This window comes from Legionella sp. PC1000 (assembly GCF_014109805.1).
GTDB lineage: Bacteria > Pseudomonadota > Gammaproteobacteria > Legionellales > Legionellaceae > Legionella > Legionella resiliens.
Map to the genome: position 1 here is coordinate 2,932,883 of NZ_CP059400.1, position 115,343 is coordinate 3,048,225.

The window sequence follows — 115,343 nt, forward strand, 5'->3', positions numbered from 1 at the left end:
ATAAAAAGCTAAGACCCAGTGCCGTTAGGGCACCAACAAAAACAGCAGTCCAGGAGATCCGTTTATTTGGATGTATATGGCAGTGTTCGTGATTCGGTGTATTTTTATTTACCATTCGAGCCTCCTTATCTCATGACGAACATTGCGACGTCAGGGAAGTTTATTTTTAAGATATACTGTCAATTTATATTGGATTTTATACCAATAACTTCTTAATAGTCCGAAGAAAAACTCAACCTACGTTCTACTGCTTTTCCGTATCCAGAAATCGCGAATTGGCCTAGAGTTCTGGATCCTGCGGGCAAGGCCGCAGGACGTAGGAAAAGGTAATTTGTCCTTATGGAGAAATTACTTACACATAGGTAATAAATTGTTTTTATTAAAAAATTAACCTATATATTTTTACTTTTCAAGAGCATACAACGGCATACCATACGTTGTATATAGTATGTCGAATTCTTAACCTTATTTAGGATTCAGCTATTTGCTCTACATTTCGAACAATATTTTTTGTGATGGTACTCAAAGGCAAATCATTATCATCTTTACCAAAAGGCTCTTCTAACTCTTCGGATAACATTTCCAAACCTAACAAAATATATACGATCATAACCATCATTGGAATAATCAAAAATCCGAAGGTATCTACCCAACCAAAGGGGAACATGATGGCATAAAAAAGCAATGCTTGCTTCACAAAAAAAGCAAACGAAGGCGGCATATGGGTATTTGCAATACGCTCACAACCTCCAGTCAAGTCAATCAAATTGGCTAAATGTATGTCCAACGCCAGATATTGCTCCAATTGCAATTTATTTTCTTGGCGCAATTGATTCAGAATACGATACATTTTTTTGGTTACCAAAAGTACCGGATTTTTTCCGTCGAACTCATGAATACATAAGGATAGCAACTCCGTTTGGATCGCTTTATTTTCATTACGTAAATGGGATTTGATAATAACCGGTAATTTTTTCAACGCTTCATAAAAATCAGGATATTCATGCAAACCAATAAAAGCTTCGAATTTTAAACCTAAGTTTCTACAGTTATTGACAATTGAACCCCATAAAATTCGTCCTTCCCACCAACGCGAGTAGCTTGTGTTTACCCTGAAACTAATAATTATGGTGAGGATAAAGCTAAAAATCAGATGGAATTGACCTAAATTATAGCGTGCTACATTTTCAAAAAAATAAAGGATTATTTCAGCATACACGACAATAACGATTGTTATTGGTAATAATTTCCTAAATACGTTTTCTTTATAAAACAAGAAAAGATGATGCACCCAGGTTAAAAGATTATGTGATCTCATCAATGCTTACCCTACATAAAAAGATACAGTGTAGCTTGAGAGCTATCGTGAAGCAAAAACTCTTTTTCCGTTCGTGACATAAGTCGATGAACCGTTTAAAATGCACACTCAACTCAAATAAGAAGTTAAAAATGAACTAACTTCCTAATTTTTCTCAGTTCTAATTTTGAGTTTAAAGGCAAGATTTCCTGGATACCGCGTATAAAACTCAGTAAGTAGGAATAACAAAATTACTTCGCTTTGGGATAAAAGTTTTCTAGATTGCCCCCTTCATTGAGGCCGGTTAAGATAGAAAGAAGTAAACTCTAAAGGAATAGATCGATGAGTGATTTTTTTCAAACACCTCCCCGCTTGGGCAATCAATATGATGAAGATCGCGTTTTACAGACTTATCTGGAATGGAAGCTCCCTTCTTCCATGCTGACGCAAATTCAACCGGAATTGCATCGTCTTGGTCAACGAGTCATTGAAGATATCTATCAATTAGGACAAGAAGCTGAAGCATTTCCCCCAAGGCATGTACCTTATGATCCCTGGGGAAAACGCATTGATCATATTGAAGTATCCCAAGCATGGAAGGAGCTTGACAAAATCTCAGCAGAGGAAAAATTAATTGCCATAGGTTATGAACGGCAACATGGTGCATTATCACGCATACATCAATTTGCCAAATTGTATTTGTTTCATCCTTCATCAGCAATCTATACGTGTCCTCTAGCAATGACCGATGGAGCTGCGCGTGCCTTAGAGCTTTATGCAGATGAATCCTTAAAAAAACATGCCTTCCCTCATCTAACCTCTTCTGATCCGGCCTGTTTCTGGACTTCAGGACAATGGATGACTGAACGTACAGGAGGCTCTGATGTCAGCGGTACTTCAACCATCGCCAGACCCGATGGTTCCCATTTTCGTCTCAGCGGGGTTAAATGGTTTACTTCTGCTACAACCTCCCAAATTGCCATGACTCTTGCCCGTATTGAAGGTGCTCCCGAAGGCAGTAAAGGACTTAGTTTGTTTTATCTGGAACTCCGGGATGACAAGGGAAAACTCAATGGCATTCGCATCAATCGCCTAAAAGATAAATTAGGTACTCGCGCCTTACCTACAGCAGAATTAACATTGGAGAATGCTTCTGCCCTCTTAGTTGGAAATGCTGGTGATGGAGTTAAAAAAATTTCCTCTCTATTTAATATTACACGCATATATAATGCGTGTTGTGCCGTTGGTTACATGCGTCGTGCTCTTGCGCTTGCTCGTGATTATGCAACAAAGCGTGTTGCTTTTGGCCACACTTTGTCAAAGCACGTGCTCCATCTGGAAACATTAGCAAGGATGCAATTAGAATTTACCGCAGCATTCCATCTGGTTTTTCATGCCATTGAACTCTTGGGAAAGGAGGAGTTAGGTGAAGCAACCGAAATTGAACGGGCTCTACTGAGGCTTTTGACTCCTCTGATAAAGCTTTATACGGCAAAACAGGCAATTGCCTTAGTGAGCGAAGCCTTAGAAGCTTTTGGCGGAGCTGGCTATATTGAAGATACAGGGCTTCCAGAATTATTAAGAAACGCTCAAGTTTTATCCATATGGGAAGGAACAACCAATGTTCTCAGCCTCGATGTATTACGCGCTATGCACAAAGAGAATGCGGCAGTTTTTTTTCTTGAAGACATCAAAAAACGATTGAGCCATATTAACAGCAAAGAGCTCATTCAATCTCAAGTAAAAACTCAGCACACCCTTCAAAAACTGCAAAATTATATTCAGTCTATGCCGCAGATGAGTGACGAAGAGCAACAAGCGGGAGCACGACAGCTTGCTTTTGCATTAGCACAAACCTATGCAGCAAGTTTATTGTTAGAGCATGCCCAATGGTCTTCGCACCACAATAAGGACACGCTGCCGACACTTGCTGCGATTCGGTGGTGTGAAAAAAATCCACCTGAATTGCTTGATTTCTCGGAGAGTCATAGAAAAGGATCTCAATTATTGGCTATGGATTATAATGACTTCCACTAAGTGATTGTCCCCGGCAGAAGCAAATTGACTGAACTATGGAGCTATACTATTAGATAATCCAGCCAGGGAGTTATAAAACATGAATGTTTCACCTTTGCGCTTTTTATCTTCTTTCTTTTTATTTGTGTTATTCCCGCTGTCTTTAATCGCCGCAACCAACAGTTCAATCAGTCTGGTTGGGGATCAAGGTTATGATCTCGTATCTTATCAACAAAAAAGCGGACCCGTACGAGGAAGTGGAAACCATGTCGTATTTCATCATGGTGTGGCCTACATTTTTGCAAGCAAAGAAAATAAAAAAACCTTTGCAGCAAATCCTGAAAAATATCTGCCTGCCTATGGAGGTTATTGTGCTTATGGCGTAGCAGCCGGCCATAAAGTAATCAGTGATCCTCTTGCATGGAAATTAGTGAATGGGAAACTTTATCTTAATTTAAATAAAGAAATCCAAAATATTTGGGCAAAAGATAGTGCAGGAAATATCAAAAAAGCGGATGAGCAATGGTTAAAAATAAAAGATAAGGATCCTTCAATTTAAAGCTGAAATTTTTTAGGGGGATCTCCAATCTCCATTTTCACAAAAAATTTTTTCCTTCTTCCTATCCATCACGTAAACATATCCCTACGTACCGCGCTTTATGCGCGGTATCCAGAAATCTTATCTTTGAAACAGAACCCAGAAGTACACCAAAACTTCCTTCTGGATACCGCGCATAAAGCGCGGTACGTAGAAGTTTTATAAAATTTATTATGTAACAACTAAACTACTTTTTAAGTTTTTGAAAACCGCGAACATGAACTGAGAGTAGCCTATAAATTCTTTCACCTACGTACCCCGCATAAAGCGCGGTACGTAGGTGGAGCATTTTGTGAGATTCTGTTAGGCATGAAGAGTGTAAGTAAGGACTTATAATTTCTTTTTACTCAACCGAAATGATATTATCGAAAAGAGTCCAAAACTCGATAACAAGGAAGAAAATGAAATTATTTTATGTCTATATTATGGCAAGCAAGCGTAATGGTACTCTTTATATCGGTTCAACCTTTAACCTGATTAAACGAGTCTGGGAGCACAAAAATAAAGTGATACCAGGATTTACAGCGAATTATAATGTTAATATTTTGGTCTATTATGAAACTCATGAAACCTATATAGAAGCTGCTCGTCGGGAGAAGCGTTTCAAAAATTGGTCCAGACAATGGAATTGAATTTAATTGAAGATTTAAATCCAGAGTGGCGTGATCTTTATCATGAAATCTGTGGTTAACCTTTCCCTACGTACCGGTACACATTCCCCTGCGTACCGCTTACACATTCCCCTACGTACCGCGCTTTATGCGCGGTATCCAGTAGTTCTATCTTTTGAACCGAACTCAGAGGTACCAAAATTTTCTTTCTGGATACCGCGCATAAAGCGCGGTACGTAGGAGGATGGCGCGTGGGGTATGTATGGGGATGGCGTATGGGGTGCGTAGGATAAAAAAATATTGCATTAAACTCTAAAGCTCTTTATTGTTAAAAACTTACCAATAACTAATGAAAATTAAGGGAATTTATGAAAAGAATAGGATTCTTATTCGGCTTCTTGTTTTTCTTAAATGATGGGTTTGCCAAAACTCCGATTGTGGCGCCTCAACCAACCTCATGCATCACAGGCGGTTTCAGCGCAACAGGGACAAGTAGCTGGAAAACAATTTCCTTAAAACTAACCAACAATTGCAATCAAACAGTAGATTTTCAAAATTCTACAATAACATTTTCCAATCTCAGTAATCTGAACACATCGTTTTGGGGAAATTTCTCACCATTATCTTATCCGGTTAATAATTTGCAAATTACATCACAACCCCAAAGTGGCGGCACGTACTTATCCTCGCTCTCGTTACAATTTCCTACATATCCGGGTGCCAACAGCAAATTGCCTAAAGGAAGCTCTTTTACCATTATTTACGGGGCACCCACTGCAGATTACGTAGCTAATAGTGTCCTTGTTTATTTAAATTCTTCAGTATCTACAGGCGATATCACTTTAATTAACGCTACAGCAAAGCCTGCCAACGTATCGCAAAACCATGCTTTAGTGAATTTAACTGTAAATGGACAGACTGTGAGCAGCGTACAAGTTCCCTGGTCTGGACAACAACTTATCTCTGGCCTGGCTGCAGGAACTTATACCGTTTCACCAACTCATGTTGCGAGCAGCAACGGCATCATCTATCAAGGGGTAGCAAATCCTGCAAGCCTAACCGTGTCCGCAGGTACCACTGTTTCCTCTACCATTACCTATACCGCAAGCCAAACAACTGGGAACATCAACATCTCCTTAACCGCATTACCCGCACAATTATCTGGTTATACCGGCATTCCTACGGTAACCCTAACCCGTATGGATAATCAGAGTGCAACCAATGCGCAAGTTCATTGGAACACAATTAATGTAATCAGCCAGTTAGCCAATGGAGTCAACTATTCTTTTTCTACTCCGGCAATAACGTATAATGGATATAATTGCACCCCAATGTTTAATCCTACATCGGCTACCGCTGCAATTTCTGCCCCAACAGTGCAACTGACGTATAATTGCGTTCAAGTCGCCCAGGACAGTATCCCTGTTACGGTCACGGGAGCCCCCTCTTCTCTCTCCTCTATTAATGTAATTTTTACGCCCACTAATGGTTCGCCTGTAGCGGCACCAATTTCTTTAAGCAATGGAGCAGGAACAGGTAATGTCAGCTTAACTGATGGAGCAATCTATACAGTAAGTGCAACCGCAGTGAATGGTTATGCAGTCAGTTATTCCCCCCAACCATTAACCGCTTCTTCTTCTGCTACCGAAACCATTACCTATACCCAAAATACAAGCACTGGAGGCAGAATTATAGGCTACCTGCCCGGCTGGCAAACACCTCCACCTGCTACTGCTTTGGCGAATGCAGGTTATACCCATATCCTTGTTGCTTTTGGCGTATTCAGTACGACAACTCCTGGACAAATTACATCCGCCTTCGATACGGTATCTGCAAGTTACATTCAATCACTGCATAACGCGGGCATTAAGGTATTGCTTTCTTTAGGCGGTGCGTTAACCAGTATTCCCAATACCACAGTCAATTTCCATCAGGTAGTATCTGCTGCCCCTTCCCCTTCGGCATTCGAGCAAACTTTTATTGGTTCATTGGAAAACCTTATAACCCAATATGATTTTGATGGTTTTGATTTTGATATTGAAAGCGGGTTGAATACAGGGGGAACATTTACCAATCCTACTGGTGATATTGCTGTTTTAGCCAATATTATCAATACAATGCATACCAATCATCCGAACTTGCTGCTTACTTTGACACCGCAAACTGCAAACATTGCCGCCACGTCAGGGTTTGATGCAACCTGGGGAAATTATGCCTCTTTAGTGATGCAAACCCACCAATCTTTGGCATGGGTTGGCATTCAAATGTATAACGCAGGGTGTACTTTTGGCATCGACTTAATTTGTTATGATCCAAACAATACAAGCAGCCCTAATGCTTCTGTAGCCATGGCCACTGATTTATTAGAAAATTGGCCTGCAGTCACCAGTTCAGGACAACAAACAGGGTTCCAACCTTACATCAGTTATCTTAATCCTTCCCAAGTGGTTCTTGGTTATCCTGCACCCAATGCCTCTGGACAAAGCGATGGTTCACCTGCAGCAGTGATTAGCACAATCAAACGCGCCATCCAGTGTTTACGCACCGGGATTGCCAGTCCATCAAGTTGTGGGACTTATATTCCACCGCGAACTTATCCAGGATTTGGAGGAGTGTTTGATTGGGAAGTAATTCATGACCAAAACAACAATTATCATTTTGCAACCAGTTTGGTACATTGCGTCATAAACAATAATTGTAACTAATTATAGGCTTTTGCAGCATAGCGAGACCTGGGTTTAAAAAGTTTTATGCATATTTACAAATCCCCGGTTCCGCTATGCTGCACCCAAGCTAAATATTTTAGATGAAAAGAGTATATTAAATGCTTTTTGAAATCAGCGGTTATTTTCTTCTTTCCTTGATAAACCTTATTTTTTTCCAATACAGAGTTATTTTTGTAAAAAAATTAATTTATTAATCAAATCTTAAGCATTGATAAATCAGATTTTTTTTCCCACACAGAGTTTTTTTTGTACAAAAATTAATTTGTTAATCAAATCTTAAGCATTCGTGTTATATACTTAAAACATGCATAAAAGAGAAGCATGTTCAAATGAAAAATGAATTGATATAAATAAATATTATTCAAATTTCAAACAACATGCATTAAATTTGTTATACTTAATTAAAAGTAATGAATCATTTTTTTAGAGGAGATACATTATGAGTGGTCATAAAGGTGAAGAAAGTACGTGGGCTAAGATTAAAAGAAAAGGCGGCGAATTTATAGACGATATTGGAGAAACAGTTCAGAAAAAAGTAGATAAAGCTATTGAAAAACCAGAAATTTGTACCGCTGTAGATGAGTTGATTACTCGAATTGGGCAACTGGAAAAGGATGTACGTTACAAAAAGAGTCCAGATGAAAATGTGCAAAAATCTCTTGCAGAAGCAATTAAACTAAGAGATAAACTTGTAGAGGCTAGAGATACATTTAATACAAATACACAAAAATTTTATAATGTTATGAGTGGTGCTGACGTAATAGATCAGCGTAAATTAAATAGAGAAGTTTATGCTTTTGCAAAAGCAAGTGTTGATGCGATTCATGAACATCAAGTCAAAATAATGGCAGCTCCTGGTGTATGGAATAAAATCGCAGCATGGGTAAATAATGTACTTGAACAATATACGGATATCAAGAAGCGCTTTGATGTAGAAGGCAGTGGCCTTGCGAAAAGCTCTATGTTCAAAGAAAAGTTTGATAAGGTAAAACAAGAAGGTCATCATATGGTGGATGAACTAGAGAATGATAATCCACTCAACCCAAAGAAAATATAATAATGAGAGCAAATGTAGGTTGGGCTAAGGCTCAACCTTGCTTGTTTTTTTGGGTTAGTGCTTTATCTTTTTTTGTACATCTCCAAACAACCAATCGGCGCTTACCTCAGGCTTCATTCGTGATTTTTTTATGAAAATCACCAATAGTCATGTGATTTCTCAATTCCAGGATTAACAAAATGGGATCTCAAATGCAAAAAATTTCATGGAAAAGATCTTTTTTTAATCAAGCCTTAAGCTTAATTGTTTTAAAATATATGCATAATAAAAATTGTGGCCAGGTATCAATATGTGTATTTTTAAGCCCCTATGATTTATAATTATATATAGTGCGAACTTTTAAGCACTTAGAGGAGAAGTTATGTCCAAACATTTAAATAAGACAACAGCAGAAAAACCCCAAAAAAAGGTAGGAAAATCAGAGCCCTATGAGGGTAGCGAGCTTCAAAAAAGAGTCCATGGGGCTATTCAAAAAGGAGAAAAAAGGAAGGAAGAGCAAGCAAAGAAAGAAGAAATTGAAAGACAGAAAGAAGAAGCCTTAAGTGACCTTTTGGGAAAGCATGGTGTTTGGAAACAATTAAAAGCCGCTCAGATAAAAGTACAAGCTGAGAAAAACGAAAAAATTAGTGGTCAATTGGAGGAGGCAAAACATCATATACACAGGAACACACCCCCTTCAGTAAAAGCTGTTTTTGAACTTATTGAAGCACTTAATAGTTTTGAAGGAGAAATAGGCTTAGGAACTGATAAAGCAAGATTGCTCGCAGCAGCCCAGCTAGGTGAACAGTTAGCAGCGCTTGCTCAAGCAACTAATGGTAATCCTGAAAAGAAAAGATATCAACAAATACTAGGGCAGTTTGAAGAGGCATGCTCAGAAATAATGAAAGTGAATTATAAAAGGTTGGCTGCAGAACCCACTTTATGGAACTATATTAAAGACAAGTTTAATAGTGCAATGAAATGGATTCACCTAGCACCCCGAGGATTAGTTCTTGACACAACTCTTGACTCATCTGCCCTTATAAAAGATGAAAAGGTACAAGCTAAGTTTAAGGAAATTCTAAATACAAATGTGAAGATAGAGCATGAGCCAGATGTAGATACCCCACTCAGAGGACCTACTAAATAGGTTGCTTCGTTAGAACAAAAAGCCCATATTATATTCGTTAATATGGGCTTTTTGCTTTTTGAGGAATATTTTTTGCTTAACACGTAGCAATGCTATCCATCTTAAAAGGGTATTTTCTTTTTATTTTTTGAAAAGATTCGTAATTTGTTAATCTCTTTGATTAATAAAGAAATAAACCGCTCCGGGTATGATTATTCCTCGAGATTCGATTTAGACTGCTTCATATTTCCTTTAAGTATCTTTTATATAACTTTTGGATTGTCCTTGCAATCACTTTTAATTTTGTTGGGTCAAATGGATGTATAATTTTTTTGCCTACGTACCGCGCATAAGGCGCGGTACGTAGAAAAATTTTAAATGAAAAACTGACGATACCTCAGGTAAAAATGACCCAACCTACAGCTTATTGTTGGATTAGTGTTTTGTCTTTTCTTGAGCAGCTCCAAATAACCAATCGGTGCTTACTTCAAGTTCATCAGCAATTTTTTGCATGGTAGTTCCATCTAAAGCAACACCGTGCAATAACGCTTCGATTTTAAATTTAGGCAATTCGAACATCCTAGAACACGCTTGAACGCGTTCTTTCATTAAGGCAGGAACCCCAAGTTCATCAAGCTCATAGTTCAAACGTTCAGTTAGTTTTTTATTTGACATGGTAATCTCCTTCTTTGCTTTTTATCAGTGTAAAACAAGCAAGCTTAAGGATTGATTAACAAAAAGAGTTTTTAAATAAAATTATGGGTACGAAAAAAGGCAGAACAGCCGCATTCTAAAATTTGAAAATCCATCTGTGGATTAAAGTGAAAATTATATTCACTAATGTTATGATTTGCGCATTTAACTTAACTATGGATGGAAATTATGCCAAGCTGTAAAGAAATGTTATTAAACATTTTAAATAATACTCAAGCGCAACTTAAAGATTCACTCTCACCATTTCAAACCGAGTGTCTTGATATGTTTCAAATAAAGATTAAAGCCATTCCTGTCGATGAAAGAACCGAAATGGATTCAAAAATCGGGATCATTCTCCTGGATCACTGTTTCTGTGATTTGGATAACCTTTTTGGAAGCGAAGATAGGATTATTAGTCTTATCAATAAAAGAAACCTTAACGATAATGATTTTTTTAAACAAGTGAATCAAATTTTTGATGATGAAATTAAAGCATTAAATCAATATGCATTAGAAAGCTTTTATGCCCAAACCTTTAAGCCCGTAAAAAACATTTTGATTGATATGAAAAACGAATTAACACGTTTAAAAACCTCCTTGGATCAACAATTAAGCGATACCCAAAGTTCTCCTGAATATCAAACAAGATACGGTCTAAATTGATAAGAAACCCGGGTTCCGCTTCGCTTCACCCAGGCTACAGTAGTTCATTAACATGCATTACCCTGTAGCCTGGTAAAGGCGTAACCCGGGAAACTCAAGAAGAAACCAGTTCGTTGACTATTCAAAAAGCAAAGCCATAAAAATATGGTTTTCATATACCCCATCGATCCGCACCGCATTTTTATGTATCCCTTCTTTTACAAATCCATATTTTTCATACAGTGCAATTGCCGCCTTATTATGTTCGCGCACGGTAAGTTCTATGCGTGTTAACCCTTTTAACTGGGCCATCTGCAGTGCCCTGCTTAATAATGCCTCACCTATGCCCTGCCCTCTATAGGGAGCAATGACGCCAATTCCCAAAGACCCAACATGAGCAAATACAGGCCGGTCAAGCGGACTGATATCACACCACCCCACTAATTGATCCTGATGCATTGCTACAACTTGAGGCCAATTATTTTTAATATGATCTAAAACAAAATCTTTAGTTAATTGGATGGGCGGTCCTTCTAAAAAAGCTAAAAATTTACGCTCACGGGCTACACTATCAACCGCGGACCAAAATGCTTCGATATGTTTTTCTTGAATAGGGACAATAGAAAATTGCATAAGATTCTACTTAATTCTGGATCAAAAGGTTAGTAGAAAGAAGTTTTGTCTGGGAGTCAATAGCGATTATTCGCTTAATGGTAATATCACTTAAAAATTTGCAAGTACCAACCTGACACCTTGGCTGCAAGCAGCTGTCTCTTCATCATATCTCTGCTACGCCCTGCGGCTTGTCCGCAGGGTCCAGTATCTTAGCTAGATCTTCTGGATCCCGCGGAGAAGCCCTGAACGATCGTCAGTTTTTTAAATTTATCATGTACCACTTAAGTTTCTCTACGTACCGCTTAAATTTCTCTACGTACTGCTTTCCTACGTACCGCGCTTTATGCCTGAGAGACGTCGGAATAGACTGGGCTGATTTTTCAGGGATGTGTAGAAGATTCAGCTGCAGGCAGGCTCTATGTGGGCACGAAAAAATCTTGTTTGCAAACAGACAGGTTACATTGCTCACCGAGATCCGTGCCCAAAATTAAAATAAGGGGAAAATACAAAAAACATGCTATAGTGCAAATTTATCAACAAAACTTAAACAATATGGAAGAAATTACAATCTATCACCATCCTCGATGCTCCAAATCAAGAAAAACTTTGGAGCTTCTTCAGAATAAAGGGGTAAAGCCGGTTATTGTTGAATACCTTAAAACCCCGCTTAATCTAGAACAATTGAAAAACTTAAAGGCTCACTTTGCACTTAAAGATTTTGTACGAACCGATGAGCCTGTTTTTAAAGAACTGGGATTGTCCCTGGATAATGAAAATCAAGTGTTACAGGCGATGCTCAAAGAACCCATATTAATGCAACGCCCAATAGTTACTTATAAAGACAAAGCCATTATTGGGCGTCCGCCTGAGAATGTTTTGAAATTATTTGAATAATTGCTTATTGGTAGCTTGGGTTAAGAACTGAATCCTCTTCTCATCGCTTAAAAAATCAGCCCAATACTATTTCGATGTCCCGTCCCAGTTCTTGTTTACGGAGTTGGCCGCGGGATCCAGAGATCTGCGCTAAACACTGGACCCCGCGGACAAGCCGCGGGGCGTAGGTAGAGATGTGATTAAGAGGCAGGGTGGAGGAAAGCGGATCCCGGTTACAGGTATTTATTAGGATTTTAATTGATTCGGACAACCGGCTTGATGAAATGATACGAGCGCATCATAGATACCCTGGTAATCTGCAAATGCATTTCTATTTGCTTTAATATCATCAAAAACCAGGTCTGTTCTACCACACGTTCCGGCATCTGTGATATTTAAATGATCACCACTCGCTTTTTTATAGGCTATAAACGTTTCACCGCAATGCAAATGAGGTCTTTTTGACGCATTATTGCCTAAAAACTCCTGATTACCGCAATAAGTTTTCTTAAAGTTAGGTTTAAGATGAGCCATGCCGGCAAATGCATTTGCGGAAATTGAAATAATAAAACATGCTGCTGTAATTGAGAATTTATTCATCATAGAGTTCCAAAAAAATTGTTAAGAGATAAATTTAACACATCTCAGTACAGTAACCAAGATTCAATTTATGAAAGTAAGTATCTGTTTCTTGAGCACATCTCTGCCTATGCCCGCGAATAACTCGTTGTCTCTTGATCATACCTCCGCCTTCGTCCCGCGAATAAACTGTTGTTTCTTGATCATACCTCCGCCTTCGTCCCGCGAATAAACAGTTTGTTTCTTGATCATATCTCCGGCCTTCGTCCCGCGAATAAACTGTTGTTTCTTGATCATATCTCCGCCTACGCCCCGCGAATAAACCGTTGTGTCTTGATCATATCTCCGCCTACGCCCCACGGCTTGCCCGCGGGGGTCCAGTGTTTTAGCGCAGATCTGCTTCCGGATCCCGTGGATAAACGGTGGGATGAGATATCGAATTAGAGCAATGAGCTCTATTTTTGCATCACATAACTTCCAGGTGCAGAAGGTAATGAGGAATCAAGATGCGGTAACGAAACACGTCTTTGCGAACTGTTGTCGACTAACCATTCATGCCAAGCAAACCACCAGGATCCATCTCTTTTTTTTGCTTTGTCCACCCATTTCTTAGGCCCTATATAAGACATGTTTTTTTTGTTTTCAAGAATAGAATAATAGCGCCCAGGATGATTAGGTTCACTGACAATACCAGCGTTGTGACCACCACTTGCCAACACAAAGGTAATATCGGTATGCATCATAAGATGGATTTTATATACAGACTCCCAGGGAGCGATATGGTCATGTTCAGTACTCACTGCAAAAATGGGTACATGAACATTCTTGGGCGCCACTATTTCATCCTCAACGCGAAAATGTCCCTCTGCAAAATCATTTTGCAGAAAGAGTTTCTCAAGATATTCTGTATGCATCTTATAAGGCATCCGCGTAGCATCAGCGTTCCAGGCAAGCAGGTCAATCATGCCGCGTTTTTTACCCGTCATGTAGTCGTCAATCATTTTTGACCAAATCAAATCGTAAGTACGCAACATCTGAAAAGATCCCGCCATATGCTTGGGATCAAGGTACCCTTTTTCCCACATCATGTTTTTAAGAAATGCGATTTCGCTTTCAGTGATGAACAGCATGAGCTCGCCTGCCTGTGTAAAATCCCCTTGTGCTGCCAGGAGCGAAAGGCTTTTAAGACGACTGTCTTTATCCCTTGCCATTGCAGCCGCTGTAATCATTGCCAGAGTCCCGCCAAGACAATATCCCACCAAATGAATTTTTGTCTTGGGTAAAATAGTACTTACCGCATCGATTGCTGCCATTGCGCCTTGGCGATAATAATCATCCATCCCTAAATCACGGTCTTTTTCATCCGGATTGCGCCATGAGACCATAAAGACCGTATGTCCTTGTCCAACAAGCCATTTAACCAAAGAATTTCCAGGGGATAAATCCAGAATATAATATTTCATGATCCATGCAGGTAAGATGAGTATTGGTTCTTTGTAAACAGTTTCAGTTTTTGGTTCATATTGAATTAATTCAATCAAATGATTTGTAAAAACTACCTTTCCAGGAGTAATCGCAACATTCTTGCCTGGTTTGAACTTTCCCGCACCAGGAGGAGGCAAACCAGCCAATCTTCTTAGCGTATGTTCCACGGCAATTTCTGTACCTTGAATCAGATTTACGCCACCACAACGCATCGTTTCATAAAAAAGATCGGGATTAGTCATTACGAAATTGGAAGGCGATAAAGCATCAAGTAATTGACGAATACAAAAAGAAACCGTACGTTCTGAGCGCTTGGAAAGTCCAGGAACTTTTCGTGTTGCATTACAAAACCACTCTTCAATCTGGAGAAAAACTTCAGCATACAAACGCCATGGCATCAATTGCCAATTCTCCTTATGAAAGCGCACATCTTTTCCTTGAGCTGGTTGTTTGTCACACAACAGATGCGCTAAAAATTCATCGGTATGCAGGAGAGGATAAAAAGCCAATGCCAATAAGTGTCCCGGCGATTGCGCTAATTGCAAAAGCCAGGCACAATGAGCAGTTCCAATTACAGCAGGACTCATGCCCATTGTAATCTTACCTAGATTTGCCTGATACAATTTATTTATAAAATAAAAAAAATCATCCAATTTATTTTTATAGAGTGAATATTGGGAATTATTAATCTCAGATGGAGGAGCAGATTGATTCTTCAAGCCTAAGTGAGTTAGGGCATTCTTTTCTTCAGTTCCTTTCATGTCAAATTCCTTTTGATTCCATCCAATAATGCTTCATGCTGCGATTTAAGTAAATACTGATGTAAATTATAGTATTATTTTCAATAGTGTGCGGGCATTACAATACAGATAAAGAAAATAAAATTATCTTGAGTTGGGCTAATATTTGAGTATGCTTAAAGAAGATATAACACGAATCGAGAGAAAAATGAAAAACCTACTGGCTATTTTATTGTGTGCCATATGTACTTCACTATTTGCAGATAATTTAGGCCAAAATACCTATGAAATAACATGTCAAAATTGTCATGCACCTCAATTTGCAAGCGGGATGAAAGCGCCCGCTGCTTTTGATAAAAAAGCATGGGCTACCCGTTTTAAGAACGCTGAACTGGAAGCCAAAAAAAATCCTGCAGAATATAAAACCGCAATGGATTATTTATTATCCAGCATGAAAAGTGGAAAAGGTCTAATGCCTCATGGTGGTTTGTGTAAGGAAGCGGATGTACCGAAGAAAAATTGTTCTGATGCAGCGTTCATTCAGGCCATAGACTATATGTCACAAAATTAGGTTTACCCGGTTGATCTTGGCCTCGCAGCGAAACGATTCGATTGAAAATCTCCTAGAGGCCTCATTTCGCTATAAATTTTAACTGAAATTTAATTCTTGGCGTGCTCAAGGTTGTCACGATACAAACCAATCAATTCCTCATGGGAAGATACCTTCTACAGTTCTATAAGAACTATTCATATTAGGGATTCGTCTCTACTAGCAATTTTTTTGCAGTTAATAAATCTAGATATGCTTTTTTCTTATCGGATGGATTACGTAAAAGATAAGCGGGATGATAGCTTACAATGAAGGGGATATTATTATAGTGATGCAATGTATTACGCAATTCTTTCAAAGGAAGTGGTTTATTAAGTAAAAATTGCCCTGCAAAACGTCCCAAAGCCAAAATCAAATGAGGTTGAATCAATTCAATTTGACGGGCTAAATAAGAACTGCATTGAGTTATTTCATCCAACTGAGGATCCCGGTTATTTGGCGGCCTGCATTTTAACACATTGGCAATGTAAACTTCTTCTTCAACGATTCCAATGCTTTGCAACATGTGATTGAGTAAACTTCCTGCTTTTCCTACAAAGGGAAGACCCTGTTTATCCTCATAAAACCCTGGAGCTTCACCAATAATCATCAGCTTTGCTTTTGCACTGCCGCGGAAAAAAACAGTTTGCGTGCGGGTTTTATGTAAAGAACAGCGAGTACACGCAGCTACTTCTTTTGCTAATGCAGATAAATCCTGCTCACATGAAGAATGAGGCTGGCGTAACTCCCAGAGATCGATTCCCATAGCCTGTAGATAATAACGACTTAAAGCATCTGACATAGAAAGCTCATTTCAAATATAAATTGCTAGAGAAAAATTGAAGGGTTATTTTCGTTTTTAATTTTTGATAAATCAATGCTGCTTTTATGAAAAATAATTTAGCCTGGGCTCAGCGCAGCGAATCCGAGGAACTCCCTAAGTTTTTTTACCCTACGTACTGCGCTTTATGCGCGGTACGTAGAGGAATTAGAGCAATATGAATAGTTACCTCTCCAAAAATTTAGAGGCCTCTTCAAGCATCACTTGGCGTACTCTTTCAAATTGGGCCTCATTCCAGATATTTTCAACACGTAAAGTTCCGTTATCGAGGCATTTCTCATAAGCGGCTAATCCAATCAATATATGGGAAAATTTAACCCTCCTAAATTTGCTTAATGCTGCAAGTAAAGTCAATCGTTCAATTTCAGACCCTGAAATATCATCACCAAACTCACCCTCGACTCCATTAAACTGCAGAGTAAACCATTCTTCTAATGATTGCCCGCACATAATAAAGCTGTGAGATATTTGTGATCCCCCCAGCACTCGGGTCTCCAGATACTGCTGAATATCAACACAAATAGTATTTTTCTTTATGTATTGTAATGCTTCATCAAATAATAAGGTTAATTTAAATGTCTCAACCTGTACCACAGCACGTAATTCAATAAGAGACTTAAGCAGATGCTGATTTTTCAGTTGTCTTTCTTTAGAACGCTTACCCAAAGACGCATCCATATTGTTCTTTGCCTTTTCTATTTGATGGTCGAGTTTATTAATTATCCTTTGTAAGCGGGTCGCATTGCTATCTTGAGTTAAAATTTGCGCACGCAACCAATCGTTCAGTTCTGAAGACAAAGATTGTGCTTGCTTGCTTAAAAATGCTTTTATTAATGCAGCATTAAAATCATGCTGAGTTAATTGATCATATAATTCAGCTGCTTTTATATAAAGATTTGCATGTTCTTCCTCCAAATGTTCCTCCAAAATTTTGCGCTGTAAATCATCAATTTTGGCAACATTGCTTATTTCAATCATCCCTCCTCCAGGCAAAAGATAAAATCCATGATGTTGCGCAAAACGAATTCGTCCCTGTGGATCCACATGGATTCTATCTACTGCTTCATTTTCAAGCTTTCCACCCATTTGAATTTGAATGGGGTATAACTGAGCAGCAGGAGGACAATCAATATTAAGCTCATCCAAGTTAAAAAGATGTGATTTATTGGTTTTCTTTAAATGAGTTTTTTGTGCAGTACGAAATTTTTCCCAAATTTCTGGCGTATACTCACGAATTGGATGTTTCAATCTCATTTGACCTGGAGTTTTACCAAACTCAAACCAAGAACTTAATTGCTTATCCATTTCCATGTCATAGAAATCGAATAAAATATCAAAATACTGCTGATGCTCCATACGGTGTAACACATCAGCGTAATTAATAAATGTCGCTGCATAAGCTAAGACTTTATAATGAGTCTTTGCTTGAGTCTGATCAGTGACTTGGCCAGAAAGTTTCTTGATTTCTGCGATCTTATCCTGCACCATGGTGCGTCGACCATGCGTATTCGCTTCTTTATATTGGATTAACATTGGGCCGATATCTGAAAATAACTGCACGATGGTTCTCCTATTAAATTAAAGTATTTTAAAACTCTAAATGTACTTTGAACTAATTCAATACCCTAATTTATTCAAGTTTTTATGTCATTATAGTTAATGATTTTGAATTATTTTGTTAATATATCCTTCTGTTGTCATTTAGGATGAAAAATAATTCATGGCATTAGCAAAAAATCCAAATCCTTATTCAGCGGACACAGCGTTTCAAGATGGCAGATTACGTCAAGCTCAATTCAAGATGCTTGCCATGCTTGAAGTAGTGGATGCTATCTGTCTTAAACATGGTTTGGACTATTGGCTTGATGCGGGGACTCTTTTAGGGGCTGTACGGCATCAAGGGTTTATCCCTTGGGATGACGATGTGGATATTGCCATGCCACGGGCTAGCTACGAACACTTTTTACGTGTAGCACCTACAGAAATCCCTAACTGGATGTGGTTGCAAACGGTTCATAGCGATCCAGGCTATTTTAATATGGCTACCCCTTTAAAAATCAGAGATCGCTCCAGCCGTTTTATTGAAAAACACGAAAAAGGTAATGAACCTTACATTCAAGGTATTTTTATTGACGTTTTTGTCTATGACACCATGCCTCTAGATCCCAAACAACGTAAGCGATATAAATTCTATGCTAAAAAGCTCTCACGTTTATTAAGTACTAAATACAGTAAAGTAAAAATAGGACACTATCCTGCCTTTTATAAGGCTATAGCCTCTTTTTTTCCCAAGTCTCTGCTTGAGTTGTGCTTGCAAAAAATTATTCATCAGGCAAACACCAGTAAAAGCCCTTATATAGGACGAGGTTATAATTGCGTAGGAAGAAATTTAATCAAAAAGGACGAAATATATCCTTTGCAACGAGTTGCGTTTGAGACTAAAGAATTTAATATTCCGCAAAATGCAGAAATATTTCTTATTCAGCAATATGGAGATTATTTGCAGCTGCCTCCTGAAGAGCAAAGAGTAATGCGGCATTGCAAAGAACTTATCCCTCATCTGGAAGAAATTATCTAACCCCCTTTTCCTTACTGGCTTACCCCTTTTTTGCCTGCTTGCCGTGCTTTATGCACGGCATCCAGTCGCTCTGCATGAGGCAAAAAGCTGGATTCCGCGCATAAAGCGCGGAACGTAGGGATTTTGTTTTATGCGATAAGATGCGGTTGCCTTGTCCATATCTTTTTTGCCTACTTGCCGAGCTTTATGCGCGGCATCCAGTCGCTCTGCATGAGGCAAAAAGCTGGATTCCGCGCATAAAGCGCGGAACGTAGGGATTTTGTTTTATGCGATAAGATGCGTTTGCCTTGTCCATATCTTTTTTGCCTACTTGCCGAGCTTTATGCACGGCATCCAGTCCCTCTGCATGAGACAAAAAGCTGGATTCCGCGCATAAAGCGCGGAACGTAGGGATTTTGTTTTATGCGATAAGACGGGTTTGCCTAGATATTGACAGATAATCACGCAATCGGTTATTATTATACCCAATATCAAACAAGCACATCATTTAAAGAGGCTTAAACACATCATGGACATTCTCTCTTAAGTACGCCCTAAGCACAGGGCAATGACGGTAGCAGTCACACTCAAACTGCCTATTTGCACTACTTAAGTGAGTTACATGATGCATAAGCCAATTCAATTGAAACATCTTTGTCTTTCTTTCCCCCATAAAACATGTTTTGTGGACTTTAGCGGCCAAATTGTCTATGGCAGTCGTATTGCGATTATTGGGCGTAACGGCTCTGGAAAATCCACCCTGCTTAAATTACTTGCAGGAATACTTGAGCCAACTGATGGTGACATCTGTTTTCCAAAAGAATTAAACATAGGTTATGTGCCGCAAATTATTGAAGAATTTGATTCATTAAGTGGAGGGCAACGTTTTCATAAATTATTAACTCAAGCGCTAGTATCGGATCCTGATCTTTTGATGCTTGATGAACCCAGTAATCACCTGGATCGTAACAATCGCCGCTCTTTGATGAGGATGCTTTCTGATTATAGGAATACTTTGATTATGGTGACGCATGATATTGAATTATTGCAATCCACTGTAGATACGATTTGGCATATCGATCATGCTGAAGTACGTGTCTTTACAGGATGTTATGCGGATTATTTACGAGAAATCAATATTCAACGTAGTACGATTGAAGGTGAAATTGCAGATCTGAGACGTCAGAAAAAACAGATCCACGCAGATATGATGAGAGAACAAGCACGGGCTAAGAGCAGTAGAAATCAAGGTGAAAAACACATCCTCCAGAGGAAGTGGCCTACCATCGTTTCGCAGAGCAAAGCAAGAAATGCCCAAGAGACTTCAGGTCGTAAAAAAAGTGCAATCAATCAAAAAAAACAGGAATTAACTGAGCGCTTATCTACGCTTTACTTACCTGAAGTCATTCATCCTAAATTTGCTGTGCACGGGGTAGAAACCAATCAGACTTTAGTGACAGTCAGTGAGGGTACTGTCGGTTATGAGAACAATAATCCTGTTCTACGGGAATTGAGCTTCTCAATAAAAGCACGCGACCGGATTGCGATTCACGGGAAAAATGGCTCCGGTAAATCTACCTTGCTCAAAGCCATTTTGAGCAATGAATCGGTAATAAAAAAAGGAATCTGGGCTGTTCCTCACTCTCATGAGATTGGTTACCTTGATCAGCACTACAACAATCTGCCATTAACAAAGACGGTATGGGAAGCCATAAGTTGTTTAACGGATAAATCCTATACCGAAATCAGGAGCTTCTTAAATGATTTTTTATTTCGAAAAAATGAAGAAATAAATGCGTTGGTATCAACCCTATCCGGTGGAGAAAAAGCCAGACTTTCCTTGGCACAAATCGCAGCAATTACCCCCAAACTACTTATTTTGGATGAAGTGACAAATAACCTGGACAGAGAAACCCGGGCTCATGTAATCCAGGTACTCAAAGTTTATCCAGGCGCACTGATGGTGATTTCTCATGATTCTCATTTTTTGAGTGCTATTGAAGTTACCGACGGATATGAAATAAAGGATGGATTATTACGATCCATATAGGCCTGTTTCCTGCGCTTCGGTACTCAAAAATCAGGTCATTTTGACTCAAGTTAGCGAAATGTAAACAGGCCCTTCTAACAAAAACCGAGTAAAAAGTATGAATAAAAAAAATAGTTCACTAAGCAAATTCTTCCTCAGTCTGATAAAGCCTTATAAAGGGTATGTTATTGGATTATTACTTACTGCTGCATATTGGGGAATTAATAATTCACTTTCTCCTTATATGTTAAAGCTTATTATTGATAAGGTTGCTGCATATTCAGGCGATAAAGCAGCTGTATTTAATGCGATAAAACCCAATGTCATCGTGTACATTACGCTTTGGGTTTTGATTGCCATGGATATGCGTCTTTCAGATTGGTTCCGACTAAAGTTATTCCCCTACATCCGTTATGATTTAGTGAATCACATGTTTGCCTACTTGAATCAGCATTCACATCGCTTTTTCCAAAATAACTTTGCAGGAAGTTTATCAAATAAAATTTCTGATATGACTGCAGGCACTATAGCGATATTCACAACGATCGATGATGCAGCAGCTCAAATTGTTGGCCTTATCATTGCAATTATCAGTATGTTGCTTGTGCATCCTGTATTTGCCTTAATTTTACTTATTTGGGCGATTGTATTTTTGGGAATTGCAATGGTTTATTTCAAGCCGGTTCAGGAACTGTCTAATATGTTCGCTACCAGTAAAACAACATTGGTCGGGAAAATTGTTGATAGCATAAGCAATATTACGAACTTGCGTTTGTTTTCCAGAGCAAGCTTTGAAAACAAATTAATCCAAAATACAGCTCAAGATACCACAGATAAAGATCAGACCATGCAATGGACTATTTTGAAAATGCGTACTTTTTGGGATGTAAGTATTATTGCGCTGATTGCTGCCAATTTATATGTGTTAGTCGTTATGTACAGTAAAAATCAAGTATCAATCGGCGATTTTAGTTTCATTATCTCACTATCGATCAGCATTTTTTATAATTTATGGTATCTGGCAAGTCAATTTGTCCTTTTTGCAGAAGAATTAGGTAAATGCAAACAAGCCCTGACTCTGATTTCAGAGACACATGAGATTGCTGATAAACCCAATGCACAACCGCTAATCGTCACTCAAGGTCATATTGAATTTAAGAATGTAAGTTTTCATTATGATGAAGGAGCGCATCTTTTTAAAAATAAATCTGTAGTAATAAAGCCTGGGCAAAAAATCGGTCTTGTCGGTTTATCGGGCTCTGGAAAAAGCACTTTTGTTAATCTGATTCTCCGTTTGTTTGACGTAGAATCGGGACAAATTTTGATTGATGGAAAAAATATTTGCGATGTGACCCAAGACTCATTGCGCGAAAACATTGCTATGATTCCTCAGGATGTGACTTTATTCCATCGTACTTTAATGGAGAACATTCGTTATGGCCGCATTGATGCAACGGATGCAGAAATCATTTCAGCGTCAAAAAAAGCACACTGCCATGAATTCATTTCCCGGCTTCCTGAAAAATATAATGCCTTGGTAGGTGAACGAGGAATTAAGTTGTCGGGAGGACAACGACAAAGAATCGCTATTGCCAGAGCAATGTTAAAAAATGCACCCATTCTCATTCTGGATGAAGCGACTTCTGCCTTGGATTCACTAACTGAAAAATTGATTCAGGATGGTCTGGCTGTGTTAATGCAAAATAGAACGACTATTGTTATTGCGCATCGACTCTCGACTTTATCCGAAATGGATCGCATCTTGGTTTTTGAAAAAGGGCGTATTATTGAAGACGGTTCGCATGAAGAACTTATTAAAATATCGAGTCATTACAGTCGTATGTGGCAGATGCAAGCCGGGGGATTTTTACCTGATAAGATGTAGCAACGTGCATCCTTTCAAAATTGTAGCCTGGGTGAAGGCGTAAGCCGTAACCCGAGAAATAATCGGTGAAAAAAATCCCGGGGCCGCTACGCTGCACCCAAGCTACAATGCTAACGCTTTTTAAATTGAAGCTTCTTCAGTGACTGTTCTTTTATTTTGTGCATGCTGAATGATCATTTCAGAAAGTGCTTCTGGTGTGACATCCTTTTTAGCATCAATGGCACGTTCGCTCCATTTAGGAATTCGCACTGCCTTAAAAAAATTATCTTCAGCTTGTTCAAAACGTTTATCAAAATTGACCGTATGAATTTTGCTAAATCCAGTGATGTTTCCCTCATCATCTGCATCCAATTCCACAATGGCTTTTTGAATTGCAGTTTTAGCATCTGATTTTGTACCCTTGATTTTTTCCTCCAAAGTCTTTTTAGCATCTTCTATCGTTTCAGAAAAAAAGACCTCATGACCTAATGAATAACCACAAACGTGTTCGAATGCTACTGTGTGGAAAGGAGAAACTACATAAGAAGCTAAATCCGTAAAACCATCACCTATCTTGGTATATGCTGGACTAACGATTGCGTATATCTTTTTCATTTTATTCCCTAAAATTTAAAATATATAAAAAGTCCGTTCACGAATAGGAACTGACCCAATCTCCGTGTAAATGCGTTTAAATAGTATCACATTTGTCTTATTTGTATATGTCTGAAATAACTTGGATATAAATCCTGTTTACACCCAAAACTGCTAGCCGTTGATACAACTCATTCCAAGTAAGTGATGCCAATTCCACTTTAAAATAATAGCGAAGAGCTCCAGCTAAAATATACTATAGTGTTTGGGGCCGCCCAAATAATGCAGGAAAAACTTTTGCGGAAAACCATTGAGAAATCAAAATTGCTGCAGCGACTAAAAGCAAAGGAAGCACCTATTCCTTGTATCAAATTAGCGAATGTAAAAACCGTCAAATTATCAGCAATGGAAATAAAAATGTTCCCTTATGCCAATACTAAAACTCCTCCACTAACTGCAATTCCCGGGTTCAATTTATCAAGAAAATAACCGCCGGAATTTGCATGCAGGCATAGCCTAAAATAAACGCACTGGTTGCTAGAGAAGCACCATAATCACTGGTATGCAGTGTATTTTTTATTGGGTCAGAGAATACTGCTGCAGCAGTGTTCAAGCAAAAAGAATAAACAGAACATAATGTTGCAATCAACCAAACAATAGTTCCGTATATTTTTTGCATACATTATCTTTTTTATTCTGCCTGGATGTCTTTTTTTATGAAGTAGATGTTAAAAAAGTATAGCAAAAATTCGGCATGTATTTTCTGATGCAAAACACCTCTGAAAAATGAACATTGAGAGTAATTTTCACCCACTAATCTATACTCAAAATACCCAGTTAAAAATTTTTAACTTTTTGCAAGACGCACTACTGGGCTGACAAAAGGAGTTTTTTATGAAAGTCAATTATTTGGTTACTTCCCTCATTTTAATACCGCTATATAGTTTCAGTCAGACTCAGGATGATGTTACTACATTAGCCATTTCACAAAATCCGGAGAATAAAAATAGCCATGTCATTACATACTCTAACGAAACAGAAAATTTAAAACAAAATATGTCATTTATCCGCAGCATTGATTACCCTACTCAAATCATTCGTATGGAGAAGAATATAGAAAGTCAGCAGTTTTCCTGTGATGAGGTGAATGATCAAATTGATAAAATCTTAGTGCAACACATAGTAAATGAGAAATTCATTTATGCAATTTATATTAGTTGTTATTATAATCCAGAAACCAAATTGGCAACCCAATTCATTATCAACAGTTATTTTGACCCTGTAAGTGATGAAGCAATTACGTACTTAGAATCCTATCTCAATGAATACAATGGTACCGATCTGTTAGGAACACAATACAAAATTGAATCTGCAAAAGGTCTCGTCATTTCCTTAGAGATTGCTGCAGGAATGAAGAAAAAACCCAATAGACCTCCTTTTACAGAATATAGAAAAGACCATAGCAGTTTCTATTTCAAAAGCAATTACGAAATGAAAAATAAGTTATTTAGCGATATTTATCAAAATTTCTTTACTCCTGATCCAGATAAAATACTCCCTTTCCTGGATAAATGGATTTCTTCACATGCAAGCTCTATTTATAAAGCCGTCTTAAGAGATTCAAATTACGTTGAACTACAGCCTGAAAAAATTTTCCTCATGGATAATGAGGAAATATTTGTATCGAACTTGAAACAATACTTTTCACACTTCTGTGAGTCCTATGAAAATCATCGATGCTTGAATCGGGCAGGAAAAATTGGCAATAAGGAAAACTATTCAGAGGTCGCTTCGTAAACATGTAGTCTGCCCTGGTTGCTTGCAACTGAATCTTCTACGCATCACTGAAAAACCAGTCCAGGCTCTATTCCGAAGTCCCGCGGCTTGTCCCTGAGAGATGGTCACAAAAAGTGACCATCTCTCAGGCATAAAGCGCGGTACGTAGAGAAACTTAAGTGGTACATGATAAATTTAAAAAACTGACGATCGTTCAGGGCTTGTCCGCGGGATCCAGGATATCTACACTAAAACCTGGACCCCGCTGACAAGCCGTGGAGCGTAAGCAGAGATTGATCAAGAGACAACTGCGAACAGCCAGGCTACATAGTTATATACTTTTTAACCTAATTCAGGTTCAAATGCAGATACCTTTCTGGGCTTTAATTTAACGTGTTCCTCGGCAATGGCTTTATCATTCACGATCTTAGTCACACATGCATCAGACCAAACATTTAAAGCCGTTTCCAGCATATCGATTAAACCATAAAAGGGTAAAATAACACCCATAAGCACAATAGGGACATTCATACTGGATAACAAACTAATGCTCAGAAAAAAACATCCCATAGGGACGCCAGCATTTCCAATAGCAGCTACTGTGGAAACGAATATCCATAAAACCATCGTACCATATGAAATTGGCATACCGTGATTCTGCATTAAATAAATCACCGTAGCAAAAATAAAGGCTGCACACCCATTCATATTAATACTGGTGCATAAAGGTAAAACAAAACGACTTACCGATGGTTTTACCTGCAAATTCTTTTCTATAGTATTCATTGTGACAGGTAATGTCCCTACTGAGGACTTAGAGAAAAAAGCGACTGATAATGCAGGAAGCATGGATCGCATTGCTGCAAAAGGCTGAATCTTATTCTTTTTTAACCATAAAGGTAAGACCACAAAACCTTGAACTAAATTAGCTAAAACAACAATCAGTAAATATTCGCCTATCCCTTTAATATCCATGCCTGAGCGTAACTGAACAACTGTTGATGTAATAAATCCAAATAATCCCAATGGAATAACTGTGATAATCCAACGCGTCATGACTAAAAACATACCATGTGCACCACGGAAAAAACGCGTAATGGTTTCACGGGACTCTTCATCAGGAATTTGTCGTACGGCAATACCGATAATAATACTTAAGAACAATACCCCCATAACTTGTTGTTCAAGAAAGGGAGATAATAAATTGGTAGGTATAATATTCGCCAAGTAACCTAAATAACCTAAACTGCTTGCTGAGTTGACTGCTTGTGCATCCAGATCAACCTGAACCGAACTGGGTTGGATTAAAATATAAAGCAGGCAACTAATCACTGCTGCCACGATGGTAGTAGAAAAAGTATACTTAATTGTTCGCTGCCAAATTTTTTTCATGAACCCATCATCAGTCTTGTAATGAGCCAGGGTAACAATTATCGATAAAGAAATAATAGGTAAACTAATGCACTTGAAAAGCTTAATAAACAAATCAGAAATCAATAAACCTGTCTCTTTCAAAACAACAATGTTTGACATCCCGCTGGCAATACCCAAACCGATCATTAAAGCGTAAATCAAAGGAGTACTGAAAATGAATTTTTTTTGTTGATGTGCTGCACACATGTTCGTGATCCTTAAAAAAGAAAGAAGTTAAAAAGTAAGAAAATTAAATTAGCAGCAACAACAAGAAACAAGCTTAAAGTGGGCGAGGGTTGAACGATGTGGTGTCGGATTCGAATGAGTTAACATAATAGCCTTACATTTTTTCTGATTAAAATATGTACAGAGAGAAATATTCTAACACATTCAATATGTTCGTCAAGAGATTTTAAACAGTAAGCGATTAGTCGACTAATTCGATACAATTGATTTGCTGTTTTAAACGAATGATCCGGCGATAAGCATCTTCTATGCGCTGCTGTTCTATTTTTTGCTCGAAAATCAAACGTTCGATGGCCTCAATCAATTCTGGTGCCGTAATTTTTGCCAGTTGATTCGCAAAAATCAGCATATCTGCTCCGGCATTGATGGTCAGACATAAAGCATCCTCAAGAGAGTAATGATCTGTAATTGCCTGCATTTGTAAATCATCTGCAATAATTACTCCATCATAGCCTATAGTCTCACGCAACACGCCTGTTAAAATTTCGTGAGATAAAGTTGCTGGTAGCCCCTGCTTATCCAATTGTTTATTCACCACATGTGCTGTCATAATCATAATGGGTTTATAAATATCGCGCACTAATTGGTAATATGGGATCAACTCTTCTTTCTGGAACGTTCTGGTAACATCGACAAATCCTTTATGAGTATCACCAACCGCACTACCATGGCCTGGGAAATGTTTGTAGCAACATGCAATACCATGATGATAAAAGACATCAACAAATTTTTTGGCTAAATGAATTACATCATTATGATTCGCTGAAAAACTACGCTGTAAACCTCCAATAATTCCTTGCTCGTTTTGTAAATGCAAATCAACAACTGGAGCGAAATTAAGATTAAAACCCAATGACTTCAATGTAAATGCCATTTGAGTTAACTCAGCCTGCAACGCTTCGGGCGATAATTGTGCCATATCATGTGCACTCATAGTCGGCATACAGCCTTCAACCCGAGACAATCGATCTATGGATCCTCCTTCATAATCTATGGCAATTAATAAAGGCGAACCATTATTTTTGTAATTTATTTCTGCAGAATAATGATTGAGTTGATGCGTTAATCGTTTGATTTGCGTCTGGTTTTTTAAATTTTTACCATATATGCCCGAAGAAGCATCTTGATCAAATAACAAAACGCCACCTAACCCGTCTGTGGAAAGCCACTCAGCTACTGGACTTTTGTCATGAAGGTCATAGCCCTCAAAGCCCATAAACAACATTTGACCAATTTTATTTCTAAGGGTAATCATGGGTTGCTCCGTCAACAAAACAAGGAAAAATCTTCCCTAAATAGTAGTTGATGTTGTAACGAGAATCATACACAAAGATAAAAATTAATGCCATTATATCTTTTTTGGAGGTATTGCTGGAATATCATTAAAATCACAACTGCAATTACCTGACGCCTTAGGTGGAAGAGGAACGAGTGAGAAATCACTCGCAAAACAAACAGTCACGTTCCAAGCTGAATCACCAGGATTTATTGTATTAGGTAAAGACCAATAATTTTTAGCAATATAACTTTTCCCTTCGTCACTTTGCCAAAAAATTGGGGAAAACTGGGCTCGATACATTAATTTCTGGCCAGGTTCGCAAGAGAAAGTCTGACGTGTCCAGGATTTTTTAGCAGGCACAGTAACTGTTGTTAACACCTTGGCAGTTAGAGCATCCATTACCTTTACAGATACATCATACTCAGTCCAACAATTATCTTTAACTAAAGTGTAATAACAGGTAATAGCAGCCCAAAGAGAATTTGATAAAATCAGGCTGAGAATGAAAATAAAAGTTCTTGCTAACATGATTCAATCCTTTTATTAATAGAGCGTAACACAGACATTATAAAAATGTATCTGAACAGTCTTTAGAGTCTATTATTCATAGTATATACAATATCAATCATAAGTTATAAATTTAAGCCCAGAGGTTGATTTTATTATCCGACCTGTATAAGCTTGCCCAAAATGGAGAGATGGCCGAGCGGTCGAAGGCGCACGCCTGGAAAGTGTGTATACGGCAACGTATCGAGGGTTCGAATCCCTCTCTCTCCGCCAAGTTTGATAAATGGCAGTTAAATCATGACTGAAGGTAATAAATCAGGCTCCCATGTGAATGTTTACTCGAACGGTTGGATTTGAGCACATACGGCTAAGCACCTGCCGTTTTTTATGTTTTATATTCCCATAGGTGCTTTTGCAATGATGGAACTGAAAATCCTTATTTGTGGGCATGCAAAAGATTATGAACAATTCATTTAGGGATATGGCATATGAAATTAATTATAATAGGAATTTTATTATCATTTAATGCAATCGCTGGTGATTATTTCCCTAAACTGACATCACAAGATCAGCCATGGTCTGTTACTGCAAGCGCTGGTGCAGGTAATTATCAGATAACCCCCAGAGACAAAAGTGTTCCAATAGGACGATTAGCACTAGCCAATGAAATGATGCTTGCAGGAAATATCGCCTTGGGCTTGGAATTAGGACTGCAAACGGGTACTCACATAAAACTGAATATACCCCGGGAAACTCTTGAGGCGCTTAAAAAATGGATTCCCATGCAAACTACCCTTGCTCCTACCTTGGATTTATTGATAACCAGCAAAAGCGATCCTCTGGGCAGTAGTTCCTTTTTTGCCCAATTAAAAGGTGGGCTTGCCTACAGGCATTGGCGGGATAACCGTGTTCCTTTGAACGATATTTCTCAATTAGCAGGTGAAGTACAGGCAGGATTTGGTTATCCAATCACCGCATTAGCCAATCTTAGCCTACTATATCAAGGAATATTCAGCGGCAATGGACCAAATCTGCATTTGGATACCTATTCTAAAAGAGAGCAATTATCTAGCATCCCTACATTACATGCCGTACTCTTGGGATTGTCGGTTAACTTATAATTTATCGCTGCTAATAAATAAATTGTCATAATTTCGGCAAAAAATTTCTTGAGAAAATCGAATTACTCTATCGCTTCATTCAAGGTAGATTAGGCTATAATGTAATCAAAATGGATCTACTTCTCTATTGAGTTGCATGGAGTATTATCATGAAAGAACAACATTATGCCTATAAAATCACTCATAGCACATCAGGCTTGAATTGCCCTCATTCCGCATTGGAAAAAGATAGAATGGTGGATTTATTAAAAGAAATAGACAGCCAGCATCATGAAGGAATATTTTGGATATTTAAACAATTTGGCGATCAACCTCAAGAACCGCTGGGGATTATCGACTGTTCAAAAAAACGAATTTACTTTCATTATTCCGGCGAAGTTGAAGACTTAAAGAATGCTATAGCCAATCTAAGCCATTAACCTGCCTCTCGAAATGAGCCATATAACACTTTTAAATCAAAATGGTTATTATTGGTTTATTTTGCAATCATTTAGCACATAAAAGCTCTGGACAAATGGTTTTTTTTTAGTCACCATTTCATCAATTTTTATTTCCAAACAAAGAGAATATTTATGTCTTTAAAAACGAAAATAATGAGTATAACTTCCATCGTTTTTGCCCTGTTACCCTGTGCTTATGCAGCCGCACCAGCAAAGCACATTGATAGTGATACTGCCATGCAAAGTACTGTTTTATTCTATATAAACGAATACAGGCAGAAACATGGCTTATCCAAGCTTACAATGGATAAGCATATGGTAATTCAAGCCAGGCAACATTCTCAGGACATGGCCAATCATCGCATGCCTTTTGGTCATCAAGACTTTGGAAAGCGTATTGCTAAACTGCGCTCACAAATTAAAAATACTGGAGGTGCGGCCGAGAACGTTGCATACAATTACAAAACAGCTCAAATTGTAGTCAGTCAATGGGTTAAAAGTCCGGGACATAGAAGAAACATTGTAGGAAATTATAATCTGACAGGGATAGGTATTGCTCGCGATAAACAAGGTAAGCTCTATTATACCCAAATTTTCCTGCAAACTAGCAAGAGTCCCCGAAGTTATACTGTGAGAAGACCTTACATCGGTGTTCCCTTCTTCGGTATTAAAAGACATGGTTAAAAAATATAATTAAAGATCAGAAGCTTGTGAACAAAGCGACTCATAACTGTGTATTATATATTTTAGGTGAACATTATCGAATGAATAGATAATTAACGTCCCTTCTTGCTGCAAGCCTGATGGATCGACAGTTTTTTGATAAGAAACCTACACTAATTTTTTTGCCTACGCACTGCACTTAAATTTCTTCGCCTACATACCGCGCTTAAATTTCTTCGCCTACATACCGCGCTTTATGCGCGGTATCCAGGGGATCTTGCTTTAGAAATGCTCCGCGGCATCTTGAAATGTCGTTCTGGATACCGCACATAAAGCGCGGTACGTAGAGAAGTTTAAATGAACAGGTGAAGATATACCTCAGGTTGGATAAATTCCTATAGATGTGTATTGAAATTTTAATTGGTCTGTTGGTAGTTGTTCTGACAAAATCGGCTCTGGTATTTTTTGTACCTCACCCATCCGATTTAGAATTTTGATATCCCCTTCTGCAGAGACTTTTGTAACATAATCCAGAATCAATGTTTCCACACAATCCGCTAGTTCTGACTCCTGTCCTCGTATCCCTTCTGGTTTATTAATATCAACCCGAAGATATTCCAGCATATTAAAAAGGCTGTGGCCTATTGCTTTAGCTGTCTCTGAAGATAAAGGTGCTTCGCGCTCCACTTGAAACTTAATCCCATTAACTATTGCATCAATGGTTGCGAAGGTATGCTCATCCAATCGCACTATAGCCTTATTTAGGCTTTCCCAATTTTTTAAAAAATCCTCTGATAGCTTAATAATGAGTTTCTCGCGGCTGTCGCTCTTCTCAGTTAATTTCTTATCAGGTAAAGATTCTTTCTCGCTTGCCGCCTGCGTTGTATGTAACCCGGCTTTGAACATTTTTTGAGTGGAGCAAGCCAGCAGTTCCGATGCTGATTTGTTTAAAGCTAAATCCTTATTGAGATATTTGATGTCGATAAATTGTGAAATAAAATTTATCAATGCCCTAAACAACTCATTCTCTTGATGAAATTTATTTGCTTTATTCTGAAAATCATCTACCGTAGCATCTATTTTTTTCTCATCATCGCATTTCAATAAATTGGTAGTCGCCTCGATTATTTCTTTTAAATCCTTATAATCCCTTCCATTATTATAAAGATCGAGTATTCGTTCTCTTACAGCAATCGCACGGTCTCTAAGAGATGGGTCTTTTATTTTATAAATTTCCTGGTTAAGCGCACATAGCTCATCCCCAACGGATTCATGCGTTTTTATTAATAACTTTGCGAGCGCAGGATTATATTCAACAATATTAAAAGAGATGCCATGCTCTGCAAATTGTTTTTCGTAAAACTTAATGGTACTGACAAAATAAGCTGCCGCAATTGTTTCAGGGTTTTTAAAAGCACCACAACCAGGTAATACAAAAAGAACATGAACAGGTTGTTTTGATTTTTCTGCATTTTCCTTGGCAATTTTGATTGCTTGTTCGCACTGATTAGAGACCCCATGATGAATCATGTACCCCAACGTACCTTCTCTAGTTGGATTTGCCAAGATACTGTTAGAAGTACATCGAGTATCAAGTGGCGATGTTTCTATAATGCGTAAATCAGGCGCTGCGTAGCTTGTGACTCCTATAGGGTTAGGAGAAGAGGTTTGCGCCTGAACAATAACCTCGCTAATTGATGCCAACTTGCTCGTGTCCTGAAATAGGCGAGTAGAAAAAGAAACATCATCAACAGGTACTTGATACGCATTATCCTGCATATCAAAATAAATAGGCAGACCATTAGGACCGGGAAATGAATTAAAAAGATCATTAAAAAATTCGGGCGATTCGAGGTACGCTTCGTTTTGAACGAGCTTGCTCATGATGGTCAAAACCATTTTAAGATAACGTTTTTGATAATCAAGAACATTTATCGTGGGCCTGTCATCCTGAAAACTGCAAAACCCATTCTCTTGATTAAGCTTGTGCACATCATCAAAATGAAGGGCTAATTTGAGCGCTTGATCGGTAAAACGGCTAAATAATTCCTCCAAAGAACCCTGAGAGTATTTCGCAGCACCATCACGGTGGGAGTTGGCTGCATCATTGACAATCACATAATAACCCCCATCTGACTTAGATCGTACTTGCTGAATGACATCGCCTTGTATCACAACATCGTCTTTATTCTGTTGGTTAGCCGGGGCTATAATTGTTTTTTGTTTGGACGTTGCATGCTGTTCCAAATTGTGAAGAAACCCTTTGAGCACCTCATCCTTATCCAATTGTTGGATTAATGTGCCTATTTTCTCTTTCAACTCGCTACTTTTCAAAAATTCAGGCTGGATCTCAAGAAGATTAATTAAAAAAAGAATTTGCGTGTACCAATACTGCTTTCGGGCTTTAATCTGCGCGGGTGTATAGCTCATATGAGTCATTAAAGCCGTAAATGCGTTCATACGATCGCGCTGAGCCTCTTGCATTTCTGCATAGCTGCTCGTTTGTCCCTGATTCACTGATTTTAATGTGTAATACCCAGCTTTTACCAAACCACTCAAATAATCAAACATCACTTTCCTATTTCTTAAAACTTTTTGCATTATTATGATCCATAGACCTTAAGAATACATTATGGGAAAATCGCAAAAAATGCATTCATTTACTCAAGATAGAGTAATCTCCAGAGTTTGTTTTCCTCCAACCTTTTAAAATTCTATTAATTCAATGGCCTGGATATTCTTTTTTCAACTTTAACGAAATCTTTGCAAAAAACCACGGAAATTATGTGGCATAAACCCCAAGACTGGCCTATCATAGAATCATAGACAGTACACATTGTTCAGCCAACATCACTACTGTAGGAGCCAGATTGAGAGTGCCGTGAGCAAGCTTAGCATGACTAAGAAGCCTAAAACACTCCGGAGGAGTCCACTTTGGTAAAAAGGACTGTACTCAATCTTACTGTCTATCCGGATTCCCTAAAAGAGCGTATTAAAATAATACGCTCTTTTTTATTTACTTCTTTATCATTAAGAAAGTAATGATGCTCATACATAGCCTGAATGCCTCCTCAAGAGTTATATAAACATTCCTTACTTATCCGGCTGTTTTTTTTATATATAACCACTATAATCAAATGGTTAAATCCAAGTTAGTATTATAATTAAATATATGCTTACAAAACGGACATTCAATCAAATGGATATTTTATTAATTTTCCTTGTCCTGTTCTTTTTTAGCTTATCTTTGGGGCTAATCGCGTTCTATGATTATTTATCAAGGAGTGAATCATGAGCATGTATTTAATCTGTGGAATAATTGCTTTCGGCTTATTAATTTTTTTGTTAGTTGTATTATTCAAACCTGAATTGTTCTAAGCAGTGGATTTTAATTTAAATATGGGAATGGACCCCTATGACAAAACCTGGTTTCCTACAAATTGCGTTTTATCTATTCTTTTTATTGCTCCTTGTCAAACCGTTGGGTTGGTACATGGCACGAGTATATCAAGACCGCCCCTGCTTTTTAAACACTTTATTAAAACCTTTTGAGCATCTAATCTATAGGCTTTGCGGTATTCGTACTCAAGAGGAAATGGGATGGAAAACCTATTTATCGAGCATGCTCTTCATTAATTTAGCAGGGTTATTGGTCGTTTACCTCGTGCAACGCATCCAATTCTATCTGCCACTAAATCCCCAACAATTTGTATCTCCTTCTCCTGAACTTGCATTTAATACCGCTGCAAGCTTTGCCACCAATACCAATTGGCAAGCTTATAGCGGCGAAGCAACAATGAGTTATTTCACACAAATGTTTGCCCTGACAGTACAAAACTTTATTTCAGCAGCGACGGGTATGTCTTTATTAATTGCAATCATACGAGGCCTCGTAAAACATGAAAGTAACAGTCTGGGGAATTTCTGGGTCGATACGGTTCGCGGTATACTCTATATTCTATTGCCTATGTCATTGATTTTTGCACTCATTTTGTGCTCCCAAGGCGTCATTCAGAATTTTAAGCCCTATCAAAAAATTAATTTGACTCACCCATTTACCTACCAAAAACCTGTTACCGATGGAACAGGTCAAACGGTATTCGATAACCAAGGCAATTCTAATACAACTTCGACAAGCGTATCAGAACAAATTATCCCTATGGGGCCTGCAGCATCACAAGTTGCCATTAAACAACTAGGGACTAATGGGGGTGGTTTTTTTAATGTCAATTCTGCCCATCCATTTGAAAATCCTACGCCACTCACCAATTTTCTGGAAATGGTAGCGATCTTACTCATTCCGGCAGCTTTTTGTTTTACGTTTGGCACCATGGCTCGTGATAAAAGACAAGGATGGGCACTATTAATCGCCATGTCCATTCTGTTTGTTCCATGTTTACTACTTAACACACTAGTCGAACAAAGAGGAAATCCTGCATTTCAACAAATGGGGATTGATACTACAGCTCGATCTGAATTTTATCCTGCAGGAAATATGGAAGGCAAAGAGACTCGTTTTGGCGTTATTAATTCCGCAATTTGGGCAACAGCTACAACCGCGTCCTCTAATGGTTCAGTCAACTCCATGCTTGATTCATTTACTCCTTTTGGTGGTTTAGTGCCTTTATGGATGATGCATTTAAATGAAGTGAGTTTTGGTGGCGTTGGTTCCGGATTATACGGCATGTTGATGTTCGTGATTCTTACTGTATTTGTTGCAGGACTTATGGTCGGCAGAACCCCTGAATATCTGGGTAAAAAAATCGAGCCTTATGAAATGAAAATGGCATCCATTTCTGTTTTAATTATGCCCTTAATTGTACTCATCACTACTGCCTATGCTTCAGTAACAGATATGGGCAGAAGCTCCATAGCCAATCCCGGAGCACATGGCTTTACAGAAATTCTCTATGCGTTTACTTCCATGGGGAATAATAATGGCAGTGCTTTTGCCGGTTTAAATGCCAATACCCCCTTTTATAATATCGCTGGGGGCATGCTGATTTTAATTAGCCGATATTGGCTCGCTATTCCTGCCCTGGCAATTGCTGGCTCACTCGTTAAGAAAAAAAGGATTCCCAACAGTTTAGGTACATTAGCAACTCATACACCTCTTTTTATTACTTTATTAGTCTGTATTGTCATCGTTCTTGGCGCTTTATCCTTTTTACCTGCTCTTGCTCTTGGTCCTATTGTGGAGCATTTGATGCTTTGGGGGAAGTATGGATACTAAATCACGCTCTATTTGGGATTTTAGTATTATTAAAAGTGCATTACTCGATGCATTCTTCAAATTGACACCTCATGTACAAATAAAAAACCCCGTGATGTTTACCGTATATCTAAGCTCAATTATCACGACAATTCTCTTTATAAAAGCACTTTTAGGGGATGGTGAAGCGCCACCATTTTTTATTCTTGCTATTAGTTTGTGGCTTTGGTTTACACTCTTATTTGCCAATTTTGCGGAAGCTATGGCGGAAGGGCGCGGCAAAGCCCAGGCTCAAGAGTTACGTCGGGCACGCCAGGAAATTCAGGCTAAAAAATTAGCAAAAGCATCTAAAGGTGCAAAATTCACTATTATTCCCTCAGTGCAATTACGGGCCGGGGATCTGGTATTAGTTGAAGCCGGTGATTTCATTCCCAGTGATGGTGAAGTTATTGAAGGGATTGCTTCGGTGAATGAAAGTGCTATAACCGGGGAAAGCGCGCCAGTAATTCGTGAAAGTGGTGGAGACCGTAGCGCAGTAACCGGAGGCACGCAAGTGATTTCTGATTGGCTTATCATTCGTATCACCTCCGATCCAGGTGAAACATTTCTGGATCGTATGATTGCCTTAGTTGAAGGGGCTAAACGACAAAAAACACCCAACGAACTTGCATTAACCATTTTACTTGCTGCGTTAACCATCGTGTTTTTAGTGGTTTGCAGTACTTTACTTCCTTTTTCTATGTACAGTGTATCCGTATCTAAAACAGGTTCGGTCATTTCAATCACTGTGCTGGTGGCCCTTTTTGTTTGTTTGGCTCCAACAACTATTGCTGGATTGCTCTCTGCAATTGGTATTTCTGGCATGGACCGAATGATTCAAGCAAATGTCATTGCTTTATCTGGACGTGCGATTGAAGCTGCAGGTGATATCGACATTTTATTGCTTGATAAAACAGGAACAATTACTTTAGGCAACCGACAAGCAACGGAATTTATTCCCGCAGAAGGCGTCGATATTACAGATTTAGCCGACGCGGCTCAATTAGCTTCCCTAGCTGATGAAACACCAGAAGGCCGAAGTATTGTTATCCTTGCTAAAAGAAAATATAAATTACGTGGCAGAGCTCTAGCTCAATTGAAAGCAACATTTATTCCTTTTACCGCCCAAACACGTATGAGCGGTGCTAATCTCGGTACTCGACAAATCCGTAAAGGCTCAGATCAAGCGATCGAAGAATACATCAATCAATTAGGGGGCAACATTCCTGAAAATGTAAAAACCAATGTTGAGATTATTTCACGTCAAGGAGGAACAGCCCTGGTAGTTGCTGAAGGACCAAAAGTATTGGGCATCATTCGACTTAAAGACATCATTAAAGGGGGGATTCGTGAACGTTTTGCACAGTTACGACAAATGGGCATTAAAACCATCATGGTAACTGGCGATAATCCCCTGACTGCTGCTTCTATCGCCGGTGAAGCAGGAGTGGATGATTTTCTAGCCAATGCAAAACCCGAAGATAAACTTAATTTAATTCGCAATCTGCAAGCTCAAGGCCATTTAGTAGCGATGACGGGTGACGGAACCAACGATGCACCTGCGCTCGCTCAAGCGGATGTCGCTGTTGCAATGAATTCAGGCACACAAGCAGCAAAAGAAGCCGGTAATTTGGTAGATCTGGATTCAAATCCAACTAAATTGATTGAAGTCGTGGAAATAGGTAAGCAGTTACTTATGACACGTGGAGCCCTGACGACTTTTAGTCTTGCCAATGATATAGCCAAATATTTTGCCATTTTACCCGCAGCATTTGGAACTACTTATCCCGTACTGAATATACTCAATATCATGCACCTTTCAACACCACAAACTGCGGTGCTTTCCACAGTCATTTTTAATGCGATCATTATAGTTCTTCTCATTCCTTTAGCGTTACACGGAGTTAAATATCGACGCCTTCCTGCAGCACAACTTCTGCGAAATAACGTGATGATCTATGGGTTAGGTGGTTTAGTCGTACCTTTTATTGGCATCAAAATGATTGATATGCTTTTAACTACATTGGGTTTAACAGGATAAATAAATGGTTATAGAAGCTCTGAAACAAATAAAAACTGCTTTAATGTTTCTACTCATTTTTTCCCTGCTAACGGGTTTAATCTATCCTGCTGTTGTCACTGCGTTAGCCCAATTATTTTTCCCTTATCAAGCAAATGGCAGTTTGGTGCTACGTGATGGAAAACCTATTGGTTCCGCATTAATTGGACAATATTTTGACACACCTAACTACTTCTGGGGAAGACCTTCTGCCACCACTCCATACCCTTATAACCCCGCCAATTCTTCAGGATCAAATATGGGGCCTTCTAATCCAGAATTTTTGGCAATTGTAAAAAAACGCGTTAATCGCTTGCATCAAGTCAATTTGGAAAATCCTAATCAAAAAAACAAGCAATTAATTCCAGTTGATTTAGTTACTGCCTCTGCAAGTGGATTGGATCCTGAGATAAGTCCACTGGCAGCTTATTATCAGATACCGCGTATCGCCAAAGCGCGGAATATCCCGGAACAAGAAATTCAAGAATTAGTGAGCAAGCTAATAAAAAAACGTACCTTACACCTTTTGGGGGAACCGCGAATTAATGTATTGGAACTTAACTTGGCTCTGGATCACCTAAGGACTCCTCAATGACTGACAAACGTCCCGATCCTAATGCATTATTACAACAGGTAATCGAAGAAGAGCAACAAAAACAGCGCGGCAAACTCAAAATTTACCTCGGGGCGGCCCCAGGGGTAGGAAAAACTTATTCCATGCTTCATGAAGCAATGGGAGAGCAGGCCAAAGGACTGGATATAGTAGTAGGGATTGTTGAGTCTCATGGGCGCGCCGAAATCGAAGAAATTCTTAAAAATTTCGTGGTTTTACCTAAAATAACGATTGATTATCATGGCAAAAAACTCAAAGAATTTGATCTTGATTCTTCCTTAAAAAGAAATCCGGGGTTAATTCTCATCGATGAAATGGCGCATACCAATGTGAGTGGCGTACGGCATAAAAAACGCTGGCAAGATATTAAAGAACTACTCGATCGCGGAATTGATGTATATACGACACTCAATGTTCAACATATAGAAAGCCTCAATGACGATGTCTCACAAATCATTCATGCTCCTGTTCAGGAAACGGTTCCCGATTTCATGATAGAGAGGGCTAATACCATCGAATTAGTGGACTTAGCTCCAGAAGACTTGTTAAAGCGCCTTGCTGAGGGCAAAGTCTATGTTCCCCAACAAGCGCGGCTTGCTGCTGAGTTTTATTTTCGCAAAGGCAATTTAATGGCCTTACGCGAACTGGCGTTACGGACTCTGGCAAAGCAGGTAAATACACAAGTGCTTTTATACAGACAAGGCCAAGGTATTAGACATATCTGGCCCATAATGGAAAAAATACTGGTTTGCGTTGGTCCAGGTCCTGAATCACATAAATTGATTCGAGCAGCCAAAAGAATGGCTACCAGTTTGCAAGTGGATTGGATTGCTGTATATGTGGATTCTACGCGAACCCATTTATCCACAACCCAACGCAATCAAGCCATTAAAAATTTATTTTTTGCAGAACAATTGGGGGCTGAAACTCATATTTTGATGGGTTATGACCTTGTTAAAGAGATTATCAATTTTTCCCGTGAACAAAATGTTACCCTCATTATGATCTGTAAACGAATTCGTCATCGCTGGAGAAATTTTTTATTTCGTAGTCTGGCAGATGAGGTTTTACGCTATAGTGGTGAAATTGATGTTTATACCATGACCGAAGTAACAAAGAGATCTAGAAAAAAATCTCTTGCAAAACCAATGACTCCCTGGCTTTATTATTTTTTATCAACCAGTATTGTAGCAATCACAACGCTTATTAATTATTTAATTTATCCGTTAGTAAATGAAAGTAGTTTAATCCTGGTTTATTTAATAGGGATAATTTCTACTGCCACCTTAGGACGAGCAGGTCCTGCCATTTCGGGAATTATTCTGAGCATTTTGGCGTATGATTATTTATTTATCCCCCCCTACTACAGTTTTCTCATGGAAACATCAGATTATTTCTTCACATTAGTTTTAATGTTCATTTTAGCACTCGTTATTTGCCAATTAACCTTAGTGACTCGCCGCCAGTCAGAGATTGCGCGTCTTGCAGAATATCAAACATCAGCTTTGTATACATTAAGTCGACGATTATCCAGAACACGTGGAATAGTCAGATTATTGCGGGCAGGGATCAATTTTATTTCAGAAATTTTTCATTGCGAAATTATCGCCTTATTACCAAAAAACGGACGTCTTGTTGTTCGCGCGCGAGCTAAATCACATGAGCAATTGGATGAAAAGGAATACAGTATCGCTCAATGGGTATTTGAATTAGGACAAAAAGCAGGATTGGGAACTGACACGCTCTCGTTTTCTAATGCGCTGTTTATTCCATTACTGGGCGCGCGCGGAACCGTGGGTGTTTTAAGAGTACATTCCTCTAAAAATAATGATTTCACAGCTCCTGAAAAAATACAGTTGTTGGAATCGTGTGCCAATCAAATTGCATTGGCTTTAGAGGTAGATAGCCTGCAGGAAGAATCTAATAAGTTAAATCATTCTCATTCATAAACAGGGTAACATCACAACTTTTCACACGGTGTACTGCGCTTTAATCCCCCTGAGGAGCATCATAAAATTTTCCCACACTTCTGCTTACAATGTACGCGGGAAAACAAATAAAAAATGAAAAAACCTGAATTCAGATATTCCTCAGCGAGTAGTTGGGTCAAAATGACCTGAGGTATTGTCACTTTTTTATAAGAGCCTCCAATAATTTTTTCGCCTACGTACCGCGCATAAAGCGGTACGTAGAGAAATTTTAAATAAAAAACTGACGATCCGCAGGTCAAAATGACCAAACCTACTCGTTACTTGCTATGGATACAGCGGATAAAGTACGCTACTTAGGGATTATTATTTACAGTACGTAGGAAGGTTTATTCGGATATGTTGGCGAAAAAAATTTTTGGGATAGTTCCGGGGATTTCTTCGTCGCACTCAGCTTCAATATCTTTGATCATCTTATTTAAAATCATTCTTAGTCTGGAAAATCAATCTAAATTACAATAGGATAATGAATATTTAGGTGAAAAGGATTTACCATGATGATTGCAACGTTACTGGCACCAGACAATGAAACCCGAGTAGCCATTACTCCTAACTCAGCAAAGCACTTTATAAAATCAGGGTTTGAAGTCGCCATCGAAAAAAATGCAGGCCTTGCTGCCGGTTTCAAAGATCAAAATTACGAAGAAGTCGGTGCCTCTATTCAGGATAAAAAAAGTATCCTCGGAAAAGCGAATCTTCTTTTTTGTATTGATGAGCCTGATCCCAAAACTCTGGAAGGCCTGTCCCAGGGTGCCTTGGTCATAGGCCATATAGATAATGATCCAGAAAGTAAACTCATCACCTGGTGCAAAGAAAAACAAATTACACTGCTCTCAATGAACCTTATACCCCGCATCAGCCGTGCTCAAAGCATGGATAGCCTATCCTCACAAGCAAACTTGGCAGGGTATAGAGCTGTTCTAGAAGCATGTTCTCAATTCCATCGCGCCATTCCGATGATGATGACAGCAGCAGGAATGATTCAGCCAGCTAAGGTGCTTGTTCTGGGTGCAGGAGTCGCGGGTTTGCAGGCCATAGCAACAGCCAAACGTTTAGGGGCTGTAGTTTACGCGTTTGACGTACGGCGGGCAGCGAAAGAACAAGTTGAAAGTTTAGGCGCAGAATTTATTGAAGTGAGTCAGGATCAAGACAGTGAAACTAAAGGTGGCTACGCTTCGGAAATGAGTGAAGAATATAAAAAACTTCAAGCAGAACTTATTGATCAATACGCTAAATTAGCAGACATTGTCATTTCCACAGCCTTAATTCCAGGGAGAAAAGCACCTGTTTTAGTGTATAAAAAAACTGTAGACCAAATGAAGCCTGGATCAGTTGTCGTTGATCTTGCAACTTCCCGAGGGGGGAACTGCGAAGTCAGCATTCTTAATAAAACCATAAAACATGGAGAAGTGACTGTCATCGGTTTAAGTAATATGGCGGGACTAGTTCCGGCTACTGCAAGTGAACTGTATGCCAATAATTTAGTGCATCTTATTAATTTGCTCGCACCCCAACCTCCAGAAATCACATTAAACCCCAGTGATGAAATCATTCAGCAAGCAGTGCTTTGTCATCAAAATCAATATCTACCATTTCAGGCAATAAAGGAGACACAAAGTGCATGAGATTAACACTCTAGGTAATCCCTACATTACCATACTCACTATTTTCGTTTTGGCCTGCTTTGTAGGATATTATGTCGTATGGAAGGTCACTCCAGCTTTGCATACTCCATTAATGTCAGTCACCAACGCAATATCCAGTATTATTGTTTTAGGGGCACTCATTGCTGCAGGAAGCCAGTTAACAGGAAAAATCACCTGGATCGGCGGTTTAGCAATATTTATTACGTCGATTAATATTTTTGGTGGATTTGTTGTAACTCAACGCATGTTGCGTATGTATAAAAAATAGTTACAAAAATTAAGGATAATTTCTTATGACAGCCCTAGTTCCTTTATTTTATTTATTATCTGCTGTGTGTTTTATATTGGCACTCAAAGGTTTAGCCAGCCCTGCATCTGCAAGGAGAGGAAATCTTTTGGGTATTGCCGGTATGATTCTTGCCGTAGGCTCAACCTTGATGATGCCAACAACATATCATCAACCTTTACTCATCAGCTTAATGATTGCAGGAGGGATAATTGGGACTTATATTGCATTCAAAATTAATATGACTGCTATTCCACAACTCGTCGCAGCATTCCACTCATTAGTGGGGATGGCGGCAGTCTTAGTTGCTTTCTGTGCTTTCTTGGCCCCCGCTTCGTTTCATATTGGTGTCCCAGGGGCAATTGCTAAAGCAAGCCTTATCGAAATGAGTCTCGGTTTAATTATAGGTGCCATCACTTTTTCTGGCTCAGTCATTGCCTTTCTCAAATTGCAAGGAATTATGTCGGGTAAACCGATTAAGCTTATAGGTCATAACCTAATTAATCTGATTACTGCGCTAGCCATACTCGCTGTATTGGCCTTGTTTTTTATTAACCAAACACTGACACTTTTTAGTGTCATGGCTGGCTTATCTTTTTTAATTGGCATATTGCTCATTATCCCTATTGGCGGTGCGGACATGCCAGTGGTTATCTCAATGCTTAACTCCTACTCAGGGTGGGCAGCAGCAGGTATTGGATTCACACTCAGCAACCATTTACTTGTTATTACCGGAGCTTTAGTAGGCGCTAGCGGAGCCATTCTTAGTTACATCATGTGTGTGGGGATGAATCGTTCCATTTTTAATGTAATTTTTGGGGGCATTCAGTCATCAGCAGCTAATTTACACGCTAATACAGCGGATGAATCACGGGCAGTACGACAAGGTAATGGTGAGGATGCAGCATTCCTCTTAAATAATGCTAAAGATGTAATCATTGTTCCTGGATATGGTATGGCGGTAGCGCATGCACAACATGCAGTCAAAGAATTAGTTGATGCCTTAGAACATCGCAACATCAAAGTTCGCTTTGCAATTCATCCTGTTGCCGGTCGGATGCCTGGCCATATGAATGTGTTGCTTGCAGAAGCTAATATTCCCTATGATAGAGTTTTTGAACAAAGTGAAATTAACCGTGATTTTACAAGCTGCGATGTGGCTTATGTAATTGGGGCAAACGATATAACCAATCCTGCAGCAAAAACCGATCCTGGCTCACCAATTTATGGTATGCCCGTTTTGGAAGTAGAAAAAGCAAAAAATGTATTGTTTGTTAAACGAAGCATGGCACCTGGCTATGCAGGTGTAGAAAACGATCTGTTTTACCATGACAATACTTACATGCTGTTTGGTGATGCAAAAGTAATGACTGAATCCATTGCCAAGGCTTTGGAAGCATTATAAATCCGGATAAACAGCACAAAAAACCTGGGTTTTTCCCCGGGTTTTTCTATATCCCACTTAGGTTACAGCACTACCATTCAAGGCATGAATATTAATTTGCCATACGTACAAAATAAATGTATCTTAGTTCAGTTATTATCATTATGGAGTTATTTAATGTTACGAAAATTCGGACTTTGCTTGTTGTATTTTGCCGCATCTTTAAGTACAAACGCATATTCTATGGAAAGTCATTTGCTCCAACGAGGGGTTACGATTGAATATGAATTACCTAGTAATGATCCTCAAATATTTCTTAATTATCTGTTTTGGCCTGTAGAAGCAAACTGTAAAATTGCTTCAGAAGATGAAGGGGATGAGTTTTTGGTTGTAGCATTAGCTAAAAAAGGAAAAGTTAATGATATCGGTTTGTCTACGGGAGAATCGATACGAATCACCGTCCATCCAGGTGAGAATTTAAAGATTAATGCAGATTCGGGCGCAAAAGTTGAAATCACTAACTTAGGGCCGCATACAGTAAAAGCTATGTGCACTGCTGCTTAATATACACAGAAATTCATTTATAAAGAACACTCTAATTATATCCTGGGCTCAACAGAGTCACCGTTCAGAGGGTATGTTTGAACCTAGAACTCAGGTTGAACGAAAAATACGATGAGAAAGCGCAGCATATCTAAGCATTGATCAGCGTATTTTTTCGTTCAAGATGAGCCATAGCTTTTCGGACATCGGATCTTGAAGCGAAACGTCCTAGTGTTCCCGCGTCGCATGGAATTGAATTTTGGGATAACGTTCTTCAGCCATTGTTAAATTAACACGAGTTGGAGCAAGATACATTAAAGCATCGCTCCCATCCAGTGCCAGATAATCATGCGCTTTTGTTCTAAATTCACTCATTGCTTTATCATCGTCAGAATAAACCCAACGAGCACATGCTATATTCACTGTTTCATAAATACAATCTACCTTATATTCATGTTTCAAACGGTGAGCGACCACATCAAACTGCAGTACTCCAACTGCTCCCAAGATTAATTGATTGCTATTTAATGGTCTAAATACCTGGGTTGCGCCTTCTTCAGATAATTCAATTAAACCCTTTAATAAGGCTTTACTCTTTAACGGATCCTTTAAACGCACCAACCGAAACAGCTCAGGAGCAAAATTGGGAATTCCGGTAAATTTTAATTGCTCACCTTGAGTAAAGGTATCGCCAATGCGAATTGTTCCATGATTATGTAAACCAATAATATCGCCAGGCAAAGCAACTTCTGTATGGGAGCGATCACCAGCCATAAAGGTTAAGGCATTAGAAATTTGTACTTCTTTACCAATACGTAAGTGATTGATTTTCATTCCTTTTCTGTATGCTCCAGAACAAATACGTAAAAAAGCAATTCTGTCCCTATGTTTCGGATCCATATTAGCCTGGATTTTGAATACAAATCCGCTAAAAGTATCTTCATTAGGTACTACAGACCGCTCTTGGGTTGCACGAGGTTGTGGACCTGGAGCATAACGAACGTAATCATCCAGTAACTCTTTGATCCCAAAATTATTAATTGCAGATCCAAAATAAACTGGGGTCATTTTACCCGCTAAATAGTCCTCCAAATTGAATTCATGGGAAGCGCCTTTGACGAGCTCGATTTCTTCACGTAATTCCTGAGCACCATCGCCCAATATTTCATCCAATTGGGGGTTATCTAATCCTTTAATTTGCATCGCATCTTGCTTTTGCGCATTTTTTCCGGGTTGATATAAATAAACGATATCTTCATAGCGATGGTATATGCCTTTAAAACGTTTTCCCATGCCTACAGGCCAAGTAATTGGCGCACATTGAATACCTAAAACTGATTCAACCTCATCCAGTAAATCAATAGGATCGCGACCTTCACGATCCAGTTTATTAATAAAAGTCATAATTGGCGTATCACGCAAACGACATACTTCCATTAATTTAACCGTTCGCTCCTCGACCCCTTTGGCTACGTCAATTACCATCAACGCTGAATCTACTGCAGTCAACGTACGGTAAGTATCTTCTGAAAAGTCCTCATGCCCTGGAGTATCCAGCAAATTCATGACATGCTGATTATGTACAAACTGCATAACAGAAGTAGTAATAGAAATACCACGCTCTTTTTCCATTTCCATCCAGTCAGAAGTCGCATGCCTATCGGCTTTACGTCCTTTAACAGTTCCAGCTAATTGAATTGCGCCTCCAAACAAAAGTAATTTCTCGGTTACTGTGGTCTTACCCGCATCAGGGTGAGAAATAATTGCGAAGGTTCGTCGTGTATTAAAATCCTGATAAAAATCGGACATGAAATTCTCTAAACAAATATAATATTATCGTATGTAGTGAATTTTAAGCGATTCCTGAACAAATACAAGACGAAGCGATATTTCTCAGGAAAAACAGTAGAGTGAAAAGACTTATTAAAATAGTCTTTTCACCTTAAAGACGCTATGATCAAAACTCAATTCATACATTAAGGCGGGTTGACGCCTAGCCTACGTTCCGCGACTTGTTCGCGGGATCCAGAACCTGGAGAATAAGATTAAGTTTGGTATGAATCAGATCCTGCATGGATTCCGCGAACAAGTCGCAGAACGTAGGACAATAAGATAAATTTTCAATTCATCTTAATAAAATTCACGCTAAATGTAATACATATAGGAGATAATGAGTCCATCATGAAACGTTGCACTTGGGTTGGAAGCGGCAAGCCTTATTATGAACAATACCATGACATGGAATGGGGTATTCCTGTACATAATGATCAGAGACACTTTGAAATGCTTTTACTTGAAGGAGCACAAGCAGGATTGAGCTGGGAAACAATACTTAAACGCCGCGAAGCATACCGTAAAGCATTCAAACAATTCGATCCCAACGCTGTAGCAAAAATGACGGATGAAGAATTACAGGCCTTACTCACGGATCCGAGCATTATTCGTAATCGCCTTAAAATTTTTTCAGCACGCAAGAATGCACTTGTGTTCTTGAAAATTGTTGAGGAATTCGGCTCCTTCGACAACTATGTTTGGCGATTTGTAAATGGAAATCCTAAAATAAATTATCCTAAAAATCTTCAAGAAGTACCAGCCACCACCCCCGAATCAGATGCTTTGTCGAAAGATTTAAAAAAAAGAGGAATGAGTTTTGTCGGGTCAACGATCATGTATGCTTACATGCAAGCAGTTGGAATGGTCGATGATCATTTAGTTGATTGCTTTTGTAAGAATCGAGAACTTAATTCATAGAATGAATATTTTGAAGTTGAAGCCCTAACCCGGGTTCCGGGTTACGCCTTCACCCAGACTACAATAAAACTATTAGTTCTAATGTTCTGAGATTGTAGCCTGGGGCAGTGAAGCGAATCCCGTTTTTTTGCGAACTCAGCTGTTATACAGATTGGTTAACATTTTCCTGCTTTTTAAGCTCCGTGTAAAAATCCTGTGCTTTTTGTTCAATATATTTTTTGCAACCTTCCGGATCAATAAAGGGATTCTTCCTACCCTTCTGCAATGATAAATATTTGTTTTTGAGATCAAACATTCCAGCATGAGCTCCCAGAAAAATATCACAGCGCAACGATTCGAGTACCTTTATGGAATGCTTATAATCCTGGGCAATATTAGGGTAAGTCATATTATCAACCAATTTATAGCCAGGATTTACGCCAAGGCTTCCTACAATTACGGCCTGATAGTGCTTACCGTGATCTTTTAGTTGTATTGTCCAAGTAGTACAACCTTTAGTATGTCCGGGAGTCACATGAGCAGCTAATACAGTTCCTCCTAATTCCACCTTATCCCCGTCGTGAAGCACCTTATCCACCGTGCTTTGAGTAAAATAAGTACTGGGGTCATTTGCATAATGAAAATCAGATTTACCGCCAGATAGAACCAAAGGCACATCTTCATCCATAACCATATATTTTGCATTGGTTTGCTGCTTAATCAATTCACTACCTGCGGCATGATCAAAATGAGCATGGCTGATTAGCAAAATTTTTGTATCGCTAAATTTAAAACCTAGTTTCTCTATACTGGCTTTAATCATAGGAACATTTGCCTCAAGGTCACTATTAATCAAAATGTTTCCTTTAGGCGTAACAATCAGATAACTTGCAAGATCATCAGTCCCCACATAATACAAGTTTCCGGCAATCTGAAAAGGTGGAAAAGAATTTGGCATTGGATAGGCAAAACTCGAATGATTCAATAGCATCATCAGTGCGCTTAAACATAATACTTTTTTCATGACAATAAAATCCAAAGAAAAATAAAGCAAATTACTTGGTAGAAGAGTACTTCATTTACGAGGATATAGGATACAGATTGTTTCATTTTTTTCAAATAAAATGAACCCGGCAGTATATTAATTCCACGTTTTTAAGGCTTTTGTCGTGGCCTGCATATTTTATTTCTTTGCGGCCGCAACAAACATCCATATAGCTAAAATAGCTGAAACACTTAAGGCAACACTACTGGCTGACATTGGGATACTGTATCCTGCAACTGTTACTTGCCAATAATAGATAATGCGTAAAACATGGATTAAAGCCACTAAAGTAAAAATCAGCCCGGCAACAATCAAAGCAATTTTTTTGTTCATTTTTTTCTCCCATCCATAGGGTTTGTTTACTTTTCGCTCGCTTGAGTCACAATGATCTGATTTTTGAGTACCGAGCGCAGCATACAGGAAGGATGTGAGCATTGAAACGCGTAAAATCAGGGGCAGCTTGGCCAAGATAGCAGAAATATAAACAGATCCTAATAATTTTTATCCTCTCATCATAGAAATTGGTTCGGCCAATTTTTAATGATTACCATAGAGTATTGATGCATGGAAATTTAAATGATCCTCGATAAAACTGGCGATGAAATAATAGCTATGATCATAACCCTCATGCATACGCAGATTAAGTGCCACCCGAGCTTTCACACATGCTGTCTGAAATAACTCTGGCTTTAGTTGCTCCTTTAAATAAGGGTCCTGGACACCCTGATCAATTAAAATATGCTGATGCGGCCATCCTCTCTCTGCAATGAGTTCGCACGCATCGTACTCCTTCCAGTGTTTCTTATCTGTTCCCAGATAACCTGTGAAGGCCTTTTGTCCCCATTGACATTGGGAGGGCGCACAAATTGGAGCAAAGGCAGAGACTGAACGATACTGATTCGGATGTTTCAAGGCTAAAATAAGTGCGCCATGTCCTCCCATAGAATGGCCCAAGATACCACAAGCACGATGATTGAGTGGAACCTTTTGCTGCAGCACAGTCGGTAACTCTTCATGTACATAAGTTGACATATTATAATATTTTGACCAAGGTTGTTGTGTAGCATCCACATAAAATCCGGCACCCACACCAAAATCATAACTTTCTTTATCCCCTGGCAAGTTTACCCCTCTAGGACTTGTATCGGGTACAACAAGAGCCAAACCTAAATAAGCAGCAATACGCTGGGCCCCTGCTTTAGTAATAAAATTTTGTTCTGTACACGTTAATCCTGAAAGCCAGTACAATACAGGGACACTTTGTTTCTGCGCTTGTGGTGGCAAAAAAAGACCAAAACGCATCGTACAATGAGTTACCTCAGATTGATGGGAATACACCCGTTGAGTACCGCCAAAACAGAAATGCTCTTCAATAAGTTCAATGGATGCCATTTAATTTATTCCTTAAGCCTCTAAAAAGTGAGCACCGTCCGAATTGACTCTCCCTGACGCATTAAATCAAAGGCCTGATTAATATGCTCAAAGGGAAGAACATGAGTAATTAAATCATCAATATTGATTTTCCCATCCATATACCAATCAACAATTTTAGGGACATCGGTACGTCCACGCATCCCACCAAATGCAGATCCTTTCCACACTCTGCCCGTAACCAATTGGAAGGGTCTGGTAGAAATCTCCTGCCCTGCCCCTGCAACCCCAATTATGGTACAAACACCCCAACCTTTATGACAACACTCCAGTGCCTGACGCATCAGTTTTACATCACCTACACATTCAAAACTGTAATCAGCGCCTCCCTTAGTCAATTCAACAAGGTATGCCACTAAATCATTATTAATTTCAATAGGATTAACAAAATCAGTCATTCCCATTTTTTGAGCCAATGCTCGACGTTCGGGTCTAATATCGATACCGACGATCTGCTCTGCCCCAACCATACGCGCGGCTTGAACCACATTAAGTCCAATGCCGCCTAAACCAAAAACAACAACACGAGAGCCTGGAGTAACTTTTGCTGTATTAAATACAGCTCCTAGCCCTGTAGTAACACCACAACCGATATAGCATACTTTTTCAAAGGAGGCATCTTCACGAATTTTCGCAACAGCAATTTCAGGTAATACAATATAATTAGCAAATGTTGATGTCCCCATATAATGAAAGATTTTTTTTCCATTAAAGCTGAAACGACTTGTTCCATCAGGCATTACCCCCTGACCTTGTGTTGCGCGAATTGCCTGACAAAGGTTGGTTTTCTGGGAAAGACAATATTCACATTTACGACATTCAGGAGTATATAAGGGAATTACATGATCCCCAGGTTTTAGAGAAGTCACTCCGGGGCCAATATCGACAATAACGCCAGCACCTTCATGCCCTAAAATAACGGGAAAAAGCCCTTCAGGATCATCACCAGATAATGTAAATGCATCAGTATGACAAACCCCTGTAGCCTTAATTTCGACGAGTACTTCTCCTTTTTTTGGCCCTTCCAACTCAACCATTTCAATTACCAGTGGTTTCCCAACCTCGTATGCTACTGCTGCCTTTACTTGCATCACACCCCCTACTAAGAAAATACTCCTTCCCCCAATAACTAATTATTTAATTTTATTGAAAAAAGTTACCTTTATTAAGATAATTTAAATGCAGATGATCGCTTTAGCAATGATAAACGTAATTAATACCACAACTCTTCAATCTCATTTATTTCTTTTTAGTGTTATTTTATACTTATAGATTAAACTAATACTAAAAAGACCAAATAAGTCTCAACTCAATAGGACAGAGCATGATCATTCATAGTGAATTTAAACCTGCTTGGTGGCTCACCAATACACATGGGCAAACTCTGTATCGGACATTGACTCATCGAGTGAATGTCTCTGTTGATTCTTATGAGCGACTTGAGCTTCCTGATGGCGATTTTATTGATCTAGCCTGGAAAGTTAATGGATTAGGTACTGATGCCCCTTTAATTATTCTTGTTCATGGATTAGGTGGTAATATCAATTCAGCATATGTAAGCACCTTGTTCAATTCATTCAATAAATCAGGTTACCGAGCTGTTTTAATGAATCTTCGTGGTGCAAGCGGTGAGCCAAATCGTCTGCCACGCTTTTACCATGGAGGAGATACCACTGATTTGGCTCATTTTCTCAATGTATTGAAATTTAGAGAACCCAAAACCAAGAAAGCTGTGGTGGGTATTTCATTAGGCGGTAATATACTTCTCAAATGGTTAGGAGAAGTAAGCTCCCAATCTTTAATTGATGCAGCCGTAGCAGTTTCTGTACCATTCCAATTGAAAAATGTAGTTCAAAAGATAAATAAAGGATTTTCTCGTGTGTATCAGGCACATTTGTTAGAAAAATTACGCACCGTCTTTTTACAAAAATTGGATGTTATAAATTGCCAATTACCGCTTTCTAAACAGAAGCTGTTTTCTATAAAAACTCTATACGAATTTGACGAACAAATCACTGCTCCGTTACATGGATTTGCTAATGCAGATGAGTATTATCAAAAATCCAGTTCCAGACAGTATCTCTCTCAAATTGCTACACCTACTTTAATTATTCATGCTTTGGATGATCCTTTTATGACGCCTGAGATCCTCCCCGGTACTGGTGAGCTATCTTCAGATATTCTTTTAGAATTAAGCCCACATGGAGGCCATGTAGGATTTATTGCAGATAAAAGGCACTTTTGGTTGGAGCAACGTATCCCTAATTTTTTAATGGATTATCTGCTGTTTTCTTCCAATACATGTGAATTAGAAAAAATTAATTAATCACTTATAGATTAGTGCATGTTGACAATCCATCCCCGCCGCCTACGTGCCGCGACTTGTTCGCGGCACGTAGGCAGTGGAATTGTCAACATGCCCTAAGCAATTTTCTTGAATAATAAATCTTGTCGTCTCAATGAGCGCAATAACACTTCAAAAAATTCAAATGGTTCTTATGTATCTATGGTGACCCACTATAAATTGTCTTATTTACATCATTTAGATAAAAAATAATACAATATGTCCTATAATTGAAAATAGAGTTTTTTTTGAGCCTGGATGATGATTAAAACAAAAATAATTAAAAATGATAGTTTACTTAAAATCTATGGAACCCATTACTCATCCCTGGCGCATAATCGCTCTGACCTTGAATACTTTAAAAGCTCCAAGGTCCGTATTTTTTTTAGAGATTCAGAGGAGAACATGTTGGCAGGTTTTTGTATCAACTCAGGTCCTAACTATCGAACCTTTCTCCCATTGAATCCATCTCAATTGCAGAAGCTCTATAGCGACTACAACTTTGATCAAAAAAAGCCTCATGAAATCACTTGTCTTTGGATTGAAAAAACCTCACAACATGCCTCCTGGGTCGTATTTCTTTATTTTATCTTATTTCTTGATGTGCTTCGTTTACCCATGGGCCCCATTATTTTTGGTACCCATGGAAAAAATATTAATAATTTTTTTTCTCTCCCTTTTCCGAGAATCATCTTCTACGAAAAGCTATTTGTACTTACAAAAGGAGAAGAATGCGATTTTTGGATTAGAAAAGGGTCTAAGTTGCAATTCCTAAAAGGTTTTATTGTACTTGCAACAATCAGGTTATTTATGGGGAATAAAACTTTAGCTCGCTTTCGTTTGTGGCTTGATAAAAAGAAGTCAAATTAAAAACTACAATCCTAAGTGGTAACATGGAGATAGGTAGTATGAGTAGTATAAAAAGAGAACACACTTCCCTTAATGAATTAGCATTATTTGGAGGTTCACCAGTTCGCACAAAACCTTGGCCAACCTATGACAAGGGAAATGTTATCATCGATGACGAGGATACCAATCTAATTCTGGATGTGATTAAAAGCAAGCGGTTATTTCGCTATGACAACCGGGAAATCAAGGATACAAAAGTAGGCCAATTTGAAGAAGGACTGAAGGATTACTTTAATTCTGAATATGCGCTTGCTGTAAGCTCTGGTACTGCAGCAATTTCGCTACCACTTATGGCTCTTGAGCTGCCTGATGACTCATTAGTTGGATGTCCCGCGTATTCCTTTACAGCAACACCCAGTGCGATTATCCAAGCACGGTTAAAGCCGCTCCTTATCGAAGTGGATCATAATCTTCACATTGATTTAGCGGATCTTGATAAAAAAATTGCTCATATGAAAGCATTAGTAGTGGTCCATATGCGAGGTTTTCCTGCTCCGCTTCCCCAAATTCTGGAACTTGCCGAACAACATGGTGTACCTGTTATTGAAGATGCTGTTCCCAGCCTTGGATGTAAGTTAAAGAATAAATATTTAGGCACATACGGTCTGGCGGGGGCATTTAGTACCCAATCGGATAAATCATTAAATACTGGAGAAGGAGGATTTATCTTAACCAACAACAAGGATCTCTATCTAAAATGTGTTATTTTATCTGGAGCCTATGAACGTCTTTATGAAAAGCACTTCTCCAATCAACTTTGCCCCATTGATTGTACCGCGATACCTGTATTTAATTTTCGTTTAGATGAAATCCGTGGTGCGCTTGGATTATCTCAATTAAAAAAACTCAATAAGCGGCTCAATTTGCTCACCCAAAATTATACTTATGTCATCCAAAACATTGTAAATTTAAAATGCTTAAGACCACGTGGTACTTGGAATGAAGCTGCATTGCCGCTTGGTGATAATTTACTGTTGGAATTGGATGGCTCAATAGAAGACTGTTGCTGGTTTGCTGAAGCACTTACTGCAGAAGGGATCGATACAAAAGCTCTTGGAGACCTCACTAAAATCAATGTTCGAAGATTTTGGGACTGGGCTTATTTATTTAAGGATGTAGCAAAACACGAAATTCCAAATCTTTATCCTGACAGTTTTAGAAACATTCAATCATATATTGATATTGCGCTTTCGCCCACATTGAAAAAAGAAGATCTGGATGAATTCTTAACTGCCATCAAAAAGGTGCATCATCATTATGAACTCAAAAGATAATTTGAACCAATGTGTTGCCTTGATCACAGGTGGAAATGGTGGGCTAGGTCTTGCCATGGCACTCGCCTTACGAAAGGCTGGAGCACAAGTAATTGTTTGCGGTCGAGATCAGGAAAAGCTAAAACAAGCCAAAACACAGGATCTCATCCCACTTATGATGGATGTAAGTCATGAAGAAAGTATTCATGAGGGTTTTAAAACGATATCCGGCCAGTTTGGAAAACTGGATATATTGATTAACAATGCGGGGATCTATGAAGATCAACACCTGTTAGATCTTTCACTGGAACAATGGGAGTATCTCATAAGCACCAATCTTACCTCGGTCTTTCTCTGCTCGCAAAGCGCAGTTCGTCTTATGAAAACCCAACATCATGGTAAAATTATCAATGTAGGCTCTATGTATTCTCTGTTTGGCCACCCGAACTCCATTGGATATGCCACCACAAAAACAGGAATATTAGGTCTAACGCGTTCGCTTGCATTAGAACTTGGTCCCTGGAATATCCAGGTTAATGCTATTTTACCAGGTTGGTTTGAAACAGCAATTAACGGTTCCTTACCCCAAACGGACAGAGGTGAGGAAATCAGGAAGAAAACACCTCTGGGTAGATGGGGCCAACCTCAAGATATTGGCCCTTTAGCTGTTTTTCTCTCCTCAAGTGGCTCAGACTTCATAACTGGGACAATCATCCCGATTGATGGAGGATACTCGGTCTCCGATCGCACTATTTGGTGAGGGAAGCAGACCTTAGTACTCATGAAGCATTTTAACTTTTTATCGACTCCCAAAACGCGATATGAGCACCTGTTGGATCGGCAACCACTGCAAATAAACCAAAATCACCCACTTTGGTAGCAGGGACTTTTACCGTTGCCCCATGCTTTATTGCTTTGGCTAAGGTGTCTTCTATACCTTCTACCAAAATATATGTCATCCAATGAGGTGGAATTTTATCTTGTTCCTCTTGGGGTATTTCCAAAATCCCCCCTATTGATTTATCGCCCGTGCTCGTTCTAAATAAAGTGTAGATCGTATCGCCTACCGCTTCTTCGGTATATTGCCAACCTAGTACATGCCTATAAAACTCTTTTGCAGCGATGACATTATTGGTAACCAGTTCGTTCCAGCAAAACTCACCAACCTGTGGGTTATTCATCATTAATCTCCTTATTTGTTTACTGGATTCAGCAATAAAGGTACTCCTATTTGTTTTCCTTGGTGGAGTAATCGTAAGAAAAAATGCAGAATTCCAGAACTTCCGACCATCAAATCCGCCGTGGCAACATGAGGATCTTCAGTTAACCAATAATACGCCCCTGTTTCTGTTGTTTGTCTCATTGCATACAGAAATTTCGCTACCAATGCTGCTCTCTCGAGCCATTCCTCATCACCTAATACACGAAATGCTTCCAAATAAATATCTCCTAATCCACTTAACCCATGACATTGGCTAAAATTAGGATAGCGCAAATGGATAGGATGAATTCTTAATGCGTGACGAACTAAATCCGCATACTCTTCTTCACCTGTCAATTCATAGAAGCGTAAAAAGGTCAATGCAATACCCGGGCCACCATGACACCACCAGCGCCACATAGCAGGATTCTTTGTACTGTAAGTCCACATGAGAAGAGAGTCTTCCCCTACGTGTTGATGAATTGCCTGTTGCTGTAGCCAATTTATTGCGCGTAGAGCACTTGTCCGCGCTGCAGTGTCATTTTCTCGTGCAGAAAATTCAGTTAAAAAATAGGCAATACCTGCAACACCATGAGCAAAACCAGATAAAACTTCTCCTGACATTCCAGGTACACCTTCTGGCATAATCCATGAACCATCAGCGAGCTGACTTGTAATTAAATAATCAACACACGGTTTTATATTTTCTTGAAAGGATGGTATGCCCAACCGATCGAAACAATACATTGCTGCTATTCCCTGACCCGCAGCGCCATGAGTAACATCAGGCCAATCCACAGTTTTATTCAAACAAGTATGAATGACTTTAATTAACGATTCATCGGAACTCTGAATACCTGAGGAAATCGCCTCCGTCAAAGCAACACCGACACCAGCTGCGCCAAAGTGCAATCCAGGTAGTTCACTATCAACGGTATATTGATCTGAAATCAACCAATTTATAGCTTGCTGAATTCGTAACTTGCCTTCTTGAGGTAAAAATCCAAAGTGCTCCAAACGGCTCAATGCATATACAACTCCAGCCACACCGCGATTTGCACTTCGTCGAAATTCATATTGCTGACTATAGCGGTGTTTTATTTGATGTTGCGCCCCATTTTCTATGGATACCGATAACCAAAGACCCGTTTCAGATTGAATAGCGCCAGATTGTAATAAGCCTCGAGTACCCTCTACTAATGTATTGTGTATTTCTTCTTGAGTTAAGAAGGGTTCCTTCGGATTTTTTGTTGGCGCATGTTTGGGTTTTAAATCTGCAATTGACTGGGTAAGCACCGATGCAATCACTTCGAGTGAAGGACGTACTTCTGGGTCACTACTAATACAATCTATTATAACTTTCAGCAATGGCAACGGAGCTCCTTGGGTCATTTCCTGTAAACAAGCGAGCAAATGGTCATTATTATTCCTAACAATGCGGCGTGGATCGATACCGGTTAAGACTAACAGCATCAGGCATCCAATAGCATATAAATCATCTCCGATCGCTGGAGGCTCTCGATTTGCCTGTTGTGGTGACATAAAACCAGCGGTACCGAGTCCAAAAGCGGGAGATTGGTCGTCTAAAGCATGGCATAGTTCTAAATCAAGCAAATAAAGCTCTCCATTCTCCGCAAGCCAAATATTGGATGCAGTTAAGTCGCGATGTACATAGCCCTCCTTATGCAGCTGATTTACAACGCCTAAAAGCTTTTGGCACCAATTGAGTAATAACATTTTCTTGTCGAGCGGGAGAGTGCCGAAGGTAGACCCTCCTAAGGTTTGCACAGCAAATGTTTCAATGCTCCTCCCTTCAACCCACTCTAGCGGTAAATAACCATCTCCTTCGACTTCAAAGTAAGCATCAGCAGAAGGAATAGAAAGATGTTGACTAAGATTAGCGTGCAGTTCAGCCTGCCGTTGTAACCGGGTGCGCATATCTCTATTGTAATGGTCAGTCATACAGAATTGTTTGCCCTGTTTAAGAACTTTTAATCCGACAGAATCCTGGCAGCGTAAATCCAAAACTTTATAAACCCCTCCCTTGGGTTGATCGCGCAGGATGTCCAAAATTAAATAACCAGGACCAAATAATTTGGTTGGTCTTCCATCGACAAGGTGTACAGACTCAGGCAAATCATCATTCTGAGTTACTTCAAGACGCCAATCTTTAAATGGGTTCTCTACACCTTCAGGACATTTGAATGGCACTTGGTATTCATCAATTCGTAGTGATTGATCGGGGGCATAGATCATAAGGCGCATTAATCCTAAGCGATCGCGTTTAACAATCGGATTAAAACCGCCATATCGCGTATAAACGATATCACCTAAACGCATGTCTGAGATAATGCGCGGGCCAAGCATACCTTGAGTTAATTGAACAAGTTCCTGGGCTAATTGAACGGCATGCTTGTCATCCCTTGGGTAAATCGTCATAAATTTACCTATTTGGGTCCTGCCTAACTCCCCTTCATTGAGATAGCCTAAAGTCATGGTATCCCTTGCAATTTTAAAAGAAGGTACTTTATGCGTTAAAAGGCAAGGAATAATACGGTCCAATAATTGAATTGCCTCTCCGGGTATCGTGGAGATGTGTAATTTCCATCCCTGTATTCGATCAGTTTTGCCAACAGATGCCCAAGGACCACGTAATTCGGCTTCCAGTGCAAAAGAGCGTAGATAACTTGCATAATCAACATCTTTTGCACTGTTATTTAAAGAATTATTATGATCCTTAACTTGCTCAATATATGCCATAATTGTTCCCTAACGGATTCGTAAATTTTGTTTACCGCATTTGGAGATGAGAGGTGTAGCCACAGCTATCCCCACAGGTAGAGCCACAACTATCACCAGAACAAGTCACATCACACGTACTGCCGCCACATGTGCTACCACAAGTTCCAGAAGTACAACAACACGTTACATTTTCGTCACATATTAAATAGCCACCGCCAAATCTCGCTGATTCCAGCGCCGCAACGTGACTTCTTTCTTTAGCATTTTTTGTGACGCTGCATGTAGGACCACATGTATTTTCTGCACAGGTTTCTCCGCAAGTTTGCGGACAATCAAAATAAGGGGTTTTGTTACTATCTGCTCTTGTCATAGGAATCTTACCAACTAATCCTTGCACAATAGCTTGAAGATTCGCGTGTAGAATTATCTCGTCACCTGAGGAATTTTTTTTCTTTAGTTCTTTGACTGCCTGTTCTGGTTCAAACACCAGCTTATGAAAAAACTCAGGATCTTTTTTAGCACGGTCAATCAATTTGGTAATTTGTTCCCTGTTCATGATATCTTCCTTGACTACGACTGCTAATTTCGGAAAAATTTGGCAAGTCAAATCTTGACTTGCCAAACAAGTTTATCGTTCAATTTTAACGAATGTTTCCTCCAAACTTTCCTTGGAGGCTTGTTGTGTAACCGCAACTTTGGCCGCATGTATTATCACAACTGCTGCTGCAGGTATTACCACAACCTTCTAACGCACCGCCGCCTTCCCACATGCCTGCACCAGCTGCGTGTGTCATTCTCTCTCTTTCAAGAGTAAGGTTAGTGGTGTATCCGCAGCTTTGGCCGCATGTATTATCGCAACTGCTGGAGCAAGTGTTTCCGCAACCTTCCAGCGCGTCTTTAGAGTGAGAAAAATAAACGCTACTTTTTAATTTTTCAGCTGCAGTGATATTCGTTGTATATCCGCAACTTTGACCACAGGTATTATCGCAGCTCGTAGAACAAGTGTTACCACACCCTTCAAGACCAAGTATATTTGCGAAAAGTGCTTCTACATTTGAAGATACGATGCTTCCTCGACTGTGCCTATCCAAACTATCCAGTGAACCTAATACCTTTTCGGGTTCAAAGACAAGAGAATGGAAAAATTTAGGGTCTTTTTTTGCGCGTTCTATTAACTCATTAATAGCTTTATGATTCACGGTTATCTCCTTAATATTTAAATAATAAAATTCCTTTATATACAGCTACACATACAGCTACACCTACCGCTACATATACAGCTACAAAATTCATTTTTTTATTAAATAAATCGAAGAAAATACGGACTTTTGGACTGATCAAAAAAAATACAATTTTTATTTTGTGTCAAATAATATTAGGAAAAATTATATTCTTCGTCAAGTATAAAAATTTCCCAAAAGTGATGGTTAAAAGATAAAATTTCATTTTAGAAATCGGGTTGCGAATTAGCGGTTGAATTTACTACTGAATTCAAGATATTGTAGATTGAAAACTTAATGCAATCAAAATGGCTCTCATGAATATATTTTATGAAAATAAATAGGAATCCAACAGCTAAAGACATTTTTTACGCTGCAATTATTGAATCCAGTAATGATGCTATTGTCGGAAAAGATCTGAAAGGCACAATTATCAGCTGGAATAAAGCAGCTGAAAATCTGTATGGATATACAGCCAAGGAAATTATCGGTTTATCAATAGATTACCTTATCCCTACTGATAGAAAATATGAGATTCAGCAAATCTTAACAAAAATTAAAGAAGGTAAGAAAATAGATCATTATGAAACTGTTCGCTTGAAAAGAGATGGAACAGAGATCAAAGTCTCCATATCTGTCTCTCCAATTAAAGATGATTCCGGTAAGGTAATAGGCGCAGCGTCCATTATCAGAGAAATTCCATTTGTAACCCCTGAGCAAAAGAAGTTTGAATTAGCTGTGGAAGCTGCCCCAAATGGTATGCTTGTAATTGATGTTCAAGGTAATATAAGACTTGTAAATGAACAAATCGAGAAAATGTTTGGCTATACTCGATCTGAACTTTTGGGAAAACCCATAGAGGTTCTTGTCCCTGCGCGTTATAGAGAAAACCATCCGCAATATCGGGAAGATTTTTTTAAAGATCCTAAGGCACGCTTAATGGGGGCTGGGCGTGATCTTTATGGATTAAGGCAGGATGGAACTGAGTTTCCTGTTGAAATTGGCTTAAATCCTTTACAAACAGATGAGGGAGTTTTAGTTTTTGCTTCCGTTGTAGATATTACTGAACGAAAACGACTGACCCAGCGATTTGAGTTGGCTGTTGAAGCGTCTCCAACTGGAATGATAATGATTAATCGCGCTGGGGAAATTGAACTTTTAAATTCGCAAATTATTAAAATGTTTGGCTATGAGAAACATGAATTAATGGGCAAGAAAATAGAAATTCTTGTGCCTGAACGATTCAGAGCAAAGCATCCTGAACATCGACTTGTTTTTTTTGAAAATCCCAAAGCACGGCTCATGGGCGCAGGACGAGATCTTTTCGGTCAAAGAAAAGACGGTACTGAGTTCCCTGTTGAAATTGGTTTAAATCCATTAATTACTGAAGATGGAAGCTTTGTTTTAGCGTCTGTTGTTGATATTACGGAAAGAAAAAAAGAACAAGAAAAATTCCGGTTGGCGATTGAATCGACCCCAGCAGGAATTTTGATGGTAAATAAAATGGGAGAAATAGAACTTGCCAATAGACAAGTTCTTAAAATGTTTAAGTATAAAAAAGAAGACTTAATTGGACAAAAAATTGAGGCACTTATACCTATCCGATTTCGTGCCAATCACCCCAAATATCGTATGGCTTACTTCATGAAACCCCAAACACGAGCAATGGGAACTAGTCGTGATTTATATGGCTTGAGAAGCGATGACACTGAATTTCCTGTTGAAATTGGCTTAAATCCATTAAAAACAGAGTCAGGAATCTTTGTTTTAGCCTCTATTATTGATATAACTGAACGTAAAAATAATGAACAAATGATAAAAAGGAGCAATGCAGAGCTTGAACGGTTCGCCTATATAGTATCTCACGATTTAAAGGCACCTTTAAGAGGAATTGCTACGATATCTGAATGGATTATTGAAGAATACAAACAAAAATTAGATTCCAAAGGAAGGAACTATTTAGAACTGCTTGATAACCGAGTTAAAAAACTGCAAGCTTTAATTGATGGGATACTGGAATATTCAAGAATAGGACATGTTCAAGGAGAACCTGAGCGAATTAATTTAAATAAATTAATTGAAGAAGTTAAAGAGGTTTTAATGCCTCCCAAACACATTAAAATAAAAATCCAGCAAGATCTTCCTGTTATCTATGCAGAAAAAATTCATATATATCAAATAATTCAAAATTTAATTAGCAATGCCATCATTTACAATGATAAGAAACAAGGGCTAATAGAAATTGGAGTATCCGAGCATTCTAAAGAGTGGAAATTTTTTGTAAAAGATAATGGAATAGGAATTGATGAACAATATAAAGACAAAGTTTTTGAACTTTTCCAAACACTACAAAGTAAAGAAAAATACTCATCTACGGGAATAGGTCTTTCGCTTGCCAAAAAAATTTTAGAGCTTTATGGTGGAAAAATTTGGTTTAATTCAATAGTTGGACAAGAAACCACCTTTTATTTTACATTAAATAAAGAAAAAGTAAGTGCGGGGTAATAATGTATTCAACAAAACCAATTCTCCTTATTGAAGATGATCAAATCGATCAAATGGCAATTCAAAGAGCCCTTGCAGAACTTAAGATAACCAATGAACTCGCCATTCGTGAAAATGGCGAAGATGCTTTGATCTATCTTAAGGAAATTGGGAGACCCTGCCTTATCATTTTAGATTTAAATATGCCGCGAATGAATGGTTTGGAGTTTCTAGATATTATTAAAAGGGATAAGTTATTTAAATTCATTCCTGTAGTTGTATTTACAACGTCTCAACAAATAGAAGATAAAATAAGGGCTTACGAAAAATGTATTGCAGGGTATATTGCAAAACCAGCAGATTCCAAAAAAATCATAGAAATATTAAAATTAATTAATGATTATTGGACAATTTCAGAAGGCCCCCTCTCTTAACAAGATAAGAGCAAAGTAAAATTTTCAGCACTGAAAGGATTAAAAGTACAATACGAAACGCTTTGAAAAATCCAAGTAGCGATTTTTATTGCAATTCACTACATTATGTAAAAAGAGAGACCACTGTTTTTTTAAAAGAGTTAAGCAAAGCTAATGCTCCAATTTCTACTGCTTGGTGCGTCACTTTGCCACTCCATTGTATTCGCGCTGCTCTCCAACCTATAAAAAAAGCAGAAACAAGGACTATTGGAGTGATTAGGTGATAACGAGCTATTCCGCTTTGTGCAAAATACTCTTTATGCTCAATCACCTCATCTTTTTGGGATTGTAAGTACCTGTCCATCACCTCAATTTGTACTATTATCTGCTTTCTCGATTTTTTCATGCTCAACACTCTCTTGCGAAAAGAATTCCCTTGTTTTCTGAAAACTCATACTCTTTATGTTAAATGATAGATACTTAAGCAATCCCAGTAAGAATCCCACATTAAGAAGTAAAACAAATGCAAAAGATAATAGAAGTCGATTAGAAACTAAATGCACAAAATACCCTGAAGCCAAGTATGCAAAATAACCTATTAAGAACATAACAGATAACCATACTGTAAGTAGCACGACTAACAGCAGACAGATATTTAGCAATAACGGAAAAACGCTCAACCCTGCCAGCCTTGCTTCAAGGCTAATTAAAGAGCAAACTGTTTTAATAACAGATATTTTTGCGGCAATTAGGGCTTCTAACTGTTTTAAGGCTTCCATTACTTTTTCATTAATCGAGATAACAAAAAGCCAATTCCTCCTGCGACCAAAACAGAGGCTAATGGATTATCCTGTATTTTCTTCACTATGCTATCTGAATATTCTTTGACGTTTCCCTCTACTTCATTCGCCTTGTTTACCCCTTCCTTATACAACTGATTCACCTTTTTCTTCCCTTCTGTTAATAATTGGCTTGCAGCTGCTTCAAGATGCTCTTTAGGAGTATAAGTTCGATTTTCATTAGTACTTTTCATGTGGATACCCTCCTTAGTTAACAATACTTTACCGAAAAAATTTGTGAAAATAATATATTAAATATAGTCACTGAATGAGATTAATCAAATAAATCCATTCACTTTTATTATGACTTAATTTTTAAAAACATCATAAAATTATTTTTTGTATCAATGAGTTGTCATTAAAATAAAGAGTCATATCTCTCAAATTCGGTTATCAGCTTACTGCAAATAATGTGTTATTGAGCATCAAAACCTCACATTGACTTCAATAGAAAAATGCGTACACTAAATTGCCAGGAATAATAATAAACTATAGGTAAATTGGAAAAATGGTAAATTCAACACTTCTCAGTGACATACAGCAGTTAGAAGACGCTGTAACTTTTTATTGTCAGGGTAAATCTCAATATTTTGTTGAGAAAAGATCCTTTAACTTTACCTCACTGACAAATGTTTACAACTCAATCAGGTTGCTGCCATTGGACAGCGAAAAAATTGCACTGATGGAGCGTTTTCATCAAAATATCTTCAAACAAATGGTTGCATTCCATCCGAAGCTTTATTTATCTATAAATTTTACTAATGAAATCAATATATATAAACCTTTACTTGAACAACTTCATGAACTAAAAACACAAGCTTCAGAACTGTTTGAACATTATTTTGATGAGAAACCACGCTTTGATTGGCAGGGTATGCATCAACTTCGTGCCCAAATTCATAATCTGACAAATACCTCAGATAAAACACAACTCATGCAATTATTTGAGCATGACCTATTAGCAACAATCTCTCAAATAGAGCCTAAGGCCTATTCTGCCCTAACTTTTCAATCTGAATTAGTGGCAGCGGAAGAGTTGCCAATATTAGACGATCAAAGCATGGCTACCCGACATATCAGATAAATAATTCAGTTATAGAACTCGTACGAGTTCTATAACTTTTTCATTGAACTCTCAATAAATCTCTAAAAAATTTACTCATTAGTATCCTGAAAATCACTCTGACAGCATGAAGAATCCTGAGGATCGCGATTAATAAATTATATTTTATTTAAGCTATTATTATTGGAAAACATATGAAATAAGGAGATAAGTATGTTAAGTCTTGATACGGAAACAATTCGTGATCTTCTTGATAAAGCACGACAATTTCAGGCTAAAGAAGACGTCAGCTTTCCGGAAGTCACTGATGAAATGGATGCACTCTATGTATTAGCTGATCATCAAGATGATCCGGTTTATCAAGAAACAATAGAATTCATTGATAATTTACGTCCTGATCAGCAAGCAACTTTAGTCGCATTAATGTATTTAGGCCGCGGAGATTACACTCAAGAAGAATGGGAAGATGCGCTTAATTTCGCCGAGGATGAATTGACTGAGCATACCGGGGAATATTTGTTATCCAGACCCACTGTGGCTGATGACATTGCACGAGGTCTAAATATGCTAGGGATTTCCTATCAGGAATAGTTTTGAGGGGTTAGCATGCCATTTGTTAATATTGGTACCTCAGGATGGGTCTATAAAGGTTGGAAAGAAGTTTTCTACCCTAAGTCTCTTGCAGAAAAAGATGAGTTAACCTATTACTCAAATATCTTTAATACCGTAGAGCTTAATAGCAGTTTTTATCGCATACCTACCCCAAAATCCATTACGAAATGGAAAGAGACGACCCCGGATAAATTTATTTTTTCGTGTAAAGCCAGCCGCTATTTAACTCATATAAAAATGCTTAAAGATGTCCAGGACAGTGTTAATTATTTGTTGCAAGTACTTGAAGGATTAGAAGAAAAATTAGGACCCGTTTTATTTCAACTCCCACCTTATTGGCCCTTTAATCTGGAACGTTTGGAGCAATTTATTAAAGGATTACCTGAATCCTTTGATTATACATTTGAGTTTAGAAATAAAAGTTGGTTACGTCAGGAAGTTTATGATTTACTCACAAAAAACAATATTGCACTTTGTTTTTATGATTATAAGGGATTTCAGTGTCCAGAAATTATAACCAGTGATTTTATCTACTTAAGATTGCATGGACCGCATCTCCAACCCTATTCTGGTCATTATGAAGAAAAATCGCTTTTAAACTATGCTCATAAATTTTCCAGTTGGCAGCAACAGGTTAAAAAAATTTTTTGCTATTTGGATAACGATGAAAAAGTAGTTGCGCCCCACGATGCACAAGTATTGGAACGATTAGTACAGTGTACATTTAGCCATCCCGATCAATAATCTATCAAATTCAGTATCTCGTTTTTCCTTACTTAATCCACTCCTCTACGACTTTTAAAAATAGTCTACTCTTTGAATAAGAAATGTAATTAAGGATTAAGAATGCCTCAATCAATCTGGAAAGGCGAGATTTCCTTTGGGCTTGTCTCTATACCGGTTTCGTTGTATTCCATTGAGGAGCAAGATGAGCTTAAATTTCATTTGCTTGATAAAAAAACGAAATCCAGAGTGCATTATCAACGAATTAGTGAAAAAACCGGCAAGGAAGTTCCTTGGGATCAAGTGGTGAAGGGATTTGAATTTGAAAAAGACCGTTACATCGTTGTCGATGAAAAAAAGTTCGAAAAGGCGAGTCCAGATTTATTTAAAGCAATCAACATTGAGGAATTTGTTGATTTTCAGGAAATTGATAGTCTTTACTTGATGAAGCCTTATTACCTTATCCCAGAAAGCAAAAATAAAAAAGCATATGTATTATTGCGGGAGTCATTAAAAAAAACAAATAAAGCAGGTGTTGCGAAAGTCATTATTCGGACGAAAGAATCTATTTGTATAATCCTTCCTCATCATCACTCCCTACTTTTGTACTTGATTCATTTTAAAAATGAGATACGTGAGGAAAAAGAAATGGATGTTCCGAAAGAAGATTTTAAAAATTATAAGATTTCCCAATCAGAAATAAAAATGGCTGTTACTTTAATTAATGAAATGACTACTAAATGGCAGCCTGAAAAATACCATAATGAATATCGTGAAGCGTTGAAGAAATGGCTTGATCAACAAATAGCAAAACAGCCACTAATCAAAAAAGAGGCAGATGCTGAGGTTGCCAAGGAAAGCTCTGCAGATGTAGTGGACTTTATTTCGCTTTTAAAAGAAAGCATGAAAAAGAGAAAATCTGCAGAAAAGCCAAATAAGAAAAAAAGCTCATAAATCAAGAAAACAATCAATCTGCCCCATAAACTACACTCTTGTCAAATTATATCACTTTATGTAAAGATAACTTGAGACATCTTGGGAATAAGTGTCATAGACCTCTTTCGAAATTCGCTGCAGAGCGAAGTGCAAGAAAGTCTGCAATAGAATTTCGGAAACAGTTCTAGTGTTATGGCAGCAATCTCGGAGGGACCTAAAATGAGACAAATATTTAAAATTAATAAAGCCATCAGATCAGCGAGCTCTGTATTTAAAACGCCTCAATCTCAAATAATGCTTTCGCAAAAAAAAACATCAAAACCATCGGTTGCAGCTCAAAAAATAACAACAATAGCCCCCCCTGTGACAAAAGCACTCAATCCGCTATTTTTTACAAAATTAAAAGCAGAGGAACACAAACAGTTTACGACTAAAAAACGGCATCGCTCTGAATATAAAGACAATTACAGCGCTGCACTCAACTTGCCTTATTCAAATTATCAATTAGCTGTAAAGCACCGCGATCACAATGCGCTTCTTATCATGTCGAAACAAAATATTATTGAACATGCAAATCGACGTGTTGATTTATTTTTTTACACATTAATTGCTTATTATAAAACGGGGATTTTGCCAACCTATGGGCATACAACATTGCAACATGGTAGAGGACGCACCACACGAAGTAATATAAGTATCTCTGAGGCATGTCATAGCAGCTTGATTCCTTCATTAGTGGATACAACTATTTATCAAAATAAACAAACAGGAGAAAAACATAAAAGTTTACTGTCTGACACACATTTTATGGATAGTCTGAACGCCACAGTCGAATTGCCTCCTTTTGTCAATGATCTGGATGATCTGTTAGAAAATGCATTAAGGGAAAAAAGTTTGAATATACTTCGCGAGGTTTCACTTGGAGTAATCAATCCAGTTAGAGGATTAACTCAGTTTTTGCAAATATTGAGTACCGTTTTAAAGGATCTTAGAGAAGATGCTGAAAATAAAAGCAAATCAGCCCTACCCAAGCATCCCTTAATCAAACAACAATCGATTAGCCCAAATCTGATTGAACTTGTACGAACAGGGTCATTATCGACCACCTATTTACCTCAGACACAGACCGCAAATGATGAGTACATCCAACTCCTACTTAGAATGACGCCCGAAGAAAAAGCATCATTCAAAGATGAGCACAGTAAAGAAAAGATATACCTCAATAAAATTATGGAGTTACAAAACGAAATTTTACATACGCAAAGCAACCAATTCCCATCATTTAAGTAAAGAAAACCAAGGGGTAGTGCACATAATAATCTTAACCTTATCGCTACCTCCTCTTCCCAGCACGTGTTCGTGGGTGTTCCGCAAAACTATAACCACTCTGCCTAAGTACTGTGCCTTATACCGCAGTACGCAGGCACTAAGGAAAACCGGAAGCTAAGTAAGAAGAAACTGCCTCTAGCTATACCTGAGAGATTTGACTAAAATACAGTAGCTTAGTTGCTGATAAATAAAAACTTTTACACGGGTGTCAATTTATGAATATCCATGCTGTTGTTGAAGAACAGAGAAAATTTGCTGCTGCCGGACAAGCTAAAAAAATTGATTTTCGTAAACAGCAACTGCAAAAATTGAAGACGATTATTAAACAAAATGAGCAGCTCCTCTATGAAGCGCTGTATGCAGATATAAAAAAATCCCAGTTTGAAACCCATTTAACTGAGCTTGCCATGATTTATCATGAGCTTGATCAAGCAATAAAATCGGTACGTAAATGGGCAAAACCCAAATCCAAAAGAACGGAATTAGTACTTCAACCAGGAAAGAGTTTTATCTTACCCGAACCTTACGGCACGACGCTTATTATCGGTGCATGGAACTATCCCTATCAGCTGACTTTAAGTCCTCTAATCGCATCCATGGCAGCAGGAAATACCAGCATTATCAAACCAAGTGAGCTACCACAAAATACTTCATCCGCTCTCGCAAAAATAATCAATCAAAATTTTGATCCGTCTTATCTTTATGTCGCAGAAGGCGGTGCCGAGGTAACTCAGGAGCTTCTTAGCATTCGTTTTGATAAGATCTTCTTTACTGGCAGTACTGCCATAGGAAAAATCGTAGCCAAAGCTGCAGCAGAACACTTAACTCCCGTCACCTTGGAATTAGGCGGAAAAAGTCCTTGCCTTGTTTTTGCGGATGCCGATCTCAAAATTTCAGCCCAGCGTATTGTTTGGGGCAAGTTTTTAAACGCAGGCCAAACCTGTATTGCACCAGATTATCTTTTAGTTGAAGAATCGATTTATCAACCCTTATTGGAAGAACTCAAAAACCAAATCAAGGAAATTATTGGTCCTAATCCTCTTACAAGCGAAAGCTATGTACGAATTATCAATCAAAAACATGTACAACGCTTAAAAAAACTCATCGACCCTCAAAAATTATTTACAGGGGGAGAAGTCATTGAGACAGAAAATTATATTGAGCCAACAATTCTTAAGGATGTCAGTTTTGCTGATGGAATTATGAAAGAAGAGATTTTTGGCCCAATTTTACCGGTTATTCCTTTTTCCGATCTGCACGCTGTTCTCCAGGAAATAAAACAACGTCCACGTCCTTTATCACTTTATGTTTTTACAAAAAACTCAAACGTGCAAACACAAATTTTGCATGAGGTTTCCTTTGGCGGTGGTTGTATAAATGATGTGATTATGCATATTTGTAATTCCCACCTTCCCTTTGGTGGTATCGGAGAAAGTGGTATGGGGAGTTACCACGGTGAAGCAGGTTTTAAAACGTTTAGCCACTTCAAAAGTATTTTGAAAAGGCCTTTTTGGTTTGAGTTGCCTATTAAATATAGGCCATATAGCCAATGGAAACAGAAGATAATCCGAGCTCTTTTAGGGTAAGTTAATACACATAAACTCAAAATCACCATCCTTTGATTTGGGTTATGTCAATCAATCTCGATTTTAAAAGCGACAAACAATCTAGGATTTTAGAAGCATTTTCTCCTCAAAATATAACAATTGCTTCTCGTTTACATAAACTGTTTATGGTGTAGGATTTTCCCCTATTTCCTTTTCGTTCTGGGCAGCACGTTGGGCCCGCTTAGCAATAGCTTCTTGTAATTGCACAAAAAAGCGAGAAGGTTGCAGAGGTTGACTCACTTCTGATTCAAGCTGTTTTCCCCATGACTCATCCAGTTCAGATTGAATATTTAACTCATCATCCAACATTGAATCTAAAGCATGGGTTTTTTGTTGATAAGAAATTACGAATGTTCTGCAGGCATCAACAAAGCAAGAATTTTCTTCCAAGATCAAAGCAGAATTACTGAGAAAGCCAATAATGCGTTCATCTTTATGATTTTTCTGATTTTGTATTACTAAAAACAAAAATTCTTTTAATAAAAGATAAATTGATGAGTAATCCACATCGCTTTCCCCTTTTTGTCCGTATTTATCCACCAAATTTTGCAATAATTTAATACATTCTTTACTCACTGGCATTCCTTTCTCCCAATAAATAAACCTTTCTTTATTAAAAACGCTGAAAGCTAATTAAGCAAGAAAAAATAGTGTGCTTTTAGAATTTGATTCAGTTATCTTAAATCATTTTTAAATATGCCTCCTTAGCTTGTACGCTGCCAATATTGGGTCTATAACTTTAAGAATAAAAGAGAGCACTTATGTCAGAAAAGAAAGCTAAACTTAAAATCAGCAGTCCTAAGGAATCTCCTGAGTCACCTTCTGTTGAAGCAAATCCTTCTATTCTTGCAAGCATCATTAAAGAATTGCCAGGCAGTATTTATTGGAAAGATAAAAATGGGGTGTATTTAGGTTGTAATGACACCATGCTTGAAATGACTGGAATGAAATCCATAATTGGAAAAACAGATTTCGATATGCCATGGGCAGCATCTGCAGAAACAATTCGCAATAATGATTTAAAAGTAATGGCGCTTAATTCTTCATTAGAACTGGAGGAAACAGGAATATTAGCCGATGGGAAACAAGCTGTTGTATTAACCAGGAAAACCCCACTACGCGATGAACAAGGAAATGTAGTGGGTATCCTAGGCATATCACTGAACATTACCCATCGTAAAAAGCAAGAAGCGGATTTACGTTCAAGCCAGGAAAAGACGCAATCAACTTTAGAAAATATTCTTGCCAATATGCCGGGACATGTTTATTGGAAAGACAAAAATGGGGTGTATTTGGGATGCAATAACCGACAAGCACGAAGTGTAGGATTTCAATTTGGCTATGAACTGATAGGGAAAACCGATTTTGATTTACCTTGGGGTGAAACCCAAGCAGAGTTATTTCGGCAAAATGATCTTTATATTATGCAAACCGGTGAAACTGAAATTATTGAAGAAAAAGCCCTGATCGATGGGAAAAATGCCATTTTTTTAAGTCATAAATCCCCGATGCGCAATAAAAAAGGGGAAATTACCGGGGTACTTGGTATTTCAATTAACATCACTGAACGCAAAAAAATTGAAGCTGAGCTCAAGATTGCAAAAGAAAAAGCCGAAGCAGCAAGCCTTGCAAAAACAGAATTTCTTGAAAATATGCGACATGACATCCGCACGCCCCTGACTGGTATTGTTGGATTTGCAGATCTCATTAAATCGGAAGCAAAAAGTGCTCAGATTCAAGAATATGCGGATAACCTGGTAGCATCCAGCCATGCCTTGCTTGATTTCATGGATGAGGTTCTCGAAGCAATCCATGTCAGTTCTGGCGAGGTGCCCGAAGTTAGAAAAAAATTCGTCTTACAACGAATCGTTCAACATGTTATTGATCTTAATAAAGCCAAAGCATCTGCAAAACACCTGCATTTATCTTTGAATTTTGATCCCAATATTCCCAAATACCTTATTGGTGATCCTGTGCGCATCCATCGGATTTTGCTGGAGCTGATTGCTAACTCGTTGAATTTCACCGATACAGGCTTTGTAAAATTAACCGCTAAACTGGCAAAACAAGAAAATCGCGAAATCATTATTCAATTTGTCGTAGAAGATAGTGGAATGGGTATTCCCAAAGACAAGCAACAGGAAATTTTTCTGCAATTTAAACGCTTAACGCCTTCCTACAAAGGAATTTATAAAGGAGCAGGCTTAGGTCTTGCAGTAATCAAACAGTTTATTGATGAATTAGATGGGGAAATATATGTTGAGAGTACGGTTGCCAAAGGAACGCTCTTCACCTGCATCATTCCCTTTAAAACAGCACTTTTAGAAGATGAAACGGGCATTGAGAAAGATTTTGTCGAGCTCAATATCCCAACTTTTGCACGAAATACTGCTATCACTCAAGCTCCAGACTCATCTGCAAAACCCTTTAAACATCGTATCTTATTAGTTGAAGACAATACCATTGCACAAACAATCGCAAAGGAAATGTTGAATAAATGTAATTGTCACGTTGATATAGCAGTTGATGGACAATCTGCTTTACAATTCTGGAAGAAAAACAAGTACGATTTAATTTTCATGGATATCGGTTTACCTGATATAGATGGTTATCAAGTGACCCATCACATTCGTGTACAAGAAATCACTAAAAACCATCACACCCCCATCATTGCACTAACAGCTCATGTCGGTGAAGAAAACAAGCAACGATGTATTGAGTCAGGAATAAACGCAGTACTCAGTAAACCCCTAACTCAAAAAAATTGTTGTGATATTTTAAATTCATTTATTCCCTCCATACAAAAAGAAAAAGGAATCTCCTCTGAACTTGATGTTTTAGATTTACCACCAACAGAAGAACAATTTTTTGAACTTTCTAGATTTCCTCTACTTGATATTGAAGAAGGAATTAAAACTACTGGCACAGAAGATATGCTCTGCAAGATGCTCAAGTTAATGCTCAATCATTCTCTTCTTGAAGATATTCCCCTACTAAAAAAAGCGCATGCACAAGGTGACTGGGAAAAAACCCAGAACCTTGCCCATAAAATTAAGGGAGGTGTGATGTATGTCGGCGCCATCCGTTTGAAAATCGCCTGCCAATATCTCGAGCGTTATTGGAAATCAGGACAACGTAATTTATTGGAGAAATTGTATCAGCAAATGATTCAAGTGGTTGATGAAACAACTTCTGAGATTCAAAAATGGATAAAGGCAAAAACACCCCATTAATTTAGATATTTTTGCACCCAGGCTACACATTTAAATGAAAACACTTAAAAATCGCCAACCACAGAGTCATTTTCCAGAGCACCTTCCTGAATCGTTTGAAACTCATCTCCTTTTACCTTTCCAGGATATTTTTTAAATCGAAGTGCAACTGGCCTTAAATAATTTGGATAATGAGGCTTGATTAAATAGTCATAAGTGGCTGCCATCGCCTTGTTTCTGCCGCTGGGATAAACTTCAAAATCATATGCTTTCTCTGTCCATAGGCACATCACCGAACACTCTTCGAGCAAATAATCAAGACAAAGTCTGAATGCCCGCTCATAATCAACATTCACAGCAGAAAATCGGCTCAAGTAGCGTGTTAAAAAATCATCGATATTGGCATGGATCGCATGACGAAATGATTTATTGGAGTCATATTCTTTTTGTACTCGTATATAGCTTTCAATGTAATTCTGACTGTTGTACCAATCATCCCAACGCATAATTTCAAAGGGTATGGTTAATTGATTGTAAGCCATTTCATTTCTCAGCAACCAATCATCACCTTCTTTTACAGCAAGCTGATATAATTCATCCGGGGTCCCTTGATGCATAATACCCATCGTATGGCGTTGAACACTATCATCAACAAGGATGGTACACTGCTTAAATGCTCCATTAATGAGTTTAATCACCGCTGCAAATTTTTCACCCTCATGGATGGGTTGCCCCACACTGATGGGCATAAGACAAGAAGATAGAGGGAACCGTTTTCTTTCTTCTACTGGGTTTTCTCTAAAGGAAGCTTTCACAATCCTGTTATCAATTAAACTCATATTCCTTACCTCCTTTTGAGTTTTAAATCGCTATTTTTTGCATAAAATGAAATCATATTTTATTTTATAAAAGCCACACTGTCCATTAAAGGTTCATCAGCACATTTCGTTCACATAATAATTACTTAATGTTATTATTGTATAATTTGTGTAATATATATATCAAACCTAAAAGCGAGTATGAAATGTCTTATAGAATAGATAATCCTGGTGGTGGTGATTGTGGATTTTATGCATTGGCTATAGGTTTAATAGCGACCATTCAAAAAGAATACGAAGAAAACAAGAAAAACAAAACTTTTACTCAATGGCAAAAGAAAGGTCTTAATCATGTGAGCTTACCAGAAATTCTAGACATTGATTTAAATCAGCTCTACGAATCTCCCTATACTTATAAAAAAGAAACCCTGCTTAAATTACAAATGTCTTTAAGAGATATTTCTGCCACTGCATATAAAAATGATCTTCTTAAAAAAATAGCACAAGCAAAAAGTAGCGGAAGCACCCAGGTTGAAAGCTCACCTGTATATCATAAGTTTATGGAGTTAGTGCACTATTACTTAAAAGAAGAGCAAGAAGAGAATGCACTGGATAAAATAAAACAGTTCAACGAGTTGGCTTTATCACCTGAAGTCCTTGACTTAGCGCAAAAAACTGCGAAGTCATTGGAGCCAAAGCTTCAAGGTAAATCCTTTGAGCAAGGGCAAAAAATAGAAAATGCACATGTTAAAGAGGCATTAATGGCAGACGTGCTCTCTGGTGGTAAAGAAAATTCTCGTTCCGTCATTTTGAAAGGTATAGAAAAGATTAAGGAACAAGGAAGATGGGCAACACATAGTGATTTAAAAGAAGTTGCGGAGCAACTTGAGGTAAATCTCTACGTAACCAATGAACTCAATGGAGCACCGAAGAAGGGGTGCCCTACTATTGTTTTAAATAACGAAGGTCAGTCAATCCATTGGACAACCACTGTAGAGGAATTGCCTGCGCCTAAAGTTAAGCCTGTTGAAAAACGTATTGAGAGTCCAAAACCAATAGAAGAAACTCATACGTCTTCTAAAGAGCAGGAATCTTCTAAAACTCGTGAGTCTTCTAAAGAGCATGAATCTTCTAAAGATAGAGAATCCCGAGTAATTGCAGCAACTGTAAGCACTCAAATTAATGAAGAGAAAGCAGAGCGTTATCAACAACACGTAAAGACACTCATGGTCAGTGCATCCGATCCGAGGTTCTTTGCTAGTGTTCAAAAAAGAATAGAAAACCTTGATAAACTTGATAAGGAAGAAGCTCTTAAGAATGAACATGGCGCTCAAATTGAATCGGATGAAGATTTTGCTATACGCTTACAAGAAGCAGAGTTCAGACGAGCTAATCTGAAGTAAGAACTATTAAAACTGTTTGGAAATAAAAACACCCTGGAATATGGGTGTTATTCCTTTTTTGAGCCTGATTCAATATTCGAGCATTCATAAGCTTTTTTTCGTTCAAGATGAGCCAAATATGGCTTTCCTCTCATAGAACCGTGAACAACTTGTTATACCACAATACCTTAACTAATATAACGTAAAAGCACAGAGTATTCATTTAAGGGATTTATGATGAACACCATTCAACGCTTTATCAAAGCACAACAAGGCCAAGACGCATATATCTCATTCCAACAGGCTTATGATGAACTCAAAGCTGGAAGCAAACAAAGCCACTGGATATGGTATGTCTTTCCTCAGTTAAAACAGCTTGGGTTCAGTTCTATAGCTCAACATTTTGGCATTGTTGATTTCAAAGAAACGTGCGCCTATTTGCAAAATGAAGAACTTTTTCAAAATTATGATGCAATAAGCCAACTGGTAGAACAACAACTAAAAAGAAAAATCCCTGCTCTTATCCTTATGAATGGGGATACGGATACTAAGAAACTGGTGTCAAGCCTCACTTTATTTCGAGAAGCGGCTTCATTTCTTGAGCGCCAGGGAGATACATCGCAGGATTTTGCTGCACTTGCTCATTGTTGTGATCGAATTCTAAACGAAACCGCAAAACAAGGTTATTTTCCTTGTGAGCTCACTCTTGATTTGGTACAGGAACAGAAAAATAATCAGTATGACTAGCACGTGGACAATTCCTCCATAGCTATGTCCCGTGATTTTTTCCTGTCTCTTGATCACATCTTTGCCTACGCCCCGCGGCTTGTCCGCGAGGTCCAGTGTTTTAGGGCAGAGCCTCTGGATCCTGCGGACAAGCCCTGAACGATCGTCAGTTTTCTAAATTTATCATGTACCACTTAAGTTTCTCTACGTACCGCTTAAATTTCTCTACGTACTGCTTTCCTACATACCGCGCTTTATGCGCGGTATCCAGAACGATATTTTAAGATGCCGCTGAGCATTTCTATAGCAAGATCCCCTGGATACCGCGCATAAAGCGCGGGACGTAGGCAGTGAAAATTGACCAACACACCATGGGACAAATTAAAAATTTTTTGGCCCTGTTTTTTCTTTCTTTCTAAGGTGTATGATTGCTTCATAAAATAATTTAAATTATCGGAAATATAATGAGAAAGTTCGCTGGCATCCTTTTTCTATTTTTAAATCTAGGGATTCAACCTGTAAATGCAAACAATCTCAGTTCAATAGAAAAACAGATAACCCGGTACATTACAACTCAATCTCAAGAACAACTTTCATTATTAGAACAATTAGTCAATACCAACAGCGGCACTACAAATCTTACAGGAATTGATAAGGTTGGAAACATAATACGCCAGCAACTAGACCAACTTGGATTTAAAACTTTTTGGGTTACAGAACCACCAGCCATGCATCGAGCAGGAACCTTGGTTGCTCAGCGCACTGGCCATAAAGGCAAAAAATTGCTTTTAATTGGCCATCTAGACACAGTGTTTCCTGCAGATAGTCCATTTCAACATTTTCAATATAAAGGAGCTGTTGCAACAGGTCCGGGGGTCATCGATGACAAAGGGGGAATCGTTGTAATCCTTTATGCCTTAAAAGCCTTACACGAAATGCATGCTTTAGATAATGCAAATATAACTGTTATTTTAACAGGTGATGAAGAAGATTCTGGAAAACCCACCTCGATTTCAAGAAAACCTTTAGTCGATGCAGCAAAGAATAGTGATATTGCCTTGGATTTTGAGTGGGCAATTACACCCGATACAGCAACCATTGCGCGTAGAGGCATAGCACACTGGACAGTAGAAACTCATGGTAATGAAGCACACTCCTCAGAAATTTTTCAAAAACAAGCGGGTTATGGTGCTATTTATGAGTTGGTACGTATCCTAAATACAATGCGTACTGAGTTAAGTGGGGAGCGCTTTTTATCATTTAGTCCAGGCCTTGTTTTAGGTGGAACCACGATTAATAGTAAAAATAACATTCAAGGCGAGACTTTTGGCAAGGGGAATGTCATTGCAAAAATTGCGATGGCAAATGGCGATTTACGTTTTATTAGCGAACAACAAAAGAAGGCAGCAGAAAAAAAAATCACTGATATTGTTACCCATCACTTACCTGGTACCACAGCGTCCGTTATATTCCAAGAGGGTATCCCGAGTATGCCGCCTGCTCCAGCCAATAAAGCGTTATTAAAACAATATAGTGAAGTCAGTGAAGACTTAGGACAAGGCGTAGTACATCCTCTTGATCCAGGTGTAAGAGGTGCCGGGGATGTGTCCCACATTGCCTCTCTAGTAAATGGGGCATTAGCAGGTTTAGGACCCGTAGGCACTGGTGCACACTCAGTAAAAGAAACTTTAGATGTCCCTTCTCTTTTAACCCAAACTCAACGCGCATCCCTATTGATTTATCGATTAATTAACAATTTCAATTAATTTCTCCCAATTTTTAAAAAAATTTGCAGTATAATATAAACTTACAATCTTTTTTCGAGGGGTTTCCTTGAGCCCTAATTAAAATTAATGAGTTCTCCATACCTCAATTTTAGTGTGCCTGCTCACAAACGCTATAATATAGTTAAGAAGCCTTTAATTAATCAGTAATGGCTCTCATGAATTAGCTTTTATGAATTTTTAAATTCTAACTGCTATTTAAATTTTCATTAAACATTTAACATACAATTTTTTTATGGATTGGCTTGATTTGATTCCTTACATTTACCCGAGTTCTTATCTCAAATTACCTGCTAATTTTTATGAGGTGATCGAGCCAACGCCGATCGCAAATCCTTATTTAGTTAAATTCAATCACGAATTGGCTTCGTATCTTTGTGCTCCGAACTCCTCTTCTACCCATGAAAAAGAGATAATCTCTTTTTATGCCGGAAACCGAGTGCCTGCACATCTTAAAAGCATTGCATTAGCCTATGCAGGACATCAATTCGGATACTATGTTCCCCTTTTGGGAGATGGGCGCGCTGTGTTACTTGGTGAACTATGCAGTCAAGATGGAAAGCGATGGGATATACAACTCAAAGGCTCGGGAAAAACAATGTTTTCGCGAATGGGCGATGGTAGAGCTCCCCTTTCCGCAGTATTAAGAGAATATCTAATCAGTGAAGCAATGCACGGTTTAAATATTCCAACTACCCGTTGCCTAGCTGCCATAGCAAGCCAAGAAAAGATCTATCGCCAAGATGGCCCTGTACCATTAGGTGTATTAACCCGAGTTGCATCCAGCAGCCTGCGGGTAGGTTCTTTTGAATACGCCGCTGCTCAAAAAGATAACCACTTACTCCAATCCCTCGCGAACTATGCTCTTGAAAGACACTATCCCGAACTTTTACCCAGCGCACACCCCTATCTCGAACTGTTTAAAAAAGTTGTGGATCGCCAAGCATACCTCATTGCTGAATGGATGGGAGTCGGCTTTATTCATGGAGTCATGAATACAGATAATATGACCATATCCGGTGAAACCATCGATTATGGCCCTTGTGCGTTTATGGATGAATTTGACTTTGGTACTGTATTTAGCTCTATTGATCATGCAGGTCGTTATGCATTTGGAAATCAAGCCGCTATAGCAAAGTGGAATTTAGCACAATTTAGTCTAAGCTTATTGCCCCTATTTAAAGATAAGGAAGCACCCAAACAAATGCTCGAAGTGCTCAACTCATTCACAGAACGCTTTTCTCAATACTGGAACAAAAAAATAAGAGAGAAGTTAGGCCTTTCTGAAGAACATACTCATACGAGAGAACTTATTAATAATTTTTTCGCGTTATTACAGCAACATAAACCGGATTTTACAAATACCTTTAGGCTTTTGAGCCAAGCCATTGATTGTGAACGCTCGCAGAACGATTTAATCAACGCACTAGGAAATCAACCTAACAGTAAACAGTGGATTACTGATTGGTTAGTGTGTATTAAACAACAAAATGTTGAGGTCAACAAAATAAAATCCAAGATGAATCAAATAAACCCAGCCTATATTCCCAGAAACCACTTAATTGAAAATGCAATTAGAGACTTTATTGAAAACAATGACAGTACCTTAATGAATACCCTTTTAGCAGTACTGAAAAATCCTTATCGCCAACAGAGAAACACTGAAAAATTACAATGTTTGCCTATGCCCCATGAACGAGTATATCAAACGTTCTGCGGAACTTAAGATGACTCGACATGCAAAGGGTAAACACAACTAACTTTTGAGCAGAAGACCACTTTTCTTATCTCCTTGTCATACCGAGCTTTTCTAGCGCGTCTATTTGCATGACAGCACTGGGAATTCCGCGCATAAAGCGCGGAACGTAGGTATTTTGTTTTATGCGATAAGATGCGTTTGCCTTGTCCCATATCTTTTTTGCCTACTTGCCGTGCTTTATGCACGGCATCCAGTTGATCTGCATGAGGCAAAAAGGCTGGATTCCGCGCATAAAGAGCGGAACGTAGGCATTTTGTTTTATGCGATAAGGTACGTTTGCCTTGTCCATATCTTTTTTGCCTACTTGCCGTGCTTTATGCGCGGCATCCAGTTGATCTGCATGAGGCAAAAAGGCTGGATTCCGCGCATAAAGCGCGGAACGTAGGCATTTTGTTTTATGCGATAAGACGCGTTTGCCTTGTCCATATCTTTTTTGATCTACCTGCCGTGCTTTATGCGCGGCATCCAGTCGAGCGTGAAATGGAGAACAAAGCTGAATTCCGCATAAGCAAAACGGATCAATAAATTAAATGATTTTCTGATAAAGAACTTCTTTTAATAAAGCCCCGCCCTCATAAAATTCTTCTAATTTGGTTGAGTTTGTGGCTTCAAAACCTAAGGCATCATAGAATTTGCGTGCTTGAATATTGTCTTCGAATACCCATAGAAGTATTTTCTTATATCCCTGATTTGCGAGTTCAGAAATCGCAGCCAGACATAATTGGGTTCCTAATCCCATGCGCCAGTAATCGGGATGTAAATAAATAGCACTGATCTCACCCATTGATCTATCCGCACTAAAATCACGAAAAGGACAAATGCTGGCAAAACCAACAGTTTGATTGTTGATTTCCATGATTAATACTTTAACTTCCTGCTCTATCAAATTGCGCCACTGCAGAGTTCGTTCTTCCAAGGATAAGTTTTGTAATATAATTTCTGGAATGAAATCTCGATACATCTTTTGCCAGGAACAGATATGAATTTGAGCAATAGCTTCAGCATCATCTAATGTAGCTGTCCGGATACTGGGCGTTAAATTTTTAATCATAATAAAAACCTTAAAGACGTAATTAATTTCTAATAAATTATTCACGTTCTTTTAAATTCAATATTTAAATAACTCATATAAGTGATATGCTATGTTAGAATGAAAAAATTGTCACTAAAAAGGATTTAGCCATGTATAAATTCAAACAAAAAGAACAAATAATTCTGGGGGCAATGACCTTGTTTATCGCATCAATGGCCACTGCAGGAACTGTAACGAGTGATGTTTCCACCACTGATGGAACTTCAGTAGGAAAAGTCGTTTTTGAGGACAGCAAATACGGTTTACTTATTAAGCCCCAATTGACCGGGCTTCCTGCAGGAGCTCGCGGCTTCCACATCCACCAACACCCCGATTGTGGTGATCATGCTAAAAAAGCGGGCGCCCATTTAGATCCTGCCAAAACCAATAAACATCTTGGTCCATATGGCACGGGGCATTTAGGTGATTTACCTGTGTTGGTTGTGGATAGTAATGGCGAAGCAAATACTCCTACATTAGCACCTCGTTTAAAAACTAAAGATATTAAGGGACATGCCATTATGATTCACGCCGGTGGAGATAATTATAGTGATAATCCTACTTTGGGGGGCGGCGGTGACCGTATTGCGTGTGGAAAAATTCCTTCTTAATTATAAAAATACACTTTTGAATTCAGATGCAGTTGAGTTTGTATCCGGATTATTCTAGTCTTAACAATAAAAAGAGAGATGTTATGCCCGGTTTTTTTTCAAAGTTAGGATCGACTTGGGATCAATATTATAGTTTGCGAAGCAAATACGCTGAGTTGATTCCAATCCCCAATCCATCTTATTTTAAACCTATTCATGAAAAGAATAACTTTAGAAAAGACTTTACAGAGGACTGTGCTGACTTAATTGTTCGCCCCATTTATTGTCCTATCTGGTTAGGGGTGAATGCATTATTGCTGTTTTTAAAAAGCTTTATTTTTCTGATGGCTGCTTTATTGTTAACCGTCCCAGCTTTGTTATTAGCAATTTTTGCCCCTAGTTCAGATATCAGTTCCAGTACTTGTTCTGCATTCAAAACCTGTGCAGCACATACTATTGTGGATGCAACTATGGGTATTATCGCAGTCTGTGCTGCAGTTGCCTCTATTGTTTTTAATCCCATATATTTGCTTACTCGATTCCTAAGTACTGTTGTTGAACATTTAAATGAAGTCACTGAATCGTGTTGTGGTTTGACTATCGCTCGGTTTTAATTCTTCTGTCCTGAAATAAAATCTACTTTCCAGAAATCAAAAAAACTACATTCCGCGCTTTATGCGCGGAATCCATCTCGGATCCCTTTCATGCACGATCGACACATAGGCCTCTCCTTTGACCAATCACCTTCATGCCTCCCGCAACTTGGTCGAGACGTAGGCAAGATGTTACTTATTACACTATCATTAAGAAGGTTTGCTGTATCTGCCAACTAATTCAGCATGCTCAATAATGTGATTTTGCATGGCAGTCTCTATTTCCTTTTTTGTCGCATGCTCTCCTAGATTTAATAAAGTATCTAAAGCATAGAGTTTAAAGAAATAACGATGCGTACCGCTTGGGGGGCAAGGTCCACCATAGCCTGTTCTGTTCCAACTATTTCGCGCACTGATTGCATTCAACGGAATACTTCCTGTTTTAAGTTCGTGACAATCAGCAGGCAGATTAAATAAAATCCAGTGTACCCACAATCCCATTGGCGCGTCAGGATCATCCATGATTAGAGCAAAAGATTGAGTATTTTTAGGTACATTTTTCCATATTAATGGCGGAGAATGATCGTCACCATTGCAGGTATATTCTTTAGGAATAAGCGCATTATGAGCAAACGCAGGACTCTCTAATATCATTGCACACTCCTTATGCGAAACCTCTATTTGCAATTTAGACTATTTTTAAACAAAAATACAGGCATATGGCTTAGAACTTCTTGGATTATATTTTTAATTTTCCTCTCAAAATCTGCCAAAGCATGACAAAATCGCCCACCAGACTATATAAAGGATAACGAAATGTAGCGGGTTTATTTTTTTCATAGACCAAATGCCCAATCCAGGAAAATCCATAACCCACCATAAGCATCAGAATAAGCCATAAGTAACTCCAAGTGAAAAGAAAAAAAAGAAAACTCAAGCAAGCTAAAGAAGTTCCCAGAACATGCAAACGCCGACACATCACTGTTTTATGTTCACGCAGGTAAAAAGGATAAAACTCATTAAAGCTTGAAAATTTCTTATCTTTTTTCATAAGAATTTAGAAAATAACTCCAAAGTTTTTAAATTTTAGTTTAAAAATTCAATGTTATTATTTTTAAAGAACGTATTGGATCCCGCGGATAAACCGCGGGACGTAGGACGATTAAGAACCATACACAGCATATCTATCGAGGAAAAGATGCAATTATAAATAACACCCTACTCCATCATAACCAATCACATGGCATGACTTGTAAGCACTTTGATCGAGCCGATAACTTACAGAACCATAATAGGCAATAATCGTTCCCTTTTTAGTTTGTTCTATATGAGGTTTTTGAAAGTTTGCTACAGCCTCGCATGTGGTGTGGTTTTTTATCCAAACTCCCCCCTCTGAAATAACACGAGCCTTGTTGGGAGTTAATGCATCCTTTCCACATTTTTGAATTGCCAAACGTTCCATTTTTGGAGCGGAAAAGAGGAGATCATAACCCGCTGCTGCTGCCTTAACCGCATTTTCAGCATCCAAAATTCCATGTCCGCAAGGTTTCTTACCAACACATGATTTGTTGGCATCAGTACTTACTCCAAAATCATGCGTCGTTGTATAGAGTAATTGTTCCACTTGTTCTGGACTAAGCACTTTTTCACTGGCTGCAATAATCAATCCAGCAACACCAGCAACATGGGGGGTTGCCATACTGGTCCCTTGATAAAAATCAAAACCAGATCCATTATAACCACCTCCGGGATTTACTGTGGATAAAATTCCTCCCCAAGTACCATAGCGTTTGTCCCCCCCTGGAGCAGATAAAGTAACGCTTGGGCCATAGTTCGAAAAATAGGACCTAAGCCCCTCGGGTCCAGTAGAGGCAACTTTAATGGTTCCATTACAGATTGCAGGTGCATTAAAATGTTCCCAAACATTATCATTTCCTGCTGCAATAGCGAGTACCGCTCCTTTTTTGCGTGCAAAAAAGACTGCTTCCTGTAACGCTTGATCACAATAATCAATTTCTTCTTTTGGGCCCTTGTCCACGCCAAAGCTCATGTTCAAAATTTTGGCAGGATGAATATTAGAAGGTACTCCAGGAACATCTCCTCCTACAGACCAATAAATGGCATTGATGACTGAGCTTTCATAGAACATGCCATTAGCAGCAGGAATTTTTAAAGGAAGAATTTTTAAATCTTCACCCATGCCGCTCATAACGTTCCCATAACCCGCAATAGTTCCAGCGACATGAGTACCATGGTAGGATCGGGTTTCATCGATTAAGTTATTATTATTTCCTGCAAAATTCCAACCCCATAGATTGCCTGCACTATCTTTTACCAGGTTATTGATCAAACTATCATTTAAAGCAATCCCGGTATCTAAGACTGCAACGACTATTGGCTTTTTAGAAAAACCAGTGGTATAGGCCCAAGCACCATCTCTCACTCCAGGCTTGGATTCCAACATAATCCCTGCAGGACGGGAAAACTCATCCCACTGACTTTCGTGCGATAATAAATCACCTGTACCCAAAATCTCAGGATCCGGAACGGGTTTAAAATAACTAATTCTGTCTTTAACTGCGTATAAGACTTGGGGATTTTTACGCAAACGCTCCAAAATCAAAGACGAAGCATCTTTATCAACTTCTTTAGCCAAAGTACTGTTTGTTGTGTCTAAAATTAATAAAAAAGCACCATTAGCCATAGGATTTAATTCTTTCACGGGTAACTGGGTTACCTGCTTTATTTGTGACTTTAAAGAAGAAACACTAGGTTCCGTGAACCAATTTTTTTAATTACTTGAAAAGTAGGCAGTTTTTATAGTGAAATTCGATTGCGATCGTTAACAACACTAATGGAACTGCCTACATGTATAATAATATATCAGAACGAGTCTGGGATACAATTTATTCTTTTCTGCAAGGAGTAAAAGGATTGCACATTAAGAATAATGAGAAGACAAGATGCTTTGTGGAAGGAGTCTGGTATGTATTACGTACAGGCTGTCAATGGCGCCTGCTCCCGCCCTATTACGGACATTGGCGTAAAATTCACAAGCGATATAAAATGTGGTCAGATCGCGGCATTTGGACTGGCTTAATGTCTTCAGTTAGCGATGTTGATGATCAAGCCGTCATGATTGATGCCACCATAGTGCGCGCGCATGCGTGTGCATCTGGTTACGACAAGGAAGGGAATGATGCTCAGGCATTGGGGCGCAGTAAAGGAGGTTTTACCACTAAAATTCACGCTTTGGTGGATGGACTGGGGAATCCGATTAAGTTTATCCTGACCGGGGGACATCGAAACGATATTACTCAAGCAGCAGAGCTATTGAAGGAGCAGCGTGACACGATAGTTCTTGCAGATAAAGGATATGATTCACAGGCACTTGTTGACACACTGGAGAGTCAAGGCTGTATTGCAACCATTCCGTCAAAAAAGAATGCGAAGAACCCAAGAAAAATCGATAAAGAGCAGTACAAAGAGCGGTTTTTAGTTGAAGCTTTTTTCTCCAAAATCAAACACTTTCGGCGTGTTTTTTCTCGTTTTGATAAAACAACGACCGCTTTTTCCGGGTTCTTACATTTGGCCGGAGCGCTTATATGGATGCGCTAGAAAATTGGTTCACGGAACCTAGTTATTTGTTCTTTATATTTTATTATGAGTCGAACGCTATCTTGATCGGGTGAAGCAAAAACAGTATGTGCGATAGATAAAAGACCTAAACCCAAAATCCCTGATTTAAACATGCAACAATCTCCTTATAAAATAAGTCGCAATTCAGTATGCAATAAGAAACAGGGCAAAACAAGATCAAACTTATCCCAAAATGTTACTCTCCTATACGTAATGTATTAATCTTAAAAAATAGCGTGTTGAAATTCTTCACACGCTCTATATACTGCATCTATCCCTTTGTTTGTATTAAAAAAACTCATGATGAACCTTCGATATTTTTTTTATAAAAACGCCACTCGCTGCATACGAAAATTACAATCTTTATTTGGTTTAAAAACTCTTGGTTCCCGTGCCATTATTTTAAATCATAACCATCAGATCCTTCTGGTAAAACATACCTATCAGCCGCATTGGTATCTTCCAGGTGGAGGTGTAAAAAAAGGTGAGTCCGCTAAAGAAGCAATAATACGTGAATTAAAAGAAGAAGTAGGCATAACCCCCACTGAAGAGCCACAACTATTTGGGATTTATTTTCATACTTATATGGGAGTATATGACTATCCGATAATCTTTATTATTAAACACTTTATCTCAGCAAAAGCCTATTCTCCTGAAATTGAACAAATGGCTTGGTATGATTACAACAAATTACCGGATATGGTGAGCCCAGGAACGAAACGTAGGCTTGATGAGTATTTTGCTCAAAATGCAAAATCAGATAGATGGTGATGCTTATAGGCTCTCTATCGTTTTCCCAACGATAGAGTCCTAATAATACTTTTTGTTAAGCAACTTCTGTTTGTGATAAAACATGAGTTAAATGATCAATGTCACTTTCATTATTAAAATAATGTAACGAAATCCTGATTCCTCCATCGCGTTGGGTTACCCAAATATTATTTTCTTCCAATTTTTTCATAACCTGTTCTAAATTGTTAAAGGGGCCCAATAGAGTGATTCCCGATCTGTAAGAACCAGGATAATCAGATTTGATAGGAATATTGATTGCTTTGACCTTCTCAACTAAATAATTTGTGAGCGATTTAATTCGTTCACTGATTAAAGGGATACTGATTTCATTGATTAAATCCAAAGCTGCATCTAAACCAGAAAAAATGGTCATATTATCCCAGCCAAGTTCAAAAATTCGCGCTGTATTATAAAACGAGCACTTTCCATCGAAACTCATCGCACTTTCTACACTTCGCCAACCGACAAGGCTTGGTTGTAATTTTTTAAAGAAGTCCGGATTAATATACATAAATGCAATTCCTTCCCCACACCCCAGCCATTTATAACAAGAACATATTAAAGCATCGATTTTTTGCTTTTCCACATCGATAGGGAAAGCACCAATTCCTTGGGTTCCATTCACGATAAAGTTTGCATTTGGACAATATTCCTTAATAAGTTCCAAAGGAAGCTTATAGCCATTTCCATAATGAATAAAGCTAGTAACAATCGATGAAATTTGATTCATATTTTTGCTTGAAATAGCTTCGAGCAATTCCTGTAAAGAATCTACCCAGTGGATGTTATGACCATTATTATTCCATGGCAAAACTGTAGATCCAAAATCGTTTTTTGCAATTAAGACAGAATTTTGGGGTTCAAGAGACTGGGCTATCGCGTTCATGCCAAACGATACATGAGGTATAAAAGCGATGTGCTCTTTATCTGCATTAATTAATTTTGCTATTTTTTCCCTGCAATGTTCCATTATTTGAATGTTTTCTCCGAAGACTCTTCCACCCATCTGAGCAACAATTTCATATCGATTTTGAATTGCTTTAAGTACAGGTAAAGGAAGCGCCCCACCTCCAGCAGTCATAAAATAGGTTTGTTGTTGTACCACAGGATAAAGATCTCTGATTGCATCCCAATTTATCATAATAATTTTACCTCTTCTCTTTGCACTTAAAACCTGGGAGATTCTCACAAGTTTCTCTATTCTTCGTACCGCGCTTTATGCGCGGTATCAGGAGAGCTTGCCTTTGAGGAAACAGGCTTAAAGTGCGAATATGGACGTGAACGAATCTATAGAACCAATTAGAAGTTAATCTGTAAGCGTTCAGCAATTTCACTTTCACTTAAATTATCAAGTTTATAAAGTGTTCCTGCTTTTGCTTTAGCTACTCCTAATTTGTTTGCTAATGAATTAGGGTTATAAACAGTGATTTTCTCAATATCAATATTTAACTGTTGCTTAATCTTCTCTTTTACGTCGTTAATTAATGCATTTTTCTTATCCTCACTTAAGCTTGAATTAAGTTCGATTTTAATTTCTATCTGCTCATTCTTAGAGATAATTTGATAATCGCAACCAATTTCTTCAAATTGGAAGAGGATCTCTTCAATTTGAATTGGAAATACTGAGAGTTTGTTTTTGGAACAGTATATCTTATCCGCAGCCCGGCCAAGTACGTGAATCACGGGTGTATCGTATTCACAGCCGCAATTAAATTGGAGCGTTCCAAAATCACCCGTTTTGTAACGCAATAAAGGCATATAATTTACATTGGTATTGGTTAAAACGATGTTACCTATTTCATTTTCTTGATCTACGGGAGTTACAAAATCATCTTTAAGTAATTCAACAATCAAATAAGGATTGGAGGGCAAATGGTAGTTATGCTTGCTGCACGAAACCAAACCTCCACTATCCAGCTCAGTCAAACCATATACGCCGTGTACCGAGGCGCCTCCATAGACTTTACTCAGTCTTTGGAACTTCGCTTTTGAAATAATTTCACCGGTTAAGATTATTTTCTTTATAGAAGATTTGCATGGATCAATACCTTGTTCTGACATTGCTTGTGCATAGCGAAGGGTTTCCAGGGGTCTTCCAATCAGAAGCTCCGGTTTTAACCGCTCTATAAGTTCGATTACTTTTTGGGGCATACATACTAGAGTTTTTACCCCAGCTGGAATAGCAGTGATCCCGGCTTTGGTTAATCCTGCAAAATATTTTATTCCAATCGGATTCATTTCAAATGGAAGTGCGATTATAGCGCGCTTCACTTCATCTTTATCTAAGTTAAGCCAATCAAAAATGAAGTTTGCGAATTCCCCACCTCGTTCGGGTCCGAGATCAGGGATAACTGGGAAAGGATTTCCTGAAGTTCCACTTGTTTCGAAATATGAAGGTGGATTGCTTTCTAACACTTCATTAACCAAGACAGATATATTAGGTACATTTTTATCAATTAACGGAAAATGTTTTAAATCATTCAAGGAATCAATAGGATGTTCTATATGCTGATAATAATCCTTATAAAATTGAAAATGGCTTTTAACATGCTCTAATAGTTGATTAAAACGACTACATAATACTTCTTGATCATTCAAGTTAAGAAAATGGCTGGACATATTTACCTCAAGGAATGTTACAAATTAAAAAGTCCAATGTCCCTTAAAATTGGGACATTGGATGTAATTTGAAAAATATTTTTAAACAGTTTCAACAACATCTTCGAGTTCTTTCGCACCAAGAGTATAATTGCCTTTGATACGTCTCATCAAATATCCTGCATATTCAATGGATTCATATTTTGGCGGAACATTGTTGATAACCAGCGGAGAAATATGCGCATGCATATTAGGCTCAAAGAAAAATGGAATTGAATATCTTTCTTTTCCTGAAATGTTGATAACACGATGTGGTGTAGAAATATAAGTGTCATTACTTAGTCTGCGTAACATATCCCCTGTATTCAGGACAAATGCATCTTCTAAAGGTTCAACATCTAACCAGGAATCATCCTGTTGTTTCACCTGTAAGCCGCCAAGGGAGTCTTGAGCCAAAATGGTGAGTATTCCATAATCAGTATGTGGTGCAATACCATATTGATCTTCAGGGATAATATTAGGCTGTGCTGGGTAGTTTTGTAACCGTAAGAAAGTAGTCGGATTGACAAAATATTTATCTAAAGCGTAGTAGTCCTGTCCCATTGAAAGAGAAACCACGCGAATTAAATTTCTTACTAACATGGTTAATTCATCTCGATAATGAATTAATGTATTCTTGAATTCAGGCAGTAATTTTTCATCCGGCCATTGATTTGGTCCAGCAAGATTAATTCCCATTTCAAAATCAGGATCATTGGCATCAACTTCATGCCCGAGAATAAACGCTGAACTCTGATTCGGTTTTATTGCCTCTCCCAGTGTTGATACTGAGAGAATCGACGTAGCAAACGGCATGTAGCCTCTAAAAAATTCATTTTGAATGATTTTAAGTTTTGCTTCTTCTGGAAGATGATGAAATAACTTAGCCTGCTCAAAAATAGAATTTACCAAACATTTCGAAATTCCATGATTTTTAATATAAGCAAAACCAATATTACTGTAGATATACTTAAACTCTTCTGCCAATCCCATTAAGTCCTGCTTCGTTTTTGCTGTACGCAAAGCAGATACATCAATTACAGGTATTTGATCATATATTTTCATTTGATTTTCCTAGGCAACTATTTAAATTAATTGCTGGTATTAGCAGTAGAAGAATAGGGTTGAGCATTTTTTTTCTTAAAACGAAGATACAACCATTGGCATTTATCTTGATCTTCTTCAGAAAGGAATAACTCACGAGTTTTAGCCATACCAACAGTAAGTGGTTTAGGATAAATAATAAAATCGTACCCCATTTTTGCCCACATTGGCATAACGATTGGGCACTCTTCTATTAAGTAATCCAAACCGTGTCTAAATAATGTATCTTTATCGGTCAACGGGTTGATAAGAGAAAGTCTATCAATATAAGTAAGAACATTCGTTTGGATAGCTTCTGCATATTGTTTGTTTTCATTATACTCTTTGACGATTGACTCTTTTAATCCATCATAATCTGGGTGGGAAAGTAATTCGTCCCAGCGAATAATTTGATGCGGTAGTTTAAGAAGATTTAATGCATGCTGACTGCGTTCCAACCAAAGATCGCCCGCTTTTTTAGAAAATTCAGTAGCTTTTTCTAGTCCCATATTACCTCTGTGATTATGTCTTTGCAAAGTATCCGCCATGACAATGTCACATGATTTAAAAGAATATTTATTAACTAATTCAATCGTTGCTAAAAACTTACCCTTTTCATGATAAGCTTGGCCTACGCTAATAAATAATAAGGCTTTTTTACCCGTAAAATCGGGAATCTTATTTTCGCTATGATTCTCAATATCCAACTCTGAATATCTAAAAGAAGCTTTATGCGTATTTAGCTCATCTAATGAAATGGCACTGGGTTCTTGTTCAATTTGGAGAGAAGAAAACATAGACTGTTGAGTAGAAAACATAGTTAGCAATCCTTGAGAAAAATATTTATTAATTTTTTTATGCAACTAACAACTATTGAACATCATGAACTCTAATAATCTTTTATGAGATTTATATAAACACATTGTTAGATGTGGGCGAATTATGAGGCTTTTTTTATAAATGCGCAACAATTTTAAAAGGTGGTTATGATTAAATCTCTTTGTAAAATCAGTTGTTTTATGTTGTTGAAATAAATAGATTTTTTTATAAAGAAACAATGATGTGAAAAATCAAGAAGGTACGGGTTCTGTGCAGCAGAACCCGTATTTTAGGAGTAAAGAAAATTAATAACGATATTGCTCAGACTTATAGGGACCATTAATTGCGACGCCTAAATAGTCCGCTTGTTCTTTGGAAAGTTGCGTCAATTTCGCTCCGATGCGTCCCAAATGCAAACGAGCTACTTTTTCATCCAATAATTTGGGAAGAACATACACTTGCCTGTCATACTGAGTCGCATTTTTAAATAATTCGATTTGCGCAAGAATTTGATTGGAAAAAGATGCTGACATGACAAAACTTGGATGGCCAGTAGCACAACCTAAATTAACCAACCGCCCTTCGGCTAAAAGAATCAGGCGCTTCCCATCAGGAAAAATTACATGATCAACTTGGGGCTTAATATTCTCCCATTGGTATTTCTTTAAACTCTGTACATCGATTTCAGAATCAAAATGGCCAATGTTGCATAAAATAGCCTGATTACGCATGCGCTTCATATGATCATGAGTTACTACATGGTAGTTACCCGTAGCAGTAACCACAATATCTACCTGCTCGGCAACATCATCCAGAGTCACCACGCGATACCCTTCCATTGCAGCCTGAAGCGCACAAATAGGATCAATTTCAGCAATGAGCACAACAGCGCCTTGACCACGTAATGCCTGTGCACACCCCTTACCCACATCACCATAGCCTAAAATGAGCGCGACCTTTCCTGCGATCATCACATCCGTGGCTCGTTTTATTCCATCCAATAAGGACTCGCGACATCCATACATGTTATCAAACTTGGATTTAGTTACTGAATCATTCACATTAATCGCAGGGATTTTTAAATCACCTTTTTTGGCCATTTCATACAAGCGGGCAACACCGGTTGTTGTTTCCTCAGACACTCCTTTAATTCCAGATAATAATTCCGGGAACTTTTGATGCACGATTTGTGTCAGATCGCCACCATCATCCAGCAATAAATTAGGAGTCCAATGATTCGGTCCAGTAAGAGTTTGCTCAACACACCACCAGTACTCTTCCTCAGTTTCACCTTTCCAGGCAAAAACAGGAATGCCCTTAGCAGCCATAGCTGCAGCAGCATGATCCTGAGTGGAAAATATATTACAAGAAGACCAGCGAACCTCAGCACCCAAAGCAATCAATGTTTCAATCAGCACTGCTGTTTGGATTGTCATGTGCAGGCAACCTGCAATGCGAGCGCCTTTTAACGGTTTTGTTGCAGCAAACTCTTCACGCAAAGCCATTAAGCCAGGCATTTCGGTTTCGGCAATTGCAATTTCTTTGCGTCCCCAAGAAGCCAGCGATATATCAGCCACTTTATAATCTTGAGCCATTTTACTTCCTGCTCCTACTTTATTGACTAGTTCCATTAGAGCCCTCCTTTAGGCCATACCCCTATAAAGCTTTACGTAGCTCCGTTACTTTATCCAAACGTTCCCATGGAAGATTCTCACGTCCATAATGACCATAAGTAGCTGTTTGTCTGTAGATTGGACGAAGCAAATCATGATATTCAATAATACCTTGGGGTGTTAAGTCAAAATGAGCATTAATTAATTCAATAATTTCGCTATCCTGCAAACGACCGGTACCAAAAGTTTCAACAAAAATTGAAGTGGGCTCAGCAACGCCAATTGCATAAGAAATTTGTAGCTCACACTTATCAGCCAGTCCGGCAGCCACTATATTTTTTGCAACATGTCGCGCTGCATATGCCGCTGAGCGATCTACTTTGGAAGGATCCTTACCTGAGAAACATCCTCCTCCATGCCGCGCCATCCCACCATAAGTATCTACGATAATTTTACGACCGGTTAGCCCACAATCTCCTAAAGGTCCACCAATAACAAACCGGCCTGTTGGGTTGATAAAGTAACGTGTTCTATGTGTTAGCCATTCGCCGGGTAATGTGGTTTTAATAATTTCTTCACGCACGGCCTCGACTAAATCATTATGTCCAATTTCAGCTGCATGTTGCGTTGAGAAAACAACTGTATCTACTTCAACAGGGATACCCTTTTCATATTTTAAAGTGATTTGACATTTGGCATCAGGCCGCAACCAGGGCAATGCTCCTGATTTACGTAAATGGGCTTGTTTTTCCATCAAACGATGTGCATAGGCAATAGGAGCTGGCATGTAAACATCTGTCTCACGGCTGGCATAACCGAACATTAAACCTTGATCTCCAGCACCAAGAATTCTCGTTTCTTTATTATCTACACCTTGAGCAATATCAGGAGATTGCTTGCCTATAGCAGAAAGTACGGCGCAAGATTCCCAATCAAAACCCATTTGCGAACTATTATAACCTATATCTTTAATTACTTGTCGCGTCACCGCTTCCACGTCTACCCAAGCTTTAGTAGTAATTTCCCCGCCGACTAAAACCATTCCCGTTTTAACAAACACCTCACAAGCAACACGAGCAGCAGGATCCTGCATTAAAATAGCATCTAGAATTGCATCAGAAATTTGATCGGCTATTTTGTCAGGATGTCCTTCAGAAACCGACTCAGACGTAAAAACGTGACTTTCATTCATTAATTAATCCTCTTAAATATTTATATGTCCTATTTATTTCATCAATTGTATAAATTCATTAAATATTATTTCTATATCATGGGGTCCGGGACTGGCTTCCGGATGTCCTTGAAAACCCAATGCTGGTTTCTCCTTATGTCTGATACCCTGTAGAGTATTATCAAATAAAGAACGATGAGTAATGGAAAGACACTTGGGCAAGCTCTCTTCATCAACCGCAAAACCATGGTTTTGACTTGTTATAAAAACGCGTTTTTTCCCTTCAGTTTCAATTACCGGATGATTCGCACCATGGTGACCGAATTTCATTTTTTTGGTCATTCCACCACAAGCTAAAGCTAAAATCTGAAAACCCAGACAAATACCAAATAGAGGAATATCATGCGCCAAAAATTCCTGGGTTGCGCGAATAGCATAATCGCAAGCCTGTGGATCTCCTGGGCCATTTGATAAAAATACTCCATTGGGATTCATCGCTAAAACTTCCGCAGCAGAGGTTTTTGCCGGAACTAAAGTTAAATGACACCCCTTGTCATGCAAAATACGCAGAATATTGTGCTTTACTCCAAAATCATAAGCAACGACATGAAATTGTTGCGGCTGAGAATCCTTCCCCCATTCACCTTGGCCATCATGCCAGCGCTCTATGGTTTTTCTAGAAACTTCCTGAGCCAAATCAACACCCTGCAACCCAGAGAAGGATCGTGCTTTTGCCAAAACCAGTTCAGGGTTCCCTACATCAGTACTAATGCAAGCACCCAAAGCACCATGCTCTCGTAAACGTAAGGTTAAATCGCGAGTATCAACTCCAGCAATAGCAACTACCCCATTTTTTTTGAGCCAATCTGGAAGAGATTGCTCCGCGCGATAATTACTATGGATTATTGAAGAGTTACGAAGCACCAAACCGGCAGCCCAAACTTTATTTGACTCCATATCTTCATGCGTACATCCAGTATTTCCTACATGTGCTGTAGTCAAGGTAATGATTTGTCGTGCATAGGAAGGATCAGTGAGCATTTCCTGATAACCGGTTAAAGAAGTATTAAAAACCAACTCTCCGACACAATCGCCTGTTGCCCCCACCGAAATACCCTCATAAACGGTACCATCGGCTAATACTAAAATTGCTGGTTGGTTCATCATGGATCTACTCTTTTTGGTTCAACTGGAAACTCTATTGGCATTTGAACTTGCATCTTGGATGCAAAAAACATATCCCAGACTTCGCTGACAAGGGTTTTTCCGGCTAGAGCTTTGCTTCATCCGGAAGTGATTCATATTCCTCGACACTTAAGTTCAAAAAATGCACATTTCGATAAATGTGCAATTGTAACTTACTTATTTCAAAATTTCATGTCTTCGAAGAATTTTTTCACACCTGCAAACCAAGAATTAGAGCGTGGAGAATGTTTTCCTTTAGAATTTTCCAGTGATTCTTGGAATTTATTTAATAATTCTTTTTGCTCTCGCGATAAATTCACAGGAGTTTCTATAACCACTTTACATAGTAAATCCCCTTGGCCATGCCCACGTACGGACTTCATCCCTTTACCTCTTAAACGAAATACTTTACCGGTTTGCGTTTCTTCAGGGATTTTTAAAGTGACGCGTCCTTCAAGGGTTGGTACTTCTATAGAACCACCCATAGCCGCGATAATAAAACTTATTGGCACTTCACAATGTAAGTCATTTTCATGACGTTCAAATATAGCATGTTTTTTTATGTTAATTTGTACATAAAGATCGCCAGGCCCCCCACCATGTGTACCCGCTTCTCCTTCTCCGCTTAAACGAACCCGATCGCCGTTATCAACACCCGCGGGAATTTTAACTGTAAGTTTTTTGCTTTCCCGTACCCGGCCTTGACCATGACAGTCTGGACAAGGGTTAGAAATAATTTTTCCTTCACCATGACAACTAGGGCAGGTTTGCTGAATGGAGAAAAAACCTTGCTGAATTCTAACTTGTCCCATACCACTGCAGGTTTCACACGTTTTTGGTTGGGTTCCTTTTTTGGCACCACTACCACTACACGTAGTACACGCACCATGTCTAGGAACTGTAATTTGTACTTCTTTACCTTGCGCCGCTTCTTCAAGTGTTAATTGCACATTAAACTGTAAGTCAGCACCGTGTTGACCACGAGATTGGCGTCCAGCCCCTCGTCCACCCGAAAAAATATTTTCAAAAATATCTTCAAAGACGTCCCCAAAACCTCCGAACCCACCAAAACCTCCGGGTCCGCCTCGCAAGGAAGGATCAACACCCGCGTGACCAAATTGATCATATGCGGAACGTTTTTGTGGATCAGAAAGAATGCTGTAAGCGGATTGAATTTCTTTAAATTTTTCTTCTGCAGCAGAATCACCAGGATTACGATCAGGGTGATACTTCATTGCCAATCTGCGATATGCTTTTTTAATTTCAGCGTCACTTGCAGTTCGACTTACTTCTAAAAGTTCATAATAATCCCGCTGTTCCATAACTACTCACAATATTAAAAATTAAAATGGACAATGTGGTCTAGGTACAGCGAAGCGAAACCCGGAATTCCAAGCATAAATAAGCTCTTAATTCCGGGTTCCGCTTCACTGTACCTAAGCTACAAAGCACCTAAGTTACTAAGTCACGATATAGCACCAATTATTTCTTATCGTCTTTAACTTCCTCGAACTCAGCATCTACAACACCTTCATCCGTTTTAGCTGATTCTTGGGATTGCGCTTGTTCTTGGTGTGCCTGCTCTTGTCCTGTTTGCCCTGCTTGTCCTTCTGATGCTTTTTTAGCATAAACTCGTTCAGCCATTTTTGCAGAAGCATCGCTTAGCACTTTTAATTTGTCTTCAATTTGTGCTTTATCACTACCCTGAACTGCCTCTTTTAATTCGGCAATAGCATTTTCAATCCCTTTTTTCTCATCTTCGTTGAGTTCAGTTGCCAGATCTTTCATAGATTTTTCACAACTATGAATCAAACTGTCTGCCTGATTGCGCAGCTCTGCCATTTCTTTAAATTTCTTATCTTCATCAGCATGAGATTTAGCATCTTTGACCATTGCTTCCACTTCTTCATCACTCAAACCACTGGATGCTTTAATGACAATTGATTGAGCCTTCCCTGTCGCTTTATCTTTAGCAGAAACATTTAAGATACCGTTTGCATCGATATCAAAAGTTACCTCAATTTGGGGTACGCCACGTGGTGCAGGAGGAATATCACCTAAATCGAAGCGGCCCAAAGATTTATTCGCTGACGCTTGATCTCTTTCACCTTGCAACACATGTACAGTAACAGCTGTTTGATTATCATCTGCGGTAGAGAATACCTGGTTGGCTTTAGTGGGAATTGTGGTATTTTTCTCAATGAGTTTGGTCATTACGCCACCCATGGTTTCAATACCTAAAGATAAAGGCGTTACGTCAAGCAACAAAATATCCTTTACTTCACCAGATAATACTGCAGCTTGGATGGCAGCACCTACAGCAACTGCTTCATCAGGGTTAACGTCTTTACGCGGCTCTTTACCAAAAAACTCTTCTACTGTTTTTTGGACTAAAGGCATACGGGTTTGCCCCCCCACCAAAATGACTTCATTAATTTGTGATACAGTCAGTCCAGCATCTTTCAATGCGATTTTACAAGGCTCTACAGTACGCTCAACCAGCTTCTCAACCAAAGACTCCAATTTGGCGCGAGTCAATTTGATATTTAAGTGTTTTGGTCCAGAAGCATCCGCTGTAATATAAGGTAAATTAACATCTGTTTGCTGTGCTGAAGAAAGTTCAATTTTTGCTTTTTCAGCGGCATCTTTCAGTCGTTGTAACGCTAATGGATCGTTGTGTAAATCAATACCAGTATCCTTTTTGAATTCAGAAGCCAGGTATTCAATCAAAGCCAAGTCAAAGTCTTCACCGCCTAAGAAAGTATCACCATTTGTTGCGAGTACTTCGAATTGATGTTCTCCATCAACTTCTGCGATTTCAATAATTGAAATATCAAAAGTACCACCACCAAGGTCATACACAGCAATGATTGAATCACCGCGTTTTTTGTCCATGCCATAGGCAAGAGCAGCAGCAGTAGGCTCGTTGATGATACGTTTTACATCAAGACCTGCAATACGGCCAGCATCTTTGGTTGCCTGGCGTTGAGAATCATTGAAATAAGCAGGTACGGTAATCACCGCTTCTTTCACTTCTTCACCGAGGTAATCTTCGGCGGTTTTTTTCATTTTACGTAGTACTTCAGCAGAAATCTGTGGTGGTGCTTTGTCTTGATCTTTCACACGAACCCAAGCATCTCCATTGTCTGCTTTAACAATCTTGTATGGCACCATTTTGATATCTTTTTGTACAACCGCATCTTCAAAACGACGACCAATCAATCGCTTAATTGCAAATAGAGTATTATCCGGGTTAGTTACTGCTTGACGTTTTGCAGATTGTCCAACCAATACTTCACCGTCATCTGTATAAGCGACGATGGAAGGAGTAGTGCGGTGACCTTCACTGTTTTCAATAACCTTAGGTTTATCACCCTCCATGACAGCAACACATGAGTTGGTGGTACCTAAGTCGATTCCTATAATTTTAGCCATTCTATTCTTGCTCCAAAGTAATAATTTCTAATGCGATGATTCTTATATGGGGTATAACTTGCCAATTTCAACCCACAAAGCGCACATTTTTATTTTTTTGATACGACAACACGCGCTGGTCTAATCACGCGATCACTGAGTTTGTATCCCTTTTGGAATACCGCTAATACTATATTGGGTTCTGCATCGGGTGCAGCCTGCATAGACATTGCTTCATGAAGCTGCGGATCAAAGGGCGTGCCCATAGGGTCAATTTGCTGAACCTCGAATTTCTTCAATACATCCATAAAAAGCTTCAAAGTTAATTCCAAACCTTCGTGCATTGATACATCTTCTGCTTTAACAGCCAGCTGCAAGGCTTGCTCCAGGCTGTCGATCACCGGTAATAAATCAGTAATTAACTTCTCAACACCATAACGATGAGCATTCGCTACCTCACGCTCAGCACGGCGACGTACATTATCCAACTCCGCTTGGGCACGGACAGCTTTTTCCCAATTTTCATGAGATTGCTGTTCAGCAAGAGTGAGTTTTTCACTCAATTCAATGTAATTTGGATGATCTAAAGAAGGTTCCAGGTGTTCTATCTCTTCAGGCAGATCTAGAGTACCTTCAGGATGCTCAACTTCTTTGGATTCTTTAGATTCATGTTCTTTTTTAAGTTGATGCCAATTTCTTTTATCTTGTTTTTTACTCATGCAATGACTCCTAATCCGACAGCTTAGCAAGGTGAAAACCAAAGATGGGGGCACCTGATAAGATTTCAAGCCTTTAAATTTTTTTATTTATAGAACATCGAATAGCACAGAGTAACCCGTTAAATTAAAGATCTTTTATTTCAAAAATAGTTATTTTTTTAATTAGATCACACAATATAAGTATAAAGTAGTATAATTTGAGTCCAAATTATTATATTTATTGCCAAACAGGTAGTTACCTAATGTATACAACTTTTGAGACTCTCATAGAAGATACTGCAGAATGTATCTCAAAACACCTTAATCTGGAACAACAAGTTCATTTATCCACCATTTCCACAGGAATTAATCAATTATTTCATAGCTCCCTGCAACGATGTAAGAAAAAGGCATTTTTTGAACATGTGAAGAAAGCAAATTATCCTATGGTAGAAAAATTTCTCGATAAAGAACCCCAACTATTATTTAAATATGGCGAATTAACAGAAAATTTTCCCCTTCGATCCATAACACCTTTATCTTATGCTTTTATATTTTGCGATCGTTATATGTTAAAACTCTTTAAAAAAAATATTGAAAAAAAGTGTACTGAAGAAAATAAAAAAATGATTACTTTACTTCAGGATAATCCACCCGAACATGTGGATTTAACCCATCTCTTCGATATCTATGAACATTATATTAGCTGTTGTCGTGACTGGTCCGCTCACAGGATATCTGAATCCGAACTTAATCAAGCATGGCTTAAATTGGGTAAAGCTCAGCGCAAATATTTTCCATGGACCATGTTAAAATTGTATTGCAGCACTGATTTAAAAAATACTGGAATAGTATCTCAGGAAAAGCTGAATGATGTGCCTCAAGTTTATGATTATTATAGTGGACGAAGACATAAAATCGCATTAGATATCACACAATTAGGAGAACAGTTTGCTTTATATCATACCGTGCAGGGAGTCTATGCTATAGGAATTAAGGGATCAATGACACCTCCTCGAAATAGTGCTGCGATTCAATCAGAACTCACTGCTTTGAGAGCTTTATTTTCTCAGATGAAGAATAGTACTGATGAGTTATTAGCTGATATTTTCAACGAGGTACCTCAGCAGTGTTCCCTGAACTTTAACAAGTTCGCATAAAGAGTACTATTTGATTATAGTACCTTGAACGATGTTGTTAGTTCTTCCCGAGGTTCTTTTATTCTTTCGACAAAATGCTCTAGAAACGGTTTAACATGCTTGCAGGTATCTGGTGTCAAAGCCCCAAGTGATTTATGACCCACATAATCTGATACAAGAAGACCAGGCATAATACGTATCTTATCTTCAGGATGGTCTTCATTCCACTTTTTAATTCGTTCAATAGCAAAATGGGATTCACAATCAACCATAGTACACCCTTCATCCATTCGTTCTTCAAGCCAACCAAAAGTTTCTATAAATGGTGAATCGACATGAACATGTAATCCAACGGACTCATCATTAAGCCATCCTTTGCCTTTCTGATCGATAGGCGGCATGATTACTTCTGTATCCTCCAGTGTATATCGTGCTCCTGTTTCAGGATTAGTCGTTGTAAAAAAAACATGATAAGTTCCAATATGCTGCTCTACTACGTCTTCTTCCAATTTTTCCTCTCTGCGACCAATTGCCCCTCCTATTCCCGCCAAAAATACCTCACGTACATGCAAGTGTTCCGCCATATCGGTCATCATGGGTCCCATTACTTCTCCATAGGGCATACTTAAATTAATTATACCCACCACACCGCCTTTGGCTCCTTTAGTGGGGTAAAAGGTCATTGCACACTTACTTCCAGGCTCCGATTTTATTTGGCCATCGACATCAATGTCTTCATCTAAGCGTTCAATCTCTCTCCCTAAAATTCCCCCATTTCCTGCAATAACAAGCGCTGTATTTTGCTTTTCTAAATTAATACCTGATGATAAGAGTTTTTCTTTGAAATTTAAGATATCTTGAGTGATATCATGCTCGATACTCTGAGTGTCTCCATACACTTTGACCTTATCAACATTAACCCCTGCCATTTTAAGCGTGAGTAATTGTGAAATTAAATTGGCTTGGCTTTGGAGGCCCGCCAATGTAATTATAAAATCACCCGTTTCTTTATTAATGAATGAATAATATCTTCCTGTGGAAGGGAACCATATTTCCTCGACTAAATCAAAACCTCTGTCTTTATAAAAACCTATCATATCTTCAGTAGGCCCAAGAAAGGCCTCAAGCTGTCCATTATTCCCACACGATCGCAATAAACCTTTTAACGGTCCACCAAGTCTCATGTCGAGAGATTGTTGTATTTTATTCTCTTTCGTTTGCCCTTCAAGAGGTATAAAAAGCGTATGATTATCATTCGGATCAAACTTCTGTACACAAGCAGGAATATGAGTTCCAACCTTACTTCTATTTTCAGAATGCTCCCTTTGAGAAGGGCTCTCAGGCCCGCTTTTTCCCTTTGACCTTAATTCAGCAATAACTTTTGCCGCACTACGTACTTTATAGTTTGTACCTTGTATTGCTACAACATAGGGTACTTTAAATCCTCCACTGACTGCATAGTATGATAGCTCCTTTTGGGTTCTCAACGAAGCCTCATAAAAAAAATGCTGCTGGCGTGCTTGTTTGTGTAGTGGGCTTAGACTACGTCCCTTTTTTATATCCTCAATGATGTGTTCATCAGTTAAAGTGGGAACCCGTCTTCTTCGTGTTTGTATTTCCTGATGATTATTAGCGATTATTTCCTGCATTTTCGGATCCAATTCCGAAAATTTAATCATATTCTGAGTCCACGCTTTTTGAATAATAGGGTCTTTTAAGTTATCTGAAAAATAAAGTGTTCGAAGATGCCAATCACCAGGCGCCACATTACTTCTAGGTTTATATCCAAATATTTTTAATTGATTATTTTGAATAATCAATATAGGAGCATGACCGTTTTTCTCTGAAAGCTCCAAAAGACTCTTAGAATCCAATGGGCTATCATCATCCATTCTTTTGAGAATAATATTATAATCGCCCTTGATTGTACGGTTAAATTGCCCTTTTTCGTCAGTCTTATCTTGCTTGTCTTGACTCATTTTCACACTCTCTGGATATTAAACCAATCACTATTATTATAGGCGATTTATTGCTCATACTGTCTCATTTCAACACCATTAAAATGATTATTAAATGCACACAACAAAGGGAGAACTCATAGATGATGACACCGCCTCAATATCGTGATGCGATTCAATCTGGGACTCGAAGTACGAATGAAGTATTCGCTGATATTTTCAATAATGAACCCAGGCAATATTCTCTATGAAATTTAAGAATTATTAGTTGAAAGCCCAGGGTCTATAACAGACTCTAACAAAGTACTAATTTAAAATAATCGACTTATAGATAAAAAATACATTAATTGAATAATACAAGAACTTATTGTATGTTATTTGGTTTATGCAAAAATTAGTTTAAAGGCGCAGTTCGCTTGCAGTATGTGTTCATTTATTCCATACTTAGACTCAAAAAAGTTACATAGGTTTTTTTATGCAAAAATGGTCGCCTACGTCTTGGCTCCAGTACTCGTATTTACAAGCTGCAACTTATTCTGATAATGAACAGTTAAATAAAATTGTAGATCAACTGAGCCTTTTACCTCCACTCGTTACCAGTAGTGAAGTAAACAATTTAAAAAAAGAAATTGCACGTGCTGGACGTGGGGAAGCCTTTATTCTTCAAGGGGGTGACTGTGCTGAATCATTTAATGACTGTCGTTCGGAAATTATTAGTAATAAATTAAAAATCATTTTACAGATGAGTTTGATTTTATTGCATGGCTTAAGAAAGCCCATTATCCGTGTGGGACGCATCGCTGGTCAATATGCAAAACCCCGTTCTTCGGATTATGAAACAATTGAGGGCGTTACTTTACCCAGTTATCGTGGCGATCTGGTCAATTCTCCAGAATTTACCCAGGAAGCACGAGAACCTAACCCTAAATTATTGTTGCAAGCCTACAACTGCTCAGCGATTACCTTAAATTTTATACGTAGTTTGCTCGATAGTGGTTTTGCTAGCCTTAATCACCCCCAGCAGTGGGATTTAAGTTTTGTTGAGCATTCAAAGCAAAAGGAAGAATACCAGACTCTAGTTAAATCAATTGCCGATGCGTTGGACTTTTTAGATACTATTGGTGGAATACAATCCAGTAATTTATCTAAAGTCGATTTTTATACTTCTCATGAAGCATTGCATTTGCATTACGAACAAGCATTGACACGGCAAATGGAAGATGGTTTATGGTATAACCTTTCTACTCACCTCCCGTGGATTGGTATGCGCACCGCACAAACTGACAGCGCGCATTTGGAATTTTTACGTGGCGTAGAAAATCCTATTGGTATCAAAATCGGTCCGGGGGCCACTCCCGAATGGCTGGAAGAAGTATTGAACAGAGCGAATCCCCAGCGCGAAGAGGGACGTCTTTTGTTGTTTACCCGACTCGGAGCACGACATATAGATAAACTGCTTCCCCCTCTTATTGAGGCAGTGAGAAAAACAAAAATCCCAGTCACCTGGTCCTGTGATCCCATGCATGGTAATACAGAAACTACAACACATGGCATCAAAACACGTCACTTTGATAACATCCTTTTAGAACTAAAACAAGCTTTGGAAATTCATCGCAATATGGGTAGTTATCTAGGTGGTGTTCATTTTGAACTTACGGGTGATAATGTTACCGAATGTATTGGCGGTGCTCGCGGATTAGCACCTGATGATCTGAAAAAAGCCTATCATAGTCTGGTTGATCCCCGACTCAACTATGAACAGTCAATAGAAATGGCCATTCAATTGAGTAGGCAGTTTAGGAATGAATAACGCTCTATTTGCCAAGAGATTGGTACTTCCTAACCTTTCTTAATAGAAATCAAGTAGCAACTGTTTTGACCGTAAATTCAAGATGGTGCTACATCCGGCCTATTTTCAATTTCTTATCAAGTCGCATTGCAAAAAATAAAGACACAGCTGCCTTTCATGATTCAAAAAATTCTTTGATTTCAAATGGCGCCATTTTCATAGAGAGGATTATAATAGTCCTCACAAGATATGGGGTTCTAGAACAATGCCCCTCTATCACCTTCATCATAGAGGACTCTTTTAACAATGAGCTTCACTTCAGACTCAAAAATAATTACGATGAATACGCTTTTCCTCTATTTCAGAATGCTATTTTCTATGGCAGTTAATTTGTACACTTTGCATGTAGTATTGAATACTTTAGGTATTTCTGATTATGGGATTTATGGAGTAGTGTCCGGGATAGCAGTATTATTTTCTTTTCTCAAAAACTCGATAAATGGCGCCACTTCGCGTTTTCTGACCTTTGAATTAGGATGTAGTAGTAAAGAAAAATTGAAAAAAATTTTCTCCGCAGCATTAACTATTCATATATTGATTGCGGGTATTATATTTATATTAACTGAAACGGTAGGATTATGGGGATTGGGAAATAAAATTGTTATTCCTATAGAACGTATACCTGCTGCAAATTGGGTATTCCAATTATCTATTATCAGTATAATGATTTCCGTAATTCAAGTACCGTATAGCGCTATGATTATTGCACATGAAAGGATGAATGTGTATGCATACATAGAAATATTAAATTATACATTACAATTATTAGCTGTTTACTTTTTGTCAGTAGTTGGTAGTTTTGATAAATTAATTTTATATGCTGCGCTGCTCCTGGGCGTGTCATCTTTTATTACATTGGTATATAAGTTTTATTGTGTGAAAAACTTCTCAGCGTGCCGATATAAATTGAGATGGGAGAAGGAAATTATCTATCCAATGTTAAAGTTTTCTGTTTGGGATTTATACGGCAATATGGCTGTTGTAACAAAATTACAGGGTATAAATATACTTTTCAACTTATACTTTGGTGTGGCAGTAAATTCCGCATACAGCATAGCTACTCTAGTTGATAGCGCGATAATCAATTTTTCAGGAAACTTTCTAGCAGCAGTTCGCCCGCGAATAGTGAAATATTATGCTGCAAATGAAATAGAAAGAATGGAGCACTTGATAATTAATTCAGCTAAAATCTCATTCTTTCTTCTTTTTTTTACATCCCTTCCTCTTATTATTGAGAATCACTTTATACTCCATTTTTGGTTAACAAATGTACCTGAGTATACTGTACTATTTTGCCAATTAAACTACATAAATAGTTTGCAAGCATCCATGTTTTTTGTGCTTATATTTGCTATTCATGCAACAGGACAGATAAGATCATTTAGTTTTATTTCGGGTAGTATTTATTTATTAGTAATACCCATTTCCTATTTTTTATTGAAAGCAGGATATTCACCAATAGTACCATTTATAGTTAATACTATTTTATTTGTATTTTACTTTGCTGCATCTTTAATTATGACTCATTTATTAATTCCTCAATTTTCCCTCGGTCGTTTTTTATTTAAAGTTGTTTTTATTTGTTTTGCAACTCTTCTGATAGCCTCCATAATACCCATTTATCTACACTATTGTTTTGTAGAAGGATGGTTGCGATTTATTATTGTGGTGGTAACTTCTACCGTCTCAACCGCGCTCTCTGGATACTTTATTATGTTAAATAAGGAAACGAGGCAACACATGCGAGGAATGGTTTTTAGTAAAGTAAGTTTTAGGAAATTAAGCAATGAATACACCTAAAATATCAATTATAGTGCCGGTATATAATACAGAGAAACTTCTTCCAAGAACATTGCACGGTATTTTAACTCAAACATTTACTGATTTTGAGGTATTGTTGATTAATGATGGTTCAACAGATAATAGCGGAAAAATATGTGATGAATACGCGAAAAGGGATAGCAGGATAAGGGTATTTCATAAAGAAAATGAAGGGGTGGGTAGCGCGCGACAATTAGGGGTTATAGAAGCTAAAGGAGTTTACTCCACTCATATAGACAGTGATGATTGGGTTGAACCTAATATGTTATTGGATATGTATAAACAGATAGCAACAGAAAATAGTGATATTTTAATAACCGATTATTATTTAGATAATAAGTACATGCAACGCTGTTCTCCTTCATTGAAAGCAATAGTTCTTGCAGAAGATATACTGCGTTTCAAAGCACCGGGTTCTGTGTGGGGTGTTTTGATAAAACACAAATTGTATTTTAGGTATAATCTTTCTTTTTCTCGAACAGTTTACTGTGGAGAAGACATTTTAGTTATGGTGGAGCTGCTCTTGAATGAGCCAAAAGTAAGTTTTTTGCCCCAAGCATATTACCACTATTCCCAAGATAATAATAACTCTCTTACCCGAGGAGAAAAGAGCAGAGATAAATTATACAATCGAAGCCTATTCCTGAGTGAATTAAAATCACTTCTTGTCAAATATAACCTCAATATATCCTTGATTAGTAATTTCAATGTTAGCTATAGATTAGTTGCGATTCATAGCGGCTTACTTTCAGAAGAAGAATATAAGTTACTATTTATCGATAATAACTCTCAATATGATTGGAAGGTTTTTGGTTTTTGGCAATATGTATGTTTAAAATTGACAGATAGCCTTAATTATAAGGCTGGAATGAATCTGTACAAAAAACTTTGTTCTATTAAATACACCTCTTTAAAATTCATGGCTATTATCTTTATGAAAGTCTTCTTGCAAAAATATAAAGATCACAAAATCTAAATTATTCAAGGACTCGCCATAATCGGCAGACCTCGCTTGCTTCAAAGAGAGGTTGCCCCCACTTTTACTCATACAGAAATGAAAAATCAAGACTAAACTCCCTCAAGCAATATATCGAGGTCAAGTGATGAACGTCGGCCAAGGTCATTTGCATGCTCCTTAAGAAAAGCTTCAGCAGCCCGACGCCCTTCATCTCGAAGCATGAGCAAAAAGTCCCATTCTGCATTGAGCTTGGAGGAGGAACCAAGTTCAAGCATGATGTCGCTACTTACCCGGTGTATTCGCATGCCTGCCCATTTCGCCCCTTCGGAGTTATCTGGATGTGCCAATTGTCGTAATAAAGCAATCATACGAAGTTCCTTGAGTAATACTGCGTTGAACGAAACTTCATTCAATCGATTGAGGATTTCTTTTGCTGATTGAGGAAAACCTAGTCGTGTTACAGGATTAATTTGCACTAAAATCGTATCTTGCGATTTACATTCTCGTACAAGCGGTGTAATTGTAGGATTTCCTGAGTACCCTCCATCCCAGTAGTGCTCTCCATTGATCTCAACAGCCTTGAACATAGTAGGTAGACATGCCGATGCAAGAAGTACCTCAGGCGTGATTTCGTTATTGCGAAATACTCTTCCTCTGCCAGTGCTAACGTTTGTCGCAGTAACGAATAATTTGATTGAACTTTGTGACAATCGTTTGAAATCAATGGTTTTTGCTAAAATATCGCGGAGTGGATTTATCCCTAATGGGTTAAGATCGTATGGAGAAAACACTCGAGACATGATGTCCATAGTGATGAACAAAGGAGAATGATCAAGCGACCATTGACCCAGAAGAATATCAAGCGGACTGCGTTGAAAAAAACTAAAGCGTGCTGCCTCGGAGATCTTCTTCCAGAACGATTCAAGTGAATTGCGTGCTCCCTGAGGACCGTCTTTGGTGTAACCATCAACAAGGGCTACAGCATTCATGGCACCAGCCGATGTACCCGAAATACCATCAATTCGCAGCTTCTTTTCTTCTAACAAACGATCTAATACGCCCCATGTAAAAGCACCATGAGCTCCACCACCTTGTAGAGCCAAATCAATAAGAATCTCATCAGCAATTTTTTGTGAGCGTATCATAAGGAACGACATCCATTTCTTTGATTATACGTAGAGAAGAATCCATCTTTTCATTACTGAATAATTTATTTATGAGCAGTGACTTCGCAGGGGGCTACCCTAATATTAAAAGTCATAGCTTGAAAATCATTATGGCATAAACCATTCTATTTAACATAGAGATAGGTCAAAAAAATTCGGAGCGGAATTTGAGTTTACCGCATATGCAGGCTAATCAGGGTAGTAATAAAAAAATTTAATAATAGAATGCCTTATTGATTGATAGTCATCATAGTTACCAGATGAACGGTATAAGTCGAGTCGTGACTTTTTTTGATACTCCGTATATCCAGGCAAATCCCGTGCAAGTATTTCTCCTCATTGAGGATGCGGGCAACCAGAATTAATAAGAAGATGAGAGTCAAAAGCAACGTCCACCACGATCCCAGTGCAAGTGGCGTGCCAATGAAAAAAATATAGCGCCGAAGTACATCGGGTGACGGACGAATCCGTATAAGCCAGTCGTAATCACTTTTTGTCCCTCCTCAACACGAATGTTGGCAGCAGCATAGGTGTTTACTTTTGCAACAAGATAGAAAATATAGAATGAGACAACAATGAGCGCGTCACCAATGATCGAAACGTACCATGGTACTGACGACCAGCCTAAGCGTACATCGAGCGACGCCAGAACGACAAGCAGAATACATGTGACATAGAGACAAAGATAATGATTTTCTGGGCAGGTTCCTTTTCATGCGATACGCCTGCTTCGGTACGACGCTTGAGAAGAGCAGGATCATGTTTTGCTAGGTACACACTGTATGAAGTTTAGCATTTTCTCTCAACAAAAGACTTCCTCAGAAGAGGTTTTTGATGCCCAACTAACAAACAATCATTAATGTAAGCCCGGGTACACAAACCTGTATCTTAATCACATCTATGCCTACGCCCCGCGGCTTGTCCGCGGGAAGTCGAAGTAGAACTGGACTGGTTTTTCAACGATGTGTAGAAGATTCAGGCCAACAAACCCAGGCTACAATCCCGATCATTTTTGATGATAATAAGGACTAAACTCATGAACAGCTTCAATCATGGCAGCAACATGTTCCGGGGGGACGTCAGGAGTTATACCATGGCCGAGATTGAAGACATGTCCTGAACCTGAGCCGAAGGATGCCAATACTTTTTTTACTTCTTCTCGAATACATTGTTCCGAAGTCAACAACACAGAAGGGTCAAGGTTTCCCTGTAACGCGACTTGATTACCTACTCTTTGACGGGCTTCACCCAAATCACATGTCCAATCAATTCCCAAAGCATCACATCCCGTAATCAGCATTTTTTCTAACCATTGACCGCCACCCTTGGTAAATAAAATAACAGGAATGTGGGGATAATGTGCTTTAATTTGTTGTACAATCTTCTGCATATACTCCAGGGAAAATTTTTGATAATTTTCTGGTGTTAAAATTCCCCCCCAGGTATCAAAAAGCATGACTGAATTAACACCAGCCTTAATTTGTTCAATAAGGTAATTTGCTACTGATTGTGCCAATTTATGCAACAACATATGGGCAGCTTCACTTTCGGTATAGAGCAAATGCAAAATACGTTTAAAGTCTCTAGTGCTTTTGCCTTCAACCATATAACATGCCAAAGTCCATGGGCTGCCTGCAAAACCAATTAAAGGAAGCTCTTTTGGCATTTCTCGACGAATGAGCCGCACTGCATTCATTACATAAGCTAAAGACTCTGGTTCAGGGAGTTGTAAGTGAGTAATTGCCTGGGTATCGTGTATGGGGCGATCAAAACAAGGTCCCTCCCCTTCAGAAAAATATAAACCTAATCCCATTGCATCAGGAATTGTCAGAATATCGGAAAATAAAATAGCCGCATCCAGGGCATAACGGCGCAAAGGCTGTAAAGTAACCTCGCACGCAAGTTCAGGGTTCTTGCAAAGACTTAAAAAATCACCCGCCTGCTCTCTGGTCTTGCGATACTCGGGTAAATATCGTCCCGCTTGACGCATCATCCATACGGGAGTTCGCTCCACAGGTTGTCGCCTTAGAGCACGCAGAAATAGAGATTGATCCAGATCATACATCATGTTATCCCAACATCATCAAATGCCTAATCCTAACATATTTACTGTAATATCCACTCTAAATAATGCAAAAATTGACTCCGAAGCGAATAAAGGAACAGGATCATCACTCTATAGCTCTATATGTAACCTCAACTCGTGGGTGGGGTTACATAGGAGTAACTATTTCGATAAAATCGATAAATCATTTTTGAGCAGGTAGAAATAACATTGGATACTTTAATTATAAAAGCCCTGAATGTAAGTACTAAAATTGGCGTTTACGAATGGGAGCAACGTATTAATCAACAGTTATTAATTGATATTAATATTGATACCGATTTCAGTTCATGTCAGGAAGATTTGACTAAAACCATAGATTACGAAGCACTTTGCAATCGTGTGACTCTTTATGTTGAATCAAAATCATTTCAACTCATTGAAACAGTAGCTAATGAAGTCGCAGATTTAATCAAAAAACAATTCAAAGCGTCCCAAATTACAGTAGGAATTAGTAAACCTCATGCAATCAAAAATGCAGGAAACATTCAGGTAGTTGTTCGGCGTTAAACACAACCTGGTTGGATTTCGCCAGTCTGGCAAGATAGTAATTTAGGGCCTGTTACCCTGCACTGGTAACCATACCATTCAGATGCTCATTTTTGGCTAGAATCATTTGGGCCTGTTGAGCAAGCGCTCGATTAGGATAAGGTCCTACTACTACACGAAACCAATTACCTTTTGTAGCATGACTTACAGGAACAATGTATACACTAAACCCTTTAAGTATTAATGTACCTTTCATTTGTTCTGCATCTTTGCGTGCTTTAAAAGAGGCCACTTGCACCAAAAACTTTCCTCTGTCTGTTGAAGAAACAGATTTTGGTGCAAGTGTTTTATTAATCGCTCCAGGATATTGTTGGGCTTTAGAATTATTTGTTCTTGCTGAGGCTGCGGCTGTAGTTGCTGCACGAGCAACATTGACAGATGATGTCTTGGGCGTTGATGTAGAAGCTGTAGTGGGTATTGTAGAAGTAGTTACGGATGCAGCAGGTTGAACTGATGTTGCAGAGTTCGCATTGGCTTGTGAATTAGGAACTTTTTCATTAGCCAGAAGAGTATAAAACTCAAATTTTGGTTTAGGCGGTATTGCTGTACGTTGTTGTGCCTCTGGTTTGACCGGTTCTTTTTTTATTTCTTGATGCGCCAAAACCTGAGAATTTACCCAATGGCTGATGGTTTCGATATCGAAAAAAGAAGCAGTCAAATAACCTAATAAAAAGGTAAACATACTCACTAGAAGCTGATGCGGTGCACTGCTTCGCGACCGCGAAGAACGCCTATTTCCATATTCTTTTGTCATCACATACTCTCAGGAGCTGAAACGCCCAATAAGTCCAAACCGTTCTTTAATACCTGACGCACCGCCTCGAGCAAGCAAAGACGTGCACATCGTAATTGCTCTTGCTCACACAAAAGCTGAACAGCATTATAATAACTATGTAAGCCATTGGCTACTTCACGTAAATAATACGCCACTTGATGAGGCTCACAACAAGCAGCCGCTAATTCCACAATTTCCGGATATCGACTAATTAAAGAAATCAAATGAGTTTCATGTGGTTGATCCAACAAATCAATATTCTTTAGTCCAATTGCTTTATCCCACAGCAAACCTCGTTCCTTTAATTGTCTTAATACAGAGCGTATTCTGGCATGAGCATACTGAATATAATAGACCGGATTATCACTTGACTCCGATTTTGCCAAGTCCAAATCAAAATCCATATGTTGTTCTGACTTACGTGCCACATAAAAGTAACGCGCCGCATCATTTCCTACTTCATGGCGCAGCTCCCTTAAAGTAACAAAAGACCCACTGCGCGTCGACATTTGGACCCGCTCAGAACCACGATATAAAATAGCAAATTGAACCAATAATACATCAAGTGCGCTTTCATCATGCCCCAATGCCTTAACTACAGCACGCAACCGCGTGATATAACCATGATGATCTGCACCAAAGATATCAATTACCCGATCATATCCTCTATCATATTTATTCCAATGGTAGGCAACATCTGAAGCAAAATAAGTGGTTTGGCCATTAGCCCGGACCAGTACTCGATCTTTTTCATCGCCAAAATCAGTTGCTTTAAACCAAAGTGCCCCTTCTTTTTCAAAAGTATGCCCACTGTCTTTTAGCGCCTGAATGCCTTTCTGAATTGAGCCATCTTCAAATAAAGATTGTTCAGAGAACCAGTTCTCGTATATCACCCCAAACTCAGCAAGATCATCTTTAATATCGTCAAGAACAGTATTTAATGCATGTTGATGAAACAGGGCAAAAACATTCATACCTAGAAGTTGTTTTGCACGAGAGACTAAAGCATCAATATAAACTTCTTTATCGCCGCCATGAGGCTCATCGAGGGGTAAACCTTCTGTTACAGTAGTCCATGGATATACATATTCCTTACCATGCTCAGCCCAAAATTCCTGCGCTATTTCGGAAACATAACCACCTTTATATGCATTGGCAGGAATAACAACAGGTTCACCTGCAAGCTCCAGATAACGTAACCACACACTGGCCGCAAGAATGTTCATTTGTCTTCCAGCGTCGTTGACATAATATTCTAATGTTACATCATAGCCGGCAGCTTTTAAGACATTTCCCAAAGTAGCACCAAAAGCAGCACCTCTCCCATGGCCTACATGCAAAGGACCTGTTGGGTTAGCAGAAACAAATTCAATCAATACTTTTTGATCTTGGCCAATCGTGCTGCGTCCAAACCTCTCTTCCTTATCCAGTATTTCGCCAATAATTTGTGAGCGAGAACTGCTGCGTATAAAGAAATTAATAAACCCCGCCCCAGCAATTTCTACTTTTTCCACAGCAGGATCAACGGGGAGAGCCTGGACTAAAAGTTCTGCTATTTTGCGCGGTGCTTGACGGCACGGTTTTGCTAAAATTAAGGCCAAATTACTGGCATAATCACCATGAGCGGAATCTTTTGCACGCTCAACCTTAATCTCAATGTCCAAATCAGGAGGTACATCGCCCGACTTTTGTAATGACATTAAAGCGTGTTTTAAAAGCTGCTCTACAGTTTGTTTCATGCGACTCGGTTTCCATCAAAAATGAAGCTATTATGCGCTTTTTTGTGCCATATGAAAAGGTTTTATATCCTCATACCACACAATTTGCTGGCTTGCTAAAACAGCAAATTGTTACTGTCCTAACTATGAGTTACACTTAAACACCATCATTCAAAATCATTAATACTGTGTTATCTAACTCTTGCGAATCACTAACGGGTATCGGACCAACGCTTGCAGCAAAACTTGCCAAATGTGGCATTCACTCAGTGCGTGATTTACTGTTTCACCTACCTTACCGTTATCAAGACAGAACCCGAATAACCCCTATTCAAGATTTACGTCCCAATGATTGGTGTGTGATTGCCGGACGAGTATGTAAAACAGAAATTAAACCCGGTAAGCGTGCCATGTTACATTGTTACATTGAAGATAAAACAGGCATACTAAAACTGCAGTTTTTTCATTTTAATAAAAATCAAATCAATAATCTAAATAACAGCACAATGATTCATGCATTTGGAGAAGTACGCGAATTCAACAATACCCTGATTATGACTCATCCTGAATATCAGTTACTTGATGATGAAAGTGAATGTCAGGTTAATGAAACACTCACTCCAATTTATCCAAGCACACAAGGCTTGAGTCAAACACGTTTAAGACAGTTGGTCGATGTGGCCTTAAAAAGTTGTAAACAGGAACTTCAGCAATTGGAATGGATGAATGCAGAACAATTGCGGACCAATAATTTTTTTCCTCTGGGAGAGGCAATTCAATTATTACATAATCCCCCTCCAGATATCTCGGTGCAATCGCTCGAAGAAGGTCAACATCCTGCCCTAAAACGGTTGGTTTTTGATGAGTTATTAGCACAGCGTCTCAGCATGCAATTTGCCAGGGAATCACGTAATGCATTACACTCTGTCGCATTGCCTGCAGATCAAAACTTGAGTCAACGTTTTTTAAACTCTCTTCCCTTCCCCCTCACCCATGCACAGCATAGAGTTGCCCAGGAGATCAGCCAAGATTTAATGCAAACGAAACCCATGTTGCGCTTGGTACAAGGCGATGTAGGAGCAGGAAAAACCATTATTGCTGCTCTGGCAGCATTACAAGCGATTGCTAATGGACAACAAGTTGCCTTTATGGCACCAACTGATTTATTGAGCGAGCAACATGCTAATAATCTTATCCATTGGCTTGAACCTTTGGGAATTAAAACAATACGGCTCAGCGGAAAAATGAAACTTAGCGAGCGGCGTATGGCACTTGCTGCTCTTGCTGATCACAGCTGCCAGTTGATTATTGGCACTCATGCCTTATTTCAAGAGTCAGTGAACTTTGCCCGCTTAGGCCTAGTCATTATCGATGAGCAACATCGATTTGGAGTAGAGCAAAGATTGCTTTTGCAACAAAAAGGACAGCAGGATCAACTCATTCCTCATCAATTATTAATGACTGCTACACCTATCCCAAGAACACTATCCATGACTCACTTTGCCCATTTGGATATCTCGATTATCGATGAATTACCCCCTGGGCGTATGCCCATTGCTACAGCTGTATTAAGCCAGAGTAAACGGGAAGAAGTCATCAATCGATTACAAGTTGCCATAGCCCAAGGACGGCAAATTTATTGGGTTTGTACTCTCATTGAAGAGTCAGAAAAACTACAATGTATGGCAGCTACTGAAACAGCACATGCATTACAAGAACAACTTCCCGGGGCCAGGGTAGGTTTGGTGCATGGACGGATGAAGCCTTTAGAAAAAGAAGCAACTATGGCCGCATTTAAATGCGGCGAAATAAATTTACTGGTTGCCACAACAGTGATTGAAGTTGGGGTGGATGTTCCTAATGCCAGTCTTATGATTATTGAAAATGCGGAGCGTCTGGGTTTATCCCAACTTCATCAATTACGCGGCCGAGTAGGAAGAGGCACCGCCCAGTCCCATTGTATTTTGCTTTATCAATCACCACTTTCACAGCAAGGTGCTGAGCGATTAAAAATAATGCGTGCAACCAATGATGGATTTATTATTGCTGAAAAAGATATGGAATTAAGGGGTGCGGGAGAAGTACTTGGAACCCGTCAAACAGGATATCGGCAATTTAAAATTGCTGATATCCAACGTGATCGAAGCCTACTTCCTCTTTTACCCTCTACTGCCAAAGAACTTTTGCAGAACTCGCCACAAATTGCTCGTGATATCACCCAGCGCTGGTTAGGAAATTTTGAACAATTTTTACAAGGATAAAAATATTTTTTAAAATAGCCAAGTCAAGACTGTTTTTTATTTTTTTCTTTGTTAAGATAGTGAGGTCGATTTATCGCCCATCAACACATCCTGTGGATAACTTCTTTTACCATATCGTTTAATAAACGCTCAATATACGATCGGTTTTCAAAAAATCCTTATTTTAAAAGGACTTTTATCTCTTTAGCTGTTATGGCCTCTAAATTATTTATCCACAAAATCTGTGGATAATCCTGTGAACATGATGTAAAACACCTTATACAATCAGCCTGATGTGTACCTGATTCACAACTTTCCAAAGTGTTCTTTGAAGTTTTAACTTTGGAGGCTATCCTCAATTTTAGGTTTATTTTTCTTATCGAATTTATGACTAAATTTTAAGCCTCCTAAAATAAATTCAATTGAGTTTAAAAATTTTTAAAAATACCAAAGTCAAGACTGTTTT

Annotated in this window: 100 protein-coding genes, 1 tRNA gene and 2 pseudogenes (1 of these 103 cut by a window edge); 54 read left to right on the plus strand and 49 right to left on the minus strand. The window is 38.5% G+C overall.

The window, feature by feature from the left end:
• Together FOLKNPGA_RS12785 and FOLKNPGA_RS12790 are read right to left on the minus strand one after the other, a co-directional pair.
• On the minus strand, positions 1–115 hold the 5' end (the start) of the coding sequence (locus tag FOLKNPGA_RS12785; protein ID WP_182350267.1) for a hypothetical protein. Its footprint begins 521 nt before the window's first position; 115 of the gene's 636 nt are visible here — the first part of the coding sequence; the start codon lies at positions 113–115; the stop codon falls past the left edge of the window.
• A 354-nt stretch (positions 116–469) separates the two neighbouring features.
• Positions 470–1,318 carry a bestrophin family ion channel gene (locus FOLKNPGA_RS12790; protein WP_182350268.1) on the minus strand — a complete coding sequence of 283 codons (849 nt, stop codon included), beginning with the start codon at positions 1,316–1,318 and terminating at the stop codon, positions 470–472.
• Between the two features lie 321 nt (positions 1,319–1,639).
• Between FOLKNPGA_RS12790 and FOLKNPGA_RS12795 the strand changes: the two genes are divergently transcribed.
• The 6 genes and pseudogenes from FOLKNPGA_RS12795 to FOLKNPGA_RS12820 all read left to right on the plus strand — a co-directional run bounded on the left by FOLKNPGA_RS12795 (position 1,640) and on the right by FOLKNPGA_RS12820 (position 9,434).
• Positions 1,640–3,334 carry an acyl-CoA dehydrogenase family protein gene (locus FOLKNPGA_RS12795; protein WP_182350269.1) on the plus strand — a complete coding sequence of 565 codons (1,695 nt, stop codon included), beginning with the start codon at positions 1,640–1,642 and terminating at the stop codon, positions 3,332–3,334.
• A 79-nt stretch (positions 3,335–3,413) separates the two neighbouring features.
• Positions 3,414–3,872, plus strand: coding sequence for a YHS domain-containing (seleno)protein (locus FOLKNPGA_RS12800; protein ID WP_232891233.1), 459 nt, complete (start codon positions 3,414–3,416; stop codon positions 3,870–3,872).
• A 440-nt stretch (positions 3,873–4,312) separates the two neighbouring features.
• Positions 4,313–4,602: pseudogene (locus FOLKNPGA_RS12805) on the plus strand (GIY-YIG nuclease family protein).
• A gap of 288 nt (positions 4,603–4,890) precedes the next feature.
• A complete protein-coding gene (locus FOLKNPGA_RS12810; RefSeq protein ID WP_182350270.1) occupies positions 4,891–7,227 on the plus strand; it encodes a glycosyl hydrolase family 18 protein in 2,337 nt (778 codons plus the stop codon).
• Positions 7,228–7,687: 460 nt separating this feature from the next.
• On the plus strand, positions 7,688–8,305 hold the full coding sequence (locus FOLKNPGA_RS12815; protein ID WP_182350271.1) for a hypothetical protein: 618 nt from the start codon (positions 7,688–7,690) through the stop codon (positions 8,303–8,305).
• A 361-nt stretch (positions 8,306–8,666) separates the two neighbouring features.
• Positions 8,667–9,434, plus strand: coding sequence for a hypothetical protein (locus tag FOLKNPGA_RS12820; RefSeq protein WP_182350272.1), 768 nt, complete (start codon positions 8,667–8,669; stop codon positions 9,432–9,434).
• Positions 9,435–9,848: 414 nt separating this feature from the next.
• On the opposite strand, the gene FOLKNPGA_RS12825 is transcribed toward FOLKNPGA_RS12820, so the two are convergent.
• Positions 9,849–10,088, minus strand: a complete 240-nt coding sequence (locus FOLKNPGA_RS12825; protein WP_182350273.1) for a hypothetical protein — start codon at positions 10,086–10,088, stop codon at positions 9,849–9,851.
• A 207-nt stretch (positions 10,089–10,295) separates the two neighbouring features.
• Here FOLKNPGA_RS12825 and FOLKNPGA_RS12830 point away from each other — a divergent pair, with 207 nt between their 5' ends.
• Positions 10,296–10,772: a hypothetical protein gene (locus FOLKNPGA_RS12830; protein ID WP_182350274.1), complete on the plus strand. Its 477-nt coding sequence runs from the start codon at positions 10,296–10,298 to the stop codon at positions 10,770–10,772.
• 117 nt (positions 10,773–10,889) lie between these two features.
• Here FOLKNPGA_RS12830 and FOLKNPGA_RS12835 read toward each other — a convergent pair whose 3' ends face one another.
• Positions 10,890–11,384 (minus strand): GNAT family N-acetyltransferase, encoded by a 495-nt coding sequence (locus FOLKNPGA_RS12835; RefSeq protein ID WP_182350275.1) that lies wholly within the window; start codon positions 11,382–11,384, stop codon positions 10,890–10,892.
• 534 nt (positions 11,385–11,918) lie between these two features.
• On the opposite strand from FOLKNPGA_RS12835, the gene arsC reads away from it, so the two are divergent.
• On the plus strand, positions 11,919–12,260 hold the full coding sequence (arsC, locus tag FOLKNPGA_RS12840; RefSeq protein ID WP_182352860.1) for an arsenate reductase (glutaredoxin): 342 nt from the start codon (positions 11,919–11,921) through the stop codon (positions 12,258–12,260).
• 225 nt (positions 12,261–12,485) lie between these two features.
• On the opposite strand, the gene FOLKNPGA_RS12845 is transcribed toward arsC, so the two are convergent.
• From FOLKNPGA_RS12845 to FOLKNPGA_RS12855, 3 genes are all read right to left on the minus strand, one after another.
• Positions 12,486–12,842, minus strand: coding sequence for a hypothetical protein (locus FOLKNPGA_RS12845; RefSeq protein ID WP_232891237.1), 357 nt, complete (start codon positions 12,840–12,842; stop codon positions 12,486–12,488).
• Positions 12,843–12,977: 135 nt separating this feature from the next.
• Positions 12,978–13,115, minus strand: a complete 138-nt coding sequence (locus FOLKNPGA_RS12850; RefSeq protein WP_182350276.1) for a hypothetical protein — start codon at positions 13,113–13,115, stop codon at positions 12,978–12,980.
• A 158-nt stretch (positions 13,116–13,273) separates the two neighbouring features.
• The gene (locus FOLKNPGA_RS12855) at positions 13,274–15,064 is read right to left on the minus strand and encodes an alpha/beta hydrolase (RefSeq protein ID WP_182350277.1); all 1,791 of its coding nucleotides are present in this window, start codon (positions 15,062–15,064) and stop codon (positions 13,274–13,276) included.
• Between the two features lie 187 nt (positions 15,065–15,251).
• On the opposite strand from FOLKNPGA_RS12855, the gene FOLKNPGA_RS12860 reads away from it, so the two are divergent.
• Complete coding sequence (locus FOLKNPGA_RS12860) at positions 15,252–15,614, plus strand: cytochrome c5 family protein (RefSeq protein WP_182350278.1); 363 nt, start codon at positions 15,252–15,254, stop codon at positions 15,612–15,614.
• Between the two features lie 181 nt (positions 15,615–15,795).
• On the opposite strand, the gene FOLKNPGA_RS12865 is transcribed toward FOLKNPGA_RS12860, so the two are convergent.
• Both FOLKNPGA_RS12865 and FOLKNPGA_RS12870 read right to left on the minus strand, forming a co-directional pair.
• On the minus strand, positions 15,796–16,434 hold the full coding sequence (locus FOLKNPGA_RS12865; protein WP_182350279.1) for a uracil-DNA glycosylase family protein: 639 nt from the start codon (positions 16,432–16,434) through the stop codon (positions 15,796–15,798).
• A gap of 204 nt (positions 16,435–16,638) precedes the next feature.
• Complete coding sequence (locus tag FOLKNPGA_RS12870; RefSeq protein WP_255465975.1) at positions 16,639–18,033, minus strand: hypothetical protein; 1,395 nt, start codon at positions 18,031–18,033, stop codon at positions 16,639–16,641.
• Positions 18,034–18,193: 160 nt separating this feature from the next.
• On the opposite strand from FOLKNPGA_RS12870, the gene FOLKNPGA_RS12875 reads away from it, so the two are divergent.
• The 3 genes from FOLKNPGA_RS12875 (at position 18,194) to FOLKNPGA_RS12885 (ending at position 22,944) form a co-directional block, all read left to right on the plus strand.
• Positions 18,194–19,051, plus strand: coding sequence for a phosphorylcholine transferase LicD (locus FOLKNPGA_RS12875; protein ID WP_182350280.1), 858 nt, complete (start codon positions 18,194–18,196; stop codon positions 19,049–19,051).
• A gap of 601 nt (positions 19,052–19,652) precedes the next feature.
• Positions 19,653–21,080: an ABC-F family ATP-binding cassette domain-containing protein gene (locus tag FOLKNPGA_RS12880; RefSeq protein WP_182350281.1), complete on the plus strand. Its 1,428-nt coding sequence runs from the start codon at positions 19,653–19,655 to the stop codon at positions 21,078–21,080.
• A 97-nt stretch (positions 21,081–21,177) separates the two neighbouring features.
• A complete protein-coding gene (locus tag FOLKNPGA_RS12885; RefSeq protein WP_182350282.1) occupies positions 21,178–22,944 on the plus strand; it encodes an ABC transporter ATP-binding protein in 1,767 nt (588 codons plus the stop codon).
• 120 nt (positions 22,945–23,064) lie between these two features.
• Here FOLKNPGA_RS12885 and FOLKNPGA_RS12890 read toward each other — a convergent pair whose 3' ends face one another.
• Positions 23,065–23,538, minus strand: coding sequence for a hypothetical protein (locus FOLKNPGA_RS12890; RefSeq protein ID WP_182350283.1), 474 nt, complete (start codon positions 23,536–23,538; stop codon positions 23,065–23,067).
• 448 nt (positions 23,539–23,986) lie between these two features.
• Positions 23,987–24,196, minus strand: a complete 210-nt coding sequence (locus FOLKNPGA_RS12895; RefSeq protein WP_182350284.1) for a hypothetical protein — start codon at positions 24,194–24,196, stop codon at positions 23,987–23,989.
• 215 nt (positions 24,197–24,411) lie between these two features.
• Here FOLKNPGA_RS12895 and FOLKNPGA_RS12900 point away from each other — a divergent pair, with 215 nt between their 5' ends.
• Positions 24,412–25,314: an Lpg0189 family type II secretion system effector gene (locus FOLKNPGA_RS12900; protein ID WP_182350285.1), complete on the plus strand. Its 903-nt coding sequence runs from the start codon at positions 24,412–24,414 to the stop codon at positions 25,312–25,314.
• Positions 25,315–25,635: 321 nt separating this feature from the next.
• Here FOLKNPGA_RS12900 and FOLKNPGA_RS12905 read toward each other — a convergent pair whose 3' ends face one another.
• The 3 genes from FOLKNPGA_RS12905 to FOLKNPGA_RS12915 form a co-directional block, all read right to left on the minus strand.
• Positions 25,636–26,913, minus strand: a complete 1,278-nt coding sequence (locus FOLKNPGA_RS12905; protein ID WP_182350286.1) for a dicarboxylate/amino acid:cation symporter — start codon at positions 26,911–26,913, stop codon at positions 25,636–25,638.
• A gap of 220 nt (positions 26,914–27,133) precedes the next feature.
• On the minus strand, positions 27,134–28,207 hold the full coding sequence (locus tag FOLKNPGA_RS12910; protein ID WP_182350287.1) for a glycoside hydrolase family 3 N-terminal domain-containing protein: 1,074 nt from the start codon (positions 28,205–28,207) through the stop codon (positions 27,134–27,136).
• A gap of 93 nt (positions 28,208–28,300) precedes the next feature.
• Positions 28,301–28,759, minus strand: coding sequence for a hypothetical protein (locus tag FOLKNPGA_RS12915; protein ID WP_182350288.1), 459 nt, complete (start codon positions 28,757–28,759; stop codon positions 28,301–28,303).
• A 164-nt stretch (positions 28,760–28,923) separates the two neighbouring features.
• Between FOLKNPGA_RS12915 and FOLKNPGA_RS12920 the strand changes: the two genes are divergently transcribed.
• The 4 genes from FOLKNPGA_RS12920 to FOLKNPGA_RS12935 all read left to right on the plus strand — a co-directional run bounded on the left by FOLKNPGA_RS12920 (position 28,924) and on the right by FOLKNPGA_RS12935 (position 30,983).
• Positions 28,924–29,011 (plus strand) — tRNA-Ser (locus tag FOLKNPGA_RS12920).
• 215 nt (positions 29,012–29,226) lie between these two features.
• Positions 29,227–29,859, plus strand: a complete 633-nt coding sequence (locus tag FOLKNPGA_RS12925) for a hypothetical protein (protein WP_182350289.1) — start codon at positions 29,227–29,229, stop codon at positions 29,857–29,859.
• Positions 29,860–30,008: 149 nt separating this feature from the next.
• A complete protein-coding gene (locus tag FOLKNPGA_RS12930; RefSeq protein WP_182350290.1) occupies positions 30,009–30,278 on the plus strand; it encodes a hypothetical protein in 270 nt (89 codons plus the stop codon).
• Between the two features lie 153 nt (positions 30,279–30,431).
• Positions 30,432–30,983 carry a CAP domain-containing protein gene (locus tag FOLKNPGA_RS12935; RefSeq protein WP_182350291.1) on the plus strand — a complete coding sequence of 184 codons (552 nt, stop codon included), beginning with the start codon at positions 30,432–30,434 and terminating at the stop codon, positions 30,981–30,983.
• A gap of 357 nt (positions 30,984–31,340) precedes the next feature.
• Here the strand turns inward: FOLKNPGA_RS12935 and FOLKNPGA_RS12940 are convergent, their stop codons facing one another.
• Positions 31,341–33,563 carry a hypothetical protein gene (locus tag FOLKNPGA_RS12940; RefSeq protein ID WP_182350292.1) on the minus strand — a complete coding sequence of 741 codons (2,223 nt, stop codon included), beginning with the start codon at positions 33,561–33,563 and terminating at the stop codon, positions 31,341–31,343.
• A gap of 696 nt (positions 33,564–34,259) precedes the next feature.
• Here FOLKNPGA_RS12940 and FOLKNPGA_RS19225 point away from each other — a divergent pair.
• The 9 genes from FOLKNPGA_RS19225 to FOLKNPGA_RS12985 all read left to right on the plus strand — a co-directional run bounded on the left by FOLKNPGA_RS19225 (position 34,260) and on the right by FOLKNPGA_RS12985 (position 44,753).
• Positions 34,260–34,340 (plus strand): potassium-transporting ATPase subunit F, encoded by an 81-nt coding sequence (locus tag FOLKNPGA_RS19225; protein WP_370529205.1) that lies wholly within the window; start codon positions 34,260–34,262, stop codon positions 34,338–34,340.
• A 37-nt stretch (positions 34,341–34,377) separates the two neighbouring features.
• Positions 34,378–36,195 carry a potassium-transporting ATPase subunit KdpA gene (gene kdpA / locus FOLKNPGA_RS12950; protein ID WP_182350293.1) on the plus strand — a complete coding sequence of 606 codons (1,818 nt, stop codon included), beginning with the start codon at positions 34,378–34,380 and terminating at the stop codon, positions 36,193–36,195.
• On the plus strand, positions 36,185–38,254 hold the full coding sequence (kdpB, locus tag FOLKNPGA_RS12955) for a potassium-transporting ATPase subunit KdpB (protein ID WP_182350294.1): 2,070 nt from the start codon (positions 36,185–36,187) through the stop codon (positions 38,252–38,254). The genes kdpA and kdpB overlap by 11 nt, the downstream gene beginning before the upstream one ends.
• A 4-nt stretch (positions 38,255–38,258) precedes the next feature.
• Positions 38,259–38,867, plus strand: coding sequence for a potassium-transporting ATPase subunit KdpC (kdpC, locus tag FOLKNPGA_RS12960; protein WP_182350295.1), 609 nt, complete (start codon positions 38,259–38,261; stop codon positions 38,865–38,867).
• Positions 38,864–40,834: a DUF4118 domain-containing protein gene (locus tag FOLKNPGA_RS12965; RefSeq protein WP_182350296.1), complete on the plus strand. Its 1,971-nt coding sequence runs from the start codon at positions 38,864–38,866 to the stop codon at positions 40,832–40,834. The genes kdpC and FOLKNPGA_RS12965 overlap by 4 nt, the downstream gene beginning before the upstream one ends.
• Before the next feature lie 533 nt (positions 40,835–41,367).
• A complete protein-coding gene (locus tag FOLKNPGA_RS12970) occupies positions 41,368–42,498 on the plus strand; it encodes a Re/Si-specific NAD(P)(+) transhydrogenase subunit alpha (protein WP_182350297.1) in 1,131 nt (376 codons plus the stop codon).
• Positions 42,491–42,787, plus strand: a complete 297-nt coding sequence (locus FOLKNPGA_RS12975) for a proton-translocating transhydrogenase family protein (RefSeq protein ID WP_131779146.1) — start codon at positions 42,491–42,493, stop codon at positions 42,785–42,787. The genes FOLKNPGA_RS12970 and FOLKNPGA_RS12975 overlap by 8 nt, the downstream gene beginning before the upstream one ends.
• A gap of 25 nt (positions 42,788–42,812) precedes the next feature.
• Complete coding sequence (locus FOLKNPGA_RS12980; RefSeq protein WP_182350298.1) at positions 42,813–44,210, plus strand: NAD(P)(+) transhydrogenase (Re/Si-specific) subunit beta; 1,398 nt, start codon at positions 42,813–42,815, stop codon at positions 44,208–44,210.
• 156 nt (positions 44,211–44,366) lie between these two features.
• Positions 44,367–44,753 carry a hypothetical protein gene (locus FOLKNPGA_RS12985; protein WP_182350299.1) on the plus strand — a complete coding sequence of 129 codons (387 nt, stop codon included), beginning with the start codon at positions 44,367–44,369 and terminating at the stop codon, positions 44,751–44,753.
• Between the two features lie 207 nt (positions 44,754–44,960).
• On the opposite strand, the gene FOLKNPGA_RS12990 is transcribed toward FOLKNPGA_RS12985, so the two are convergent.
• Positions 44,961–46,541: a peptide chain release factor 3 gene (locus tag FOLKNPGA_RS12990; protein ID WP_182350300.1), complete on the minus strand. Its 1,581-nt coding sequence runs from the start codon at positions 46,539–46,541 to the stop codon at positions 44,961–44,963.
• 372 nt (positions 46,542–46,913) lie between these two features.
• On the opposite strand from FOLKNPGA_RS12990, the gene FOLKNPGA_RS12995 reads away from it, so the two are divergent.
• The gene (locus FOLKNPGA_RS12995; RefSeq protein ID WP_182350301.1) at positions 46,914–47,483 is read left to right on the plus strand and encodes a DNA-3-methyladenine glycosylase I; all 570 of its coding nucleotides are present in this window, start codon (positions 46,914–46,916) and stop codon (positions 47,481–47,483) included.
• A gap of 142 nt (positions 47,484–47,625) precedes the next feature.
• Here the strand turns inward: FOLKNPGA_RS12995 and blaFEZ are convergent, their stop codons facing one another.
• From blaFEZ to FOLKNPGA_RS13015, 4 genes are all read right to left on the minus strand, one after another.
• Positions 47,626–48,486, minus strand: coding sequence for an FEZ family subclass B3 metallo-beta-lactamase (blaFEZ, locus tag FOLKNPGA_RS13000; protein WP_182350302.1), 861 nt, complete (start codon positions 48,484–48,486; stop codon positions 47,626–47,628).
• Positions 48,487–48,645: 159 nt separating this feature from the next.
• Positions 48,646–48,840, minus strand: a complete 195-nt coding sequence (locus tag FOLKNPGA_RS13005) for a hypothetical protein (protein WP_182350303.1) — start codon at positions 48,838–48,840, stop codon at positions 48,646–48,648.
• Positions 48,841–49,044: 204 nt separating this feature from the next.
• A complete protein-coding gene (gene fghA / locus FOLKNPGA_RS13010; protein ID WP_255666715.1) occupies positions 49,045–49,899 on the minus strand; it encodes an S-formylglutathione hydrolase in 855 nt (284 codons plus the stop codon).
• Between the two features lie 20 nt (positions 49,900–49,919).
• Positions 49,920–51,029: an S-(hydroxymethyl)glutathione dehydrogenase/class III alcohol dehydrogenase gene (locus FOLKNPGA_RS13015; RefSeq protein WP_182350304.1), complete on the minus strand. Its 1,110-nt coding sequence runs from the start codon at positions 51,027–51,029 to the stop codon at positions 49,920–49,922.
• Positions 51,030–51,262: 233 nt separating this feature from the next.
• On the opposite strand from FOLKNPGA_RS13015, the gene FOLKNPGA_RS13020 reads away from it, so the two are divergent.
• The 4 genes from FOLKNPGA_RS13020 (at position 51,263) to FOLKNPGA_RS13035 (ending at position 55,204) form a co-directional block, all read left to right on the plus strand.
• A complete protein-coding gene (locus tag FOLKNPGA_RS13020) occupies positions 51,263–52,264 on the plus strand; it encodes a hydrolase (RefSeq protein ID WP_182350305.1) in 1,002 nt (333 codons plus the stop codon).
• A gap of 276 nt (positions 52,265–52,540) precedes the next feature.
• Positions 52,541–53,152 carry a hypothetical protein gene (locus FOLKNPGA_RS13025; RefSeq protein ID WP_182350306.1) on the plus strand — a complete coding sequence of 204 codons (612 nt, stop codon included), beginning with the start codon at positions 52,541–52,543 and terminating at the stop codon, positions 53,150–53,152.
• Between the two features lie 38 nt (positions 53,153–53,190).
• Entirely contained in the window at positions 53,191–54,465 is a 1,275-nt protein-coding gene (locus FOLKNPGA_RS13030) for a DegT/DnrJ/EryC1/StrS aminotransferase family protein (protein ID WP_182350307.1), read from the plus strand.
• A complete protein-coding gene (locus FOLKNPGA_RS13035) occupies positions 54,449–55,204 on the plus strand; it encodes an SDR family NAD(P)-dependent oxidoreductase (RefSeq protein WP_182350308.1) in 756 nt (251 codons plus the stop codon). Before FOLKNPGA_RS13030 ends, FOLKNPGA_RS13035 begins: the two co-directional genes overlap by 17 nt.
• Positions 55,205–55,235: 31 nt before the next feature.
• On the opposite strand, the gene FOLKNPGA_RS13040 is transcribed toward FOLKNPGA_RS13035, so the two are convergent.
• The 4 genes from FOLKNPGA_RS13040 to FOLKNPGA_RS13055 all read right to left on the minus strand — a co-directional run bounded on the left by FOLKNPGA_RS13040 (position 55,236) and on the right by FOLKNPGA_RS13055 (position 59,586).
• The gene (locus FOLKNPGA_RS13040) at positions 55,236–55,625 is read right to left on the minus strand and encodes a VOC family protein (protein ID WP_182352865.1); all 390 of its coding nucleotides are present in this window, start codon (positions 55,623–55,625) and stop codon (positions 55,236–55,238) included.
• Between the two features lie 11 nt (positions 55,626–55,636).
• Entirely contained in the window at positions 55,637–58,405 is a 2,769-nt protein-coding gene (locus FOLKNPGA_RS13045) for a lanthionine synthetase LanC family protein (RefSeq protein ID WP_182350309.1), read from the minus strand.
• 31 nt (positions 58,406–58,436) lie between these two features.
• The gene (locus FOLKNPGA_RS13050; RefSeq protein WP_182350310.1) at positions 58,437–58,943 is read right to left on the minus strand and encodes a hypothetical protein; all 507 of its coding nucleotides are present in this window, start codon (positions 58,941–58,943) and stop codon (positions 58,437–58,439) included.
• Between the two features lie 85 nt (positions 58,944–59,028).
• Entirely contained in the window at positions 59,029–59,586 is a 558-nt protein-coding gene (locus FOLKNPGA_RS13055) for a hypothetical protein (RefSeq protein ID WP_182350311.1), read from the minus strand.
• A 351-nt stretch (positions 59,587–59,937) separates the two neighbouring features.
• Between FOLKNPGA_RS13055 and FOLKNPGA_RS13060 the strand changes: the two genes are divergently transcribed.
• Positions 59,938–62,112: a PAS domain S-box protein gene (locus FOLKNPGA_RS13060; RefSeq protein ID WP_182350312.1), complete on the plus strand. Its 2,175-nt coding sequence runs from the start codon at positions 59,938–59,940 to the stop codon at positions 62,110–62,112.
• 2 nt (positions 62,113–62,114) lie between these two features.
• Positions 62,115–62,525 carry a response regulator gene (locus tag FOLKNPGA_RS13065; protein ID WP_220471039.1) on the plus strand — a complete coding sequence of 137 codons (411 nt, stop codon included), beginning with the start codon at positions 62,115–62,117 and terminating at the stop codon, positions 62,523–62,525.
• Between the two features lie 103 nt (positions 62,526–62,628).
• Here FOLKNPGA_RS13065 and FOLKNPGA_RS13070 read toward each other — a convergent pair whose 3' ends face one another.
• Genes FOLKNPGA_RS13070 through FOLKNPGA_RS13080 form a run of 3 tightly spaced genes read right to left on the minus strand, consistent with a single transcriptional unit; the run spans position 62,629 to position 63,537 of the window.
• Positions 62,629–62,910 (minus strand): hypothetical protein, encoded by a 282-nt coding sequence (locus FOLKNPGA_RS13070; RefSeq protein ID WP_182350313.1) that lies wholly within the window; start codon positions 62,908–62,910, stop codon positions 62,629–62,631.
• Positions 62,873–63,283, minus strand: coding sequence for a hypothetical protein (locus tag FOLKNPGA_RS13075; protein WP_182350314.1), 411 nt, complete (start codon positions 63,281–63,283; stop codon positions 62,873–62,875). Before FOLKNPGA_RS13075 ends, FOLKNPGA_RS13070 begins: the two co-directional genes overlap by 38 nt.
• Complete coding sequence (locus FOLKNPGA_RS13080; protein WP_182350315.1) at positions 63,283–63,537, minus strand: hypothetical protein; 255 nt, start codon at positions 63,535–63,537, stop codon at positions 63,283–63,285. The genes FOLKNPGA_RS13075 and FOLKNPGA_RS13080 overlap by 1 nt, the downstream gene beginning before the upstream one ends.
• 314 nt (positions 63,538–63,851) lie before the next feature.
• Between FOLKNPGA_RS13080 and FOLKNPGA_RS13085 the strand changes: the two genes are divergently transcribed.
• The 6 genes from FOLKNPGA_RS13085 (at position 63,852) to FOLKNPGA_RS13110 (ending at position 69,592) form a co-directional block, all read left to right on the plus strand.
• Positions 63,852–64,427 carry a hypothetical protein gene (locus tag FOLKNPGA_RS13085; RefSeq protein ID WP_182350316.1) on the plus strand — a complete coding sequence of 192 codons (576 nt, stop codon included), beginning with the start codon at positions 63,852–63,854 and terminating at the stop codon, positions 64,425–64,427.
• A gap of 192 nt (positions 64,428–64,619) precedes the next feature.
• A complete protein-coding gene (locus tag FOLKNPGA_RS13090; protein ID WP_182350317.1) occupies positions 64,620–64,997 on the plus strand; it encodes a DUF3775 domain-containing protein in 378 nt (125 codons plus the stop codon).
• Between the two features lie 15 nt (positions 64,998–65,012).
• Positions 65,013–65,762, plus strand: a complete 750-nt coding sequence (locus tag FOLKNPGA_RS13095; protein WP_182350318.1) for a DUF72 domain-containing protein — start codon at positions 65,013–65,015, stop codon at positions 65,760–65,762.
• Between the two features lie 102 nt (positions 65,763–65,864).
• Positions 65,865–66,695 carry a Ku protein gene (locus tag FOLKNPGA_RS13100; RefSeq protein ID WP_182350319.1) on the plus strand — a complete coding sequence of 277 codons (831 nt, stop codon included), beginning with the start codon at positions 65,865–65,867 and terminating at the stop codon, positions 66,693–66,695.
• 201 nt (positions 66,696–66,896) lie between these two features.
• A complete protein-coding gene (locus FOLKNPGA_RS13105; protein ID WP_182350320.1) occupies positions 66,897–67,967 on the plus strand; it encodes a hypothetical protein in 1,071 nt (356 codons plus the stop codon).
• Between the two features lie 254 nt (positions 67,968–68,221).
• The gene (locus FOLKNPGA_RS13110) at positions 68,222–69,592 is read left to right on the plus strand and encodes an aldehyde dehydrogenase (protein WP_182350321.1); all 1,371 of its coding nucleotides are present in this window, start codon (positions 68,222–68,224) and stop codon (positions 69,590–69,592) included.
• A 144-nt stretch (positions 69,593–69,736) separates the two neighbouring features.
• Here FOLKNPGA_RS13110 and FOLKNPGA_RS13115 read toward each other — a convergent pair whose 3' ends face one another.
• A complete protein-coding gene (locus tag FOLKNPGA_RS13115) occupies positions 69,737–70,195 on the minus strand; it encodes a hypothetical protein (protein ID WP_182350322.1) in 459 nt (152 codons plus the stop codon).
• Positions 70,196–70,374: 179 nt separating this feature from the next.
• Here FOLKNPGA_RS13115 and FOLKNPGA_RS13120 point away from each other — a divergent pair, with 179 nt between their 5' ends.
• The gene (locus tag FOLKNPGA_RS13120; protein ID WP_182350323.1) at positions 70,375–72,846 is read left to right on the plus strand and encodes a PAS domain-containing sensor histidine kinase; all 2,472 of its coding nucleotides are present in this window, start codon (positions 70,375–70,377) and stop codon (positions 72,844–72,846) included.
• A gap of 44 nt (positions 72,847–72,890) precedes the next feature.
• Here FOLKNPGA_RS13120 and FOLKNPGA_RS13125 read toward each other — a convergent pair whose 3' ends face one another.
• Positions 72,891–73,664 carry a hypothetical protein gene (locus tag FOLKNPGA_RS13125; RefSeq protein ID WP_182350324.1) on the minus strand — a complete coding sequence of 258 codons (774 nt, stop codon included), beginning with the start codon at positions 73,662–73,664 and terminating at the stop codon, positions 72,891–72,893.
• A 185-nt stretch (positions 73,665–73,849) separates the two neighbouring features.
• On the opposite strand from FOLKNPGA_RS13125, the gene FOLKNPGA_RS13130 reads away from it, so the two are divergent.
• The 4 genes from FOLKNPGA_RS13130 (at position 73,850) to FOLKNPGA_RS13145 (ending at position 79,261) form a co-directional block, all read left to right on the plus strand.
• Positions 73,850–75,046: a hypothetical protein gene (locus tag FOLKNPGA_RS13130; RefSeq protein WP_182350325.1), complete on the plus strand. Its 1,197-nt coding sequence runs from the start codon at positions 73,850–73,852 to the stop codon at positions 75,044–75,046.
• Positions 75,047–75,259: 213 nt separating this feature from the next.
• Entirely contained in the window at positions 75,260–75,772 is a 513-nt protein-coding gene (locus FOLKNPGA_RS13135; RefSeq protein WP_255465976.1) for a DUF1810 family protein, read from the plus strand.
• A gap of 443 nt (positions 75,773–76,215) precedes the next feature.
• On the plus strand, positions 76,216–77,517 hold the full coding sequence (locus tag FOLKNPGA_RS13140; RefSeq protein ID WP_182350326.1) for a M20/M25/M40 family metallo-hydrolase: 1,302 nt from the start codon (positions 76,216–76,218) through the stop codon (positions 77,515–77,517).
• Between the two features lie 268 nt (positions 77,518–77,785).
• Entirely contained in the window at positions 77,786–79,261 is a 1,476-nt protein-coding gene (locus tag FOLKNPGA_RS13145) for a YdiU family protein (RefSeq protein WP_232891257.1), read from the plus strand.
• 559 nt (positions 79,262–79,820) lie between these two features.
• On the opposite strand, the gene FOLKNPGA_RS13150 is transcribed toward FOLKNPGA_RS13145, so the two are convergent.
• The gene (locus FOLKNPGA_RS13150) at positions 79,821–80,345 is read right to left on the minus strand and encodes a GNAT family N-acetyltransferase (protein ID WP_182350328.1); all 525 of its coding nucleotides are present in this window, start codon (positions 80,343–80,345) and stop codon (positions 79,821–79,823) included.
• Positions 80,346–80,476: 131 nt separating this feature from the next.
• Between FOLKNPGA_RS13150 and FOLKNPGA_RS13155 the strand changes: the two genes are divergently transcribed.
• Together FOLKNPGA_RS13155 and FOLKNPGA_RS13160 are read left to right on the plus strand one after the other, a co-directional pair.
• Positions 80,477–80,977, plus strand: coding sequence for a superoxide dismutase family protein (locus FOLKNPGA_RS13155; protein WP_182350329.1), 501 nt, complete (start codon positions 80,477–80,479; stop codon positions 80,975–80,977).
• Positions 80,978–81,060: 83 nt separating this feature from the next.
• Positions 81,061–81,570, plus strand: a complete 510-nt coding sequence (locus FOLKNPGA_RS13160; RefSeq protein ID WP_182350330.1) for a hypothetical protein — start codon at positions 81,061–81,063, stop codon at positions 81,568–81,570.
• A 189-nt stretch (positions 81,571–81,759) separates the two neighbouring features.
• Here the strand turns inward: FOLKNPGA_RS13160 and FOLKNPGA_RS13165 are convergent, their stop codons facing one another.
• The 3 genes and pseudogenes from FOLKNPGA_RS13165 to FOLKNPGA_RS13175 form a co-directional block, all read right to left on the minus strand.
• Positions 81,760–82,203, minus strand: coding sequence for a YbhB/YbcL family Raf kinase inhibitor-like protein (locus FOLKNPGA_RS13165; protein WP_182350331.1), 444 nt, complete (start codon positions 82,201–82,203; stop codon positions 81,760–81,762).
• A gap of 85 nt (positions 82,204–82,288) precedes the next feature.
• Positions 82,289–82,600: a DUF962 domain-containing protein gene (locus FOLKNPGA_RS13170; RefSeq protein ID WP_182350332.1), complete on the minus strand. Its 312-nt coding sequence runs from the start codon at positions 82,598–82,600 to the stop codon at positions 82,289–82,291.
• Between the two features lie 153 nt (positions 82,601–82,753).
• Positions 82,754–84,319: pseudogene (locus tag FOLKNPGA_RS13175) on the minus strand (S8 family serine peptidase); the annotation flags it as partial.
• A gap of 98 nt (positions 84,320–84,417) precedes the next feature.
• On the opposite strand from FOLKNPGA_RS13175, the gene FOLKNPGA_RS13180 reads away from it, so the two are divergent.
• Together FOLKNPGA_RS13180 and FOLKNPGA_RS13185 are read left to right on the plus strand one after the other, a co-directional pair.
• Complete coding sequence (locus FOLKNPGA_RS13180) at positions 84,418–85,167, plus strand: IS5 family transposase (RefSeq protein ID WP_058441825.1); 750 nt, start codon at positions 84,418–84,420, stop codon at positions 85,165–85,167.
• A gap of 321 nt (positions 85,168–85,488) precedes the next feature.
• The gene (locus tag FOLKNPGA_RS13185; RefSeq protein WP_255465977.1) at positions 85,489–85,959 is read left to right on the plus strand and encodes an NUDIX domain-containing protein; all 471 of its coding nucleotides are present in this window, start codon (positions 85,489–85,491) and stop codon (positions 85,957–85,959) included.
• A gap of 55 nt (positions 85,960–86,014) precedes the next feature.
• On the opposite strand, the gene FOLKNPGA_RS13190 is transcribed toward FOLKNPGA_RS13185, so the two are convergent.
• The 10 genes from FOLKNPGA_RS13190 to grpE all read right to left on the minus strand — a co-directional run bounded on the left by FOLKNPGA_RS13190 (position 86,015) and on the right by grpE (position 98,621).
• The gene (locus FOLKNPGA_RS13190) at positions 86,015–87,121 is read right to left on the minus strand and encodes an aminotransferase class V-fold PLP-dependent enzyme (protein WP_182350333.1); all 1,107 of its coding nucleotides are present in this window, start codon (positions 87,119–87,121) and stop codon (positions 86,015–86,017) included.
• 158 nt (positions 87,122–87,279) lie between these two features.
• A complete protein-coding gene (locus FOLKNPGA_RS13195; protein WP_182350334.1) occupies positions 87,280–88,599 on the minus strand; it encodes a phenylacetate--CoA ligase family protein in 1,320 nt (439 codons plus the stop codon).
• Positions 88,600–88,680: 81 nt separating this feature from the next.
• Positions 88,681–89,682, minus strand: a complete 1,002-nt coding sequence (locus FOLKNPGA_RS13200) for an isopenicillin N synthase family oxygenase (protein WP_182350335.1) — start codon at positions 89,680–89,682, stop codon at positions 88,681–88,683.
• 26 nt (positions 89,683–89,708) lie between these two features.
• The gene (locus FOLKNPGA_RS13205; RefSeq protein WP_182350336.1) at positions 89,709–90,518 is read right to left on the minus strand and encodes a tRNA-dependent cyclodipeptide synthase; all 810 of its coding nucleotides are present in this window, start codon (positions 90,516–90,518) and stop codon (positions 89,709–89,711) included.
• A 306-nt stretch (positions 90,519–90,824) separates the two neighbouring features.
• Complete coding sequence (gene ahcY / locus FOLKNPGA_RS13210) at positions 90,825–92,150, minus strand: adenosylhomocysteinase (RefSeq protein WP_182350337.1); 1,326 nt, start codon at positions 92,148–92,150, stop codon at positions 90,825–90,827.
• A 25-nt stretch (positions 92,151–92,175) separates the two neighbouring features.
• A complete protein-coding gene (gene metK, locus FOLKNPGA_RS13215) occupies positions 92,176–93,324 on the minus strand; it encodes a methionine adenosyltransferase (RefSeq protein WP_182350338.1) in 1,149 nt (382 codons plus the stop codon).
• Between the two features lie 33 nt (positions 93,325–93,357).
• Positions 93,358–94,470, minus strand: a complete 1,113-nt coding sequence (gene carA / locus FOLKNPGA_RS13220) for a glutamine-hydrolyzing carbamoyl-phosphate synthase small subunit (protein ID WP_182350339.1) — start codon at positions 94,468–94,470, stop codon at positions 93,358–93,360.
• 200 nt (positions 94,471–94,670) lie between these two features.
• Complete coding sequence (dnaJ, locus tag FOLKNPGA_RS13225; RefSeq protein ID WP_182350340.1) at positions 94,671–95,810, minus strand: molecular chaperone DnaJ; 1,140 nt, start codon at positions 95,808–95,810, stop codon at positions 94,671–94,673.
• Between the two features lie 160 nt (positions 95,811–95,970).
• Positions 95,971–97,923 carry a molecular chaperone DnaK gene (gene dnaK, locus FOLKNPGA_RS13230; RefSeq protein ID WP_182350341.1) on the minus strand — a complete coding sequence of 651 codons (1,953 nt, stop codon included), beginning with the start codon at positions 97,921–97,923 and terminating at the stop codon, positions 95,971–95,973.
• An 89-nt stretch (positions 97,924–98,012) separates the two neighbouring features.
• Positions 98,013–98,621, minus strand: a complete 609-nt coding sequence (gene grpE, locus FOLKNPGA_RS13235) for a nucleotide exchange factor GrpE (protein ID WP_182350342.1) — start codon at positions 98,619–98,621, stop codon at positions 98,013–98,015.
• A 242-nt stretch (positions 98,622–98,863) separates the two neighbouring features.
• Between grpE and FOLKNPGA_RS13240 the strand changes: the two genes are divergently transcribed.
• The gene (locus tag FOLKNPGA_RS13240) at positions 98,864–99,760 is read left to right on the plus strand and encodes a hypothetical protein (RefSeq protein WP_182350343.1); all 897 of its coding nucleotides are present in this window, start codon (positions 98,864–98,866) and stop codon (positions 99,758–99,760) included.
• Positions 99,761–99,774: 14 nt separating this feature from the next.
• Here FOLKNPGA_RS13240 and FOLKNPGA_RS13245 read toward each other — a convergent pair whose 3' ends face one another.
• A complete protein-coding gene (locus tag FOLKNPGA_RS13245; RefSeq protein ID WP_182350344.1) occupies positions 99,775–101,718 on the minus strand; it encodes a hypothetical protein in 1,944 nt (647 codons plus the stop codon).
• A 454-nt stretch (positions 101,719–102,172) separates the two neighbouring features.
• Between FOLKNPGA_RS13245 and FOLKNPGA_RS13250 the strand changes: the two genes are divergently transcribed.
• From FOLKNPGA_RS13250 to FOLKNPGA_RS13260, 3 genes are all read left to right on the plus strand, one after another.
• Entirely contained in the window at positions 102,173–103,507 is a 1,335-nt protein-coding gene (locus tag FOLKNPGA_RS13250) for a 3-deoxy-7-phosphoheptulonate synthase class II (protein WP_182350345.1), read from the plus strand.
• Positions 103,508–103,864: 357 nt separating this feature from the next.
• Positions 103,865–105,346: a polysaccharide biosynthesis protein gene (locus FOLKNPGA_RS13255; RefSeq protein ID WP_182350346.1), complete on the plus strand. Its 1,482-nt coding sequence runs from the start codon at positions 103,865–103,867 to the stop codon at positions 105,344–105,346.
• Entirely contained in the window at positions 105,333–106,343 is a 1,011-nt protein-coding gene (locus tag FOLKNPGA_RS13260; protein WP_182350347.1) for a glycosyltransferase, read from the plus strand. The genes FOLKNPGA_RS13255 and FOLKNPGA_RS13260 overlap by 14 nt, the downstream gene beginning before the upstream one ends.
• 92 nt (positions 106,344–106,435) lie before the next feature.
• Here the strand turns inward: FOLKNPGA_RS13260 and FOLKNPGA_RS13265 are convergent, their stop codons facing one another.
• From FOLKNPGA_RS13265 to hemE, 3 genes are all read right to left on the minus strand, one after another.
• Positions 106,436–107,470 (minus strand): patatin-like phospholipase family protein, encoded by a 1,035-nt coding sequence (locus FOLKNPGA_RS13265; RefSeq protein WP_182350348.1) that lies wholly within the window; start codon positions 107,468–107,470, stop codon positions 106,436–106,438.
• Positions 107,471–107,870: 400 nt separating this feature from the next.
• Positions 107,871–108,155 carry an isoprenylcysteine carboxylmethyltransferase family protein gene (locus FOLKNPGA_RS19230; RefSeq protein ID WP_370529207.1) on the minus strand — a complete coding sequence of 95 codons (285 nt, stop codon included), beginning with the start codon at positions 108,153–108,155 and terminating at the stop codon, positions 107,871–107,873.
• Between the two features lie 342 nt (positions 108,156–108,497).
• Positions 108,498–109,556, minus strand: coding sequence for a uroporphyrinogen decarboxylase (gene hemE / locus FOLKNPGA_RS13275; protein WP_182352869.1), 1,059 nt, complete (start codon positions 109,554–109,556; stop codon positions 108,498–108,500).
• 210 nt (positions 109,557–109,766) lie between these two features.
• On the opposite strand from hemE, the gene folB reads away from it, so the two are divergent.
• A complete protein-coding gene (gene folB / locus FOLKNPGA_RS13280) occupies positions 109,767–110,105 on the plus strand; it encodes a dihydroneopterin aldolase (RefSeq protein ID WP_182350349.1) in 339 nt (112 codons plus the stop codon).
• Between the two features lie 52 nt (positions 110,106–110,157).
• On the opposite strand, the gene FOLKNPGA_RS13285 is transcribed toward folB, so the two are convergent.
• Together FOLKNPGA_RS13285 and argS are read right to left on the minus strand one after the other, a co-directional pair.
• Positions 110,158–110,898 (minus strand): SPOR domain-containing protein, encoded by a 741-nt coding sequence (locus FOLKNPGA_RS13285; protein ID WP_182350350.1) that lies wholly within the window; start codon positions 110,896–110,898, stop codon positions 110,158–110,160.
• Entirely contained in the window at positions 110,898–112,658 is a 1,761-nt protein-coding gene (argS, locus tag FOLKNPGA_RS13290; protein ID WP_182350351.1) for an arginine--tRNA ligase, read from the minus strand. The genes FOLKNPGA_RS13285 and argS overlap by 1 nt, the downstream gene beginning before the upstream one ends.
• A 167-nt stretch (positions 112,659–112,825) precedes the next feature.
• Between argS and recG the strand changes: the two genes are divergently transcribed.
• Positions 112,826–114,898, plus strand: coding sequence for an ATP-dependent DNA helicase RecG (gene recG / locus FOLKNPGA_RS13295; protein WP_182350352.1), 2,073 nt, complete (start codon positions 112,826–112,828; stop codon positions 114,896–114,898).
• Positions 114,899–115,343 lie beyond the last annotated feature (445 nt).

Excerpts from the sequence above, each read along its gene's own strand:
- FOLKNPGA_RS13205 (WP_182350336.1), bottom strand. The coding sequence starts at position 90,518 with ATGTTTTCTACTCAACAGTCTATGTTTTCTTCTCTCCAAATTGAACAA.
- FOLKNPGA_RS13190 (WP_182350333.1), bottom strand. The coding sequence starts at position 87,121 with ATGATAAATTGGGATGCAATCAGAGATCTTTATCCTGTGGTACAACAA.
- blaFEZ (WP_182350302.1), bottom strand. The coding sequence starts at position 48,486 with ATGAAAAAAGTATTATGTTTAAGCGCACTGATGATGCTATTGAATCAT.
- FOLKNPGA_RS12885 (WP_182350282.1), top strand. The coding sequence starts at position 21,178 with ATGAATAAAAAAAATAGTTCACTAAGCAAATTCTTCCTCAGTCTGATA.
- FOLKNPGA_RS13015 (WP_182350304.1), bottom strand. The coding sequence starts at position 51,029 with ATGCAAGTAAAGGCAGCAGTAGCATACGAGGTTGGGAAACCACTGGTA.
- FOLKNPGA_RS13245 (WP_182350344.1), bottom strand. The coding sequence starts at position 101,718 with ATGAGTCAAGACAAGCAAGATAAGACTGACGAAAAAGGGCAATTTAAC.
- FOLKNPGA_RS13165 (WP_182350331.1), bottom strand. The coding sequence starts at position 82,203 with ATGATATTAGAGAGTCCTGCGTTTGCTCATAATGCGCTTATTCCTAAA.
- FOLKNPGA_RS13200 (WP_182350335.1), bottom strand. The coding sequence starts at position 89,682 with ATGAAAATATATGATCAAATACCTGTAATTGATGTATCTGCTTTGCGT.
- FOLKNPGA_RS12855 (WP_182350277.1), bottom strand. The coding sequence starts at position 15,064 with ATGAAAGGAACTGAAGAAAAGAATGCCCTAACTCACTTAGGCTTGAAG.
- kdpB (WP_182350294.1), top strand. The coding sequence starts at position 36,185 with ATGGATACTAAATCACGCTCTATTTGGGATTTTAGTATTATTAAAAGT.
- FOLKNPGA_RS12875 (WP_182350280.1), top strand. The coding sequence starts at position 18,194 with ATGGCATTAGCAAAAAATCCAAATCCTTATTCAGCGGACACAGCGTTT.
- FOLKNPGA_RS13005 (WP_182350303.1), bottom strand. The coding sequence starts at position 48,840 with ATGAACAAAAAAATTGCTTTGATTGTTGCCGGGCTGATTTTTACTTTA.
- FOLKNPGA_RS12825 (WP_182350273.1), bottom strand. The coding sequence starts at position 10,088 with ATGTCAAATAAAAAACTAACTGAACGTTTGAACTATGAGCTTGATGAA.
- dnaK (WP_182350341.1), bottom strand. The coding sequence starts at position 97,923 with ATGGCTAAAATTATAGGAATCGACTTAGGTACCACCAACTCATGTGTT.
- FOLKNPGA_RS12990 (WP_182350300.1), bottom strand. The coding sequence starts at position 46,541 with ATGTCCGATTTTTATCAGGATTTTAATACACGACGAACCTTCGCAATT.
- kdpC (WP_182350295.1), top strand. The coding sequence starts at position 38,259 with ATGGTTATAGAAGCTCTGAAACAAATAAAAACTGCTTTAATGTTTCTA.
- arsC (WP_182352860.1), top strand. The coding sequence starts at position 11,919 with ATGGAAGAAATTACAATCTATCACCATCCTCGATGCTCCAAATCAAGA.
- FOLKNPGA_RS13035 (WP_182350308.1), top strand. The coding sequence starts at position 54,449 with ATGAACTCAAAAGATAATTTGAACCAATGTGTTGCCTTGATCACAGGT.
- FOLKNPGA_RS12925 (WP_182350289.1), top strand. The coding sequence starts at position 29,227 with ATGAAATTAATTATAATAGGAATTTTATTATCATTTAATGCAATCGCT.
- FOLKNPGA_RS12940 (WP_182350292.1), bottom strand. The coding sequence starts at position 33,563 with ATGCAAAAAGTTTTAAGAAATAGGAAAGTGATGTTTGATTATTTGAGT.
- FOLKNPGA_RS13100 (WP_182350319.1), top strand. The coding sequence starts at position 65,865 with ATGCCTCAATCAATCTGGAAAGGCGAGATTTCCTTTGGGCTTGTCTCT.
- FOLKNPGA_RS12935 (WP_182350291.1), top strand. The coding sequence starts at position 30,432 with ATGTCTTTAAAAACGAAAATAATGAGTATAACTTCCATCGTTTTTGCC.
- FOLKNPGA_RS12845 (WP_232891237.1), bottom strand. The coding sequence starts at position 12,842 with ATGATGAATAAATTCTCAATTACAGCAGCATGTTTTATTATTTCAATT.
- FOLKNPGA_RS13040 (WP_182352865.1), bottom strand. The coding sequence starts at position 55,625 with ATGAATAACCCACAGGTTGGTGAGTTTTGCTGGAACGAACTGGTTACC.
- FOLKNPGA_RS13260 (WP_182350347.1), top strand. The coding sequence starts at position 105,333 with ATGAATACACCTAAAATATCAATTATAGTGCCGGTATATAATACAGAG.
- FOLKNPGA_RS12860 (WP_182350278.1), top strand. The coding sequence starts at position 15,252 with ATGAAAAACCTACTGGCTATTTTATTGTGTGCCATATGTACTTCACTA.
- FOLKNPGA_RS13160 (WP_182350330.1), top strand. The coding sequence starts at position 81,061 with ATGCCCGGTTTTTTTTCAAAGTTAGGATCGACTTGGGATCAATATTAT.
- FOLKNPGA_RS13140 (WP_182350326.1), top strand. The coding sequence starts at position 76,216 with ATGAGAAAGTTCGCTGGCATCCTTTTTCTATTTTTAAATCTAGGGATT.
- carA (WP_182350339.1), bottom strand. The coding sequence starts at position 94,470 with ATGATGAACCAACCAGCAATTTTAGTATTAGCCGATGGTACCGTTTAT.
- FOLKNPGA_RS12850 (WP_182350276.1), bottom strand. The coding sequence starts at position 13,115 with ATGATCAAGAAACAACAGTTTATTCGCGGGACGAAGGCCGGAGATATG.
- FOLKNPGA_RS12900 (WP_182350285.1), top strand. The coding sequence starts at position 24,412 with ATGAAAGTCAATTATTTGGTTACTTCCCTCATTTTAATACCGCTATAT.
- FOLKNPGA_RS13080 (WP_182350315.1), bottom strand. The coding sequence starts at position 63,537 with ATGAAAAGTACTAATGAAAATCGAACTTATACTCCTAAAGAGCATCTT.
- FOLKNPGA_RS13240 (WP_182350343.1), top strand. The coding sequence starts at position 98,864 with ATGTATACAACTTTTGAGACTCTCATAGAAGATACTGCAGAATGTATC.
- FOLKNPGA_RS13045 (WP_182350309.1), bottom strand. The coding sequence starts at position 58,405 with ATGGCATATATTGAGCAAGTTAAGGATCATAATAATTCTTTAAATAAC.
- FOLKNPGA_RS12915 (WP_182350288.1), bottom strand. The coding sequence starts at position 28,759 with ATGTTAGCAAGAACTTTTATTTTCATTCTCAGCCTGATTTTATCAAAT.
- FOLKNPGA_RS13025 (WP_182350306.1), top strand. The coding sequence starts at position 52,541 with ATGATGATTAAAACAAAAATAATTAAAAATGATAGTTTACTTAAAATC.
- FOLKNPGA_RS12980 (WP_182350298.1), top strand. The coding sequence starts at position 42,813 with ATGACAGCCCTAGTTCCTTTATTTTATTTATTATCTGCTGTGTGTTTT.
- FOLKNPGA_RS13105 (WP_182350320.1), top strand. The coding sequence starts at position 66,897 with ATGAGACAAATATTTAAAATTAATAAAGCCATCAGATCAGCGAGCTCT.
- FOLKNPGA_RS12890 (WP_182350283.1), bottom strand. The coding sequence starts at position 23,538 with ATGAAAAAGATATACGCAATCGTTAGTCCAGCATATACCAAGATAGGT.
- FOLKNPGA_RS12985 (WP_182350299.1), top strand. The coding sequence starts at position 44,367 with ATGTTACGAAAATTCGGACTTTGCTTGTTGTATTTTGCCGCATCTTTA.
- argS (WP_182350351.1), bottom strand. The coding sequence starts at position 112,658 with ATGAAACAAACTGTAGAGCAGCTTTTAAAACACGCTTTAATGTCATTA.
- FOLKNPGA_RS13120 (WP_182350323.1), top strand. The coding sequence starts at position 70,375 with ATGTCAGAAAAGAAAGCTAAACTTAAAATCAGCAGTCCTAAGGAATCT.
- FOLKNPGA_RS19225 (WP_370529205.1), top strand. The coding sequence starts at position 34,260 with ATGTATTTAATCTGTGGAATAATTGCTTTCGGCTTATTAATTTTTTTG.
- metK (WP_182350338.1), bottom strand. The coding sequence starts at position 93,324 with ATGAATGAAAGTCACGTTTTTACGTCTGAGTCGGTTTCTGAAGGACAT.
- kdpA (WP_182350293.1), top strand. The coding sequence starts at position 34,378 with ATGACAAAACCTGGTTTCCTACAAATTGCGTTTTATCTATTCTTTTTA.
- FOLKNPGA_RS12970 (WP_182350297.1), top strand. The coding sequence starts at position 41,368 with ATGATGATTGCAACGTTACTGGCACCAGACAATGAAACCCGAGTAGCC.
- FOLKNPGA_RS12910 (WP_182350287.1), bottom strand. The coding sequence starts at position 28,207 with ATGATTACCCTTAGAAATAAAATTGGTCAAATGTTGTTTATGGGCTTT.
- FOLKNPGA_RS12905 (WP_182350286.1), bottom strand. The coding sequence starts at position 26,913 with ATGTGTGCAGCACATCAACAAAAAAAATTCATTTTCAGTACTCCTTTG.
- FOLKNPGA_RS13195 (WP_182350334.1), bottom strand. The coding sequence starts at position 88,599 with ATGTCCAGCCATTTTCTTAACTTGAATGATCAAGAAGTATTATGTAGT.
- FOLKNPGA_RS12820 (WP_182350272.1), top strand. The coding sequence starts at position 8,667 with ATGTCCAAACATTTAAATAAGACAACAGCAGAAAAACCCCAAAAAAAG.
- FOLKNPGA_RS12930 (WP_182350290.1), top strand. The coding sequence starts at position 30,009 with ATGAAAGAACAACATTATGCCTATAAAATCACTCATAGCACATCAGGC.
- grpE (WP_182350342.1), bottom strand. The coding sequence starts at position 98,621 with ATGAGTAAAAAACAAGATAAAAGAAATTGGCATCAACTTAAAAAAGAA.
- FOLKNPGA_RS13130 (WP_182350325.1), top strand. The coding sequence starts at position 73,850 with ATGTCTTATAGAATAGATAATCCTGGTGGTGGTGATTGTGGATTTTAT.
- ahcY (WP_182350337.1), bottom strand. The coding sequence starts at position 92,150 with ATGGAACTAGTCAATAAAGTAGGAGCAGGAAGTAAAATGGCTCAAGAT.
- FOLKNPGA_RS13170 (WP_182350332.1), bottom strand. The coding sequence starts at position 82,600 with ATGAAAAAAGATAAGAAATTTTCAAGCTTTAATGAGTTTTATCCTTTT.
- fghA (WP_255666715.1), bottom strand. The coding sequence starts at position 49,899 with ATGGCATCCATTGAACTTATTGAAGAGCATTTCTGTTTTGGCGGTACT.
- FOLKNPGA_RS13085 (WP_182350316.1), top strand. The coding sequence starts at position 63,852 with ATGGTAAATTCAACACTTCTCAGTGACATACAGCAGTTAGAAGACGCT.
- FOLKNPGA_RS12835 (WP_182350275.1), bottom strand. The coding sequence starts at position 11,384 with ATGCAATTTTCTATTGTCCCTATTCAAGAAAAACATATCGAAGCATTT.
- FOLKNPGA_RS13075 (WP_182350314.1), bottom strand. The coding sequence starts at position 63,283 with ATGGAAGCCTTAAAACAGTTAGAAGCCCTAATTGCCGCAAAAATATCT.
- FOLKNPGA_RS13110 (WP_182350321.1), top strand. The coding sequence starts at position 68,222 with ATGAATATCCATGCTGTTGTTGAAGAACAGAGAAAATTTGCTGCTGCC.
- FOLKNPGA_RS12830 (WP_182350274.1), top strand. The coding sequence starts at position 10,296 with ATGCCAAGCTGTAAAGAAATGTTATTAAACATTTTAAATAATACTCAA.
- FOLKNPGA_RS12995 (WP_182350301.1), top strand. The coding sequence starts at position 46,914 with ATGAAACGTTGCACTTGGGTTGGAAGCGGCAAGCCTTATTATGAACAA.
- FOLKNPGA_RS13095 (WP_182350318.1), top strand. The coding sequence starts at position 65,013 with ATGCCATTTGTTAATATTGGTACCTCAGGATGGGTCTATAAAGGTTGG.
- FOLKNPGA_RS13265 (WP_182350348.1), bottom strand. The coding sequence starts at position 107,470 with ATGATACGCTCACAAAAAATTGCTGATGAGATTCTTATTGATTTGGCT.
- dnaJ (WP_182350340.1), bottom strand. The coding sequence starts at position 95,810 with ATGGAACAGCGGGATTATTATGAACTTTTAGAAGTAAGTCGAACTGCA.
- FOLKNPGA_RS12895 (WP_182350284.1), bottom strand. The coding sequence starts at position 24,196 with ATGCAAAAAATATACGGAACTATTGTTTGGTTGATTGCAACATTATGT.
- FOLKNPGA_RS13180 (WP_058441825.1), top strand. The coding sequence starts at position 84,418 with ATGTATAATAATATATCAGAACGAGTCTGGGATACAATTTATTCTTTT.
- FOLKNPGA_RS12810 (WP_182350270.1), top strand. The coding sequence starts at position 4,891 with ATGAAAAGAATAGGATTCTTATTCGGCTTCTTGTTTTTCTTAAATGAT.
- FOLKNPGA_RS13185 (WP_255465977.1), top strand. The coding sequence starts at position 85,489 with ATGATGAACCTTCGATATTTTTTTTATAAAAACGCCACTCGCTGCATA.
- FOLKNPGA_RS13020 (WP_182350305.1), top strand. The coding sequence starts at position 51,263 with ATGATCATTCATAGTGAATTTAAACCTGCTTGGTGGCTCACCAATACA.
- FOLKNPGA_RS13090 (WP_182350317.1), top strand. The coding sequence starts at position 64,620 with ATGTTAAGTCTTGATACGGAAACAATTCGTGATCTTCTTGATAAAGCA.
- FOLKNPGA_RS12795 (WP_182350269.1), top strand. The coding sequence starts at position 1,640 with ATGAGTGATTTTTTTCAAACACCTCCCCGCTTGGGCAATCAATATGAT.
- FOLKNPGA_RS12880 (WP_182350281.1), top strand. The coding sequence starts at position 19,653 with ATGATGCATAAGCCAATTCAATTGAAACATCTTTGTCTTTCTTTCCCC.
- FOLKNPGA_RS12865 (WP_182350279.1), bottom strand. The coding sequence starts at position 16,434 with ATGTCAGATGCTTTAAGTCGTTATTATCTACAGGCTATGGGAATCGAT.
- FOLKNPGA_RS12800 (WP_232891233.1), top strand. The coding sequence starts at position 3,414 with ATGAATGTTTCACCTTTGCGCTTTTTATCTTCTTTCTTTTTATTTGTG.
- FOLKNPGA_RS12790 (WP_182350268.1), bottom strand. The coding sequence starts at position 1,318 with ATGAGATCACATAATCTTTTAACCTGGGTGCATCATCTTTTCTTGTTT.
- FOLKNPGA_RS13065 (WP_220471039.1), top strand. The coding sequence starts at position 62,115 with ATGTATTCAACAAAACCAATTCTCCTTATTGAAGATGATCAAATCGAT.
- FOLKNPGA_RS13135 (WP_255465976.1), top strand. The coding sequence starts at position 75,260 with ATGATGAACACCATTCAACGCTTTATCAAAGCACAACAAGGCCAAGAC.
- FOLKNPGA_RS12815 (WP_182350271.1), top strand. The coding sequence starts at position 7,688 with ATGAGTGGTCATAAAGGTGAAGAAAGTACGTGGGCTAAGATTAAAAGA.
- FOLKNPGA_RS13050 (WP_182350310.1), bottom strand. The coding sequence starts at position 58,943 with ATGAACAGGGAACAAATTACCAAATTGATTGACCGTGCTAAAAAAGAT.
- FOLKNPGA_RS13070 (WP_182350313.1), bottom strand. The coding sequence starts at position 62,910 with ATGAAAAAATCGAGAAAGCAGATAATAGTACAAATTGAGGTGATGGAC.
- FOLKNPGA_RS13125 (WP_182350324.1), bottom strand. The coding sequence starts at position 73,664 with ATGAGTTTAATTGATAACAGGATTGTGAAAGCTTCCTTTAGAGAAAAC.
- FOLKNPGA_RS13150 (WP_182350328.1), bottom strand. The coding sequence starts at position 80,345 with ATGATTAAAAATTTAACGCCCAGTATCCGGACAGCTACATTAGATGAT.
- FOLKNPGA_RS12965 (WP_182350296.1), top strand. The coding sequence starts at position 38,864 with ATGACTGACAAACGTCCCGATCCTAATGCATTATTACAACAGGTAATC.
- FOLKNPGA_RS13255 (WP_182350346.1), top strand. The coding sequence starts at position 103,865 with ATGGCAGTTAATTTGTACACTTTGCATGTAGTATTGAATACTTTAGGT.
- FOLKNPGA_RS13250 (WP_182350345.1), top strand. The coding sequence starts at position 102,173 with ATGCAAAAATGGTCGCCTACGTCTTGGCTCCAGTACTCGTATTTACAA.
- FOLKNPGA_RS13155 (WP_182350329.1), top strand. The coding sequence starts at position 80,477 with ATGTATAAATTCAAACAAAAAGAACAAATAATTCTGGGGGCAATGACC.
- FOLKNPGA_RS13060 (WP_182350312.1), top strand. The coding sequence starts at position 59,938 with ATGAAAATAAATAGGAATCCAACAGCTAAAGACATTTTTTACGCTGCA.
- FOLKNPGA_RS13285 (WP_182350350.1), bottom strand. The coding sequence starts at position 110,898 with ATGACAAAAGAATATGGAAATAGGCGTTCTTCGCGGTCGCGAAGCAGT.
- hemE (WP_182352869.1), bottom strand. The coding sequence starts at position 109,556 with ATGTATGATCTGGATCAATCTCTATTTCTGCGTGCTCTAAGGCGACAA.
- FOLKNPGA_RS13115 (WP_182350322.1), bottom strand. The coding sequence starts at position 70,195 with ATGCCAGTGAGTAAAGAATGTATTAAATTATTGCAAAATTTGGTGGAT.
- FOLKNPGA_RS13030 (WP_182350307.1), top strand. The coding sequence starts at position 53,191 with ATGAGTAGTATAAAAAGAGAACACACTTCCCTTAATGAATTAGCATTA.